This is a genomic window from Rhizobium sp. AG207R (assembly GCF_027109195.1).
Taxonomy (GTDB): Bacteria; Pseudomonadota; Alphaproteobacteria; order Rhizobiales; family Rhizobiaceae; genus Rhizobium; species Rhizobium dioscoreae.
In genome coordinates, this window is the sequence record NZ_JAEPVT010000001.1 from 638,811 (window position 1) to 754,153 (window position 115,343).

104 protein-coding genes, 3 pseudogenes and 1 riboswitch (2 of these 108 cut by a window edge) are annotated in these 115,343 nt (G+C 60.1%); of the genes and pseudogenes, 57 read left to right on the forward strand and 50 right to left on the reverse strand.

The window, feature by feature from the left end:
• From JJQ51_RS02800 to JJQ51_RS02820, 4 genes and pseudogenes are all read right to left on the reverse strand, one after another.
• A pseudogene (locus JJQ51_RS02800) lies at positions 1-2,574 on the reverse strand (beta strand repeat-containing protein); its annotated part reaches 1,804 nt to the left of the window's first position; the annotation flags it as partial.
• The gene (locus JJQ51_RS02805; RefSeq protein WP_269244250.1) at positions 2,571-3,020 is read right to left on the reverse strand and encodes a hypothetical protein; all 450 of its coding nucleotides are present in this window, start codon (positions 3,018-3,020) and stop codon (positions 2,571-2,573) included. The gene JJQ51_RS02805 and the pseudogene JJQ51_RS02800, both read right to left, overlap by 4 nt.
• A 310-nt stretch (positions 3,021-3,330) precedes the next feature.
• Positions 3,331-4,215, reverse strand: coding sequence for a helix-turn-helix domain-containing protein (locus JJQ51_RS02810; protein WP_152094054.1), 885 nt, complete (start codon positions 4,213-4,215; stop codon positions 3,331-3,333).
• A 972-nt stretch (positions 4,216-5,187) separates the two neighbouring features.
• The gene (locus JJQ51_RS02820; protein WP_113331023.1) at positions 5,188-5,943 is read right to left on the reverse strand and encodes a GntR family transcriptional regulator; all 756 of its coding nucleotides are present in this window, start codon (positions 5,941-5,943) and stop codon (positions 5,188-5,190) included.
• Positions 5,944-6,073: 130 nt separating this feature from the next.
• Between JJQ51_RS02820 and JJQ51_RS02825 the strand changes: the two genes are divergently transcribed.
• The 7 genes from JJQ51_RS02825 (at position 6,074) to JJQ51_RS02855 (ending at position 14,866) form a co-directional block, all read left to right on the forward strand.
• A complete protein-coding gene (locus JJQ51_RS02825; protein WP_269244251.1) occupies positions 6,074-7,396 on the forward strand; it encodes a M20 family metallopeptidase in 1,323 nt (440 codons plus the stop codon).
• Between the two features lie 12 nt (positions 7,397-7,408).
• Positions 7,409-8,959 carry an ABC transporter substrate-binding protein gene (locus tag JJQ51_RS02830; RefSeq protein WP_269244252.1) on the forward strand — a complete coding sequence of 517 codons (1,551 nt, stop codon included), beginning with the start codon at positions 7,409-7,411 and terminating at the stop codon, positions 8,957-8,959.
• 118 nt (positions 8,960-9,077) lie between these two features.
• A complete protein-coding gene (locus tag JJQ51_RS02835; RefSeq protein ID WP_113353159.1) occupies positions 9,078-10,025 on the forward strand; it encodes an ABC transporter permease in 948 nt (315 codons plus the stop codon).
• Positions 10,018-10,848 (forward strand): ABC transporter permease, encoded by an 831-nt coding sequence (locus JJQ51_RS02840; protein WP_113366062.1) that lies wholly within the window; start codon positions 10,018-10,020, stop codon positions 10,846-10,848. The genes JJQ51_RS02835 and JJQ51_RS02840 overlap by 8 nt, the downstream gene beginning before the upstream one ends.
• A gap of 1 nt (position 10,849) precedes the next feature.
• Positions 10,850-12,502 carry a dipeptide ABC transporter ATP-binding protein gene (locus tag JJQ51_RS02845; RefSeq protein ID WP_269244253.1) on the forward strand — a complete coding sequence of 551 codons (1,653 nt, stop codon included), beginning with the start codon at positions 10,850-10,852 and terminating at the stop codon, positions 12,500-12,502.
• Between the two features lie 12 nt (positions 12,503-12,514).
• Positions 12,515-13,735: a M20 family metallopeptidase gene (locus tag JJQ51_RS02850; protein WP_269244254.1), complete on the forward strand. Its 1,221-nt coding sequence runs from the start codon at positions 12,515-12,517 to the stop codon at positions 13,733-13,735.
• A 6-nt stretch (positions 13,736-13,741) separates the two neighbouring features.
• The gene (locus JJQ51_RS02855; protein WP_269244255.1) at positions 13,742-14,866 is read left to right on the forward strand and encodes a M24 family metallopeptidase; all 1,125 of its coding nucleotides are present in this window, start codon (positions 13,742-13,744) and stop codon (positions 14,864-14,866) included.
• Between the two features lie 40 nt (positions 14,867-14,906).
• On the opposite strand, the gene JJQ51_RS02860 is transcribed toward JJQ51_RS02855, so the two are convergent.
• Positions 14,907-15,836, reverse strand: a complete 930-nt coding sequence (locus JJQ51_RS02860; RefSeq protein WP_442967273.1) for a GNAT family N-acetyltransferase — start codon at positions 15,834-15,836, stop codon at positions 14,907-14,909.
• Between the two features lie 182 nt (positions 15,837-16,018).
• Here JJQ51_RS02860 and argE point away from each other — a divergent pair, with 182 nt between their 5' ends.
• The 6 genes from argE (at position 16,019) to JJQ51_RS02890 (ending at position 22,592) form a co-directional block, all read left to right on the forward strand.
• A complete protein-coding gene (argE, locus tag JJQ51_RS02865; RefSeq protein WP_152095178.1) occupies positions 16,019-17,146 on the forward strand; it encodes an acetylornithine deacetylase in 1,128 nt (375 codons plus the stop codon).
• Between the two features lie 13 nt (positions 17,147-17,159).
• Positions 17,160-18,083, forward strand: coding sequence for a 2-hydroxyacid dehydrogenase (locus tag JJQ51_RS02870; protein ID WP_152095177.1), 924 nt, complete (start codon positions 17,160-17,162; stop codon positions 18,081-18,083).
• A gap of 24 nt (positions 18,084-18,107) precedes the next feature.
• Positions 18,108-18,461, forward strand: a complete 354-nt coding sequence (locus JJQ51_RS02875) for a cupin domain-containing protein (protein WP_269244256.1) — start codon at positions 18,108-18,110, stop codon at positions 18,459-18,461.
• Between the two features lie 139 nt (positions 18,462-18,600).
• Positions 18,601-20,064, forward strand: coding sequence for an aldehyde dehydrogenase family protein (locus JJQ51_RS02880; RefSeq protein WP_269244257.1), 1,464 nt, complete (start codon positions 18,601-18,603; stop codon positions 20,062-20,064).
• A gap of 12 nt (positions 20,065-20,076) precedes the next feature.
• Positions 20,077-21,120: a tartrate dehydrogenase gene (locus JJQ51_RS02885; protein WP_269244258.1), complete on the forward strand. Its 1,044-nt coding sequence runs from the start codon at positions 20,077-20,079 to the stop codon at positions 21,118-21,120.
• Positions 21,121-21,134: 14 nt separating this feature from the next.
• Positions 21,135-22,592, forward strand: coding sequence for an NAD-dependent succinate-semialdehyde dehydrogenase (locus tag JJQ51_RS02890; protein ID WP_113331036.1), 1,458 nt, complete (start codon positions 21,135-21,137; stop codon positions 22,590-22,592).
• Positions 22,593-22,660: 68 nt separating this feature from the next.
• Here JJQ51_RS02890 and JJQ51_RS02895 read toward each other — a convergent pair whose 3' ends face one another.
• Positions 22,661-23,935, reverse strand: coding sequence for an NAD(P)/FAD-dependent oxidoreductase (locus JJQ51_RS02895; RefSeq protein WP_113331037.1), 1,275 nt, complete (start codon positions 23,933-23,935; stop codon positions 22,661-22,663).
• Positions 23,936-23,950: 15 nt separating this feature from the next.
• On the reverse strand, positions 23,951-24,619 hold the full coding sequence (locus tag JJQ51_RS02900; protein ID WP_269244259.1) for a haloacid dehalogenase type II: 669 nt from the start codon (positions 24,617-24,619) through the stop codon (positions 23,951-23,953).
• A 318-nt stretch (positions 24,620-24,937) separates the two neighbouring features.
• On the opposite strand from JJQ51_RS02900, the gene JJQ51_RS02905 reads away from it, so the two are divergent.
• The 7 genes from JJQ51_RS02905 (at position 24,938) to JJQ51_RS02935 (ending at position 33,353) form a co-directional block, all read left to right on the forward strand.
• The gene (locus JJQ51_RS02905) at positions 24,938-25,777 is read left to right on the forward strand and encodes a GNAT family N-acetyltransferase (RefSeq protein ID WP_152095171.1); all 840 of its coding nucleotides are present in this window, start codon (positions 24,938-24,940) and stop codon (positions 25,775-25,777) included.
• A 13-nt stretch (positions 25,778-25,790) separates the two neighbouring features.
• A complete protein-coding gene (locus JJQ51_RS02910; protein WP_269244260.1) occupies positions 25,791-27,164 on the forward strand; it encodes an aspartate aminotransferase family protein in 1,374 nt (457 codons plus the stop codon).
• A gap of 235 nt (positions 27,165-27,399) precedes the next feature.
• A complete protein-coding gene (locus JJQ51_RS02915; protein WP_145634527.1) occupies positions 27,400-28,122 on the forward strand; it encodes an HAD-IA family hydrolase in 723 nt (240 codons plus the stop codon).
• A 65-nt stretch (positions 28,123-28,187) separates the two neighbouring features.
• Positions 28,188-29,798: an ABC transporter substrate-binding protein gene (locus JJQ51_RS02920; RefSeq protein ID WP_152095169.1), complete on the forward strand. Its 1,611-nt coding sequence runs from the start codon at positions 28,188-28,190 to the stop codon at positions 29,796-29,798.
• Between the two features lie 98 nt (positions 29,799-29,896).
• Positions 29,897-30,847 (forward strand): ABC transporter permease, encoded by a 951-nt coding sequence (locus JJQ51_RS02925; protein WP_113331042.1) that lies wholly within the window; start codon positions 29,897-29,899, stop codon positions 30,845-30,847.
• Positions 30,844-31,695, forward strand: a complete 852-nt coding sequence (locus JJQ51_RS02930) for an ABC transporter permease (RefSeq protein WP_269244261.1) — start codon at positions 30,844-30,846, stop codon at positions 31,693-31,695. Before JJQ51_RS02925 ends, JJQ51_RS02930 begins: the two co-directional genes overlap by 4 nt.
• 2 nt (positions 31,696-31,697) lie before the next feature.
• The gene (locus JJQ51_RS02935) at positions 31,698-33,353 is read left to right on the forward strand and encodes an ABC transporter ATP-binding protein (protein WP_145634691.1); all 1,656 of its coding nucleotides are present in this window, start codon (positions 31,698-31,700) and stop codon (positions 33,351-33,353) included.
• A 138-nt stretch (positions 33,354-33,491) separates the two neighbouring features.
• Here JJQ51_RS02935 and JJQ51_RS02940 read toward each other — a convergent pair whose 3' ends face one another.
• Positions 33,492-33,968, reverse strand: coding sequence for an Lrp/AsnC family transcriptional regulator (locus JJQ51_RS02940; protein WP_152095167.1), 477 nt, complete (start codon positions 33,966-33,968; stop codon positions 33,492-33,494).
• Positions 33,969-34,200: 232 nt separating this feature from the next.
• Here JJQ51_RS02940 and JJQ51_RS02945 point away from each other — a divergent pair, with 232 nt between their 5' ends.
• Both JJQ51_RS02945 and JJQ51_RS02950 read left to right on the forward strand, forming a co-directional pair.
• A complete protein-coding gene (locus JJQ51_RS02945; RefSeq protein ID WP_269244262.1) occupies positions 34,201-35,526 on the forward strand; it encodes an NAD(P)/FAD-dependent oxidoreductase in 1,326 nt (441 codons plus the stop codon).
• A gap of 97 nt (positions 35,527-35,623) precedes the next feature.
• Positions 35,624-35,971, forward strand: coding sequence for a DUF488 domain-containing protein (locus tag JJQ51_RS02950; RefSeq protein WP_113353551.1), 348 nt, complete (start codon positions 35,624-35,626; stop codon positions 35,969-35,971).
• Positions 35,972-36,032: 61 nt separating this feature from the next.
• On the opposite strand, the gene JJQ51_RS02955 is transcribed toward JJQ51_RS02950, so the two are convergent.
• On the reverse strand, positions 36,033-37,154 hold the full coding sequence (locus JJQ51_RS02955; RefSeq protein ID WP_269244263.1) for an HPP family protein: 1,122 nt from the start codon (positions 37,152-37,154) through the stop codon (positions 36,033-36,035).
• Positions 37,155-37,207: 53 nt separating this feature from the next.
• Positions 37,208-38,113, reverse strand: a complete 906-nt coding sequence (locus JJQ51_RS02960; RefSeq protein WP_113331046.1) for a LysR substrate-binding domain-containing protein — start codon at positions 38,111-38,113, stop codon at positions 37,208-37,210.
• Between the two features lie 114 nt (positions 38,114-38,227).
• On the opposite strand from JJQ51_RS02960, the gene JJQ51_RS02965 reads away from it, so the two are divergent.
• From JJQ51_RS02965 to JJQ51_RS02980, 4 genes and pseudogenes are all read left to right on the forward strand, one after another.
• The gene (locus JJQ51_RS02965; RefSeq protein WP_152095164.1) at positions 38,228-38,911 is read left to right on the forward strand and encodes a 5-formyltetrahydrofolate cyclo-ligase; all 684 of its coding nucleotides are present in this window, start codon (positions 38,228-38,230) and stop codon (positions 38,909-38,911) included.
• A 190-nt stretch (positions 38,912-39,101) separates the two neighbouring features.
• Complete coding sequence (locus JJQ51_RS02970) at positions 39,102-39,413, forward strand: hypothetical protein (RefSeq protein ID WP_069614447.1); 312 nt, start codon at positions 39,102-39,104, stop codon at positions 39,411-39,413.
• 9 nt (positions 39,414-39,422) lie between these two features.
• Positions 39,423-39,581: pseudogene (locus JJQ51_RS02975) on the forward strand (proline racemase family protein); the annotation flags it as partial.
• 26 nt (positions 39,582-39,607) lie between these two features.
• Positions 39,608-40,594 carry a GlxA family transcriptional regulator gene (locus JJQ51_RS02980; protein WP_269244264.1) on the forward strand — a complete coding sequence of 329 codons (987 nt, stop codon included), beginning with the start codon at positions 39,608-39,610 and terminating at the stop codon, positions 40,592-40,594.
• A 134-nt stretch (positions 40,595-40,728) separates the two neighbouring features.
• Here JJQ51_RS02980 and JJQ51_RS02985 read toward each other — a convergent pair whose 3' ends face one another.
• Positions 40,729-41,874 carry an ROK family transcriptional regulator gene (locus JJQ51_RS02985; RefSeq protein WP_113331049.1) on the reverse strand — a complete coding sequence of 382 codons (1,146 nt, stop codon included), beginning with the start codon at positions 41,872-41,874 and terminating at the stop codon, positions 40,729-40,731.
• 201 nt (positions 41,875-42,075) lie between these two features.
• On the opposite strand from JJQ51_RS02985, the gene JJQ51_RS02990 reads away from it, so the two are divergent.
• The 5 genes from JJQ51_RS02990 to JJQ51_RS03010 all read left to right on the forward strand — a co-directional run bounded on the left by JJQ51_RS02990 (position 42,076) and on the right by JJQ51_RS03010 (position 48,519).
• Positions 42,076-43,353 carry an ABC transporter substrate-binding protein gene (locus JJQ51_RS02990; protein WP_152094036.1) on the forward strand — a complete coding sequence of 426 codons (1,278 nt, stop codon included), beginning with the start codon at positions 42,076-42,078 and terminating at the stop codon, positions 43,351-43,353.
• A gap of 89 nt (positions 43,354-43,442) precedes the next feature.
• On the forward strand, positions 43,443-44,318 hold the full coding sequence (locus tag JJQ51_RS02995) for a carbohydrate ABC transporter permease (protein WP_113353180.1): 876 nt from the start codon (positions 43,443-43,445) through the stop codon (positions 44,316-44,318).
• A complete protein-coding gene (locus JJQ51_RS03000) occupies positions 44,318-45,169 on the forward strand; it encodes a carbohydrate ABC transporter permease (protein ID WP_113388728.1) in 852 nt (283 codons plus the stop codon). Before JJQ51_RS02995 ends, JJQ51_RS03000 begins: the two co-directional genes overlap by 1 nt.
• A 39-nt stretch (positions 45,170-45,208) precedes the next feature.
• Positions 45,209-46,360 (forward strand): ABC transporter ATP-binding protein, encoded by a 1,152-nt coding sequence (locus JJQ51_RS03005; RefSeq protein WP_152095161.1) that lies wholly within the window; start codon positions 45,209-45,211, stop codon positions 46,358-46,360.
• A gap of 17 nt (positions 46,361-46,377) precedes the next feature.
• A complete protein-coding gene (locus JJQ51_RS03010) occupies positions 46,378-48,519 on the forward strand; it encodes a beta-galactosidase (RefSeq protein WP_152095160.1) in 2,142 nt (713 codons plus the stop codon).
• An 85-nt stretch (positions 48,520-48,604) separates the two neighbouring features.
• Here JJQ51_RS03010 and JJQ51_RS03015 read toward each other — a convergent pair whose 3' ends face one another.
• The 5 genes from JJQ51_RS03015 to JJQ51_RS03035 all read right to left on the reverse strand — a co-directional run bounded on the left by JJQ51_RS03015 (position 48,605) and on the right by JJQ51_RS03035 (position 54,594).
• Positions 48,605-49,474 carry a shikimate dehydrogenase gene (locus tag JJQ51_RS03015; RefSeq protein WP_113388731.1) on the reverse strand — a complete coding sequence of 290 codons (870 nt, stop codon included), beginning with the start codon at positions 49,472-49,474 and terminating at the stop codon, positions 48,605-48,607.
• A 137-nt stretch (positions 49,475-49,611) separates the two neighbouring features.
• Positions 49,612-50,283 carry a TetR/AcrR family transcriptional regulator gene (locus JJQ51_RS03020; protein WP_152095159.1) on the reverse strand — a complete coding sequence of 224 codons (672 nt, stop codon included), beginning with the start codon at positions 50,281-50,283 and terminating at the stop codon, positions 49,612-49,614.
• An 83-nt stretch (positions 50,284-50,366) separates the two neighbouring features.
• Positions 50,367-52,253: a bifunctional sugar phosphate isomerase/epimerase/4-hydroxyphenylpyruvate dioxygenase family protein gene (locus tag JJQ51_RS03025; RefSeq protein ID WP_269244265.1), complete on the reverse strand. Its 1,887-nt coding sequence runs from the start codon at positions 52,251-52,253 to the stop codon at positions 50,367-50,369.
• Positions 52,254-52,336: 83 nt separating this feature from the next.
• Positions 52,337-53,677 carry an MFS transporter gene (locus tag JJQ51_RS03030; RefSeq protein ID WP_269244266.1) on the reverse strand — a complete coding sequence of 447 codons (1,341 nt, stop codon included), beginning with the start codon at positions 53,675-53,677 and terminating at the stop codon, positions 52,337-52,339.
• 431 nt (positions 53,678-54,108) lie between these two features.
• Entirely contained in the window at positions 54,109-54,594 is a 486-nt protein-coding gene (locus JJQ51_RS03035; protein WP_095438161.1) for an Lrp/AsnC family transcriptional regulator, read from the reverse strand.
• A 171-nt stretch (positions 54,595-54,765) separates the two neighbouring features.
• Between JJQ51_RS03035 and JJQ51_RS03040 the strand changes: the two genes are divergently transcribed.
• The 5 genes from JJQ51_RS03040 to JJQ51_RS03060 all read left to right on the forward strand — a co-directional run bounded on the left by JJQ51_RS03040 (position 54,766) and on the right by JJQ51_RS03060 (position 58,785).
• Positions 54,766-55,545, forward strand: coding sequence for an ABC transporter ATP-binding protein (locus JJQ51_RS03040; protein ID WP_269244267.1), 780 nt, complete (start codon positions 54,766-54,768; stop codon positions 55,543-55,545).
• Positions 55,546-55,589: 44 nt separating this feature from the next.
• Positions 55,590-56,363, forward strand: coding sequence for a transporter substrate-binding domain-containing protein (locus tag JJQ51_RS03045; protein WP_269244268.1), 774 nt, complete (start codon positions 55,590-55,592; stop codon positions 56,361-56,363).
• Positions 56,364-56,375: 12 nt separating this feature from the next.
• Positions 56,376-57,101, forward strand: a complete 726-nt coding sequence (locus JJQ51_RS03050) for an ABC transporter permease (RefSeq protein ID WP_269244269.1) — start codon at positions 56,376-56,378, stop codon at positions 57,099-57,101.
• An 11-nt stretch (positions 57,102-57,112) separates the two neighbouring features.
• Positions 57,113-57,802, forward strand: a complete 690-nt coding sequence (locus JJQ51_RS03055) for an ABC transporter permease (RefSeq protein WP_113353190.1) — start codon at positions 57,113-57,115, stop codon at positions 57,800-57,802.
• A gap of 62 nt (positions 57,803-57,864) precedes the next feature.
• On the forward strand, positions 57,865-58,785 hold the full coding sequence (locus JJQ51_RS03060; RefSeq protein ID WP_269244270.1) for a homocysteine S-methyltransferase family protein: 921 nt from the start codon (positions 57,865-57,867) through the stop codon (positions 58,783-58,785).
• Positions 58,786-58,842: 57 nt separating this feature from the next.
• Here the strand turns inward: JJQ51_RS03060 and ribB are convergent, their stop codons facing one another.
• The 7 genes from ribB to JJQ51_RS03095 all read right to left on the reverse strand — a co-directional run bounded on the left by ribB (position 58,843) and on the right by JJQ51_RS03095 (position 65,771).
• Positions 58,843-59,469: a 3,4-dihydroxy-2-butanone-4-phosphate synthase gene (gene ribB / locus JJQ51_RS03065; RefSeq protein WP_113353554.1), complete on the reverse strand. Its 627-nt coding sequence runs from the start codon at positions 59,467-59,469 to the stop codon at positions 58,843-58,845.
• 112 nt (positions 59,470-59,581) lie between these two features.
• A riboswitch (FMN riboswitch) is annotated at positions 59,582-59,727 on the reverse strand.
• 100 nt (positions 59,728-59,827) lie between these two features.
• Entirely contained in the window at positions 59,828-60,610 is a 783-nt protein-coding gene (locus JJQ51_RS03070) for a glucose 1-dehydrogenase (protein WP_145634496.1), read from the reverse strand.
• A gap of 76 nt (positions 60,611-60,686) precedes the next feature.
• Positions 60,687-61,424, reverse strand: coding sequence for a triose-phosphate isomerase (gene tpiA / locus JJQ51_RS03075; RefSeq protein WP_152095155.1), 738 nt, complete (start codon positions 61,422-61,424; stop codon positions 60,687-60,689).
• 4 nt (positions 61,425-61,428) lie between these two features.
• Positions 61,429-62,217 carry an SDR family oxidoreductase gene (locus tag JJQ51_RS03080; RefSeq protein ID WP_183810193.1) on the reverse strand — a complete coding sequence of 263 codons (789 nt, stop codon included), beginning with the start codon at positions 62,215-62,217 and terminating at the stop codon, positions 61,429-61,431.
• A 20-nt stretch (positions 62,218-62,237) separates the two neighbouring features.
• Positions 62,238-63,716, reverse strand: coding sequence for a sugar ABC transporter ATP-binding protein (locus JJQ51_RS03085; RefSeq protein ID WP_152095153.1), 1,479 nt, complete (start codon positions 63,714-63,716; stop codon positions 62,238-62,240).
• 28 nt (positions 63,717-63,744) lie between these two features.
• Complete coding sequence (locus JJQ51_RS03090; RefSeq protein ID WP_152095152.1) at positions 63,745-64,674, reverse strand: sugar ABC transporter substrate-binding protein; 930 nt, start codon at positions 64,672-64,674, stop codon at positions 63,745-63,747.
• Between the two features lie 116 nt (positions 64,675-64,790).
• Entirely contained in the window at positions 64,791-65,771 is a 981-nt protein-coding gene (locus JJQ51_RS03095; RefSeq protein ID WP_269244360.1) for an ABC transporter permease, read from the reverse strand.
• 223 nt (positions 65,772-65,994) lie between these two features.
• Here JJQ51_RS03095 and JJQ51_RS03100 point away from each other — a divergent pair, with 223 nt between their 5' ends.
• From JJQ51_RS03100 to JJQ51_RS03115, 4 genes are all read left to right on the forward strand, one after another.
• Complete coding sequence (locus JJQ51_RS03100) at positions 65,995-66,804, forward strand: transketolase (RefSeq protein WP_113331069.1); 810 nt, start codon at positions 65,995-65,997, stop codon at positions 66,802-66,804.
• A complete protein-coding gene (locus tag JJQ51_RS03105; protein ID WP_269244271.1) occupies positions 66,804-67,760 on the forward strand; it encodes a transketolase family protein in 957 nt (318 codons plus the stop codon). The genes JJQ51_RS03100 and JJQ51_RS03105 overlap by 1 nt, the downstream gene beginning before the upstream one ends.
• A 178-nt stretch (positions 67,761-67,938) precedes the next feature.
• A complete protein-coding gene (locus JJQ51_RS03110) occupies positions 67,939-69,405 on the forward strand; it encodes an FGGY family carbohydrate kinase (protein WP_269244361.1) in 1,467 nt (488 codons plus the stop codon).
• 21 nt (positions 69,406-69,426) lie between these two features.
• A complete protein-coding gene (locus JJQ51_RS03115) occupies positions 69,427-70,380 on the forward strand; it encodes a sugar-binding transcriptional regulator (protein WP_075855981.1) in 954 nt (317 codons plus the stop codon).
• An 80-nt stretch (positions 70,381-70,460) separates the two neighbouring features.
• On the opposite strand, the gene JJQ51_RS03120 is transcribed toward JJQ51_RS03115, so the two are convergent.
• From JJQ51_RS03120 to JJQ51_RS03145, 6 genes are all read right to left on the reverse strand, one after another.
• Complete coding sequence (locus JJQ51_RS03120) at positions 70,461-71,135, reverse strand: 4-carboxy-4-hydroxy-2-oxoadipate aldolase/oxaloacetate decarboxylase (protein WP_269244272.1); 675 nt, start codon at positions 71,133-71,135, stop codon at positions 70,461-70,463.
• 96 nt (positions 71,136-71,231) lie between these two features.
• Positions 71,232-72,068, reverse strand: a complete 837-nt coding sequence (locus JJQ51_RS03125; RefSeq protein ID WP_269244273.1) for an ABC transporter substrate-binding protein — start codon at positions 72,066-72,068, stop codon at positions 71,232-71,234.
• A gap of 95 nt (positions 72,069-72,163) precedes the next feature.
• Complete coding sequence (locus tag JJQ51_RS03130; RefSeq protein WP_269244274.1) at positions 72,164-72,934, reverse strand: amino acid ABC transporter ATP-binding protein; 771 nt, start codon at positions 72,932-72,934, stop codon at positions 72,164-72,166.
• Positions 72,931-73,689 carry an amino acid ABC transporter permease gene (locus JJQ51_RS03135; protein WP_092713758.1) on the reverse strand — a complete coding sequence of 253 codons (759 nt, stop codon included), beginning with the start codon at positions 73,687-73,689 and terminating at the stop codon, positions 72,931-72,933. The genes JJQ51_RS03130 and JJQ51_RS03135 overlap by 4 nt, the downstream gene beginning before the upstream one ends.
• Positions 73,686-74,393: an amino acid ABC transporter permease gene (locus JJQ51_RS03140; RefSeq protein ID WP_269244275.1), complete on the reverse strand. Its 708-nt coding sequence runs from the start codon at positions 74,391-74,393 to the stop codon at positions 73,686-73,688. Before JJQ51_RS03140 ends, JJQ51_RS03135 begins: the two co-directional genes overlap by 4 nt.
• Complete coding sequence (locus tag JJQ51_RS03145; RefSeq protein WP_269244276.1) at positions 74,390-75,169, reverse strand: SDR family oxidoreductase; 780 nt, start codon at positions 75,167-75,169, stop codon at positions 74,390-74,392. The genes JJQ51_RS03140 and JJQ51_RS03145 overlap by 4 nt, the downstream gene beginning before the upstream one ends.
• A 195-nt stretch (positions 75,170-75,364) precedes the next feature.
• On the opposite strand from JJQ51_RS03145, the gene nac reads away from it, so the two are divergent.
• On the forward strand, positions 75,365-76,318 hold the full coding sequence (nac, locus tag JJQ51_RS03150) for a nitrogen assimilation transcriptional regulator NAC (RefSeq protein ID WP_269244277.1): 954 nt from the start codon (positions 75,365-75,367) through the stop codon (positions 76,316-76,318).
• Positions 76,319-76,384: 66 nt separating this feature from the next.
• Here nac and JJQ51_RS03155 read toward each other — a convergent pair whose 3' ends face one another.
• From JJQ51_RS03155 to JJQ51_RS03190, 8 genes are all read right to left on the reverse strand, one after another.
• Positions 76,385-77,590, reverse strand: coding sequence for a pyridoxal phosphate-dependent aminotransferase (locus tag JJQ51_RS03155; RefSeq protein ID WP_269244278.1), 1,206 nt, complete (start codon positions 77,588-77,590; stop codon positions 76,385-76,387).
• Positions 77,591-77,637: 47 nt separating this feature from the next.
• The gene (locus tag JJQ51_RS03160; RefSeq protein WP_269244279.1) at positions 77,638-78,405 is read right to left on the reverse strand and encodes a 5-oxoprolinase subunit PxpA; all 768 of its coding nucleotides are present in this window, start codon (positions 78,403-78,405) and stop codon (positions 77,638-77,640) included.
• A 31-nt stretch (positions 78,406-78,436) separates the two neighbouring features.
• Complete coding sequence (locus JJQ51_RS03165) at positions 78,437-79,432, reverse strand: biotin-dependent carboxyltransferase family protein (RefSeq protein ID WP_269244280.1); 996 nt, start codon at positions 79,430-79,432, stop codon at positions 78,437-78,439.
• On the reverse strand, positions 79,429-80,136 hold the full coding sequence (pxpB, locus tag JJQ51_RS03170) for a 5-oxoprolinase subunit PxpB (RefSeq protein ID WP_269244281.1): 708 nt from the start codon (positions 80,134-80,136) through the stop codon (positions 79,429-79,431). The genes JJQ51_RS03165 and pxpB overlap by 4 nt, the downstream gene beginning before the upstream one ends.
• A complete protein-coding gene (locus JJQ51_RS03175) occupies positions 80,133-80,558 on the reverse strand; it encodes an acetyl-CoA carboxylase (protein WP_269244282.1) in 426 nt (141 codons plus the stop codon). The genes pxpB and JJQ51_RS03175 overlap by 4 nt, the downstream gene beginning before the upstream one ends.
• A complete protein-coding gene (gene accC / locus JJQ51_RS03180; RefSeq protein WP_269244283.1) occupies positions 80,555-81,946 on the reverse strand; it encodes an acetyl-CoA carboxylase biotin carboxylase subunit in 1,392 nt (463 codons plus the stop codon). The genes JJQ51_RS03175 and accC overlap by 4 nt, the downstream gene beginning before the upstream one ends.
• Complete coding sequence (locus tag JJQ51_RS03185) at positions 81,946-82,380, reverse strand: acetyl-CoA carboxylase biotin carboxyl carrier protein (protein ID WP_269244284.1); 435 nt, start codon at positions 82,378-82,380, stop codon at positions 81,946-81,948. Before JJQ51_RS03185 ends, accC begins: the two co-directional genes overlap by 1 nt.
• Positions 82,381-82,602: 222 nt before the next feature.
• The gene (locus tag JJQ51_RS03190; RefSeq protein WP_269244285.1) at positions 82,603-84,288 is read right to left on the reverse strand and encodes a Na/Pi cotransporter family protein; all 1,686 of its coding nucleotides are present in this window, start codon (positions 84,286-84,288) and stop codon (positions 82,603-82,605) included.
• Between the two features lie 384 nt (positions 84,289-84,672).
• Between JJQ51_RS03190 and JJQ51_RS03195 the strand changes: the two genes are divergently transcribed.
• The 3 genes from JJQ51_RS03195 to mcpU all read left to right on the forward strand — a co-directional run bounded on the left by JJQ51_RS03195 (position 84,673) and on the right by mcpU (position 88,846).
• Complete coding sequence (locus JJQ51_RS03195) at positions 84,673-85,479, forward strand: MBL fold metallo-hydrolase (protein ID WP_269244286.1); 807 nt, start codon at positions 84,673-84,675, stop codon at positions 85,477-85,479.
• A gap of 45 nt (positions 85,480-85,524) precedes the next feature.
• Positions 85,525-86,484, forward strand: coding sequence for a phosphotransferase family protein (locus JJQ51_RS03200; protein ID WP_152095141.1), 960 nt, complete (start codon positions 85,525-85,527; stop codon positions 86,482-86,484).
• A gap of 295 nt (positions 86,485-86,779) precedes the next feature.
• Positions 86,780-88,846: a methyl-accepting chemotaxis protein McpU gene (gene mcpU / locus JJQ51_RS03205; protein ID WP_269244287.1), complete on the forward strand. Its 2,067-nt coding sequence runs from the start codon at positions 86,780-86,782 to the stop codon at positions 88,844-88,846.
• Between the two features lie 81 nt (positions 88,847-88,927).
• Here mcpU and JJQ51_RS03210 read toward each other — a convergent pair whose 3' ends face one another.
• Genes JJQ51_RS03210 through JJQ51_RS03220 form a run of 3 tightly spaced genes read right to left on the reverse strand, consistent with a single transcriptional unit; the run spans position 88,928 to position 91,220 of the window.
• Entirely contained in the window at positions 88,928-90,313 is a 1,386-nt protein-coding gene (locus tag JJQ51_RS03210) for a sensor histidine kinase (RefSeq protein ID WP_269244288.1), read from the reverse strand.
• Positions 90,310-90,981, reverse strand: a complete 672-nt coding sequence (locus JJQ51_RS03215) for a response regulator transcription factor (protein WP_069614398.1) — start codon at positions 90,979-90,981, stop codon at positions 90,310-90,312. The genes JJQ51_RS03210 and JJQ51_RS03215 overlap by 4 nt, the downstream gene beginning before the upstream one ends.
• Before the next feature lie 2 nt (positions 90,982-90,983).
• Positions 90,984-91,220, reverse strand: coding sequence for a PepSY domain-containing protein (locus JJQ51_RS03220; protein ID WP_113353557.1), 237 nt, complete (start codon positions 91,218-91,220; stop codon positions 90,984-90,986).
• Positions 91,221-91,479: 259 nt separating this feature from the next.
• Here JJQ51_RS03220 and JJQ51_RS03225 point away from each other — a divergent pair, with 259 nt between their 5' ends.
• Together JJQ51_RS03225 and JJQ51_RS03230 are read left to right on the forward strand one after the other, a co-directional pair.
• The gene (locus JJQ51_RS03225; RefSeq protein ID WP_269244289.1) at positions 91,480-95,523 is read left to right on the forward strand and encodes a Pls/PosA family non-ribosomal peptide synthetase; all 4,044 of its coding nucleotides are present in this window, start codon (positions 91,480-91,482) and stop codon (positions 95,521-95,523) included.
• Between the two features lie 7 nt (positions 95,524-95,530).
• A complete protein-coding gene (locus JJQ51_RS03230; protein WP_269244290.1) occupies positions 95,531-96,148 on the forward strand; it encodes a 4'-phosphopantetheinyl transferase family protein in 618 nt (205 codons plus the stop codon).
• 76 nt (positions 96,149-96,224) lie between these two features.
• Here JJQ51_RS03230 and JJQ51_RS03235 read toward each other — a convergent pair whose 3' ends face one another.
• A complete protein-coding gene (locus JJQ51_RS03235) occupies positions 96,225-97,172 on the reverse strand; it encodes a bile acid:sodium symporter family protein (protein ID WP_269244291.1) in 948 nt (315 codons plus the stop codon).
• 155 nt (positions 97,173-97,327) lie between these two features.
• On the opposite strand from JJQ51_RS03235, the gene JJQ51_RS03240 reads away from it, so the two are divergent.
• Positions 97,328-98,026 carry a methyltransferase family protein gene (locus tag JJQ51_RS03240; protein ID WP_269244292.1) on the forward strand — a complete coding sequence of 233 codons (699 nt, stop codon included), beginning with the start codon at positions 97,328-97,330 and terminating at the stop codon, positions 98,024-98,026.
• A gap of 18 nt (positions 98,027-98,044) precedes the next feature.
• On the opposite strand, the gene JJQ51_RS03245 is transcribed toward JJQ51_RS03240, so the two are convergent.
• Entirely contained in the window at positions 98,045-98,542 is a 498-nt protein-coding gene (locus tag JJQ51_RS03245) for a cupin domain-containing protein (protein WP_269244293.1), read from the reverse strand.
• Positions 98,543-98,676: 134 nt separating this feature from the next.
• Here JJQ51_RS03245 and JJQ51_RS03250 point away from each other — a divergent pair, with 134 nt between their 5' ends.
• The 7 genes from JJQ51_RS03250 (at position 98,677) to JJQ51_RS03280 (ending at position 104,853) form a co-directional block, all read left to right on the forward strand.
• Entirely contained in the window at positions 98,677-99,237 is a 561-nt protein-coding gene (locus JJQ51_RS03250; RefSeq protein ID WP_269244294.1) for a DJ-1/PfpI/YhbO family deglycase/protease, read from the forward strand.
• 190 nt (positions 99,238-99,427) lie between these two features.
• Positions 99,428-100,246 (forward strand): ABC transporter ATP-binding protein, encoded by an 819-nt coding sequence (locus tag JJQ51_RS03255; RefSeq protein WP_269244295.1) that lies wholly within the window; start codon positions 99,428-99,430, stop codon positions 100,244-100,246.
• Positions 100,243-101,013, forward strand: a complete 771-nt coding sequence (locus tag JJQ51_RS03260; protein ID WP_269244296.1) for an ABC transporter permease — start codon at positions 100,243-100,245, stop codon at positions 101,011-101,013. The genes JJQ51_RS03255 and JJQ51_RS03260 overlap by 4 nt, the downstream gene beginning before the upstream one ends.
• A gap of 31 nt (positions 101,014-101,044) precedes the next feature.
• Complete coding sequence (locus JJQ51_RS03265) at positions 101,045-102,076, forward strand: ABC transporter substrate-binding protein (protein WP_145634465.1); 1,032 nt, start codon at positions 101,045-101,047, stop codon at positions 102,074-102,076.
• Positions 102,077-102,428: 352 nt separating this feature from the next.
• Positions 102,429-102,800, forward strand: coding sequence for a hypothetical protein (locus tag JJQ51_RS03270; protein WP_269244297.1), 372 nt, complete (start codon positions 102,429-102,431; stop codon positions 102,798-102,800).
• A 104-nt stretch (positions 102,801-102,904) separates the two neighbouring features.
• Positions 102,905-104,032, forward strand: a complete 1,128-nt coding sequence (locus JJQ51_RS03275) for a LysM peptidoglycan-binding domain-containing protein (RefSeq protein ID WP_269244298.1) — start codon at positions 102,905-102,907, stop codon at positions 104,030-104,032.
• Positions 104,029-104,853 (forward strand): hypothetical protein, encoded by an 825-nt coding sequence (locus tag JJQ51_RS03280; protein WP_269244299.1) that lies wholly within the window; start codon positions 104,029-104,031, stop codon positions 104,851-104,853. Before JJQ51_RS03275 ends, JJQ51_RS03280 begins: the two co-directional genes overlap by 4 nt.
• 104 nt (positions 104,854-104,957) lie before the next feature.
• Here the strand turns inward: JJQ51_RS03280 and JJQ51_RS03285 are convergent, their stop codons facing one another.
• From JJQ51_RS03285 to JJQ51_RS03295, 3 genes are all read right to left on the reverse strand, one after another.
• Positions 104,958-105,383: a DUF4168 domain-containing protein gene (locus JJQ51_RS03285; protein WP_113331100.1), complete on the reverse strand. Its 426-nt coding sequence runs from the start codon at positions 105,381-105,383 to the stop codon at positions 104,958-104,960.
• A gap of 567 nt (positions 105,384-105,950) precedes the next feature.
• Entirely contained in the window at positions 105,951-106,859 is a 909-nt protein-coding gene (gene kdgD, locus JJQ51_RS03290) for a 5-dehydro-4-deoxyglucarate dehydratase (protein ID WP_112723747.1), read from the reverse strand.
• Positions 106,860-106,897: 38 nt separating this feature from the next.
• Positions 106,898-107,872, reverse strand: coding sequence for a mannonate dehydratase (locus JJQ51_RS03295; protein ID WP_269244300.1), 975 nt, complete (start codon positions 107,870-107,872; stop codon positions 106,898-106,900).
• A 360-nt stretch (positions 107,873-108,232) separates the two neighbouring features.
• On the opposite strand from JJQ51_RS03295, the pseudogene JJQ51_RS03300 reads away from it, so the two are divergent.
• Positions 108,233-108,357, forward strand: a pseudogene (locus tag JJQ51_RS03300) (ABC transporter ATP-binding protein); the annotation flags it as partial.
• Positions 108,358-109,029: 672 nt separating this feature from the next.
• On the opposite strand, the gene JJQ51_RS03305 reads toward JJQ51_RS03300, so the two are convergent.
• The 5 genes from JJQ51_RS03305 to JJQ51_RS03325 all read right to left on the reverse strand — a co-directional run bounded on the left by JJQ51_RS03305 (position 109,030) and on the right by JJQ51_RS03325 (position 113,618).
• Entirely contained in the window at positions 109,030-109,662 is a 633-nt protein-coding gene (locus JJQ51_RS03305; protein ID WP_269244302.1) for a phosphoribosyltransferase family protein, read from the reverse strand.
• The gene (locus JJQ51_RS03310; protein ID WP_269244303.1) at positions 109,652-110,332 is read right to left on the reverse strand and encodes an energy-coupling factor transporter transmembrane component T family protein; all 681 of its coding nucleotides are present in this window, start codon (positions 110,330-110,332) and stop codon (positions 109,652-109,654) included. The genes JJQ51_RS03305 and JJQ51_RS03310 overlap by 11 nt, the downstream gene beginning before the upstream one ends.
• Positions 110,329-111,852, reverse strand: coding sequence for an ABC transporter ATP-binding protein (locus JJQ51_RS03315; protein WP_269244304.1), 1,524 nt, complete (start codon positions 111,850-111,852; stop codon positions 110,329-110,331). The genes JJQ51_RS03310 and JJQ51_RS03315 overlap by 4 nt, the downstream gene beginning before the upstream one ends.
• Before the next feature lie 19 nt (positions 111,853-111,871).
• A complete protein-coding gene (locus JJQ51_RS03320; RefSeq protein WP_269244305.1) occupies positions 111,872-112,444 on the reverse strand; it encodes an aminotriazole resistance protein in 573 nt (190 codons plus the stop codon).
• A 460-nt stretch (positions 112,445-112,904) separates the two neighbouring features.
• Positions 112,905-113,618 (reverse strand): phosphoribosyltransferase family protein, encoded by a 714-nt coding sequence (locus JJQ51_RS03325; protein WP_269244306.1) that lies wholly within the window; start codon positions 113,616-113,618, stop codon positions 112,905-112,907.
• Between the two features lie 128 nt (positions 113,619-113,746).
• Between JJQ51_RS03325 and JJQ51_RS03330 the strand changes: the two genes are divergently transcribed.
• Positions 113,747-114,685, forward strand: a complete 939-nt coding sequence (locus JJQ51_RS03330; protein ID WP_269244307.1) for a LysR family transcriptional regulator — start codon at positions 113,747-113,749, stop codon at positions 114,683-114,685.
• 307 nt (positions 114,686-114,992) lie between these two features.
• Positions 114,993-115,343, forward strand: the 5' portion of a protein-coding gene (locus JJQ51_RS03335) for a DUF3846 domain-containing protein (RefSeq protein ID WP_233789999.1). Its footprint extends 264 nt past the window's final position; 351 of the gene's 615 nt are visible here — the first part of the coding sequence; it begins with the start codon at positions 114,993-114,995; its stop codon lies beyond the right edge, outside the window.

Sequence of the window (115,343 nt, forward strand, 5' to 3'; positions counted from 1 at the left end):
GTTGACGCCCAGAGCGAGCGCATCTGCGGCACTGGCATTCGCTTGTTTGCCGAGAGCGGTTGCTTGAGCGGCGGTGGCAAAGGCATTTTGGCCGACCGCGGTGCTGGAGATGGCCGTGGCATTGGCATTGGGGCCGACGGCCGTGCTGTAGTCACCCGTGGCCTGGGATATGTATCCGAACGCTGTCGCGTCGAGACCGGAAGCCGTCGCGCTGTTGCCGGCCGCGATGGCGTTTGCCCCTGCCGCAGTCGAGAGAGGTCCGATCGCAACCGACTCCGCACCCGTCGCCGATGAGTCTGCCGCTGCCGAATTAGCATGGAAATACTTGATGCCGCCGCCCGTGGTGATGTTGTTGACCGTCGTGCCGATGGCATCGACCGCCTGGTTGGTGGCAAAAAGCTGCGAACCGTTGACGGCGTCGGTGGACGAACCGCTGATCCGGCCCGCCGCCACATTGGTGATGGTGCGCTCGGCGCCAACTGCGCCGACGCTGACCGTCGAAGTCGGGTTGGTGCCCTGATAGGCGTAGGTCGTGCCGTTGACCACCCCACTGGCCGTGCCGACCGCCGTGGAGGTCGAGGAGCCCGAGCCCAAGGCCACGTCGCCGGAACTCGCCGCCGCCGTTGCGCCGTTACCCAAGGCGACGTTGCCGACGAAGCCAGAAGCGCCCGCCGTGGAGCCGTTGCCCAGCGCAACCGAGCCCTGACCGATCGCCTTGTTGTTGTTGCCGATCGCGACCGCACCGGCGGCTTGGTTGGTGCTGGTGGCGGTCGCCGTGCCATCGCTATTGGCGATGTTGTTGGCGCCGCCCGTGAAGGCGCCGGTGCCGCTCGCATAGCTCGGATCGCCGATCGCGACCGCGCCGTCACCGTAAGCGGAATTGCCGTAGCCGATTGCGACGGCCTGACCGCCATCGGCGATCGCGCCCGTGCCGATAGCCACGGAATCATCGCTGAGCGAGCCGGCGGCGGTGCCGATGGCGATCCCGTTCACGCCTTGTGACACCGCGCCCGAACCGAGTGCAGTCGAGGCCGCTCCTGTCGCGACGGCCGACGTGCCAATGGCGGTCGAGTCATCCCCTCCGGCATTGGCGATACGGCCAGCGGCGAACGCGCGGTTACCGGTGGCCTTGGCCGCCGATCCGATCGCTGTCGCATAGTCGGCTCCCCCGTTCGCGTTAATGCCCAAAGCAACCGACTGAAGCCCGCTGGAGACCGACCCGCCGCCGATTGCCGTGCTGCTCACACCACTGGCGGTGGAGGACTCGCCTAAAGCAAGGGTGTTTGACTGGCTCGCGTTCGCGTTCGGGCCTAATGCGACTGCATTGATGGCGGTAGCCTGTGCTACATAACCTATGGATACGGCCCCAGTGCCTGAGGCATTCGCACCGGCACCAACCGCAGCGGATAAATTGGACGCGGAGTTTGCGTTGTTGCCGAGAGCAATGCCGGAAGTCGCACCGTTTGCGACGACTGCGCCCGAACCTATCGCAACGGCACCGCCGGCAGCGATTGCTTGTGCCTGGTTACCTAAGGCAACCCCGAAGGCTCCCGACGCGACGGTAGTAGGACCGATGGCGAGCGAATTGGTTCCGGAGGCGGCGGCTGACGTGCCAACGGCGATGGTATCGGTGTTCGAGGCGGCGGCGAGATAACCCATGGACGAGCCTCTCAAGCCGGAAGCGGTCGCCCCATTTCCGATTGCGGTGGACTGGTTGGCCGACGCGGTCGCTGACGTGCCGAAGGCACTGGCTCCAGTCCCCGTAGCCGATGAGCTGGAACCAACCGCATTCGCCCACGCTCCCGTGGCCGTCGCGGCGGAGCCTAACGCAACAGACTCGAACGTGAAGCCGGAAGGAGCAGTGCCACTTGCATTGGCATTGGTGCCGATGGCAATCGGAGAGCCGCCGCCTGTTCCAGCGTTAGCCTTGGAGCCGACGCCCATGGCGATGGCGGCACCGTTTGACGATGAGGCGTTGGAGGACAATCCAACCGCTATCGAGGCGCCTCCGGAAGCGCTCGCAGTCGAGCCGAGGGCGACGGCGTTCGCTCCATTTGCCGTGGTGTTGACACCAAAGGCCGAAGCGCCGTCCTTCAATGCGCGGGCATTTCCACCCACGGCAAGAGCATTGACGCCGGTGGCGTTCGCGAAAACACCCATGCCTATGGCATTGAGGCCATTAACACCCATCGAATAGCCGATGGCGATCGAAGCATCCCCCGTCGCACTATTGGAGGTACCCAACGCGATGCTGTTCGGATTATTCGCTACGGTACCGTTACCGATAGCGACGGCGTTGCCGCCGGTCGCCGTGCCGCCGCCGGCCGCATACTGCGCCAGAGCCGGCGTGGCGATGCCCCCGAATACGATCGCTCCCAGTGCCGCCACTCCACCAACACCCAGCATCCCGTGCCCCAGACGGCTCCGCTTGAAGCCGAGCACGCGAGATGCCATCCGCAGCACCGCCATCAGCCGACGGCGAACCAGGCGATTGCCATCACCGCCCGAAATCCAGCTTCGTGCAAATCCGACACGCGATTTAGTCTGCAGATGTTCCCCAACGCACTCGCTCATGCTGCTTTCTCCTCGCTGCTATCTGGACGACCGAGCGCGCGTGAACCCGCATCTGCGGCTGTGTCGTCATTGAAATTGTGCGCTTCCTGAAGCGCACGACCCATTTTGCCGGCCTGACTTTCGAGCTGTTCGCGCACGGTGTCGGCCCATGGCTGCGTCAGTTCCGGAACGGAATACAACGCAGCGTCAGCCCGATCGGGCGGAAGCTTCATCGTCACCAGGGCGCGGCAGACATCGAAATGGAATAATGGTTCTCCTTCCCCATAGGCCGGAGAGGTCAAACCAAAGACAAGGCAGGCAAATAGATAATCGACTTCCGGGCCGGTCAGGCGGCTGGCATATCGCTCTTGCAAGGCAGTCCAGGCTACCTCGATTTTCGGAGCAAAGATTTCAAATTCAGGGAATTGAATGTCCATGAAGCACCGGATGGTTACCAGCACGAACATGGCCTTATTTCAGCACAACGGTATTTTAGAAAATTCCGGATTTTTTTTAGGAAATTACGGTTTTTTGCTTAGCCGGTTGCAGGTGTAACCGCTTTGCCACACTTAACCTAAAGCTGTTCCGCATGAAGAGGCGAATCGCCTGATGCTCGGCGCCAAACGATTCTTTTCATTCCGAAAATCTCTTCTGCCGCGTGAGCAGAAAAACCCCATGCCACATGCACCTCTCGGTCAGCCCGCGGAAAATCATGGGTCACGAAATATTCGAATTGGCTTGGGACGAATCCGGGGGTTGCCTACTAAACCCGCGCGGTTATCGCATGTATCGAAGCTCCGTCGGCGTCCGTCCACGGTATCTCTTCATCGTGGTCGCCAGGTGGCTTTGATCCGAAAAACCTGTCATGTAGGCGATTTCCACAATCGCGATCTCGCCTTCGGCTAGCAGCTTTTCCGCAAGATCCAAGCGCAGATTTATCAGATACCGGTGTGGGGGCATGCCAAAGGTCTTGGCGAATCTCACGATGAAATGGTTGGGCGAAATGCCAGCGACCGCCGCAAGTTCAGCGACGTGAACCTTTTCGGTGAAATGTTCGCGAAGATACTCTTCCACGCGTCGAGCGCTTTTCGCGGAGAGCCCTCCCCTGGGCGACGGAAGCTGTCTCATATTGTTCGCATAGGTACGGAGAAGATGGGTACTAAACAGCGTAACCAATGAATCCAGATAGAGTTCATTCGGAGTTGCTTTCCCGGTTAGCTCGACGGAAATCCTCTGCGCTATGCCGAGGGCGACAGGATCGACGGTTCCAAATGCTGGAGGTTCGAGTTCTACGTCGGCAAGATCAAACTCCTGGAGCGCCAGCTCGGACAAAATTTGGGGAGGAATCGCGACCACCAGATTTTCCCTGGTTTCCGACCAGGCAAGAGTGCTGTCCACGCCGGCAGGATTGATGATGAGGCAGCCAACAGGCGCGTCATACTGGGTGATCTTGTCGCTGCCGAGAGACGCTCGCAAGCCACGCATGGGAGCCAATACGATTCCCATCGCATGTTCTTTGGCCAGGAACGTTTGTGATCCAGGCTCGCGAACGGAGCTGATGACGCTCCCCCGCATGGTGGCCTTTCTCGGACCCGCGCTTTCGGGAATTATGTCGAACACATATCGATCGGTACGTTCCCGCACCTCACCCGCATAGTCCATTCTTCATCGCCCCGCCCGAACGAAATCATGCAATTGCTAGCAAGCAGACGAGATCCCAATATCAGCCGAGATCTCATTATTCCCAACACTGCCCGCCGGATACCGCCGTAAACCAGCTTATAGCGCAAGATTAAATAGTATAATTCACTGAGTTTGGAAGGGGGGATACGCATATGGTAAAGAAAGAATGACGCGGTAAAAACACGTCATTCTTTAGCGCGGACAAATATATCCACGCACTTCGATAGATGGTTGCAGTCGGACTAAACCTTTGTTCACGTCGAAGTAGAAAAAACGATTGTGGGGCGGCTGTGACCGCTAAAGATCGCCTCGGCGCTTTTCATATAAGTCCCAAGCGACATCCACCATCGCTAGAAGAACATCCTTCTGATTCCATCCAGCGGCAGCCGCGGCCCGAACGATTTCACTAACTATAGGCTGCAATTGGCGCTGGCACTCGTTTGAAATGTCATCGGCCCCGTTTCCTACAGGTGGTTCACTAAATTTGAATTCTGCCATTCGCGCTCTCGCAGCCTTAATATATGTCAGCTATCACATTCCCAACATAAAATAAATCCGTAAGGACGCCCCGAGATTTTCATAGCCCCGTACCTAGTCACACTATCGCTATGCTGTAATCAAGCCAAACTTCATTACAACCATTAACTCTATATCATTGGGCAACTCGCACAGTGAGCAGCAAGTGATACAAGAAGAACGGAAGTTATTCTGGCGCCCCTACAAATGAGCTGAAAGACGCGGCGGCAAATCTCCAAAGCCGATCATCAGGCCGAATCCTCAGCGAAGAGGTCTGTGCCTTCGAAATCGCGAACATTGCGTATCACGACACTCAAACCGTGAACGAGCGCAGACGGGCCTTCTGGATTTCGGGCAAATGGCAGGCGCACCCGCAACGGGTTAATGCGGCCCGGGTCTTCGGATTGTGGTGCCGGAGAGCTAGCCTATCGCCCGCTATTGGACCTCATGCACATAGCGATGGCTTCTGGTCGTCGCACGATGTTTTGCGACGAGAACCGGAACCGCGGATTGATCATAGGCCACTTCGTCGATCGTCAGTACGGCGCTGGGCATGCTCAACTGCAACAGCCGGCAATCCTCCTCCGTCGCCATGTCGGCGGCAATCTGCTCTCTGACGGCGGAAATGCGAATCCCGTAGCGATCGAGAAGGAAGAGATAAAGAAGGGAGGGAATCTCCTCCTTCTTATCGGGAAACTCCGGCAGCATGCTTGCCGAAAGTGCCATGACTTCATGCATGACCGGCTTGCCTCCGACGCTGCGCAGCCGGTGAATCGAGATGACTTCAGCCGCATCGTCAAGCCGCAGTCCGGCCCGCTCTTCTTCGTTCGCCCCACGGCGTTTCAGCGAAAGAATGTCGGATGTCGAGTTTTGCAGCGAACCGTCGAGCCCGTGCAGGCGAAAATACTGGAAGAAAAAGCGAAGGCTGTGCTGCGGCGTGCGACCGGTGACCACCGTCCCCGTCTTGCGCCGGCGGCTGAGCAAGCCCTCATTGGTCAGGTCCTGCAAGGCACGCCTGATCGTGCCGACAGCAACTCCAAACTTTTGCGACAGCGCGATCTCGCTCGGCAGCACGGTCCCGGCCGGCCATTTGCCCATCATGATTGCTTCCGTGATCTGACGTTTCACGACTTCGTAGAGCGGAACGGAGAGCTCGGATGCACGCGGTACATCTGCTGAAAATTTGGGCATTTCGCGCAATTATTTGCCTCTTATTTGGAGTTGACTCGAAGCGTGAGGGGCAGCATCATTACTATATAGTTTATATAAATACGAGTGCGGAACCTCCCTATGTTTCTGCGCGTCTTTTCGGGTTTCGAGCATGCGCGATCAAATCTTGTCATCTTTCGAGGAGCCATTTGCAAGCGCCTTGAAAATCATTGAAGAGACCGTCGAAAGCGCTGTCAGCGACCTCGCGCGGATGGTCGCGATCGATACCTCATTTCCGCCCGGAGACGGCTATCCCGCTTTTGCGGCGCTGATGTCGGGCCTGCTGGAACCCATGGGCTTTCATTGCCGGGAGGTTACCGTGCCGGAAGAGCTATGGCGGGTCAGCAATGGCCCTGCCCAAGGGGCGCGGGTTAATCTCATTGCCGAGCGATCCGGCAGCAAGCCGGTTTGCGGGCTGTACTACCACGTCGACACGGTTCCGGCCGCCCCTGCCTGGCAACAGGATCCGCTCTGTCTGCGCCGCGAAGGCGAACGCCTCTTCGGGCTTGGAGCTGCGGACATGAAAGGCACCATCGCGGCGACCCTTCTTGCGCTGCGTGCCGCCGATGCCTGTGGGGTCGAGCTTGCCTACGATCCGATGCTGCTCCTTTGCACCGATGAGGAAGGCGGCCTCTATCCGGGAATCCGCTATCTTGCCGAGCAGGGCATGCTCAAGGGACATATCGTCAATTTCAACGGTTCGGCGGCACCACGCATCTGGGCGGGCTGCTTCGGCGTCTTCAATCTTCAGATCACTATTCGCGGTCATGCGGTTCACGCGGGCGAAGGCAACCGCACCGGCTCGGGCATCAATGCCATCGACTTAGCCCTTCCGCTTCTGAATGCCTTGCACGCCTTGAAGCCGCAAGTGGCTGCCTTCACATCCGCCTTGCCGGCGCCGCCGCATGCGAGCGGACCGCTGCGGCCACAGCTTTCCATCGCCGCCATCAATGGCGGTACGTCGGGAGGACAGGTTCCCGCGGAGCTGAAGATCCTCGTCAGCCGCCGTTACGCACCCGAGGAAAGTTACGAAACGGCAAGGGCTGAGATCGAAGAGCTCGTGCGCACCGTCATGGCAAAATCGCCCGAGCTGCGCGTCGAGATCGATCTTGTCGGCCATCTTATTCCGACCTCAGACCCGGACGGTCCGCATTGGCCGCGCTGGCAGAAGGCGCTCAGCCTCGGCTTCGGCTATCAGGATTCCGATTTCAGCAAATGGGGTGCCGCCAGCTGCTCCGATTTCGGCTACGTGCAGCAAACGGGTGCGATGCAGGAAGTCCTGCTCGGCGGCCTTGGACGTCCGGAGAGCTGCATCCATAGCGCCGACGAACATACGACGACGACGGATATCGTCGCGCTGGCGCAGAGCATCCTTGCCTATCTCGCCCACGACTTTGAGACCGGCCTTATTCCAGAACACGCACCATCAAAATAAGGGAACATCGCAATGCTGAAGCTGAATCGACGTCATTTCCTGGCGAGCACCGCCGCCATTCTGGCAACGCCCGCCATCGGCTTTGCTCAAGCCGCCGTTCCAGCCAAGGGCGGCACATTGCGCATTTCCGTCGATCAGGCCGCAAGCGTGATCCATCCGCTGCTGACGCGCGTCAACCCGGAATACATGGTCACCGAGCTGCTCTACAGCAATCTGACGCGGCTGAAGGTCGATATGTCGGTCGAGCCGGATCTTGCCGAAAGCTGGAGCGCCAACGATGCGCTGACGGAATGGACCTTCAAGCTGCGCAGCGGCGTCAAGTTCCATGACGGATCGCCGCTGACCGCAAACGATGTCGTCCAGAGCTTCAAGGCAATCCGCGATCCGAAGAACGCTTCGCCGGCACTCAACAATGTCGGCCCGATCGCCGACGTGATCGCGGCCGATCCACTGACCGCCGTCTTCAAGCTTTCGACCCCTTACGCCGACTTCCCAGTGGCGACAGCCTACACGGTCGCGCGCATCATCCCAGCCTCCATCGCCACAGGCGACTTCAAGAAGCTGTCGACCACGGCGGTCGGCACTGGCCCGTTCAAGCTTGTCTCCTACGAACCCGACCGTCTGATCGTCGTCGAGCGCAATCCCGATTATTACGATCCGAAGCGTCCCTATCTAGATCGCGTCGAAATCCAGGTCTTTCCAGATACCTCGGCACAGACCTCGGCCCTGCTTGCCGGCGATATCGACATCATTTCGACCGTGCAGCCGACCGAATTTCTGCGGATGAAGGACGCCCAAGGCGTCAATCCACTGCGCGTGCCGTCGGGCCAGTTCTGCAACATCAATTTCGGCTGCGACACAAAGCCCTTCAACGATGCCCGCCTTCGCCGCGCGCTGGCGCTTACCGTCGACCGGCAGGCGATGGTCGACTTCGTCACCGAAGGCTTCGGCACGCCGGGCAACGATACCGCCCTCAATTCCTCCTATCGCTTCTATGCCGACCTGCCGCTGCGCCAGGCCAATATCGAGGAAGCCAAGAAGCTGCTGGCCGAGGCCGGTTATCCGAACGGCTTCGAGGCGACGCTGATTGCATCGGACAAGCCGAGCCAGCGCACCCAGCTCGCTGTCGCATTGCGCGAGATGGCGAAGGAAGCCGGCATCAACATCAACGTCCAGACGATGCCGCACGCGACCTATCTCGAACAGGTGTGGAAGAAGGGCAGCTTCTATGTCGGCTTCTACAACATGCAGCCGACGGCGGATGCGATCTTCAAGCTTCTGTACACCTCCGACGCCGCTTGGAATGAAACACGCTGGAACAATGCCGCCTTCGACAAGGTCGTCAACCAAGCGCGCGGCATCACCGACGAAGCCAAGCGCAAGGAGCTTTATGCCGAGGCGCAGAAGCTGATGAATGAGGACGTTCCTTCCATCATTCCGGTCTTCTTCGATGTTCTCGCCGCCAAGCGGGATTGGGTCGCCGGTTTCGAGGTCCATCCGCGCGCTTCCGTCTTCCGTCTCGATTACGTCTCCTTGACGGACAAGGCGCCGAAGCGGAGCTGATAGCACCTGCGAGCTGAATGAGCGTCGCGAGGCCAACGACCTTCGCGACGCATCCCATAGCAAGAAGATCGGCGCTTATGTTGAAGCGACCGGTCGCTCCAACGCCAGGGAATGGCCCTTGTCACCGAACTATCTCCTGAAGCGGCTTTTGATGATCGTTTACACGCTCTTCATCGTGTCGCTCGTCGTCTTCGCGATCACCCAGGTCCTGCCGGCGGATGCCGCCGTGATGATGCTTGGGGAGAACGCCACCGACCAGGCGCTTGAGGCACTGCGCCAGCATATGGGATTGAACGATCCCGTCTGGCTGCAATATCTGCATTGGCTGGGCGGCGTCCTGCATGGCGATTTCGGCCAGTCGCTGCGCACCGGCCAGCCCGTCGGGCCGGCCATGCTCCAGGCTCTCGGCCGTTCGCTTCTACTCGCCGTGCTCTCCATCGCTTTGATGCTCGCGCTTGCCATACCCCTCGGTGTCCTCGCAGCGATCCGCCGCGGCAAGCTCGCCGACATGATCGTCAGCCTCATCTCCTATGCCGGCGTATCGCTGCCGGAATTCGTGACGGCGACGCTCGCGGTGCTCTTCGTCGCCGATTGGGCGAAGCTTTTGCCACCGACAGGCTATGTGCCACTGACCGAGAATTTTGTCGACGGCCTTGCCCACCTGGTGCTGCCGGTTTGCGTGGTGTCGATCATCCTCATCGCGCATGTCTCTCGCATGGTGCGTTCCGAACTCGTCGATGTGCTGCATACCGATTACATCCGCGCGGCGCGGCTGAAGGGTCTTTCCACATCAAGGGTGCTGTTCGGTCATGCGCTGCGCAACGCCCTGCTGCCGACCATCACCGTCGTCGCGCTCGATGTCGGCTATCTCCTCGGCGGCATCATCGTCGTAGAGGAAATCTTCGCACTTCCCGGCATCGGCAGGCAGTTGATCGTCGCCATCCAGACGCGCGACCTGCCGGCAATCCAGGCCGGCGTGCTGCTCATGGCGGCAACCTATTCCATCGTCAATTTCGCCGCCGACATTCTCTACGCATGGCTCGACAAGAGGATCCAGTATGATTGAGCTTCTCAAACGGCTGCTGCGCACGCCGCAGGGCGCGGTCGGCCTTTTCCTGGTCGTCCTCGTCTTCATCGTCGTCGTCTTCGGTCCCTGGCTTGCTCCACGCGATCCGGAAGCCATGTCGATCCTTGCCCGCTATAAGGGCCCGAGCGCGAATTTCCTTCTCGGCACCGACCAATACGGCCGCGATATCTTGAGCCGCCTGCTGATCGGTGCGCGCTCGACCGTAACGATGGCGGTCTTCGCCACGCTTGCCGGCACGCTTGCCGGAGCCCTCATCGGAACGGTATCGGCCTTCCTGGGCGGCCGCGCCGACGAATTCATCATGCGCACCATCGATGCGATCATGGCAATCCCGAACCTTCTATTCGCGCTGCTGATCGTCAATCTGCTCGGGTCCAGCAGCATCAATGCGCTTGTCGCCGTCGCCGTCGCCTTCGCGCCGGGCATGGCACGCATCACTCGCAGCGTAGCCCTTGCCGTGCGCAAGCAGGACTATGTGAGCGCGGCGATCGCCCGCGGCGAAAGCTCGCGTTACATCATCCTGCGCGAAATGCTGCCGAATGTCGTCGCACCCATCGTGGTGGAAACAACGATCCGCGTTTCCTTCGCCGTCATGCTGTTCGCGACGCTGAGCTTCCTTGGTCTGGGCGCCCAGCCGCCCGCCACCGAATGGGGGCTGATGGTCTCGGAGGCGAGACAATACATGCACCTCAGCGCCGGCATCCTGATCTGGCCGAGCCTCGCCATCGCCATTGTCGCCATCGGCTTCAATCTTCTCGGCGACGGCCTGCGCGATGCGCTCAACCCGCGCACCGGAGGCTGAGATGACAGAAACGGCAAGCAATATCGTCCTACAGGTCCGCAATTATTCGCTCGACTATCTGACGGCGGGCGGCGTGTTTCATGCGCTCAAGAATATCGATCTCCAAGTCGGAGCCGGCGAGATTCTCGGCCTCGTCGGTGAGTCCGGCTCGGGCAAAACCTCGATGGCCTGGTCGATCATGCGCTATCTGCCGGCGAACGCTCGGGAGGTCGGTGGCGACATCCGGCTTCGCGGCGAGGATCTAACGGCGAAATCGCCAGCCGAGGTCAATCGCATGCGGGGCAAACGGATCAGCATGGTGTTCCAGGACCCCGGCACCTCGCTCAACCCGACGCTCTCGCTTGGCACGCAGCTCACGGAAACGCTGAGGCGCCATCGCGGCCTGACCGCAAGGCAGGCCTGGAGCGAGAGCGAAGCCATGCTGCATCGTGTCGGGCTTAAAAGCCCCGCTGACATGATGAAGCGCATGCCGCACGAGGCATCGGGCGGCGAAAAGCAGCGCGTGGTTATCGCCACCGCCTTTGCCTGCAATCCGGAATGCATCATCTTCGACGAGCCCACGACGGCGCTCGACGTCATCACCTCCCGTCAGATCCTCGACCTCTTCCTCGACCTGCAGGCCGAGACGGGCGTCGCCTCGCTCTATATCTCGCATGATCTCGCCTTGCTGTCGCGCACCGCGAAACGGGTCGCCGTCATCCGGCGCGGCGAAATCGTCGAGCAGGGAGCGGTCGACTCGATCTTCAATGCGCCGCAGCATGATTATACGCGCCACCTGACCGCCGCGGTGCCGCGGCCGAGCGACCGCCGTACGCAGACACGCCCGTCCTATGAGGACCAGCCGTTGATGAAGGTCGAGAATGTCAGCGTGCATTACGGCCGGAAGCCGTTCCTGTCGACGCTGACCGGCCGGTCCTTCGAGCGCTTCGCGGGCAATCGTGCCATCAGCCTCAGCGTGCAGCCGGGAGAGATCCTCGGCATCGTCGGGGAATCAGGCTCCGGCAAATCGACGCTTGCCAAGGCAATGACCGGGCTCAATCCCTTCGAGGGCCGGATGACCTTCGCCGGGCGGACGATTTCAGGCCTCGCCGACATGGACAAATCCTATCGCAAGAACGTGCAGATGATCTTCCAGCATCCGGACGCCTCGCTCAATCCGCGCCAGAAGATTCGCGAAATCCTGGCACGGCCACTGAAACTCTATGGCGAAGGCGAGAATGGGGCCATCGCCCAGCGGATCGGCGAGATGCTCGAACAGGTGCGCCTGCCGCGTACCCATGCCGATCGCTATCCGCATCAGCTCTCCGGCGGTGAAAAGCAGCGCGTCGCCATCGCGCGCGCCTTCGCATCCAGACCGAAGCTGGTGATCTGCGATGAGATCACCTCCGCGCTCGACGTCTCGGTGCAGGCCTCCATCATCGAGCTGCTGCTGGAACTGCATCGCGAGCATTCCACCGCCTTCCTCTTCATCACCCACGACCTCAACCTCATTCGTCAGATCGCGCACCGCATCGCGGTGATGTATCGCGGCGATCTCCTCGAAGTCGTGCCGGCGGAAGACATCACCAGCCCCGAGCGGGCCGACTATACGCGCCGGCTGCTTGCCGCGGTCCCGACGCCTGTCGGCGCCGCACCTACAGAACAAGACTTCTAAGGAGCATCAAAAATGGACCCGAAATCGCTCATCGGAACAATCGATGAGAAGAGCTGCCTCGACTTCCTGTCGATGATGGTTCGCCAGAAGAGCCATTCCCAAACCGAAGGCGAACGCGAGCTTGCGCGCATCATGGCGCGCCAGATGGAGGCGATCGGACTTCAGTCCGAATTGCAACCCTTCGATAATGGCGAGCGCTTCAATGCGATCGGACGCCTGAAGGGAACCGGCGGTGGGAAGAGCCTGCTCTTCAACGGCCATCTCGATACAAACCCGGTTACCGAGGGCTGGACCGTCGATCCCTGGGGCGGCCTCGTCGACGACAAATTCATCTATGGCATCGGCGTATCCAACATGAAAGCGGGGGATGCCGCCTACTTCTGCGCGGTCAAGACCTTGCTCGACGCCGGCGTCAAGCTGAAGGGCGATGTGATCCTGACCTATGTCGTCGGCGAGCTTCAGGGCGGCGTGGGCACGCTTGCAGCCATCCGCAGCGGCGTTCAAGCCGACTATTTCATCAACAGCGAGCCGAGCGATCTTGCCGCCGTGACGATGCATGCCGCCGCGCTAAGCTTCGTGATCGAGCTGACCGGCGACACACGGCACCTGTCCAAACGCGAACAATCGGTCGACGCCATCGCCGCCGCCTGCGATCTCATCCCGCGTATCAACGCCATGACCTTCAGCGGCGCGAGAAGCGAAGTGCACCGCTCGATCAATCGCGGCCATGTCGGTGTCGTCCATGGTGCGCTCGGGCGTGAGCTGGAGGAATGGCGCCCGCCGCAGGTCGCCGATTTCGTCCGTATCCGAGGCTCGGCCCGCTATGCGCCCGGCCAGACGCAGGAAGGCGTGCTTGCCGATCTCGCCGCGGAATTGGTCGCGCTCGAAAAGCGCTTTCCCGGGCTGAAAGCCAAGCTGGTGCCTGAGATGATCGAAGGCCGTCCTCTGATGCCTCCTTTCGAAGTCTCGCCGACTTCACGCATCGTGACCTCGATCAACGCCGCCTATGAGACCGTCCGCGGCGAGACGCAGCCGACGGGCGCCATTACGCCCACGCGCTTTTACGGAACGGACGCCGGCCATCTCTACCATGAGCTCGGCATGGAAGGCATCGTCTGCGGACCAGGCGGCCGATACAACACCATGCCGGACGAGCGCGTCGACATCGTCGACTATCTCGACATGATCCGGGTCTACATGCTCACCATTCTCGACATTTGCGAGGCTGTCTGAGGCCGCATGTTTCCTCGTGACGAATATGATTGGCGTATCGCCAAGGCACATGCCGCCATGGACGCCGCCGCCGTCGATCTGCTCCTGATCGACAGCGGTGAGCTCCTTGCTTGGCTTACCGGTTATACCGTTTCGGAAACCATGTACCGCGCCGCCTTTCTCCCGCGACACAGTGCGCCCTGGTTCGTCCTGCGCGAGCTCGACGAAGCGCCGTGCAGGGAAAAAACCTGGATTTCCGATATCATCGGGTTCGCCGATACAGCCAATCCACACGAGGCGATCGCCAGCAGCATCCATGCTCGAGGTTTCGCCAGCGCCCGCATCGGCGCCGACTTCGCCTCCTATAGCTTCAGCTCCGATACGGCGGCCAGGCTTCGGGCGCACCTGCCCCAAGCGCAATTCATCGCTCTTCCCGGCATCAGCGACAGTCTGCGATGGGTCAAATCGGCTCGCGAGATTGCCGTTCTGACGCAAGCGGCCGGCATCGCCGACAGGGCCATGCTGGCGATAGCGCAGAATACGCGGGCCGGCTCTTCGACCCGTACAGCCGCAGCGACCGCGGCGGCCACCTTCCTGCTTGAAGGTGCTGATAGCGGCGAGACCGGTCCGATCGTCAAGGCCAGCGGCGACCACCAATTCCTGCACGGCTCTTTCAAGAGTGAATTGCTTGACGCAGGCGATATTCTGCACGTGGAGCTTATTCCGCGCGTGGGCGGCTATGGTGCCCGTCTCATGCGGCCGATCGTCATCGGCAGTGCATCGGCAAGGCTTCAGAATATCGCCTCGCGTATCATCGCATTGCAGGACCGGCAGATCGAAGCCATGAAGCCAGGCGTTCCTGCCTGCGAGGTAGACGCGATTGTCCGCCAGGGTCTCATGTCGTCAGGACTGAGACAGCGTTACGACAATGTAACGGCCTATACGCTTGGTCTCTATACCCGCACGCCGCGCACCAGCGATTTCTCCCGGGTCTTTCTGCCGGATGCGGATTGGCCGCTGGAGGAAGGCATGGTTTTCCATGTCTATACGACAGCCGCCAGGCTTGGATTCAGCGAGACGGTGGTCGTTACGCCGGAGGGCGGAAGGCGGCTGACGATGACGCCACGCCACCTCCTCGGTCTGGCTAAATAACATCTGGCCGACGCGCGCAGGGCCTGCGCGCGGCAAGATTTTAGCCGAGCGCCTGGCTAGCAAGAGCATATTTGGCCGCCATACCGGCGCTGGCCTTGTTTCTATTGGAGGGATGGTTTCCAAGCGACATGGTCAGGACGGTATCGTAGACAAGCATCCCGCACTGCGACACGTAAGAGGCGAAATCGCCGCTCTCCATGTGCGTGTCGAGACGGAGAAATTGGCCGGTATGATGCGCCACGTGTGGCTCGACCACGACAATCGCATCGCCGTCACTTGACGCAACCACGGGCCCGACGACATGGCCGCGTCCGAAAGGCCGGCACAAGGCGAAAGCCTGCAAATCCGCTCCCCGGAACAGGCCGTAACCGATCGATTGCTCGTGGAGACGCCTGACCAGCTCCGAGCGATCGGCACCGAAGGCCATGGCATCGAGCCGCAGGATCGCTGCAAGATCGTCGGCGCCAAGCCGCCTTACCGTGCCGTCCGAAGGCAGCGGCGCGAAATCCTTCGCGATCCGCGCCTCCCCCTGACATTGGTAGACCGTCTTTTCCGGCTTGAAATCCAGCGAAAGATACAGACGCCGCGCCGCCCGTGTCGCGCTGAGGCTGAGGCGGCGGCCCGCAACCTTGTCGAGGATCCGGCTCATCAGCCATTGGCCGGTGCCATTGGTCTGCAAACGCGGAGAGGTAATCACCATGCCGACGGTGGCAAACTCGTCTCCGTGCGGAAACCACATAGCAGATCCCATGACGCGACCGATCTCATCGAGTGCGACGATGCCGCTACCCGTCTGCCTCAGAAATTCCCAGTCTTCGGCTCGATGCGGCCAACGGACCGAGATCGACAGCGCGTGCAACTGATCGAGCTCCACGTCCCTGATGTCGCCGATATGCATGGAGAAAGCATCGACCCGCAAACTGTCAGATACCTTCACTGGACCACCTCGAAACCTGCTACCTATACCCATGCGCCAAAACAGACGCGCTCCCCGTCAGCAAGGATAGGCGACGCCCGCTGATACAATTAGCTCGAATTGCGTGTGCCTGCACAACAATCGACTGAAACACTTCGACATTCGGCATGCAATTATGAAAGCGCAGGCCAATGCTATTGGGAAATGTCAGCAAATGCCGCAGCTCCGAGGAGCATATGGACACGGTTGAAATCCTCGCCCGTCTTGTCGCCTTTCCGAGCGTCGTCGGCACGCCGAATGACGGGATCGTCGGCTGGATCCAGACGTATCTGCAAGGCCTCGGAATCCACGTCACCGTGCTTCCAGGGCCTGAAGGTGACAGGTCCAACATCTTTGCCACGATCGGCCCCAGGGATGTCGCGGGTTATATTCTGTCTGGCCATATGGATGTCGTTCCCGCTGGAGAGCCCGGCTGGACGTCGGAACCTTTCGCGCTCAGAAAGGAGGCCGATCGGCTCCACGGGCGTGGTACGACCGACATGAAAGGGTTTCTTGCCGCAGCGCTTGCCGCGGCGCCGGAACTTGCCAGGGCAAATCTTGCCCGTCCCATTCATCTCGCATTCTCCTATGACGAAGAAGCGGGATGCCGGGGCGTGCCGCATCTACTGGCGCGGATGAAGGAACTCTGCGCACCCCCGCAAGGCGCAATCATCGGCGAGCCCAGCCGCATGCAGGCCGTGCGCGCCCATAAGGGGAAAGCGGCGGCTCGCGTCACCGTCGGCGGACGGGCGGGCCATTCGTCTCGTCCAGACCTGGCGCTCAACGCCATCCATGCCATGTCGCGGGTGCTCAATTCGGCGGTCGATGAAGCTCGGAGGCTGACGCTCGGCCCGTTCGACCCCGTATTCGAGCCGCCGTACTCGACGCTTCAGGCCGGCATTGTGTCCGGCGGACTGGCGCTGAACATCGTCCCCGACAACTGCCGGCTCGACCTCGAGGCACGTGCTATCGCCGACGTGCCCCCTGAGGAACTGCTGGCCCCGATCCGCCATTGCGCTGACATGCTCAAGGAACAGGGCTTTTCCGTCGATTGGACGCCGCTCAGCGCCTATCCCGCGCTGTCGCTTGCGAAGGACGCGCCACTTGCAGCGCTGTTGGAAGAAATGACCGGCAGGCCGTCGCTTGCGGCGGTCAGCTACGGGACCGAGGCTGGCCTATATCAGGCAGCCGGGATCGATGCGATCATCTGCGGGCCTGGCGACATAGAGCGCGCCCACAAGCCCGACGAATACATTCTAGAGGACGAACTCGAGGAATGCCGCCAGATGATATTGGCCCTGGCCGCGCGCCGCGCACGGGCTTGAGGGAGCGATCGCCATGACATTTCTCTTCAATTCGGATGCCAAGCGCGGAGCGATCTTCGCGCGGGCTTTCGCCGAGGAACTGCCGGATCTGGCATTTTCGATGAATGCGGCGAGCGTCGACCCTGATGAGGTTCGCTTCCTCATCACTTGGACGGTGCCCGACGACCTCGCCCGTTACCGCAATCTGGAAATCCTGTTTTCGATCGGCGCGGGCGTCGACCAGTTCAAGACGGATCTCGTGCCCGAGCATGTGAAGATCGTCCGCATGGTCGAGGATGGCATCGTCAGGATGATGCAGGAATATGTGACGCTTGCGGTGCTCGCGCTGCATCGCGGCCTTCTTTCCTATCTTGCGCAGCAGCGCGCCGGGGAGTGGCGAGGCCTGCCTCAGCGCCAGGCGCATGAAAGACGAATCGGAGTTCTGGGATTGGGCGTTCTCGGGACAGCCGTGCTCGAGCGGCTGAAGCCCTTCGGTTTCCCACTCGCCGGCTGGAGCAGATCCCCCCGGACGATCGAGGGCGTCGAGTGTCATCACGGCGAAACCGGCCTCAGAACCATGGTGGCTGCGACGGACATTCTCATTTGCCTGCTGCCTCTGACGCCGGAGACCACGGGGTTCCTGGGCGACACGCTTCTTGGCGGCCTTCCGGCGGGGGCGATGCTCGTGCATGCCGGTCGCGGCCCACAGCTCGATGCGCACGCGCTGATCGAGGCGCTCGATAGCGGCCGTCTGGCGGCGGCGGTGATCGACGTGACCGACCCAGAACCCCTGCCCTCGGGTCACCCTTTATGGCGACACCCGAAAATCATGCTCACTCCGCATATCGCCAGCGTTACACAGCCCGATACCGCCGCACGCGCGGTGATCGACAGCATCCGTCGTTATCGCACAGGCCAGGATCCCATCGGGCTCGTCGACCGGCGGCGCGGATATTGAACCCATAGCAATGAAAGGCTCGCCATGACCTTCCTCAAGACCGTCGTAACCAATCCCGGTACGGCCCCGCGTGAATCCAAAGCCTTGCCGGAAAGACTGATTGCCGGCGATCCTTCGTTCAAGACCTGGGCGCAGGATGAGGCGAAGGACGGCGCCGTGCGCACCGGTGTCTGGGAGGCGACGCCAGGCGAGACCAGGTCGATCAAGGGCGAGACCTTCGAATTCTGCCACATCCTCGCGGGTGTCGTCGAAATCACCCCCGATGACGGCGAATCGGTCATCTACCGGGCCGGCGACAGCTTTGTGATGAAGCCGGGCTTCGTGGGCAGATGGAAGACGATCGAGACCGTTCGCAAGATCTATGTGACGGTGGGATGAAAGCTGCTGGCCGCCGCAACAGAAATCACTGTTCGCCCCGGCTGAAACACAAGATTCGTCGGCCCGCGCGCCGGCATACGGAGCAAGCTGCTAGTAAGCCGGCGCTAGGCTCAGGCAAAGCCCTAAGAAAGAGCTTCCCATGAGCTTGAGCTTCGATCCTGACACCTTGCCATTGCCGATCGGCCATTTCATCGGCGGGGAGCTCATTGAAGCGCCCGGCGAGATCGACATGAAAAGGCCCTCCGACGGCAAGCCTTATGCAGGTTGCCCGATTGCGAGCCACGAGATGGTGGACCGCGCCGTCGAATCGGCCAAGGCGGCATTGAAGGCCAGCAACTGGAGCGGCCTGCGGCCGCGCGAACGTGTCCGCGTAATGCATGCCTGGGCGGACCTGATTGAAGCGGAGACGGAGACGCTGGCTCGAATAGAGGCTCTGTCCTCCACCCGATTGATCAGTCAATTGCCGGCCGGCGACATAGCGGTCACCGCGGAGCAGATTCGTTTCTTTGCCGAATTCGCCGACAAGGAGGGCAGCGATGTCGTGCCCACCGATGACAAGACCTTTGGCATGATCCTCAGCGAACCCTACGGGGTCGTCGGCGCGATCACGCCCTGGAACTTTCCGGTCTCCATGGCCGGCTGGAAGCTCGGTCCGGCGCTTGCCGCAGGCAACGCCGTCGTCCTCAAACCCTCGGAAATGACGCCATTTTCGACTGTTTACCTGGCCGAGCTCGCCGTGAGGGCCGGATTGCCCGCCGGCCTCTTCAACGTAGTTCTCGGCGACGGGCTCGCCACCGGTACGGCGCTCACCGGCCATCCCGATATCGCCAAGGTCAGCTTCACTGGCTCCACCCGAGCGGGATCCGCGATCATGGAGAATATCGCCCGCTCTGGCATCAAGCCGGTGACCCTGGAGCTTGGCGGCAAGAGCCCGCAGATCATCTTCAAGGACGCCGATCTTTCGAAAGCGGCCGATGCGATCGCCGGCAGCATTCTCTTCAATGCCGGCCAGGCTTGCGTCGCCGCGACGCGCGTAATCGTGGAGGCAAGCGTTGCTGGCCAATTCACGGAAGCCCTCATCGCGCGGATGGCGGATATCGGTCCCGGCCCCACCTGGAATGAGGCGACACGCTATTCGCCGATCATCTCCGAGCGCCAGCGCGACCGGATCGACGCGATCGTCGCTGCCGCGATCAGCGAAGGCGGCCGCTGTATCGCCGGCGGCAAGCCGATGGATAGGCCGGGTTACTTCTACGAACCGACGCTTTTGACCGATCTCGATCCGTCTTCTCCCGCCATTCTCGAGGAAATCTTCGGGCCGGTCCTGACGCTGCAGACTTTCGAGGACGAAGACGAAGCGATGGTGCTTGCCGATCACCCCTCCTATGGGCTTGCCGCGGGCCTGTTTACATCCGACCTGTCGCGTACCATCCGCCTCAGCCGGCAGATCCAGGCAGGTACGGTCTGGGTCAATCGCTACAGCCGCTCGCGGGATCATATCTTACCGACCGGCGGCTATAAGCGCTCCGGCATCGGCAAGGACCTGGGACGCGAGGCTTATCTTGCCAATCGCAAAACGAAGAGCGTGCTCATCAGCCTTTGAGGGACCTATACCATGAAGACCTACTCGATAGCTCTGATCCCTGGTGACGGCATCGGCAAGGACGTGACAGACGCCGCATGGTCGGTGCTGCAAGTTGCCGCCAAGGCTGGCGGCTTTGCACTGAATAGCACCGAATTTCCGTGGTCCTGCCGATTCTACAAGCAGACGGGGCGGATGATGCCGGAAAACGGGATCGAGACGCTAAGGTCGTTCGATGCGATCCTACTCGGGGCCGTCGGCTGGCCGGCCGAAGTGCCCGATGCGGTCTCGCTGCACGGCCTGTTGCTGCCGATCCGCAAGGCCTTCGTGCAATATGCCAATATCCGACCGCACCGGCTGCTGCCGGGGGTCCAGGGACCGCTGCGGGCGGAGACATTCGACATTCTCTGCATCCGCGAAAACACCGAGGGTGAATATTCGGGCGCCGGCGGTCGCGTCCATCAGGGCACGAGTGATGAAGTCGCGGTGGAGACGTCGATCTTTACCCGCGCGGGCGTCGAGCGCATCCTGCGTTTCGGCTTCGAGCAGGCGCGTGTCCGGCGCGGCAAGCTTGCCTCCGTCACCAAGTCCAATGCTCAGAAATATTCCATGGTGTTCTGGGACGAAATCACCGCCAGGCTTTCGGCCGAATATCCCGATGTCGAAGTCACGAGCTATCACATCGACGCGATGGCGGCCCGCATGGTGATGGCGCCGGAAAGCCTTGACGTCGTCGTCGCCTCCAATCTGTTCGGCGATATCCTGACCGATCTTGGCGCCGCCATTCAGGGCGGCCTTGGATTTGCGGCTTCAGCCAACATCAACCCGCAGCGCAATGCCCCATCGATGTTCGAGCCGGTTCACGGTTCAGCCCCGGACATTGCCGGCCGCGGCATCGCCAACCCGATCGCCGCCATCTGGTCGGGAGCGATGATGCTCGATCATCTGGGCGAGAGGGATGCTGCCACCTGCATCATCGCGGCGATGGAGGCAGCAACCGCGCGCGGCATCGGCACACTTCCGGGCAAGGATCGAACGGAAACCATCACCGCCGGCATCATCGCGGCGCTCTCCTGATTGCAGAGGACCTCATGTTGGATTTGAAAGACAAGCAGCTTTTTCGTGACAAGGGATTGATCGATGGGGCCTGGGTCGCGGCGGCCTCAGGCGCGGCGGTGGATGTTCAAGACCCCGCCAGACAGGCTAACATCGGCACGGTGCCCGACATGGGTTCTAGGGAGACGCGCAACGCGATCGCGGCTGCCGAGCGCGCGCAGCGCAGCTGGAAGCGCAAGACGAATGCGGAACGTGCCGTCCTTCTCGAAGCCTGGCACGATCTCATGCTTGAGAATGTCGACGATCTCGCCCTCATTCTGACAACGGAGCAAGGCAAACCGCTCGATGAAGCCCGTGGGGAAATCCGCTATGGCGCCTCCTTCGTGAAATGGTTTGCCGAGGAAGCCCGCCGCATCAACGGTCACACGATACCGTCTCCCACACCCGATCGCCGCATCATCGTGCTCAAGGAGCCGGTCGGCGTCTGCGGCATCATCACGCCCTGGAATTTTCCCAATGCGATGATTACGCGCAAGGTCGCGCCCGCCCTTGCCGCCGGCTGCACCGTTGTCATCAAGCCCTCGGAATTCACCCCCTATTCCGCGCTCGCCCTCGGGGTCCTTGCCGAGCGCGCCGGCATCCCGGCCGGCGTCATCAATATCGTCACCGGCATGCCGGCCGAGATCGGCAACGAGATCATGGGCAACGAAACCGTGCGCAAGATCTCCTTCACCGGCTCGACGAGGGTTGGCGCGCTGCTGATGCGCGGTGCCGCCGGCAGCATCAAGCGGCTCAGCCTCGAACTCGGCGGTAACGCACCCTTCATCGTCTTCGACGACGCCGATCTCGATCTGGCCGTCGAAGGCGCGCTTGCCTCCAAGTTCCGCAATGGCGGCCAGACCTGCGTCTGCGCCAACCGGCTCCTTGTGCAATCGAGCGTCTATGACACCTTCGCAGCGAAACTGAAAGCGAAGGTCGATGCCATGAAGGTCGGGCCGGGCACGGAGGCCGGCGTGTCGATCGGCCCGATGATCAACCAGGCGGCAATCGAGAAAATCGACCGGCATGTCCGCGACGCGCTGGCAAAGGGCGCAACGATCATCACATCCGCCCGGCAGCTACCCGACGGCGGACAATATACGGCTCCGATCGTCCTGACCGGGGCAACGACCGAGATGGAGCTTGCCGGCGAAGAGACCTTCGGACCGGTGGCGCCGCTCTTCCGCTTCGAGACCGAAGACGAGGCGATCGCGATCGCCAATGGCACGCCCTTTGGCCTGGCGTCCTATTTCTATACCGACAATCTCAAGCGCGCCTGGCGCGTCGGCGAGGCCTTGGAATTCGGCATGGTCGGGCTCAATACCGGCTCGGTTTCGATGGAAGTTGCCCCCTTCGGTGGCGTCAAGCAATCCGGGATCGGCCGTGAGGGCGCGCAAGCCGGTATCGAGGAATATCTCGAATTGAAAAGCTTTCACATGGGCGGGCTGGGCTAGATCAGAATCCAGTACCATAGCGGGTCACTCTGTTCGCGATCGGCCCGCCATGGTCCCGGCAACTGTCGTTACTGGAACTTGTCCAGCGCCTTATAGTAGAGGCCCACCAACGGCAGGAACCATGGTTTGCCGAAATGACCCGGCACGGCCGGCCAATCGACATCCCTCATGGGATTGCGATCTTCGCGGCCGAGCATGGCATCGGCCATGATCATGCCGAGATGCGTCGACAGTTGAGCACCATGGCCGGAATAGCCCATCGCATACCAGCTTCCATCATGATAGCCGGCGCGCGGATAGCGATCCTTGGTCATATCGACGAGACCGCCCCAGCAATAATCGACATCGACTCCGGAAAGCTGGGGGAATATCTCGGCCAAACCCGCCCTCAGGATTGCGCCACTTTTGGCGTCGGAACGATGGTCGGAGGTCGCGGAAAATCGTGCCCGGCCGCCGAATAGCAACCGGTTGTCGGGGGAGAGGCGGAAATAGTTGCCGATGTTCATCGAGGTGACGCAGGTGCGGTTTCCCGGCATGACCGATGCGATCTCATCCGCCGTCAGCGGTCGGGTCGCGATCAAGAAGCTGCCGACCGAGATGATCCGCCGGCGGAAATAGCTGAAATTCGGGGTCGTGTAGGCGCCGGTCGCCACCAGTACATTGTCGGCCGTGATCTCGCCGCGCGGTGTCACCAACCGATGCCTGCCCTTTTCCCGCAGCCTGTTCGTCACCGGCGCCGCCTCATAAATTGCCGCGCCATGGCGAACCGCTGCATCCGCGAGGCCGACAGCGTAGCGGCCCATATGCATCATCGCGCTTTTCTTGAAGAGCATGGCTCCATGGAAAGGCGAGCCGATTTCCTGTTTGAGATCGTCCGGCGTAAGCAGCGCCGTATCCGGATCGACTTCGGCATGAACCTCTTCGAAATTGCGGGCGATCGATCCGAAATGCTGCGGCTTCGATGCCAGCTTCAGCTTTCCGGCCCGGCGAAAATTGCAGTCGATGCCCTCTTCGGCGATAAGCGCCTCGATCGTATCGATGGAGGCGTCGAGCGCCTTATAGAGCGCGATCGCCCTCTCCTTGCCGAGTTCGGCTTTGGCGGCTGGATAACTATGGGCAAGACCGTTGTTCAGATGACCGCCGTTACGGCCCGAGGCGCCCCAGCCGACACGCTCGGCTTCGAGAACGACGACCCTCGCACCGGCCTTGGCCAGTTGCCGGGCCGCGGACAGTCCGGTGAAACCGGCTCCTATGACACAGGCGTCGTATCGTCCTTCGACCGGGCCTTGCCGACCTCCGGCAAAGGCCGGCGCCGTGTCGTGCCAATAGGAGACGAATTTCATGAGGCTGCCTTTCCCTTAAAGTCCGACGACGCCGGGCAGGCCGGATATGTCCGCGATCTCGACATAGCCGTAATAGGGATTTGCCGGCTCATGACCACGGTTGACCCAGACCTTGTTCTTGATGCCGAGATCATGCGCCGACATCAGATCATAGCGGAAAGAGGACGAGCAATGCAGGATGTCCTCCGGCCCACAGCCCAGCATGTCGAACATATATTCGAACGCCTTGAAGCGCGGCTTGTAGGCATTGGCCTGCTCTGCCGTATAGACGGCATGGAAAGGCGCGCCGAGTTTCTCGACATTCGACATGATCTGGCTGTTCATCGCGTTGGACAGGATGACCAGAGGGATTTCCTTGGCAACCTTCGCCAGTCCGGCCGGCACGTCGGGATGCGGCCCCCAGCCGGGCACGCGTTCATAGATCGCCTTGGCGTCTTCCGCGCGGAACTTGACGCCATTCGCGCGGCAGGTCCGCTCGACCGCATTGTGAACGACGTCGGCATATGGCTTCCAATCACCGAGAACCTCGTCCAGCCGATAGGCGGCGAAATTCTTGATGAATTGCAGCATCCTCGCCTCATCGAGCTCGGCGCCATAGATGTCGCGAGCCGCTTCGGCCATCTCGAAATTGATGAGCGTGCCATAGCAATCGAAGGTGATGTATTTCGGCCGGAAAGGCGCCATGTCCGTTCGTCCTCTATCTAAAGGGCATCTGCGTTCTTTATGAGACGATCATAGGCTGAAGTCCCACGACGGACGTGATCGAATTGGCGTGTCCGCAAAGCATATTGTTTCGTATGCGCGGCGTCCTTTGGCAGAGTGTTGCAGCGGATATGCGTCGCGACGTTGTTTTTGGACCATTGCGGAGCGACCGAAAAAGGATCTTCAGCATAAGATGCGGCCAAGCGCGCCCGCTACGGCGAAAGATATCACGACGAACCATGCCTTCAGATAATCTGCCATGCGGGGATCGCCGAGACTTGGGGCAAGGAAAGGATGCCCATGCGTACCGATAGCATAAATTTGGTCAGCTTCACACCGGAGCATATAGACGGCGCCCTCGCCCTCTCACGTCAAGCCAAATGGCCTCATCGTGCCGAGGACTGGAATATGGCCTTGCGTTTGAGCCAAGGCGCAGCAGCCGTGGACGAGACGGGCCGCGTCGTGGGCACCATCCTGATGACCCCCTATGGAGAAGATTGCGCGACGATCAATATGGTGATCGTCGACGAAAACCTGCGCGGCCGCGGGCTTGGCCGCAAGCTCATGGATGCGGCAATGGCGCTGGCTGGCCACCGCCCTCTGAGACTCATTGCAACCACGGACGGACTGCCGCTGTATCGCAAGCTCGGCTTTGTCGCCGAGGGCGAGATCTTTCAACATCAGGGACATCTCGCCGACCTCGCGCCGGCTGGGGATGTCGAGGCCGCGACCGCCGATGATTTTTCCGCGATCAAAGCGCTCGACCGCGCAGCTTTCGGTGCGGATCGCCGCACGTTGATCGACGCTCTCACAGATGTCGCGCAGATAGTCGTCATTCGGCGACGCGGCCGTATCGAGGCTTTCGGCGCGCTGCGCGCCTTTGGACGCGGCGATGTGATCGGGCCTGTCGTCGCATCGAATACCGAGGATGCGAAATCGCTGATAACGGCGCTTGCCCTTCGCAAGCCGAGCGAATTCCTGCGCGTTGATACGAACGAAAGCTCGGGACTGGCCGGCTGGCTGGCGCAGATCGGCCTTAGCCATGTGGGTGGCGGTATCGCGATGCGGCGCCCGGGCGCCGCTGGAGCCTTCGGTCGGGACGCGAGAATATTTGCATTGGCCAATCAGGCTCTTGGATAATTTGGAGATCATCATGCTCGCCAACTCGCTCATCGAACTTGATCGCGCGCACCTCATCCATCCGGTCTCATCCTATCGCGGCCATGAAAAACTGGGCGTGCGGGTGTTGCGGTCCGCAAAAGGCGCAACCGTCACCGACGCATCGGGCCATCAGCTTGTCGACGGCTTTGCCGGCCTCTGGTGCGTGAACGCGGGCTACGGGCATGAGAGCATCGTTGAAGCAGCAGCCCGCCAGATGCGTGAACTGCCCTATGCGACGGGTTACTTCGATATCGGTTGCGAAGCGGCCATTCGCCTTGCGGCCGAACTCGCCGACCGGGCGCCCGGCGATCTCAATCATATCTTCTTCACGCTCGGCGGATCGGATGCCGTCGACAGCACGGTGCGTTTCGTCCGCTACTACTGGCATGCCAAGGGCAAGCCGGAGCGCGACCAGTTCATCTCGATCGAGCAAGGCTACCACGGCTCCTCGACCGTTGGAGCCGGCCTCACGGCGCTACCCGGCTTCCATGCAGGCTTCGGCGTCCCCTTCGACTGGCAGCACAAGATTCCCTCGCCCTATCCGTATCGCAATCCGGTCGGCGAAACGGCAGATGCGATCATTGCCGCCTCGATCGCGGACCTCAAATCAAAGATCGAAGCGATCGGCGCCGAGCGCGTGGCGGCATTTTATGCCGAACCTATCCAGGGATCGGGCGGCGTCATCGTGCCGCCGAAAGGCTGGCTCAAGGCGATCCGCGATCTCTGCAGTCAATATGACATTCTCTTCATCGCCGACGAGGTCATTACCGGCTTCGGCAGGACCGGTCCGCTGTTCGCCTGCTCGTACGACGAAATCGTCCCTGACTTCATGACGACGGCCAAGGGCCTGACCTCCGGCTACGTGCCCATGGGCGCCGTGTTCATGTCCGATCGGGTCTATGATGTCATCGCTGACAGCGCCGGTAGTGTGGCGGTCGGCCATGGCTACACCTATTCGGCCCATCCCGTCAGCGCGGCAGTCGGGCTCGAAGTACTGAAGCTCTATGAGGGCGGCCTCCTCGAAAATGGTGTCAAGGCTGGTGCGCGTCTGATGGAAGGACTGGAAAATCTGCGTGACCATCCGCTGGTCGGCGATGTCCGCGGTCGCGGCATGCTGGCGGCCGTCGAACTGGTCGTCGACAAGGCCAGGAAGACCCCATTGCCAAGTGCTGCCGCGCCGGCGCGCAGGATTTTCGATCGCGCCTGGGACAATGGCCTCGTCATCCGCGCCTTCGCCCATGGCGTGCTTGGATACGCACCGCCGCTTTGCTGCACGGATGATGATATCGACGCGATCCTGGAGCGCACACGAAAGACCCTCGACCAGACTTTGGAAGATCCGGACGTCCGGGAAGCCATGCGTTGAAGCGGCGTATGCCGTTCTTCGTTGGCGAAATGTCGGAGAGGGCCAGAAATTCGGAATTTTGTGCCGCTGTACACCATCGATTCGGCGACTTCGCCGTTCAGGAACTGCCAAACTGCTTCCTAGAACGGCTGAAAGCCGGCTTTTCCGGGCCTTGGCAGGACGATTTCCGCCCTTTGGGTCAGAATTTTATGCTGCAAGCGGCTTGTCCGCAGCGGATCATGAAGGAGAGCATGACTTGGCCAAAGACTTTCAGGACTTCAAATATCTTACCTTCGATGTCGTCGGCACCCTCATCGACTTCGAAGGTGGCATAAAGACCTGCCTCGCCGAGATTGCGGCTGAAGCTGGCACCTCCATCGATGGCGAAGAGGCGCTGAGGCTCTATCGCCAGGCGCGCTACAGCGGAGACGCGGAACTCTTTCCGGACGATCTTTCACGGGTCTACATGGTCATCGCACCCGCCCTTGGCCTGCCGGCGGAAGATCGATATGCGCAGCGACTGCGTGATTCCGTCGCCAACTGGAACGCGTTCGACGATAGCGCGGCAGCACTTGCCGAGCTCAAGAAAACGCACCGCCTCGTCGCCATGACAAACGCTCGCCGCTGGGCGCTCGATCACTTCGAAAAAAAGCTCGGCTCGCCGTTCTTCGCGAGCTTCACGGCCGACGACACCGGCACGGAAAAGCCAGATCCCGCCTTCTTCGAACAGGTATTCGAATTCGTCGGCGGCAAAGGAGCGAGCAAGAACGATATCCTGCATGTCGCTCAAAGCCAGTACCACGATATCGGCATTTCGCGAAAGCTTGGGCTGACCAATTGCTGGATCGAGCGCCGTCATGCGCAGGACGGCTATGGCGGCACGATAGAGCCGGAGAGCTTCACTCAACCCGACTACCACTTCACGTCGATGGCGGCCTTCGCCTCGGCGGTCAAGGAAAGGCTGACCGAAAGACAGTGACCCAACCCGGGAGAGCTTGCGACCAAGACGGGCATCCCATCAATCAATAGAAAAAGGGGAATGAGATGACTGACGGAATTACGAACTGGACCACCGCCGACGACGCGATGGTGGAGAACGCCATCAGGCGCGGTGCAACGCGGCGCGACCTCCTGAAACTGATGCTGGCGGGAGGTGTTGCGATATCATCGGCGGGCATCATTCTTAGCCGCGCCACGCAGGCCGTCGCAGCAGCGCCGGTTTCCGGCGGCGCTTTCAAGGGGGCCGGCTGGTCGTCCTCGACCGCCGACACGCTGGATCCCGCAAAGGCGTCCCTGTCGACGGACTATGTGCGCTGCTGCTCGCTCTACAATCGCCTGACCTTCATCGACAAGGCCGGCGTGACACAAATGGAGCTTGCCGAGAGCATCGAAAGCAAGGACGCCAAGACCTGGACGATCAAGCTCCGCAAGGGCGTGACCTTCCATGACGGCAAGGAACTGACGGCTGACGATGTCGTCTTCTCGCTGAAACGCCATCTCGACCCCGGCGTCGGCTCCAAGGTCGCCAAGATCGCCGCCCAGATGACCGGCTTCAAGGCCATCGACAAGTCGACGGTCGAAATCACGCTTGCCGACCCCAATGCCGACCTGCCGACCATTCTGGCCCTGCATCATTTCATGATCGTCGCCAATGGCACGACGGACTTTTCGAAAGGCAACGGCACGGGCGCCTTCGTTCTCGAAACCTTCGATCCGGGTAATCGGTCGGTCGTCGTCAAGAACAAGAACTACTGGAAGTCCGGCCAGCCCTATCTCGATTCCTTCGAGTTCTTCGCGATCAGCGATGACAATGCCCGCGTGAATGCCCTGCTCTCGGGCGACATCCATCTTGCCGCCGCCATCAATCCCCGCGCCGTGAAGCTGGTCGATGGCCAGTCCGGCTTCGCACTTTCGAAAACGACAAGCGGCAACTACACCAACCTCAACATGCGCCTCGACATGACGCCGGGGAACAAGAAGGACTTCGTCGACGGGATGAAGTCCCTGGTCAATCGCGAGCAGATCGTCAAATCGGCACTGCGCGGTTTTGGCGAAGTGGCCAACGATCAGCCCGTTTCCCCGGCGAACATCTACCATAACAATGACTTGAAGCCGAAAGCCTTCGATCCGGACAAGGCCAAGTTCCATTTCCAGAAGGCGGGCGTGCTCGGACAGTCCATTCCGGTGATCGCATCCGACGCGGCAGGCTCGTCGATCGATATGGCAATGATCATCCAGGCCGCGGGCGCGAATATCGGCATGAAGCTCGATGTCCAGCGCGTTCCGTCTGACGGCTATTGGGATAATTACTGGCTGAAGGCGCCGATCCATTTCGGCAACATCAATCCGCGCCCGACCCCCGACATCCTGTTCTCGCTCCTCTATGCCTCCAACGCGCCATGGAACGAGAGCCAGTATAAGTCGGAGAAATTCGACAAGATGCTGATCGAAGCTCGCGGCTTGCTCGATCAGACCAAGCGCAAGCAGATCTACGACGAAATGCAGGTGATGATCGCCGACGAGGCGGGCACCATCATCCCTGCCTATATCTCGAATGTGGATGCCATTTCGAGCAAGGTACACGGATTGGAAGCCAATCCGCTCGGTGGCATGATGGGCTACGCGATGGCGGAATATCTCTGGCTCCAGGCCTGACCCCTGCTGGACATCTCTCCCGGGGACGGTCGCGGCCGCCACCGGGAGCCGTCCCGCGAACGCCATTCGTTTCGTAGAACGCCGCAGGAGCGATTTGTTTGAGATCCGAGGTTTCCATTCTTGTCCTGAACCGGCTTTTAATTGCGATCATCTCCTTGTTGATCGTGTCGTTCGCCGTCTTTTTTGCAACCAGCATGCTGCCGGGAGACACCGCCTCGATCCTGCTCGGCCAGGCGGCTACGCCCGAGGCGGTTGCGGGCTTGCGCAAGGCCATGCACCTCGACGAGCCAGCGATCCTGCGGTTCATGGGATGGCTTTTGGGTCTGATGAGAGGCGACCTCGGCATTTCCTACGCGAATAACATGCCTGTCGCGCAGCTGATCGGCGGCCGCCTGGTGGCGACCTTGGAGCTTGCCGCCATAACGACGCTCGTCTCGGTGCCGCTCGCGCTGCTGCTCGGTATCACATCCGCCATGCTTCGCGGCTCCTATTATGATCGGCTCGTAACCGTCATCTCGATCGGTGTCATATCAGTGCCCGAATTCATGGTCGCGACGCTCGCTGTGTTGCTGTTTGCCGTCTATCTGCGCTGGCTGCCGGCATTGTCGTCGACGAGCGAGGCGCATACGCTCTTCGACCTCATGAAAATCTATGCCATGCCGGTCATCACGCTCACCTTCGTGATCTCCGCGCAAATGATCCGCATGACCCGGGCAGCGCTTATTGAGACGCTGAAGACCCCCTATGTCGAAATGGCGCTGCTCAAAGGCGCCTCACGCAGCCGCATGGTGTTCAGGCACGCATTGCCCAATGCTCTCGGGCCGATCGTCAATGCCATCGCGCTTTCGCTTTCCTATCTCGTCGGCGGCGTCATCATCGTCGAGACGATCTTCAACTATCCAGGCATCGCCAAGCTGATGGTGGACGCGGTCGCGACCCGCGATCTGCCGCTGATCCAGAGCTGCGCGATGATCTTTTGCCTTGGTTATCTCCTGTTGATCACCGCCGCCGACATCATTGCCATCCTGTCGAATCCGAGGCTGCGATGACCACGAAAAGCTTGGCTCCCCGCACTCCGTCCCTGTTTGGCTACAGGGTCAGCCCCGTTGGCGTCGTCGCCTTCGCCATCATTCTCGGCTGGACGATCGTCGCCCTGTTCGCACCCTATATCATCCCCTACTCTGTCGGTGACATCGTCGATACGGACTATTTCGGCCCGATAAGCGATCAATTATGGCTCGGCTCGGACTATCTCGGCCGAGACATGCTTTCGCGCGTCCTGATGGGCGCGCGCTACACGGTCGGCATTTCCTTGGCTGCGGTGGCGCTCTGCTGTCTTTGCGGCGTGGCGCTTGGCATGACGGCCGCGGTCATCGGTGGGTGGTTCGACACGATCCTGAGCCGGTTTCTCGATGCCCTGAACTCGATTCCAAGCAAGCTTTTCGGCCTGGTGGTCGTTGCCGCCGTTGGCTCTTCCATCCCCGTCCTGATCATTACGCTCGCCGTCATCTACACGCCCGGCGCCTATCGCTTTGCTCGCGCGCTCGCTGTCAATATCAATACGATGGACTTCATCACCGTTGCGCGTATCCGCGGCGAGAAGGTCGGCTATATCATCGCCTCCGAAATCCTGCCGAACATTCTCCGACCGGTCCTGGCGGACTTCGGCCTGCGCTTCGTCTTTGTCGTGCTCCTGCTCTCGGGCCTTTCCTTTCTCGGCCTCGGCCTGCAGCCGCCCCATGCCGATTGGGGAGCCCTGGTCCGCGAGAACATCGGCGGCCTGCCCTTCGCCGCCCCTGCCGTGATCGTGCCTTCCTTCGCCATTGCCAGCCTCACCATCAGCGTCAACCTGCTGATCGACAACCTGCCACGCAGGATCAGGGACAGGAGCGCATGACGATGACCAACCTCGTTGAAATCAGGAATTTGAAAGTCGAGGCCAGGACAGATTCCGGCCGCGTCATCGAGATTATCAAGGATGTCAGCTTCGACATCGCGAAGGGCGAAATCATCGCCCTCATCGGCGAAAGCGGCTCGGGCAAGACGACGATCGCGCTGACGCTCATGGGACATGCGCGGGAGGGCTGCCGCATCTCCGGCGGCAAGATTTACGTGGATGGTCAGGACATGGCCGCGCTTTCCGAAAGCGAGCGCGCAAAGGTTCGCGGCACGACGGTTGCCTATATCCCGCAAAGCGCGGCCGCCGCCTTCAACCCGGCCACGAAGATCATGGAACAGGTGATCGAGGTTACCCGCATTCACCGGCTGATGCCTCCCGAACAGGCCCGTCGTCGCGCGATCGAGCTCTTCCGGGCGCTGTCGCTGCCAAATCCCGAGACGATCGGCGAACGATATCCGCATCAGGTCTCCGGCGGCCAGTTGCAGAGGCTGGCAGCGGCCATGGCGCTGATCGGCGAACCCAAGCTCGTTATCTTTGACGAACCGACCACCGCGCTCGACGTGACGACGCAGATCGACGTGCTTAAAGCATTCAAATCCGTCATTCGCGCCGGTGATATTGCTGGAGTCTATGTGTCACATGATCTGGCGGTCGTCGCCCAGATCGCCGATCGCATCGCCGTGCTCAAGGGCGGCGAAATCCAGGAACTTGCGAAGACCGAGGCGATCCTGACGCGACCAAGCCATCCCTATACGCGCGAGTTGTTGGCCGCCTTCGAGCCGAAGCAGGCCATCCGGGATAGCAAGACAGGCGGGTCGATTGAGCCCGTATTGAGGATCGACAGCCTGGTTGCGGGCTATGGCGATCTCCAACCCAACGGCCTGCCGGCGGTCTGCGCGGTTCAGTCCGTGAGTCTCGAGGTGGAGAAAGGCAGGAATCTCGGCATCATCGGCGAATCCGGATGTGGAAAGTCGACGCTGGCGCGTGCGATCGCCGGAATACTGCCGGCCGTGTCGGGCACCATCGGCTTCAATGGCAGCGATATCAATCGCGCCGCCAAATCGCGTACGCGCGATCAATTGCGGGAGATGCAGATCGTCTTTCAATATGCCGACACCGCACTCAATCCGGCAAAGTCGATCGCCGACATTCTCGAGCGGCCCCTGGCATTTTATCACGGGATGGATCGCGAGGCCCGGGCGGCGAGGGTCGATCAACTGCTTGACATGGTGCGATTGCCCCGCGCGCTTCGCTATCGCTATCCGTCGGAATTGTCAGGCGGACAGAAGCAGCGCGTGAATTTCGCCCGCGCCCTTGCCGCCGAGCCACGCCTGATCATCTGCGATGAGATCACCTCCGCTCTCGACACCGTCGTTGCCGCCGCGATCATCGATCTCCTCAAAGAACTGCAGCGTGAGTTGCATCTGTCCTACATCTTCATCAGTCACGATCTTTCGGTCGTCGAGGCAATCTGCGACGAGATCGTCGTGATGTATGGCGGCAAGAAGGTGGAGCAAATCACGCGCGAGACCGCGAATGCGCCCCGGCACCCCTATTCGCAGCTGCTGTTCGGGTCGGTTCCGAAGCTCGATCCGACCTGGCTCGACAATCTCGTCCAGGACCCGGAGCTCAAGCGCGAATATGGGCACGGCTAGAGCGTGATGCCGAAAAGTGTCAGGGGATTTCGGACGACATCACGCTCTACTTCTTTGATTCTAGAGCGGATTCAGATTTTAGGTCGACTCGATCTAAAATCATCCGGCTCAAGCCGCCGACCTGGCCTTGAAAGCTCGTTACATGGGAAACAGGCTGGTCAGCGGCATATGCGACTTGACGATCGGTGATTTCAGCACGACGAAGCTGAAATATTTGTCGATCCCGATATCCATATCGGTCAGCCGTTCCATGATGGTCTGGTACTCGCCGATCCCAGCGGTTACGAACTTGATGAGATAGTCGTAGCCGCCCGATACGAGATGGCACTCGATCACCTGGTCGATTTTCTCGACCACGTTGAGGAAGCGCGCAAAATCGATCTGCCGGTGGTTCTTCAGGGTGATTTCGGTAAAGACGGTCAGCGTCTGCCCGAGTTTGGCGAGGTTGATCTGGGCCGAATAGCCTTCGATATATCCTTCCACTTGCAGCCGTTTGACTCGCATCAGGCATGGGCTGGGTGAAAGAGCCACCAGTTCGGCCAGCTCGACATTGGTGATGCGGCCGTTTCTCTGAAGCTCATAGAGGATTTTGATATCGATTCGATCCAGTTTCATCAGAGGTCCGCCATTGAAAGAGCGTCGGGGGAAGACGGCACGAAATGCTGTTATCACGCAAAGCAGAGCCTAACATATTGCCCCGTTATGTCTATCGGGAAGACAAATCTCCTTTGAAGCACAATAGTTTATAGACTGCATCAATCACGGCATAAAATTTTGTGGATCCACCATCTCCGGCAACGTCTGGCGAAGCAATGGGGTAGATTTGGTTCGAACCTGGAGATCGCGCATGCCTGCACCGCTTTGCCTTGTCGAAAGCTCGCCGATATTGCCGAAGTCAGCCGATGTCGTCGTGATCGGCGGAGGAATTGTCGGCGTTTTCGCCGCATACTATCTCGCACGGTCGGGCCTGCGCGTCGCCCTTGTCGAAAAAGGCCGGGTCGGGGCAGAGCAATCCAGCCGCAATTGGGGATGGTGCCGGCAGCAGAACCGCGATGGGCGGGAACTGCCGATCGCGACGAAAAGCCTCGATCTTTGGGAGCGATTTGCCGCCGATAGCGGCGAGGACACAGGCTTCCGCCGCTGTGGCCTGTTCTATCTCAGCAATGACGAACAGGAGATCGCCGGTTGGGCGCGCTGGCACGACTTTGCGAGAACCGTCGGTGTCACGACGCATATGCTCGACAGCGCTGCAGCGAGCGAACGTGGCCGCGCCACGGGGCGCATCTGGAAAGGCGGAGTTTTCTCGCCGACGGACGGGGTTGCCGATCCGGCCAATGCGGCGCCGGCGGTGGCACGCGCGATCATGAAGCTAGGCGGCACGGTCCATCAGAATTGCGCTGCCCGAGGTCTGGAAACGGAAGCGGGGCGCGTCAGCGGCGTGATCACCGAAAACGGCGCGATCCGCACCAAGACCGCGATTCTCGCCGGTGGCGCCTGGTCGTCATCCTTCTGCCGACAGCTGGGCATTCGCTTTCCTCAAGCCTCCGTTCGTTCATCCATTCTGGCCGTTTCGGCCGGTGCCGAAGGATTGCCGGATGCCTTGCACACCAGCGGCGTATCGGTCACGCGACGTGGCGACGGCGGCTATACGCTGGCCATCAGCGGTCGCGGCCGGGTTGACGTGACGCCTCAGCAATTGAGGTTCTCGTCGCAATTCATTCCCATGTTCCTCAAGCGGCGAAAAAGCCTGTCGCCCGGCGGTCTCGAAGGCTTTCGCTCCGGTCATGAATCGCTGAAGCGCTGGCGGCTCGATCGAACGACGCCGATGGAGCATATGCGCATTCTCGATCCAAGACCGGACCATGCCACGATCGAACTGACGCATGCGAGAGCCCTGGAACTCCTGCCGGAGCTTCACATGACGAGGATCACGGCCGCCTGGGCAGGCTATATCGACAGCACGCCGGACGGTGTTCCCGGCATTGGGGAAATCCAGGGCCTTCCCGGCTTCATCCTCGCCGCCGGATTTTCCGGCCATGGTTTCGGGATCGGGCCTGGCGCCGGCCATTTGATTGCCGACATCGTGACCGGTGCAGCGCCTATCGTCGATCCGACGCCCTATCATCCAAGCCGCTTCGCCTCATCCGTTTGGGGCAAGGTCGCTGATTTCTAAAATACAAAAGCCGCGCCGGTCTCCTGATTATCGGCCACGCTTCCGCGGACGGATGTTATCATCGGCAAGGGGTAGCCGCCCCGGAAAGGCGATGGACATGCCTCTACACATCAAACGAATTTACGAACCCGCTGATGACGGCGACGGCAAGCGTATCCTGGTCGACCGTCTATGGCCTCGCGGCATCAGCAAGAACGATGCTCATATTGACGCCTGGTTGAAAGACCTTGCGCCGAGCGCTGAGCTGCGACGCTGGTTCGGTCACGATCCCCAAAAATGGGATGAGTTTCGCCGGCGCTACCAGGATGAGCTCAAGAAGAACTCGAAGGCAGTGGAAGAGCTTAGGGACCAAATCGGACAATCAACCGCAACCCTTCTTTATGGTGCGAGAGACACCGAGCACAATAACGCTGTCGTGCTCATGGACTTCCTCACCAATCGGTAGATCATTGACCGGCATTGTCATCGCCCGAAGATGGAAGTATGTCGAAACCTCCGCGCGGATTTCAGGCGACGGCCTGAGCCGGGGCATCGCGGGGCGGCAGAAGTCGCGCCATCGCGCTCAACAAATCCGTCTGCGATATCAGACCAAGAACGCGCCGATCGGCATCAATGACGATGACCGCGTGTGTGCGTCCGTCCGTCAGAACAGGCAGGAGCGAAAGAGCAGGATCGGTCGCGTCGGCGACAGCCGGTTTCGATATGGCGTGCGCGATGGCGTCGAGGCCGCTGGAGAGCTCGCGCAAACCAACCGTACCGATCAGGCGGCCCTCCCGATCCTTGACCGGCAATGTTCGAATATTGTGCTTCAGCAGAAGATGTCTCGCGTGATCCGGCTCAGCATCCTCGCCAATGGCGATGACATCGCGCGACATGATGTCGGCGCAGCTTATATCTCCATGCGATCGCACCGCTGCCTGCAGTTCGACCTGCCGCAAGAGGCGGCTGAGGTCGGCGCGATCGATATCGAAGGTCTCGTCCAGCACGCCCAAGGCGGCATCGACATCTTCTTCTCGAAAGCCCACCCGCAAGGGCGGCGGAAGATCACGTGTCTGATGGATATTCTCGGCAGGCTTTGCGGCGACATGCGGATAATTGCGCCTGGAAAGCTTGTGAAACATAAGTCCGAGGCCGACGAGTATGCAGGAGTTCAAGGCAACCGGCACGAACGGAAACAGGAAGCCCCAGCCTGCGACGACCGGGCCGCCGAGAACGGCGGTCAAGGCGGCAGCACCGCCTGGCGGATGCAGGCATCGCGTAAATGACATCGCTCCGATCGCAAGCGAGACGCCGACCCCGATCGCGATGATCGGATCATGGATGAGATAGGTGGCAATGATACCCATCATGGCTGAAATGGTGTTGCCGCCAATAATCGACCAAGGCTGGGCAAGCGGACTTGCTGGAACCGCGAAAAGCAGCACCGCGGATGCTCCCATCGGCGCGACGATGAGCGGAAGATGCGGCCCCTGACCGAAGAGATAGCCGCTGATCACGCCGGTAAGGCCGATGCCGATCAAGGCACCAAGGCACGCGATCAGCCGTTCGCGCAAGGTGGCTCCGGCCAGGATCGGGGAAAACAAGCGGAACCGGCTGGATCCCGCCTTATGGGATTCTGGATGCTGCATGATGAAACCAGTTTTAGAGAAGGGCTTTCCTTGGATGAACGGCGGGACGCTGGCTAGTTCGACGGTAGCGGCAGGCCCTTGCCCCTGGTGGCGCCGAGGACCTCTTGAAACGCATCGAGCGAACTCGGACGACCATTCTTGCGCGAGATAAGGATCGTGTCGACCATGGCGAGCTGGTGAGTCACCGATGTCGCCGGCCAGTGCATGAGATCGAGAACCGATCTTGGCATGACACCGGCTGCGTTGCCGGTCGCCACACTGGCCAGAATCGCATGATAGGAGCCAAGTTCGGTCGTTGGCAGAGAGCTCGACCTGCGCGCCCAGCCTTCTGCAATCCCGCGATAAGTGCATCCGGGCTCAAGGGCAGCAATCGAACCAACGCGCAAATCGGCAGCCGACCGGATCGGCGGATGCCCGGATGGCAGCAGGAGCAGCAGATCCTCGACAAATACCGGTTCGGCTTCGAGCTGTTTGAGTTCAGCCGCGAAACTTGGATCTTCATCCAGCATTGCCTTTGGCGGCCGGGCGATCAGCGCGCAGTCCAGAACATCGCGCAGAACATCTTGAGCAAGGTCGCGGGAGGCGCCAAGCGTCAGCTTGAGCGATACATCCGGCCACATTTGGTTGAACCGGCTGAGCGCCGCGGGCAGCCGGCTTGCCGCCGTGCTTTCCATTGTCCCCAGACGCAATGTGCCCGTTGGGCGCTGGGGCCTGACCGCCTGACGCGCCTCGAGCGCAAGCGCGGCGAGCCGATTGGCATAGCGGTGAAATGTCTCGCCTTCTTTCGTCAGGGTCATCTTCTTGCCGTCGCGGCTGAAGAGCAGGACGCCCAGATCGTCTTCCAACTGCTGAATGCGCGTCGTCACGTTCGACGGCACGCGCCCCACGGCCTTCGCGGCCTTGGTCACGCTGCGGTCACTGGCCACGGCAAGGAAGATCTCGATTGATGAGAGGTCCAATTGAAAGATCTCGATTCAGGAATTAAGTTGCCTTATTATTCCCTATATAAAAATCATTGTCGCAGCTCAAGCATGTTTCGGTATCGAGCCAGGAAATGGAGTTCTGACGGGCGGATGGCAAAACCAGATCAACGTGAAACCGACGAGGCAATCCGCGAATACGCATCGCCTGCCTGCATGTTGCACGAGGTCGACCCAGCCTATAGCGGCATTTCACCCGATGAAGACCGGACTTCGGATATTTTCGCGTGGCGAAGGACTGAGCGGCAAAGGCTGATCGGCGAGCGAAAGGCGCTGCCAATCGCAAAGCGTGAAGAATATGCAGGCGCGATCGCCACCTATCTCGATCAGATTGTCACCGATATAGATGGCAAACATATCAGCCTGTTCTGGCCCTTCTCGGGAGAGCCGGACTTGAGAGGATGGATGGCGGCCTTGACGGCACGCGGCGCGGATTGCCTGTTGCCGGTCGTTGTCGCCAAGGCAGAACCCTTGATATTCCGATCATGGAAAACAGGAGAGCGGCTCGAACGCGGGGTATGGAACATTCCCGTGCCGGCAGAGGGCAGGCAAGCGGTTCCCGATATCGTCATCGCGCCCCTGGTCGGCTTCGATCCAGCCTGCTACCGTCTTGGTTATGGAGGCGGATTTTTCGACAGAACCCTTGCGGCCCTCGAGCGCAAGCCTTTGGTCATCGGCGTCGGCTTCGAATCGCAGAGGATCGATACCATCCGTCCGCTCGCTCATGACATTCCGATGGACGTGATCGTCACGCAAGCGGGACCGCGCTATCGATGAACTCAAAGCCCCTTTCCTGCCCGGCATTAAGCCTGCCAATTCCGACGGATGCTGAACGGAGCGGCAGATCGCCGCACAAACGGGCAGCAGTCTACACCTGAGCTCCGATATACCCGGCCGGATTAACGCCTGCGCCTATTGGCACATGAATTGCGTCTTTACGATTGATCCATCGGAAGAGACGATATTCATGCTGTCCATTCTCCTGCCGCTACTTTTGAGCATTTCCCTCGGCTTGAGCTGGAACAGGTTTCTGCTGACCTTCGCAAGCCGCGGTGACAGCCTTCAAAACCAGATGCCGGTTACGATGGTCGCGGCGGCAGTCAGCCTGACGGCCCTTGCACTGTCCTTTGCCGATAAGGGGCCGTTACTGGGAAGTGCCATCGTCTTGCTCGGCCTGCTGCTCGCGGCCATCAGCAAGAGCCTTTCCCACCCCGCTGCCATTGTGGCGCTTTCCGCCGTCAGCCTTGCGGCTTATCTCCAGTTTACGGGGTACCACTGAGCCACCGATATCTGCACGGTATTCGAAGCATACATCGAGTCCGACGTTGAAATCGGAGATTTCCGCGACATCAGGCCTAGCGTCGGGGGCTGGGCGCGGATCATCGGCCACAATACGATCTTCGTCGACGATCGAGATCCTTTGGCCTATGGTTTCCAGATCAAATAGAAGAGGTCTGTCCGTCGAGGCATTGCATGAAATCCGTCAAACAAGAAGCTAAGCACGATCCCTTGAAGGTCGGATTCATCCTCGCGCGATCATTTACGCTTTCCGCCTTCGCCCTGTTCGTGGATACGCTGAGATTGGCGAGCGACGAAGCCGATAAATCCGGCAGGGTGCTGGCCGACTGGCAGGTATTGGGTAGCACCCGGCATCTCATCACATCGAGCTGCGGTGTTCAGGTCGCACCGACGTCGGACTTTATCGACCCAAAGGAATTCCATTACATTGTCGTCGTCGGCGGACTCTTGAATGCCGACATCACGATCGATCAGCAGACTTCCGATTATCTGAAGAAGGCCGCGGCTCAGAAGATCCCGCTGATCGGGGTCTGCACCGGCACGTTCATCTTGGCACGCCTTGGCTTGATGAAAACACACCAGACCTGCGTCAGCTGGCTGCATTATCAGGCCTATCGGGAGCAATTCCCCGAGAACCCCGTTCGCTCCGATCGCCTGTTCAATCTCGACCGGAGCCGCGGATCATGCGCCGGCGGAAGCAGCGCCGCCGATATGGCCGCCTTTCTCGTCAGACGACACATCAGCCGGGACGCCGAGCGAAACGCGCTTGAAGTGCTGCAGATTGAGCGCGCTCGATCCGGGCTGGATATCCAACCGCGCAAGCCGCTCGCGATCGAATGTCAGGACCCACGCCTGAAGGCCGTGCTGATTACCATGGAAAGCCATATCGAGGACGTGGTGCCGACCGAAGATCTTGCCGCATCGGTCGGACTGTCCCGACGGCAGCTTGAACGTCTGTTCACCGAGGAAATGAAAACCTCTCCCGGCGTCGTCTACACCCGTATTCGCATGGAACGGGCCAAGCAGCTGGTTCTCCAGACAGAGGCTCCGCTCATTGAAATCGCACTGGAGGTCGGCTTCGATAGCGCGTCTCATTTTGCTAGGCTCTTTCGCCGGCTCTACGGACAATCTCCCACGGAGTTGCGTCGCGCGCATGCCTGAAGCAGCCGTCGAAACGTGACGTGACAATGGCTGCCGGCATCCACCAAGGATGCTCCCGATGAGGAGCGAGCCGCGCCTCAGGCAGGCGATCTTGGCGACATGGTGCGCATATGCGGATCATGCGCGCAGCGGTATCATTCAACGTCCAGATCAAAGAAATGCTGGGTCGCCAGAGCTGCGGCGCCCCGCGCCCAGGAGCCTGGCACCCAGTCAGGAAGTAATTCCGGCGTATTCAAGAAGACATATTTTGCCATCGAACGGCGGATCGGCTCAAGAATCGCCTCGCCAAACTGCATGGCTTCGCCGCCCGCGATGAGGACCTCGGGATCGAACAGGTTCACCAGATCGGCCAGATGGCGCCCGATCAGCTCCCCCGCCTCTGCCATGACCTGGAGAGCCGCCGGATCGCGGCTATCAATCGCGGCTGCGAATTCATCGCGATTGGCCTTTGCGCCTCTTTGTCGGCCCCAGTCTTCGATCATCGCGGCCTCGGCTGTGTGCGCCTGAAGGCAGCCCCTTCTCCCGCATTCGCAAAGACGTCCGCCGGGAACAGTGATGATGTGGCCGAGCTTTCCGGCCAGGCCATGGCTTCCGTGATAGATTTCCCCACCCATAACGAGCGATGACCCGACGCCGGTGCCAACGGCGATCGTCGCGAAATTGCTGTAATTGCGGCCCGCGCCGAAGAGCCGCTGCGCGACGGTGAAGGCGCTGATATCGTCGTCGATCCAGACCGGAACATGGACCCGCTCACGCAGCAGCTCGGGAAAAGCAAGATTGCGCCAACCGAAGCGCGGGCTCTGGACGCAGATGCCGTTGACCGCGTCCACCTCGCCCGGGATGGAAACGCCGACCCCCATGACCGGCAAACCGGTGCGGCCAGCATCGGCAAGAAGCTTCGGGATGGCCGTCGCAATCGCCTCGACCATTGTTTCCGGTCGCGTATCCGGCACAGGCATATCGAAGGAGGCGATCGGCGTCGTGGCGAGATCGGTCAGGACACAATCGATGCTGTCGTGGCGAAGCTTGAAGCCGACAGCCAGATGACCATCATAATTAATATCGACCGGCACAGGCCGCCGACCCGTGGCACCCGTCTGCGCTTTTCCCTCGATGACAAGCCCCTCCTCGACCAGCTCCGTGACCACGAAAGTCACGGCCGCCGGGCTGAGGCCCGTCACGGTGGCGATTTCGGCGCGCGGCATCGCTCCGCGATTACGCAGCAGGTTCAGGATGAGCCGCCGGTTGAGGGCTCGGGAGGTACTAGGGTTGCCGCGCACGGTGATCCTTTAAATTTATTTTGTAAATTAACTATTGTCGCTTCTTGGAAGATACGGTATGCAATAGCGCATGGCAATGGAGGAATGTCTGCTTGTATCAGCACAAGCGGAATTGCCGGTTTATTGCGTAGTTTCTGAAGGTTAGTGGCTGCTCACGTCGGTGGGCGGGCCTGGAATTTGATGTGCCTCGGGAGGAAAAAGATGGCGTCGAAGAACGAACTTTCACTCGTCAATGCAATCAGGGCGTCTCGGCGCCAGTTCATGATCGGCACGGGCGCTGCCCTGGCCGCCACGGCGCTTTATCGGCCGGCAATTGCCAATGGCGGCGAGGTGACGATCATTTCGGATATCGGCAATGCCGATCAGCGCGCCGTCCTTGACCGCATCGCGGCCGATTTTACCAAGAAGACGGGGACGAAAGTCACCATCAACAATATGGATCACGAGGCTCACAAGACGGCCATCCGCAGTTACCTCGTCGTCGGCGCCCCGGATATCTGCTTCTGGTTCTCCGGCAATCGCATGAAGGCATTTGTCGATCGCGGACTGTTCGACGACATTTCCGACCTGTTTGCCAAGGAAGGCTATAGCGATAAGCTCGGCGCTACCATGACGGCCGTCACCGTCAACGGCAAGCAGTACGGTCTGCCGCTTGGCGGCATTCTCTGGGGACTTTTCTATCGCAAGGATGTTTTCGCCGAGAAGGGCTGGACGGCGCCCAAGAACTGGGACGAATTCTTGAAATTCGGCGAGGCGGCGAAATCCGCCGGCATGACCCCGATCAGCATGGGTACGAAGGAACTCTGGCCGACCGGAGGCTGGTTCGATCACATGAACCTGCGCATCAACGGTCTCGACAAGCACCTTGCGCTGATGGAAGGCAAGATCGCCTATACCGACCCGATGCTGAAGCCGGTCTTCGACAAATGGGAAGAGCTTATCAGGGCCAATTTCTTCTCCGCCAACGCGCCGTCCTTCGGCTGGGAACAGGCAGGCGCGGCCCTGGCGCAGAAGAAGGCCGCGATGATGGACCTTGGAGGCTTCATCAAGTCCGCCTTCCCGGCAGGCGACGAGGGCCAGATCGCCTTCGCTCCCTTCCCGGAAATCGTCTCCGGTGTCGAACGCTACGAGGATTTCTCGGTCAACTCCGTGCATATCCCGGCCAAGGCGAAGAACCGGCAGGGTGCGCGTGATTTCCTTGCTTACTTTTATCAGCCTGACAATCTCAGCGCATTCCTCGAAGCCGAAGGAACCATTCCGCCGCGCAACGATTGCCCACCCAGCAAGGACCCCTTGGTCAACATCGCCGTGGAGTCGCTCAGGAGCGTGAAGGGAACGGCGCAATATTATGACCGTGACACCGACCCGGACATGGCGCAGGACGGCATGAAGGGCTTCCAGGAATTCACGGTCAAGCCCGAGCGTCGCGACCAGATCCTGGCGCGGCTCGAAAAGACGCGCGCGCGCATTTTCAAATAGTCCTCCCGGACCAAGGCGCGGCGGGCATCGGCTTTAAGCCCTCACCCCGCCGCGCGTGCCTTGAATTATCGAACCAAAAAGTCTGAGCCATGTGGAAAAAACACAGGAACTGGCTGACGCCTGTCCTCTTCATCGTGCCGGGATGCATCCTATTCGGAACGATCATCATCGCTTCCTCGATCCAATCGATCTGGATTTCCTTCTTCGATTGGGACGGCGTCGGACAGAAGAGCTGGGTGGGATTGGCAAACTATTCCGAGCTTTTTGCCGACCCGCAATTCTACGTCTCGCTGAAGAACAACATCATCTGGCTCGTCATGTTCATGGCGGCGCCGCCGCTTGGGCTGGCACTGGCACTGCTCGTCAACCAGCAGATCGCCGGCATGCGGATCTTGAAGTCGCTCTTCTTCATTCCGCTCGTACTCGCCACGGTCACCGTCGGTGTCGTATTCGGCTGGGTCTATGATCCGAATTACGGGCTTCTTGCGCTGATCTTCAATCTCTTCGGCGCGACGGCGCCTGCCCTGCTCGCCGATGAGCATTTCGTCACCTTCGCCGTGGTTGCCGCCGCGCTCTGGCCACAGATCGCCTTTTGCATGGTGCTCTTTCTCGCCGGCCTCAACAATCTGAGTTCCGATATCATCGGGGCCGGACGTGTCGATGGTGCGCGCGGCTGGAACATGCTCTGGCACGTCGTCCTGCCGCAATTGCGCCAGGTGGGTTTCATCGCTCTTGCCGTGACCGTTGTCGGCGCCTTGCGATCCTTCGACATGATCGCGGTAATGACATCAGGCGGGCCCTTCGGCTCGTCGGAGGTGCTGGCCTACCAGATGTACGAGCAGTCGATCTTCTCCTATCGTTTTGGCTACGGCGCGGCGATCGCCACCGTCCTCTTTGCAATCATGATCGTTTTCATCACCTGGTATCTGCGCGTCATGGTGCGCATGGAACGGGAGACACGCTGATGTATCCTCGCCCCATCCCCGAAGAAAAGCCCGTACTTCGCGGCCTTTATGCCGGCTTCGTCGGCCTGATCCTGATCCTCTGGCTGCTGCCCCTCTTCGCGGTCATGTTGACCGCATCCAAGACGGCCGATGAAATCATGGCCGGCAAATACTGGACATGGCCCGAGCACGTCAATCTCGTCGAGAATTTCCAGGCGGTCTTCCAGCAGACGAACATGTGGGGCTATTTCATCAATAGCCTCATCATCACGCTGCCTTCGGTGCTGCTGGTTCTCCTATTCTCGACGCTGACCGGCTATGTGCTCGCGCGCTATAATTTTCGCGGCAACGCCCTGCTCTTCTCGCTCTTCGTCGGCGGCAACTTCCTGCCCGCGCAGATCATGATGATCCCGGTGCGCGATCTCATGGTCTCGGTTGGCCTCTACGACACCTATTTCGCATTGATCATCTTCCATGTCGCCTTCCAGACCGGCTTTGCCACCCTGTTCATGCGCAATTTCATAGCGGCTCTGCCCGACGAATTGTTTCAGGCCGCGCGCGCGGAAGGCGCGTCCCCCTGGCAGACGATGCGCCATGTCGTCATACCGCTGATGCGGCCGGCGCTGGCAGCCCTTGCGATCCTGATCTTCACCTTCGTCTGGAACGATTACTTCTGGGCGATCGTGCTCACCCAGAGCGATGTCGTGAAACCGGTAACGGCGGGCCTGAACAATCTCAGAGGCGAGTGGACCTCCGCCTGGAATATCGTGGCGGCGGCAACCTTGTTCGTCGCCGTCCCACCGGTCCTGATGTTCTTCCTGATGCAGAAACATTTCATCGCGGGCCTGACCATGGGCGCCGTCAAGGGCTGACATGTCCCATACCGCGCGAACAGATTTGGAGTATCACTCATGAGCCATGTAAAGCTGATCGACATCGACAAACATTATGGCGGCTATCACGCCCTGCGTTCGGTCAATCTTTCCGTCGACAAGGGCGAGTTCATCGTCATGGTCGGCCCGTCGGGCTGCGGCAAGTCCACCACGCTGAAGACGATCGCGGGGCTCGAAAACATCAGCTCCGGCGAGATTTGGATCAACGGCCGCGACGTGACGCGCGAGGAGCCGGGCGATCGCGGCATTGCCATGGTCTTCCAGTCCTATGCGCTTTATCCGCATATGACGGTCGCCGAGAACATGGGCTTCGGCCTGAAGATGGCGAAGCGCCCGCAAAGCGAGATCGATGCGGCCGTCAAACGCGCGGCCGAAATCCTCAGAATATCCGACCAGCTCGACAAGCGCCCGAAGCAGCTTTCGGGCGGCCAGCGCCAGCGCGTCGCCATCGGCCGCGCCATCACCCGCTCGCCGGAAGTCTTCCTCTTCGACGAACCGCTCTCCAATCTCGATGCCGCGCTGCGCACGCAAATGCGCGTCGAGCTTTCAACGCTGCACCAGCAGCTTGGCTCGACGATGATCTATGTGACGCACGATCAGGTCGAGGCGATGACCATGGCGAGCCGCATCGTGGTGTTCAACAAGGGTATCATCGAGCAGGAAGGCGCGCCGCTCAATCTCTATCACAATCCGGCAAACCAATTCGTCGCTGGCTTTTTGGGCGCACCGCGTATCAACTTCGTCAATGCGAAGCTCGTTTCCCTCAGCGACGGTATTGCTGAAGTCGCGCTGGAAGCCGGCGACACGACGGTCCATGTTCCGGTGGCCGATGTCGGCGATCTTAAGGCGCAAGCCAGCCTGACGCTGGGAATTCGGCCGGAATCGTTGAAGATGGGCGCCCTCAACGAAGACACAGCCATTTCATTCGACGGCAAGGTCGGGTTGGTCGAGCAGCTCGGCCGTGAAACCATTCTCTATGTCGATGCGGGTCCGCTCGCAACGATCGGATCTGAAAGCGGCACGCGCAATTTCACCGTTCAGCTCGGCAATGCCGCCGGCTTTTCGGCCGGCGAGCAGATCAAGCTATCCGCCTCGACATCGTCCCTCTATCTCTTCGGTCCCGATGGCAGAACCCTCAGCCGGCCGAAGTCAATCATTGCCTCTCTGTAAAGAAAGCTTGTGACCTCATGAAAGTTTTGGAAAGAAAGCCGCTATCCGTCTGGCGGACGCTCAATCTCGACGGCTTCTTGGTCGGCGTGCCGCATTATCCCGAACATGTCGACGAGAGTTATTGGGACCGCGATGCGGAACGCATGGCGACCGCCGGTTTCAACACCGTTCGCATGGCGGAATTCGCCTGGCATATCATGGAGCCGCATGAGGACCATTTCGACTTCTCGCTCTTCGACAAGGCAATCGCCGGCCTGGCCAAGCACGGCATCAAGACCATTCTCTGCACGCCGACGGCAACGCCGCCGCGCTGGCTGACTGCGAAGTACCCCGAAGTCCTGCGCGTCGATGCCAATGGCCGGCAGGCAAGCCATGGATCGCGCCAGCATTGCGACACGACGAGCCCGGTGCTGCGCCGGCACAGCCAACGGATTACCCGTGCGATGGCCGAGCACTACCGGGACAATCCTCACGTCATCGGCTGGCAGACGGATAACGAGCTGAACACGACGACTTCCGAGAGCTATTCGCCCTCGGCACTCATCGAGTTCCAGAAGTTCTGCCGCGCGAAATATGGAACGATCGACGCGCTGAATTTTGCCTGGGGCGGCGACTTCTGGGCAACGGCGTACCAGACCTTCGACCAGATCGTCTTCCCACAGCCGATGAACCCGTCCTTCTCCAGCCCTGGTCACGTGCAGGACTATCATCGCTTTCTCGCCTTCGCGACGGCCCTCTTCCAGCACGATCAGGTCGAAATCCTGCGGGCGACCAATCCCGCATGGTTCATCTTCCACAATCTCGGCGGCCTTGTAGATATCGATTTCCGCGGCCAGTTCGGCCAGGATCTCGATTTCATCGGCTTCGATATCTATCCGTTCCTCTATGACGAAATGCGTCGCGGCGGCGGTCATGCGATTACACAGGCCTTCCATCTCGACCAATGCCGCGCCTATTCCGGCAATTTCATCGTCCCGGAACAGGCCTCCGGCCTCGGCAGCCAGCCCGGCTTTTCCTCCTCCGTGCCGGAGCCGGGCGAGATGCGCCGCATGGCGATGACCTCGGTATCGCGCGGCGCGGACGGCCTGATGTTCTTCCGTTGGCGGCCGGCGCATTTCGGCGCCGAGATCTACTGGAACGGCATTATCGACCATGACGACGTTGCGCGCCGTCGCTACGAGGAAGCCAAGCAATTCGCATCCGACATCCGCAAGATCGAGGACAAGCTGCTCGGCACGACCGTCCGCATGGATATTGCCATCGCCGGAGCGGATTTCGATAATCAGGAAGCCTACAAGAGCTACGCGATCGGCCTGCCAAGCCCGATGCAGGATGCAGCCCATCTGCACCGCGCATGCTATGAGGCGGGCATAGCCTGCGGCTTCATCCATCCGGAAGATGATCTCTCGCGCATCAAGGCCCTCTATGTTCCCCATTGGGTCATGTGGAAGGAGGAGTGGTCGAAAGCCGTGGAGAAGTTCGTCGCCGATGGCGGTACGCTCATCCTGTCGGCGATGACCGGAACTCGCGACGACAACAATCACATCATCCGTACCCAGGCACCGGGCAAGGCGCTCGCGGAGCTTTCCGGCGTGCGTGTCCATGAATTCGGTCCTGTCTCCGCTCCAGGAGCGGATGGACTGTTCACCGGTTTCCGCGAGGGCGGCATCGGCAGCCACCAACCGTCGCCACGTCCGGCCGCAACCTCGGCCTCGCGCAAATATGCCTATACGATCGGCAATCGTCAGCTGGAAGCCGGACACCTTTACGAGAAGCTGGAGACATCCGCCGACACAGAGATCATCGGCCGCTGGTCCGACCGTTTCCTGGAAGGCACGCCGATGCTGACGCGCAGCCGGCATGGCAATGGTCAGGTCTACTACCTCGGCACCTATCTCACCGCGCCGCTCGCGGAGGTCATTCGCGAGCTTCTCGTCAGCAACGATGTTGCCGCGCCGCTGGTGCAGGATATGCCTAATGGCGTCGAAGTGTCACTGCGCGAAGGTGGCGGCAGGAAGCTGCTGTTCGTGCTCAATACCGAGCATGAAACGAAGATCGTCAATCTGCCGGCGGGTACCGACCTGCTGACGGGCAAAGCCATATCAGGCGCGACCGAGCTTGCCGGCTACGGCGTATTGGTGATCGAGCAACCGGTCTGATATCACTTGTGACGTCTCCGGCGCAGAGGATGAAACTTCGGCGCCGGAGTTTTGGGATCGAGGCTCTTCGATTATTGGTCGGCGTTTAGGCGCGCAGCGAATTGAAGTGCTGCATCATACGCTCGGCCGCCGGACGGATGCCGGTGAAGAGTTCGAAAGCCTTCACCGCCTGGAATACCGCCATGCCGCCGCCGTCGAGAACACGGCACCCTGTCTGTCGGGCGCGTTTCACCAGCGCGGTCTCGATCGGGAAATAGACGATTTCCGCGACCCAGAGACGATCGGATAGAAGTTGCGCATCGAGCGGCAGCCCAGGATGGGCGGCCATGCCGGTTGGTGTTGCATGAACCAGACCATCGGCGACATCCAGTGCCGTGGCAAGATCATGACCGACCGAGAAACGGCAAGCGGCATGTGCCGCCTGAAGCTGGTCGACGAGGGCCCGCGCACGCGAAGGGTCGAGATCGAATATCTCCACGGAATGCGCGCCCATTTCAGCTATTGCATGCGCAACGGCAACGCCGGCGCCGCCCGCGCCCAGCTGCACGACATGGTCGAGTGAAACCCCGGCCAGCCCGCGCCGAAAGCTTTCGGCAAATCCCCACCAATCGGTATTGTGGCCGATCCTGCGCCGCCCATCAAAAACGATCGTGTTGATGGAGCGCAGCGTCTGGGCATCGGGCGAAAGCTCGTCCACCAGCGCGACGGCCGCCTGCTTGCAAGGATGGGTGATATTGAGGCCGGCAAACCCCATCGCCTCGGCCTCATCGATGAGAGCCGGCAGGTCCGATACGGAGAGACCACGGACGTCGAGGTCGATGAGATCGTAGCGATAGGACAGGCCGCAATGCTCGCCTTCGCGCATATGCATGGCCGGCGTCAACGATCGGCCGATCCCGGCGCCGATCAATCCGACATGAAGTTGACGAGGAACAATGGCGGCTTGAGTATTCAATCTTTCCTCCCGAGCAGCAAAACAAGGCCATGCCGCAGGCTTGTTCGCAAAATGTACGAACTAGTACGTAAAGTCAATAAGGCGTGATGGAGCGCCGCCGGAAAACGCCAAAGCCAATCAAATCACCCCGGGCCTCGTCAGACCATTTCGGAGGAAGGATCTCTCAGAAATGCAAGGATCGCATCGACGATTAGCGACTTGTGCCGCTTCTTCAAGGCTTCGGACGACAGGTCACGCTCGAAGATCGCCCCAAAGGTATGGCGATTGGAAACGCGAAAGAAGCATTGGGCGCTGATCATCATATGCAGATCGACGGGGTCTACCCTGCGCACGAAGCTGCCGTCCGCGTAGCCCCGTTCAAGGATTTCCGTGATGATATCGATGACGGCGATATTCATCTGCGACAGGACGACCGAACGTTTCATATGTTCGGCGCGATGAATGTTCTCGATGCTGACCAGCCGTACAAAATCCGGATTCTGGTCGTCATGATCGAAGGTGCTTGCGATCAATTGCGCCATCGCCTGAACGGGCGGCATGTTTTCGAGATCGAGTTCGCTCTCCAGCGTACGAATCTTCGTATAGGCCTGCTCGAGAACGGCGAGATAGAGCCCTTCCTTGCTGCCAAAATAATAGTAGATCATGCGCTTGGACGTCTTGGTGCGCTCGGCGATCTCATCGACGCGCGCACCGGAAAAACCGGCTGCGACGAATTCCTCGGTGGCGATCTTGAGAATGTTTTCCTTGGTCGCGTCTGGATCGTTCTTTCGCGTAAGACGCTCGATCTTGGCCGCTTGCGCTTTGGTCATGCCTTGCCCGTCTTCCTGGGTCTGTCCCTGCCCAACATTGAAGATCAAAGCTTTAACACAGGCTTCACGCCAATGGGGAGGGCCTAAAGTTTCGGCAGACCAATCGGTCGCAGATGCCGCCTCAGCGCCGCAATGCGAAAAATGGCATTCGCCGCGCCATACCCACGAGAGCCGCTGCGCTGAACGATTTCGAAGAAGAAGCCTTCGCCGTAAGTGGGGCTGTAAAGCTGGAAATATTCGCCGTGATCGTCGCGGTCATAGAGGATGTTGTGCGCCTTCAGGCGATCCGTGAAAGCCGGCTCCAGGCCGAATCTCGCTTCCAGATCGTCGTAGTAGTTGGGCGAGATCATCAAGGTGGCAAAACCGTTGTCCGACAGAGCGGCCGCGGCGGCAAAGATATCATCGGTCGCAAAGGCAAGATGCTGGATGCCGGAGCCAAAAGTTTCGGCGATGAAATGCCCGGCGAGCGTGTTGCGATTTTCCGCACCGTTCAGCGTGATGCGCAAGCTGCCCGGCTCGTTTTCGACGACCTGGCTGCGAACGACCCCGGCGGGATCGATAATGTCGACCATCGGCGTCTTATGCGCATTCAATATCGCGGTATAAAAGAGCAGCCAGGTCAGCAGCTCTTCGTATTTCATCGTTTGCGCGACATGGTCTATGCCCGTCAACCCAACAGGCCGCCAATCGGTATCATCATGGACCGGATCGAATTCGATCTCCCATATGCGGCTAAGCGCGCTCCTGCGATCGAGGAAATACAGGATGCCACCGCCAACGCCCCTGACACCAGGCATTTCAATCTCGCCGGGATCCAATGGTTGTTCGAAGCGTTCGGCGCCCAGGGCCACGGCCCGCGCAACCGCGGCTTCCGCATCATCCACCCATAATCCCATCGCATAGGCCGACTGCCCGTGCAAAGCGTAAGAAGCGCCCGCAAACCCGTCCGGATCGGTATTGACGACAAGATTAATGTCGCCTTGCCGGAAGACATCGACACGCTTGCTCTTATGGCGCCCGACATGGCGAAAGCCCAGCGCACGCAGCCGATCAGAAAGGACAGACGCCTCGGCTTCGTCGACGGTAAACTCGACAAAGGCAACGCCGTCCACTTCGGCACGCGGCGGCATCGGGGGCAAGGTGAGACCGCTGTTCTCCGCGCGACGAACCTGGTCGCCAAGATAGATGAGCGAGCGCCGGCCATCGACGGCGATGGCGGTCGGCGAGCCGCCGCGGAACTGGTCGTTGAAAATCTCCAGCGACAGATAGCCGTCATAGCCCGTCGCGGCGACGGCCTTCATGAATTCGAGTACGGGAAGATCGCCCTCCCCTGGCATGTTGCGGAAATGGCGGCTCCAATAGAGCAGATCCATGTCGATCAGCGGCGCGTCGGCAAGCTGGATGATGAAGATCTTCTCTTTCGGGATCGACCGGATCGAATTGACGTCGATCTTGCGAGAAAGCGTGTGGAAGCTGTCGAGAATGAGGCCGATATTTGGATGATCGGCACGGCGGACGATTTCCCAGGCATCGCGGTGGTCGTTAATGTGTCGTCCCCAGGCGAGCGCCTCATATCCGACGCGCAAGCCGCGTTTGGCCGCTCTCTCGCCGAGCTCGAAGAAGTCGGCGGCGGCACGATCAATCCCGCCCAGCGCCACGGACGAGACGTTCGAACAAACAAGAACGAGATCGGTCCCCATCTCCTGCATTAGATCGAACTTGCGTTCTGCGCGATCGAAGGTCCGGCTGCGGAAGGGTTCAGGCATGCCTTCAAAGTCCCGGAAGGGCTGAAAGAGTGTAATCTCCAGCCCATGATCCCTCACGATCTGACCCACCTGGCGCGGTGATTCATCGAAAGCGAGAAAGTCGTTCTCGAAGATTTCGACGCCATCGAAACCTGCCTTGGCGATGGCCTGAAGCTTTTCCTTGAGGTCACCGCTGATCGAAACGGTCGCAATCGAGGTTTTCATTGTTTCATCCCGTTACTTGACGATTTTCAACAAACTCATCCGCGATCGCGACACGTCATTGCTGCGCAGATCGGGACTGGCCGCTAGACAGCCCGATCGGCGTGGCGAACGGCAGCTGCCAAGCGTCGTTCATCCCTGCCAAGCTGATCGATCGGCGTCCGGTAGGTCTCCGTCGCGGTTGCCGCGGAAATGGCGGCAATCAAGGCTGTGATGGAGGTAAAGACCGCGACTGGCACCCAACCCATCGGTCCGGTGCCCATGACCGCCGCGCTGATCGTTGGCGCGAAGCCGCCGAGCGCGAAACCGATCTGGGTTCCGACGGCCATGCCGGACAGACGCACGCGGGTATCGAACATTTCGGCATAGAGGGCCGGCCAGATGCCGTTCGATGCACTATAGACCACGCCCGAAAGCAGGATGCCGAGGACGAAGACGAGCATGAGGTGGTTCTGGCTGATGGCCCAGATGTAGGGCCAGATCAGCACCGCGCAGCCGACGGCTCCAAAGATGAACACGGGTTTGCGGCCGATGCGGTCTGCTAGAATGGCCCATGCGGGAATCGCGCCCAGCGCCGCGATATTGGCAAGCACCAGAACGGTCAGCATCGTCGAACGATCGATATGCATGGTATTGACCGCATAGGACAGCGTGAAGACGCTGAAGATCGTGCTGACGACGGAAATCAGTGCCGCGAAGATGATGCGCAGGACATCCGCCCAATAATTGGTGAGCAGCAAGACGAGCGGCAGCTTTACGATCTCGCCCTTCTGGGTTTCCTCCAAAAAGGCCGGGGTTTCGGCAAGCGTGCGGCGAACCCAGAATCCGACGATGACCACCACGAAGCTCAGGAAGAACGGGATACGCCAACCCCATGACATCAACGCGGCTTCATCGAGCTTTCCAAGCGGAATGAAGACCAATGTTGCAAGGATCAGTCCGGCCTGTGTTCCGCTCAGCGTGAAGCTGGTAAAGAAGGCCCGTCTATTTTCTGGCGCGTGCTCAAGCGTCATGGAGCTGGCGCCGGCCTGTTCGCCGGCGGCCGAAATGCCTTGCAGCACGCGCGCCAGAACCAGAAGAATGGGCGCCAGGATGCCGGCCTGATTATAGGTGGGCAGGCAGCCGATGATGAAAGTCGAAAAACCCATGAGGAGCAGGGTGAAGGTCAGCACCTTCTTGCGGCCGAACTTGTCGCCGACGTGACCCAGGACGACCGCCCCCAGCGGCCGCATGATATAGGCGACGCCAAAGGTCGCGAATGAGGCGATGGCGGCCGTTTGCGGGTCTTCCGCCGAAAAGAATACCTTCGGGAAAATGAGCGCTGCTGCCGTACCGTAGACGAAGAAATCGTAATATTCGACGGCGCTTCCCAACCAGCTCGCAAGAGCCGCGCGCTTGGGTGTTTTATGTTCGATTTGTCTTTTCATGGTCGTTCCTCCCCAGAGCATTCGAATGTCGAGGACATATCGCAACCGTGCGCATATGGCCTCCGCCTGCACCCGTTTGCAAGGACATCCCAGATCATCCTGACAATCTTCGATGCGGCACGATGCGGCACCATCACTCCTCATCAACAATAATGTACGAACTAGTTCGTTTTGTAAAGCGCCAGCAACCTGTCACCCCGCAGCGCCTCGGCGGGAGCAATAGAAACAATGCATTGAAGCAGCTTATTACGTCACAGCCTGAAGGCGGCGAACGCCTTGCGGTCGGGTTGAGCGCGCCTGCAGAGGCCCCATCATTATTCGTTGAAAATCTTGAAGATCAGGCAATATCAGCCGGACCAAGGACAGTTCCCTCTCGCCTAGTGCATGTCAATGATCGGCGGCACGCCCTCGATCATCCCGCGACCCGCGGCTTACCGGCCGGCCTCGTTGCCATCTGCCAGCGGCACGAACAAACCAAGCTTGACGTCACGCAGCACCACATTCGTGTGCATGCGCCGGATCTGCGGATTTTCCGCCATGATCACGGCGGCGATGTCGTCATAGTGCTCGACATCCCTGGCGGTGACGATCGCAATGAGATCGACCGCGCCCGTGACGTAATAGACCTGCTGGATATGATCCTGCTTTTCCGCCCAAAGGCGGAACTTGGCGAGCGCATCGTAATTGTCCCGCTCGATTTCCATGCCGACAATGAACACCATTGGAGTTCCGGTCGCCTTGCGGTCGACGACCGCGATTTCCGCCTTGATGATACCGTCCTCGCGCAACCGTTTCAGGCGCCGTTGCACAGCCGAAGTCGAAAGGCCGACCTCCTCCGCGATCGCTTCGGCAGTGAGCTGGCAATTGCGCTGGACGATATCGAGAATATCGCGATCAAAGCGATCCAGATTTTCCATTCCCGCTCCTTTCGGCGTCGATGAACTTAGGCGACGACATCTCTGTTCCATCGTAAAAGATGCACAAGAAATACATTTTTGCTTTTTATATGCAAAATAATCGGAAATTGCGCGCAAATTCCGCTCTCCTTCGCGATATTCTCCGCAAATTGTTTTTCATCGGAATTCTATATGACAGAGCTGCCCTCCCAGGCTCTTCGCGTGGAAGATCTCCACAAGAGCTTTGGGTCACATCAGGTCCTCAAGGGCGTTTCAACGACCGCCCATCAAGGGGACGTGATTTCCATCATCGGCTCGTCCGGTTCCGGGAAAAGCACGTTCCTGCGCTGCATAAACCTGCTTGAAATGCCCGATCGCGGCCGCATCGTCGTCAACGGCGAGGAAGTCGCGCTGAGGCAGGGACGCCATGGACAGATGCAGCCGAAAAGCTGGCGGCAGATCGAACGGATGCGCAGCGGATTGGGCATGGTATTTCAGAGCTTCAATCTCTGGGCGCACATGACCGTTCTCGAAAACATCATCGAGGCTCCGGTGCATGTCCTCGGCGTCCCCCGTCGCGAGGCTATCGACAAGGCAGAGGTTCTTCTCAACAAAGTCGGGCTTTACGACAAGCGCGACGCCTATCCGGCCTTTCTCTCCGGGGGACAGCAGCAAAGAGCGGCGATCGCTCGCGCGCTTTGCATCGACCCGGCCGTGATGCTCTTCGACGAGCCGACATCGGCGCTCGATCCCGAACTGGTCGGCGAGGTCCTCAAGGTCATCCGCGATCTCGCGGAAGAGGGCCGAACCATGCTGCTGGTCACCCACGAGATGCGCTTTGCCCGCGATGTCTCGAACCACGTTCTCTTCCTGCATCAGGGACGGATCGAGGAGGAAGGGCCGCCAAAGCAGATCTTCGACGCCCCGATCAGCAGCCGATGCCGGGAATTTACCGGCATGCTGACGTCCTGATCCACATCCCATTCGCAGACAACACCATTAGGAGAATCCCTTATATGAGAATGGCTTCCACTCTGTTCGCCGCGCTTGCCTTCGCTCTCTCTTCGATGACGGCGCAGGCCGAGGTTCGCTTCGGCATCATGAACGAATCCTACCCGCCCTTCTTCGCCAAGGATGCCTCCGGCAAATGGCAGGGCTGGGAAATCGATATGATGGACGCCGTTTGCGAGCAGATGAAAGAGAAATGCTCGATCATCGAGCTTTCCTGGGACGGCCTCATTCCGGCCCTTCAGAGCAAGAAGTTCGACGTGATCTGGTCGTCGATGTCGAATACCACCGAACGCTCGAAGATCATTGATTTCACCGACAAATATTATAATACGCCCAGCACGCTGATCGGCCCGAAGGACCAGAAGACCGGAGCGACGGCAGACGATGTCAAGGGCAAGACCATCGGCATCCAGGTTTCGACGATCCAGTCGGAATATTACAAGAAGTACTTCGCCAAGGTCGCCGACGAAAAGACCTACCAGACGCTCGACGAGGCGTTTCAGGACCTCGCGGCAGGCCGCATCGACTACGTCTTCGGCGATTCCCTTGCGCTTGATGCCTTCCTGAAGAGCGACAGCGGCAAGGATTGCTGCGCCAAGATGGGCGATGTCGCCGACGACAAGGAAGTCCTCGGAGCCGGCGTTTCCGGCGGTTTGCGCAAGGAAGACACCGAGCTCAAGGCTAAGCTCAACGCAGCGATCGCCGCGGTACGCGCCAGCGGCAAATACGACGAGATCACGAAGAAGTATTTCAGCTTCGATATCTACGGCGCCAAGTAAACGATCGCGACGATGGCGACCTCTCCTCAGGGCATTCTGGACCTGCTCTCCCCCTATCCTCCGGGCTGGGGTGGAGTACTCTTGACCGGGGCCGCCTCCACGGTCGCCATCTCGTCCGGCGCTTTTCTGATCGGCCTTCTGCTCGGTACGGGCGGCGCGCTCGGCAAGCTCTCCGGCATCAGGCCGCTCCGGCTGCTGCTTGAACTCTATACGACCGCCGTCCGCGCGGTCCCCGAGCTGATCCTGATCGTCGGGCTCTATTACGCAGGGATGGACGGCCTCAATCGGCTCCTCATTGCGCTCAATCTGCCGGCATTCGAATTGAATGGCTTCGCTGTCGCGGTCGCCGTGCTTGGCTTCGTGCAGGGCGCCTATATGACGGAAGTGCTGCGCGGCGCGATCCTGGCGATCCCCGTCGGCCAGATCGAGGCGGCAAAGGCCTTCGGCATGGGCGCACGCCTGCGTTTCCGTCGCATCATCTTACCCGCCCTGCTGCCGAATGCCCTTCCCGGTCTTGCCAATCTATGGATGTCGGTCACCAAGGACAGCGCTCTCGTCGCCGTCGTCGGCTACCAGGAACTGGCTCTCGCCACGCGGCTCGCTGGCGCTAGCACCAAGCACTATTTCATCTTTTTCCTGGCTTCCGCCCTCATTTATCTCGCTCTCACGCTCGTCTCGAGCGCCCTCTTCGACCTGCTGGAGCGGCGTGTGCGCCGCGGCCAGCCGAAGCTTGCCTGAGGAGTGTTGGCATGACCTTCTCATGGATATCCGCCTATTGGCCGCTTCTGTTGACGGGAGCCGTGCAAACGCTGTCGCTGCTTGTGATTTCGGTCGTCTTCGGCTTCGTCATCGCGATCGGCCTCGCCTTTTCCCAGGTCAGCGGCGGCCCAATCCTGCGAAGCCTTGCGCGTGGCTACTGCACCTTCTTCCGGGGCACGCCGCTGCTGATACAGCTCTGGCTGCTCTACTACGGCGTCGGCTCTCTCTTGCCGATGATCCCGGGAATCCGCCAAAGCCTGTTCTGGCCGATCCTGCGTGAAGGTTTCTTCTTCGCGGCCGTCAGCTTCACGTTGAATTACGCGGCCTATGAGGCGGAGGTTTTGCGCGGTGCATTGCTGGCCGTCCCGAAAGGCGAGCTGGAAGCCGGCCGCGCATTTGGCATGCGCCCCCTGACGCTGACGCGGCGCATCTGGCTGCCGCGCGCCATTCGCATTGCATTGCCGACGATCGGCGGCGAAATCGTCATGCAGTTGAAGGCAACGCCACTCGCCTTCACCGTCACCGTGATGGACCTCTATGCCGTTGCCACCAAGGTTCGTCAGGACACCCTGCTGGTCTACGAGCCTCTGATCGTCGTCACCGTCTTCTATCTCGTCATCACAGCCATCATCGCGCGAAGCTTCCGGTTCCTAGAAGCGCAGGTGCCGGTGCGGCGCTAACCCCGGCATGAAGGAGAGATCAAACCTCTCCGCAGATCCGAGCCATTCTGGAGATCCCATTCATGAGCAAACCCTTGATCCTCGACGGCGGCATGAGCCGCGAACTGCTGCGTCTCGGCGCGGAACTGAAGCAGCCGGAATGGTCGGCGCTCGCGCTGGTCAATTCGCCAGAGATTGTCCGGCAGGTGCATGACGAATTCATCGCTGCCGGCTCGGATGTCGTTACGACCAACAGCTACGCGCTCGTGCCCTTCCACATTGGCGAGGAACGGTTCTGGAAGGAAGGGGCTGATCTCATCACCCTTTCCGGACGGCTGGCGCGCGACGCCGCTGACGCCTGCAAGGATCGAAAAATCCTGGTCGCAGGCTCCCTGCCTCCGATCTTCGGCTCCTACGAACCACAGAATTTCGATCCGTTAAGCGTTCAGGACTATCTCAAGGTTCTGGTCGAAAACCTCGCCCCTTACGTCGATGTCTGGCTCGGGGAAACCCTCAGCTTGATCGCGGAGGGAGAGGCGGTTCGGACGGCGGTCGCTGAAACCGGCAAACCGTTCTGGATCTCCTTCACGCTTGCGGATGACGCCGCGCAAAGGAATGGCGCCTCGCCTAAGCTCCGCTCCGGCGAACTTGTCGAGGATGCGGCTCGGTGGGCAGCGTCATCTGGCGCGGACGCGCTCCTGTTCAACTGCAGCAAACCGGAAGTCATGCGCAAGGCCGTCGATGCGGCAGCGGAGGTTTTCAAGCTGGGCGGCGATAATCTGCGGATCGGCGTCTATGCCAATGCTTTCGAGGGAGAACAAGGCGAGTCGGCCGCCAACGAGGGCCTTCACGCGACCCGTCAGGATCTGAATGACGACGCCTATTCGCGCTTCGCCTGTTCATGGGTCGATGCCGGCGCGACGATGGTCGGTGGTTGCTGCGGGATCGGCGCCGGGCATATTCATAGGCTGAGGAAGGCTCTCCTTCATCCTCAAGGAGCATAGGAGAGCCTTGCGCAAGCATCGATCCGGGCAGGATCAAAATAGGCTGTATCGGAACGATCAGGCAGCCTTGAAGGGAGCGCTTGCGGCCCTGTAGGCAATCAGATCCTCGATCGTCACGAGATGGAGGCCATGCCGCTCGGCAAAGACCTCAAGCTCTGGAAGGCGGGCCATCGTGCCGTCGTCGTTCGCCACTTCGCAGATGACGCCGGCCGGCGAAAGGCCGGCAAGCCGGGCCAGATCCACGGCTGCTTCCGTGTGCCCAGGACGCGACAGGACGCCGTTTGGATGCGCGCGAAGCGGAAAGATATGACCGGGCCGGGCAAATTCCTCCGGACGCGATCCGTCCCTGACGAGGGCTTGAACGGTTGCCGCCCTGTCGGCGGCGGATATTCCGGTCGTGGTTTCCGGAATGTAGTCGACGGAAACGGTGAAGGCGGTCTTGAGGACTTCCGTGTTGCGCGGCACCATCAACGGAATATCGAGCTCGTCGAGCCTCTCGCCCTCCATCGGAACGCAGATGAGACCACGGGCATGGTTCATCATGAACGCGATCGCCTGCGGTGTGACCGCTTCCGCGGCGATCACCAGATCGCCTTCGTTTTCGCGGTCACGATCATCGACAACCACGATGATCTCGCCCCGCGCAATCGCAGCGATCGCATCTTCAATTTTCGAAATTGCCATTTTCCTGCCTTTCAAGGGTTGCCGTTCGAAACGGCGTGCATGGCCGGTCAAAGCCACCATTTTCCCTTGGGCGAACAAGCATGTGAACGCCGCCACGACGCGGCGTCTCCTGCGTTGCTCTCTTCCATCCGGACTATACCGTCGGCTCCGGCATCTCACCGGATCTGCTGACCCTTCCGAAGCTCGGAAGGCGCTCGCGGGCTCGAGGAAACTCCCCATACCGCCGGTGGGGAATTACACCCCGCCCTGAGAACAATTGAAAGATAAGGGATCAATGCCTCATTCCGCAAGAGGCTTTGATCGCTAAAACGTCGAGAATCCGATCCGCCCAACGAACGCACCGTTCCTCATTGTCGAACTACGACATGATCAAGCCGCCATCGACATTGATCGTCTGGCCCGTGATATAGGCCGCATCGTCGCTGGCCAGGAAAGTGACGAGACCGGCGACATCTTCGCCCGATCCGGCCCGTTTCATCGGAATGCCCTGGACCCATTCCTTCATGAGTTCGCCGGGGCCGTAATTGCCCAAAAGCTTCCCCCAAGCCTGGTCGTTATAGGCCCACATGTCGGTTTCGATGATGCCTGGGCAAAAAGCGTTCACTGTGATGCCTTCGGTCGCGACTTCCTTGGCAAGGCTCTGGGTAATGCCGACGACGCCCATCTTCGATGCCGCATAATGCGGCGTGTAGATGAAGCCGTCCCGCGCCTGGCCGGAAGCGGTATTGATGATGCGGCCGCCGCGGCCATGTTTGCGCATGCGGGCAATCGCCTCCTGGGCGCAGAGGAAGACACCTTTGGTATTGACCGCCATGACCTTGTCCCATTCGCCCTCGGTCATGTCCTCGACGCGGGCGATGGTGATGACACCGGCATTCTGGATGGAAACATCGACGGCACCGAAGGCCACCTCAGCCGCCTCGTAGAGCCCCTTCACACTGGCCTTGTCGGTCACGTCACCGATGAAGGAAATCGCCTTCCCGCCGTCAGCCTTGATCGCATCGGCGACCGCATGGACGGAATCCTCATTGGCCGAGACTACGAGATTGGCGCCCTCACGTGCGAACCGTCTGGCGATCGCGGCCCCGATGCCGCGGCTCGCGCCGGTGATGACCACGGTCTTGTTTTCGAAACGCTGCATTTCCTATTCCTTTCGCGGTGACAGCCACGCCAGGCGCCGGCTCAAGGAGCCGAGCGCCCGCCTGTTGCTGGCGACTTCAAACGGCAGCCGAGATAATCCCGGCAAACTCCGATGCCTTCAGGGATGCGCCCCCGACCAGGGCACCATCGACGTTGCGAACGCCGAAGATTGCCCTTGCGTTCGATGCTTTGACCGAACCGCCATAGAGGATCCTGACATCCTTCCCCTCTTCTCCCAGCCGCTTTTCAAGCGCCTGGCGGATGGACGAATGCATCTCCTCGATCTGCTCCAGGGTCGGAACTAGCCCGGTTCCGATCGCCCACACTGGTTCATAGGCGATCACCGTGTTCGAACTGGTTGCGGTGTTGGGAATTGATGCTTCTAGCTGGGCACGAACCACTTCGATCGCCCTGCCCTCGTCCCGTTCCGCACGTGTCTCCCCGACGCAAATGATGCTCGTCAGCCTGGTCTCATGGACCGCGACAGCCTTGGCCGCAACTGCGCCGTCCGTCTCCCTATAGGCCGAGCGCCGCTCGGAATGTCCCAGAATGACGAAACGAGCGCCGATTTCGGCGAGCATCTCGGCGGAAACATCTCCGGTATAGGCGCCTGAGGTCCGCGCGTGACAATCCTGTGCCCCAATGGCAATCCCTGATCCTCGCACCCGTACGACCGCTTTCTCGACCAGCGTTAAGGGCGGGCAGACGACGATGTCACACGCCGCGTGGTCCGTTATTCCCTTCAGCGCCTCGATCTCGGCCAGGGAGGACGCGAGACCGTTCATTTTCCAGTTGCCGGCAATCAGTTTCCTCATCGCATCACCAGCAGCAAAACCCGCCATCGACGAGCAGATCGACGCCCGTCACGAAGCTTGCGGCATTCGACAGCAGGAAGACGGCGGGGCCGACCATCTCATCGACCGTTGCCATGCGCTGCATCGGCGTCTGCTCTTCGAAAAGTTTGGTCTGATGAACCATTTCCGGACGCGTGTTCATCGGCGTCGCCGTGTATCCCGGCGAGATGGTGTTGACGCGGACGCCGCGACCGACCCACTCCATCGCGAGCGACTTCGACATGTGGATCACACCGGCTTTGGAGGCGTTGTAATGAGCCTGGCTCAGGCCGCGATTGACGATAACGCCGGACATAGAGGCGATATTGACGATCGATCCGCGCCCGTTCTTCAGCATCGCGCGTGCTTCCGCCTGGCAGGACAGAAAAACGCCCTTTAGGTTGATGTCCATCAGCGTCTGGTACTGTTCTTCTTCCATCTCTTCCGCGGGATTGGCGTTGGCGATACCGGCGGCATTGACTGCAAGCGTCAAGGCGCCAAGCTCCGCCTGTGTGCGGGCAACCGCATCCGCAAGAGAAGATTTGCTGGTGACATCAGCCTCGATCTGGATGGAACGGCGACCGGCCGCTTCGATATGCGAAGCCGTGTTCGCTAGACCATCGTCGGATCGACGGTCCAGAAGCGCGACGTTGGCGCCGCACTGCGCAAGACCGATGGCGATACGCTGCCCAATCCCGCTTCCAGCGCCGGTCACAAGCGCGACCTGTCCCTCAAGATCGAAAAGCTTCGGGGCGTTCAGAGTGATGTCGGACACCGCTCTTCCTTTCTGTTTGTCTAGATTGTCGCAAGTTCCATGACAGAGACGTCATTGGCCTCGTCACGATTGAGAATGCCTGCCTGCTTGCCCTGTGCAAGCACGAGAATCCGGCTGGAGACACCAAGAACCTCCTCGAGATCGGAGCTGACGACGATGACGGCCACCCCCTGCTTTGCGAGGTTGACGATGATGTCGTAAATGCTGGCGCGCGCGCCGACATCGATGCCACGGGTCGGCTCGTCGAGGACGACAACCTTGGGGTCACGCATCAGCCACTTTGCGATGACGACCTTTTGCTGGTTGCCACCCGACAGGTCCGAGGCATATTGCTCGGCCCGGCCTTTAACGCCGAATTTCGCCACAGCCTTTTCGGCGAAAGCACGTTTGATGCGCGATGTGATCCAGCGCCCACCGAGCTTATCGAGATTGGCATAGATGATGTTTTCACTGATGCGATGGCCAACGACGAGACCCTGCTCCTTGCGATCCTCGGGCACCATCACGATGCCCTTGGCGATCGCATCGGCCGGATGGCGAAGCTTGAGCTCCTCACCCTCCAGCTTGATCGAGCCGGCGATGATCGGATCAGCGCCAGAAACGGCACGGACGAGTTCGGTGCGGCCGGCACCGACCAGCCCGGCAATGCCGAGGATCTCCCCGGCGCGAACTTCGAACGTCACGTCCTGGAAGGACCCGTCAGGCGAACTCAATCCGCTGACCTGCAAAACAGGGCGATCCGTCGGTTCGGGAAGAGCCGGGAACATCCGGTCCAGCGAACGGCCGACCATGCTTTCGACGATGGTACGAACGGGTGTGGCGCTGTCGGCGAACTCCTGAACCCGCTCGCCATCGCGCAGGACGACGATGCGATCGGTGATCTGCTTGATCTCCTCCATGCGGTGGGAGATGTAGATGATGCCGACACCTTCGGACCGAAGCTTTCTCACCTGCTCGAACAAAGCCTCGGTTTCGGCCCCGCCAAGCGCTGCGGTCGGCTCATCGAGAATCAGCAGCTTGGCATTGAGCGCCAGCGCCTTGGCGATCTCGATGAGCTGCTGATTGGCAGTCGACAGGCCCGCGACCTTGCGTGTCGCTGGAATATGTAGGTTCAGGCGTGCGAGCTGTTCCTGGGCGCGCCGGACCATCTGAGGGCGATCGACAGCCCCGTTCTTCATCGGCCATCGCCCGATGAAGACATTTTCGGCGATCGAAAGATGCGGCAGGAGCTGCAATTCCTGATGGATCAGGACGACGCCCTTGTCGATCGCCTCGCGCGGAGTGGCGGGGGCATAGGGCTGCCCCAGCCATGTCATCGTTCCCTCGGAAGGCGTGCGTGATCCGGCGATGATGCCCGACAAGGTCGATTTGCCGGCGCCGTTTTCGCCGAGAAGCGCGACCACTTCACCCGGATAGACATCAAGGCTGACATTCTTCAGCACCTGAAGCGGTCCGTAGCGCTTGGATATGCCCCTCAGGGAAAGAACGGGCTCAGTCACGGCACACCTCCTCAAGATTTCAGGACGATTACGGGTGGTTGGCGATGAAGCCGGCCACGTTTTCCTTGGTCGTCAGCGTGGCGTCCATGAGCTGCACCGCGGGCACCTTCTCGCCGGCGACGAGCTTGACGGCATTGGCGACCGCGTCGCGGCCCATCTTCTGCGTCTGCTGCGTCGCGGTCACATCGAAGACACCCTTGCTGAGCGCTTCCAGAGCCGCCGTATCGCCGTCGAAGCCGCCGACAACGATCTTCTGGGACGGGTTTGCAACCTTGATCGCCTGCGCGGCGCCGAGGGCAAGCGCGTCGGCCTGAGCAAACACGATCGATACGTCGGGATTTGCTTGCAGCATGTTCTGCATGATCTGGAAGCCCTCGTCCTGGGCCCACATGTTGGAATATTGCTCGGCAACCACCTTCACGCCGGGGTTTGCCTTCAGCGATTCGGCGCAACCCTTGCTGCGGTCGACTTCAGGCGTCGTGCCCTTCTGGCCGTGGATGATCACCATCTTGCCCTTGCCGCCGGCCTGCTTGAGGATGTAGTCGCAAACGGCCTTGGCCGACGCGACGGAATCCGTCGCAAGGAAAGTGTCGCCAGGCGCGCCGTCGGCATTGCGGTCGACGTTGACGACAGGAATACCCGCATTCTTGGCGAGCTTTACCGGAACACTCGCGGCAGCGGCACCGGCCGGAATATAGATCAAGGCATCGATATTCTGGGTGAGCAGATCCTGAATCTGGTTGATCTGCGTCGGACCGTCGCCCTTGGCATCCACGGTGACGACCTGAATGCCACGCTTCTTGGCTTCATCCTCGACGGACTGCTTGATCTGGTTGAAGAAGTTTGCCTGCAGGTTCGCGACCGCCAGGCCGATCTTCTTGGTGTCTTTTGCCTGAACAGAGCCCAACGACATCGCCAGCACGGCGGCCGAGGTCAGAAGAATGCGCGCAAGTTTCATTTCATTTCCTCCTTTTTTAGTGAACCCTTGGGCATATCCTCCCCCTCGGGCAAATGATCCGCTCCAAACCGTTCGGAGGGGAAATCGCTGGGATCCGCCGGACGCGGGCCAGAATGTCAGGCCCGCCGCCTGCGGATCGTTTCCGCACCAACCGCGAGCACGATGACGATGCCAATGATGACCTGCTGCAGGAATGGCGAGACGTTGAGCAGATTGAGACCGTTGCGCAGGACACCGATGATCAGGACGCCGATCAGCGTGCCGCCGATACCGCCGGACCCACCGGAGAGCGAAGTGCCACCAATGACGACGGCCGCAATCGTGTCGAGTTCGTATCCAAAGCCGCTGGATGGCTGAACCGAATCGAGACGAGCCGCCAATACGATACCGGCAAGACCGGCAAGTACCGCGCTTGCGACATAGACCGCAATCGTCACTAGCTGAACATTGATGCCGGCGAGACGAGCCACTTCCGGATTGCCGCCCATGGCATAGAGCATGCGCCCCTCGGAGCGGAAGTGAAGGAACACCCAGGCCACGGCGACGACCGCCAGCATCAGGAAGACCGTTGCCGTCAGCACGCCGAAATGGCGATCGATCGCGAGCATCATGAACCAGTCGGGAAATCCGACGATCTGCTGGCCATCCGTGATCATGTTCGCGACACCGCGCGCGGCCGACATCATAGCCAAAGTTGCGATAAAGGCCGGAACCCTGAAAAGAGTGACGAGAAGCCCGACGATCAGTCCGCTTACTGCGGAGGCGGCAAGTGCGACTACGATGCCGGCGGCAAGCGGCAGGCCGGCGATATTTGCCGTCCAGCCCATGACCATCATGGACAGCGCAAGAACCGAACCGACGGAAAGGTCGATGCCGCCGATCAGGATGACGAAAGTCATGCCGACGGCCATGATTCCGAGCACGGTGATCTGATCGAGAATGTTGAGGCCGTTGCGGAGCGAAAGAAACGCATCGGTGCTGAGGCTCAAGAAAACGCAAAGAGCGAGCAATCCGACAAGCGGTCCGGTAGCACCGGTGAGCTTTCTCAGCCATGCCACGGACGGACGGCTCTGTTCATTAACGTCGATCGCCACCATCATTCCTCCCAGGGACCTGAGGCTAGCGGCCATGTCTGGCGGCTAGAACTTCAAGCTAGAATATTTATTCACATATGCTGGAAAATTCATTACCAACTCACTTTGGCGCTGTCAACCGGGTCTTGTCTGCCTGTTTTACTGACAATGGATATATGGGGGCTTGACTAACGGCCCTCCTGTGCAAAAATATAAACTAATGAATATTTATTCACACGAGGAAATAATGGAGCCTTCCGAACTTGAACGTGTTGCTCGCCAGATACGTCTGCGAGACCTCCAGGCAGTCTACGAGGCAGGGGCCGGACATATTGGCGGCGAGATGTCCGTGATCGACCTTCTGACCGCGTTGTATTTCCGCGTGCTGCGCGTCTGGCCGGATCAGCCGAAACATCCCGATCGGGACAGGTTTGTGCTGTCGAAGGGACATACGGCGTGCGCGCTCTACGTCACTCTGGCGAAACGCGGCTTCATCCCGGAAGACGAGATTTCGACGTTCCTGAAGCCGCATTCGCGGCTCAATGGACACCCCAATTGCAACAAGGTGCCGGGCGTCGAAACCAATACTGGTCCTCTCGGACACGGCCTGCCGGTCGCGGTTGGCATGGCCAAGGCGGCGAAATTATCTGGGGCCGGCTACCATACCTACGTGATCACCGGCGATGGCGAGATGCAGGAAGGCTCCAACTGGGAGGCGATCATGGCCGCGGCGCAGTTCCGGCTTGATAACCTCACCCTGATCGTCGACCACAACCGTTTCCAGCAGGGTGCCGCGCTTTCGGATACGAACGACATAGCACCTCTTCGCCCGAAGCTCGAAGCCTTTGGCTGGGACGTCAGCGAAATCGACGGCAACAACATGCACGAGGTCGTCCCGGCGCTCGAGCGCCGAAGCGAGCGCCCCCACTGCATCGTGGCCCACACCAACAAGGGGCACGGAATCTCTTTCATGCAGGACCGTGTCGACTGGCACCACAAGGTTCCGAACAAGGAACAGTACGAAGTCGCATTGGCAGAATTGTCGGAGGCACTTTAATGAACGCGCCCGTGAACGCACCCAAGCTCCATGATTGCCGAGACGCTTTCGCAGCGACGCTCGAACGCCTTGCCGCCGAGAACGAAACGATCGTCGCAGTCTGCAACGATTCGGTCGGCTCTTCGAAGCTCGGCGGCTTCAAGTCCAAATTCCCCGATCGGCTGGTCAATGTCGGCATCGCCGAGCAGAACATGGTCGGCGTGGGCGCGGGCCTCGCCAATGGCGGACGCCTCCCCTATGTCTGCGGCGCGTCACCGTTCCTCACAGGTCGATCGCTTGAGCAGATCAAGGCCGACATCTCCTACTCGAACGCTAACGTCAAGCTCGTCGGCATTTCCTCCGGCATGGCCTATGGGGAGCTCGGCCCGACCCATCACTCGATAGAGGATTTCGCCTGGACCCGAGTTCTGCCCAACCTCCCCGTGATCGCGCCTTGCGACCGCATAGAGACGGCGGCGGCTGTGGAATGGGCGGCAAATTACAATGGCCCTTGCTTCCTGCGCCTGTCTCGGGTCGGCGTGCCCGACCTGCTGCCGGAGGACTGCAAGTTCGAGCTTGGAAAGGCCAATCTCTTGCGTGAAGGTTCCGATGTTACGCTCATTGCGAACGGAACGTTGACCCATCGCATGGTGAAGGCCGCCGATATCCTAGCGCGACGCGGCATAGAGGCCAGGGTGATCAATCTCGCCACGGTTCGTCCGATCGACGAGGATGCCATCATTGCCGCCGCCAAGGAAACCGGCGCGATCGTGACGGCGGAAGAACATTCGATCTTTGGCGGGTTGGGATCGGCCGTGGCCGAGGTTGTCGTCGACAACGCCCCCGTGCCGATGACGCGCCTCGGCGTTCCCGGCATCTACGCGCCGACCGGTTCTGCCGAATTCCTGCTCGACGAATTCGGCATGGCCCCGTCGGCTATTGCGGACGCCGCGCAAGCGCTTATCAAGCGCAAATAGACGAACAGCACGCATTCAAGCCGGGGCGGCTTGCCGCCCCCGCCTTATCGTGAGAGCCGGATGATTTTAGGCCGAATCGGCCTAAAATCTGAATCCGCTCCAAAATCAAAGAAGTAGAGCATGATGTCGCCCGAGAACCGCTTACATGTTTCGGCGCCATGCTTCGGTGGAGGATATGATGCGGGCCATTCTGGCAATCGACCAGGGAACCACCAATTCCAAGGCGGTACTGGTCTCCGAGAACGGAGACATCATTGCCAGAGGCTCTGCTCCGGTAGGCATCTCCTATCCGCAGCCCGGTTGGGTCGAGCAGGATCCCGATCGGATTTATGCATCCGTCTGTGAAGCGATCGCACTATGCCTGCAAAACGCGCCTGGCGCGACAATCGAAGCGATAGCGATCTCCAACCAGCGAGAATCCGTTACTATTTGGGATGCCGAGACGGGCAAAGCGCTTGGACCAGTTTTGAGCTGGCAATGCCGGCGCACGGCGCCGGACTGCGAGCGTCTCATCGCCGATGGACATCTCAAGCGCGTGGAGGCGCTGACCGGCCTCCCCCTTGATCCGATGTTTCCCGGCCCGAAGTTCCGATGGCTTCTCGATCGGGTCGCGCGCGGAAAAAAGGTCCGCATCGGCACGATCGACAGCTGGCTCATTCATCGCCTTACCGGCCGCCGCAAGTATGTCTGCGACGCCTCGAACGCCGCGCGAAGCCAGTTGTTCGACCTTGAGGCCCAAGCCTGGAGCAGGGAATTGGGTGCGATTTTCGGAGTCGATATCCGGCTCCTTCCGGAGGTACTCGACAGTTCCGCGGACTTCGGAACAACGCACGGTCTTGCCGGCGTTCCGGACGGCACGCCGATCAGATCGGCCATCGGGGACAGCCATGCGGCCCTGTTCGGACACGGGGCCTTCAAGCCGGGCGACGGCAAGGCGACCTTCGGAACAGGGTCTTCCGTCATGACCACTCTTCCGCGCTTCATCGCGCCGCGCAACGGCATCACCACGACGGTCGCCTGGCGCATCGCCGGACAACCGACTTTCGCATTCGAAGGCAATATCCTCGTGTGCGCCGCGAGCCTGCCCTGGATGGCCGGCATCCTGGGCCTTCCGGATGTTGGCTCCCTTGTCGACCTAGCGGCGACCGCTGAGCCTGATGGCCCGGGCTTCGTGCCCGCTTTCGTCGGCTTGGGCGCCCCTTACTGGAATTCCGACGCCCGCGCCCTTTTCTCGCAGATCAACTTCAGCACAACCCGCGCGCAGATGGCGCGCTCGGTTACTGACTCGATCGCTTTCCAGGTTCATGACGTGATTACGGCCATGCGGGCACAGAGCGGTGGCGATCTCGGCACGCTTTATGTCGACGGCGGCCCGAGCCAGAACCGCTTTCTCATGCAGTGCGTATCAAACCTGGTGGGGCACGCCGTCATCCAGTGCGAGGCACCGGAAGCCTCCGCTCTTGGGGCAGCCTATCTCGCAGGTCTCTCGATCGGCCTGTGGCCGGATCTCGTCGCCATCGCGGCGCTTCCGAGAAACAATAAGATCATCGAGCCGGAGAACATCGACAGTACAGGCCTCCTGAACAGGTGGAATGATGCGCTGGCCCGCTCGACGTTGCGCGCAACTCCGGTTAAAGGTGAATAAAAATTCACCCCGGGATCAACGATGGCTCGCCTTAACGAACTCCGCCTTATCTCAAGAGTTGCCCAGATGTACCATATAGAGGGCAAGCGGCAGGCGGATATCGCGCAGCACCTTCGCCTGTCGCAGGCGACGGTGTCGCGAATGCTGAAACGGGCCGAGGCGGAAGACATCGTTCGCACGAGCGTCATTCCGCCTGTCGGCACCTACAGCGAACTCGAAGGAGCGCTGCGCGAGAAGTACGGTCTCCCCGAGGCAATCGTCGTCGAATGCACGGAGGACCGCGACGGCGCCATCATGGCCCGGATCGGCGAAGCCGCCGCGCATCTTTTGGAGGTGACGCTTGCACCCGGCGAAATCATCGGCGTTTCGAGCTGGAGCCAGACGATCTTCAGGATGGTGGAGAACATTCATCCGCAAAAGAGCGCTCAGGCCAAGTACGTCGTTCAGACGCTGGGCGGCATGGGCGACCCGTCGGTCCAGACTCATGCCACCCAGCTGACCACCCGCCTCGCTCGACTGACCGGCGCCGAACCGAAGCTTCTTCCAGTACAGGGCGTCACGACCTCGCGCGAGGCCAAACTCCTGATGCAGGCGGATCCGTTCGTGCGGGAGACCATGGATCTTTTCGGCAGCATCACGCTTGCCATCGTCGGCATCGGCGCCGTGGAGCCGTCGGAACTGCTGGCGAGATCCGGCAATATCTTCTCGTCGCGGGAGCTCGCCGATCTTGCCGAGGCCGGTGCGGTCGGCGATATATCGCTGCGGTTCTTCAACAAGGACGGCAAGCCTGTCAAAACGCCGCTCGATGAGCGCGTGATCGGCTTCCCGCTAGAAGATCTCGAACGGGTCGATCGGGTCATCGCGCTTGCCGGCGGAGCGAAGAAGACAGCGGCGATCGCCGGCGCCCTGAGGATCGGAGTTATCGATACCCTGATAACGGACAAGTTCAGCGCCGAGCGCCTCATAGAATCATAGGCGGCCACGGCGGCAACAATCTGTCGTCAATGGAATCGCCGCCTATGTGGTTGGCCGTAGAGACTTCAAACGCCCGTAGCTCAGATACCTACGATGAGGCCTTTGGCCTTCAGTACAGGTTCAAGCTTGCTGACTTCGATGACCGACTTGCCCTGTTTGTAGGCCTCGATGTATCTGGCTTCGGCCTCGTCGCGGGCCTGTGAGAGCCGCGCGACATCCTGCGCCTCCTCCCGGCGAACGATGACCAGTCCGTCGGCGTCGCCGATGATGATGTCGCCGGGATTGATGATCTCTCCGCCAACGATGACCGGATCGTTGACCGCAGCGATCGTCTCCTTGACCGTGCCCTTGATGCAGACGCTCAGCGAGAACACTGGAAATCCAAGTTCTCGCAGTTGCAGCGTGTCCCGCACGCCGGTATCGGTCACCAGGCCACCAATGCCCTTGGCAAGGCAGGCATTGGCCAGAACATCGCCGAAGGAGCCGGCTTCTTCATATTCGCCGGCGGAGACAACGATGATATCGCCCGGTTTGGCGTAGTTGATCGCGAGCTGCAGCATGATGTTGTCACGTGGCGCGCACTTGACCGTGAATGCCGGGCCGCAGAGCTTCATGCGATAATCCACGGGCTTCAGCCGCGAGGACAGCGCGCCGCGACGGCCCTGGGCCTCATGGATCGTCGCGGGCGAGAATTTGGCAAGCGCCTCGATGTCGGCCTTGCTTGGACGCTTGGCAATATCTTTGATGTGGGTCAAGGAAACCTCCCATGGTTAAGCCGGCGGCGGGCGCACCCGCCGCCTGTTATCGATAACGATTTTGATGGATGGACTGACCGGCTAGGCCGCCCTTCGTCAGGGGATGGGGTCGAACTTCAATTCGGTGATCGGGACGACCTTTTCGGTACGGGTCATTTTGTACTCGGTGTTCTGTCCGAGCCATTTCTCCCAGATCTTGTTGATCTCGCCTTTGCCGTCGAGAGTGTGCAGGATTTCGTTGATCTTTGCGGTCAGCGCAGGCTGATCCTTTTGCATACCGATGCCAACTGGCTCCAGCAGCATGGGTTCCTCGATCATGCGCATCTGCTTGCCCTTCGTCTTGGATTCGTTGACAAGCAGCGTCGTTGTCATGGTGTTGGCAACCAGACCGCGCGCCTTGCCCTGCTGAACGGCGAGATAGGCAGACCCGGTGTCCTGGAAGGTCAGCGGGTCGGATTTGTTGAGTTTGATTGCCAGTTCCGAAGTCGAGCCCTTGGTCGAGGCAAGACGCTTGCCCTCGAAATCGGCTTTCGTCTTGCCGGCATCATCCGCGGGAACGATGAGCATTTCCTTGGCGATATAATAGGGGTCGCTGAACTGGATCTGCTCCGCGCGGCTGAGCGTATAGGCAAGATTGGCAACCGTGATATCGACGCGGCCAAGCTTCACTTCGGGAACACGCGCCTCGACCGAGATCGGCTTGATCTCGGCCTTCACGCCGAGTTCATTTGCGATCGCCCGGCACAGATCGACATCGAAGCCGACCATTTCTCTGGTTTTGGGATCGGGCGAGGAAAACGGCGGCACGTCGGCATAGGTCGCGCAGCGCAGCGTCTTTGCCGACATGATGGTGTCGAGTTGATCCGCCTTGGCCGGCAGGGCAATGGCGACGCCGGAAAGCGCCAATGTCAGGGCAAGATATTTCCAGTCCATAGCTGTTCTCCTTGTTATTGATTTGTGGTGCTTTATCTCTTTGTTTTCTCGCAATTCCGGACGGAAAACCGCTACACACTTTTTCTGGAATTGCTCTAATGGCGCAGATCGGAAAGAAAGCGCTGAGCTCTGGGATGACGAGGGCTCTTGAAAAACTCCTCGGGTGGCGCGGTTTCCAAGATCTCACCGGCATCGATGAACCAGATCCGGTCGGCCACATCGCGAGCAAAGCCCATTTCATGGGTGACGCAGAGCATGGTCATTCCTTCGGCCGCCAAGCTTTTCATGACACTAAGCACCTCGCCGACCATCTCGGGATCAAGCGCGCTCGTCGGCTCGTCGAAGAGCATGACCGGCGGCTCCATCGCGAGCGCGCGGGCAATGGCGACGCGCTGCTGCTGACCACCAGAAAGCTGGCCGGGATAGGTAGTCGCCTTGTCGGCAAGACCGACGCGCTCAAGCAGTGCGAGCGCCTTGTCGCGCGCCACTTTCGCCGGCACGCCCTTGACCCGGATCGGCGACATGGAAACATTGTCGACGACAGATAAATGGGGAAACAGGTTGAAATTCTGAAAGACGAAGCCGATCCGGCTGCGCAGCCGATTGAGCTCGGCAGCGCCCATCGCGGCATGAATATTCTTTCCCTCGAAATCTATCGAACCGCTATTGATCTCCTCCAGCCGGTTGATCGTGCGGATCAAGGTCGACTTGCCGGAGCCAGACGGTCCGCAAATAACGACGACTTCGCCTCGACTGACATCGGCATCGATGTTGTTCAACACCTGATAATGACCATAGCTCTTGCAGACCGCGTGAAGACGGATCTCCTGAGCGCCGTCCTGCGGCCCGGAAACTGGGGTGCTCATAGCTGCTCCGTGAATGTTTTTAGGGGGACGACATCGCTGCGCAGGCGTATCTTCCGTGGCCCGGCTCGTCGACGGGCAATTCGCCGTTCGACGCTGTTTGCGGCATGGGTCAGGCTCCAGCAGAGCACGTAGTAGACCACGGCGAGGATGAAGAAGACCTGGAAGGGTTGCGACAGAAGCTGGTTGTTCACCTGGCTTGCCGCGAAAGTCAGATCCGGCACATTGATGATATAACCGAGCGTCGTATCCTTGATCGTCGAAACGAACGTCGAGATCATGCTCGGGATCATGTTGTAGAGCGCCTGCGGCAGGATCACGAAGCGCATCGCGCCGATGTAGCTGTGGCCAAGCGCTCTCGCAGCATCCATCTGCCCCTGGCCGAGCGAGACGATGCCGGCCCGCACGACCTCGCTTAAGAACGCGCCCTCATAGATCACAAGCGTTACCAGCATGATCAGGAAGCTCGGGACATCCGCCCCTGTCCATAGCGGAACGATGAAATAGCACCAGAGGATCAGCATCAGCAGCGGAACGCCGCGCGTGATGTAGACGAGGCCGGTTGCGGGCCATCTGAGGACTGCCCATTTGGAAAGACGGGCCATGGCTAGCAGTATGCTGACGGGAAATGCGAGTGCTATGGCCAGCGCTGAAAGGATCAGCGTATTGGCAAGGCCGCCCAGCGGGCCATTGGGATACTGGCCGATCAGCAGCAGAAGCCAATAATCATGGATGATCTTGATGATATCCTGGATCACGCGCGCCCCCTCCGCACCGGATCGCTGCGCAGCGAGATATATGCGCCGAAGGCCATGATAATGAGGGAGAAGAACAGGTAGATGACCGTACCGATCAGATAGATCTCAAAGGTTCGGAAACTGACATTGTCGATTTCCTTGACGGCGTGGGTAAGCTCTGACGCACCGACGACGATTGCGAGACTACTGTTCTTGAACAAGGAAACGCTGTGATTGATGAGCGGCGGCAGAGCATTGCGCGCGCCCTGGGGCAGGATGACGAAACGCATGGCCGAGATGTAGCCATGCCCGAGCGCTTTGGCCGCTTCCATCTGCCCTGGGCTGACTGACCGCAACCCGGAGCGCAAATCCTCGCTGAAATAGGCGGCCTGGCACAGTCCCAGACCTATGATGGCAAAGATTGCCTCGGCATTGTGATCGGCCAGCCAGTCGGTGATGCCTTGCGGCATCAGCGTATAGATCCCGAAATACCAGAACATCAGCTGCACAAGCGTCGGCACGTTGCGGTGATAGGAGACGTAAGCTTTCACGATCGGATCGCCGATGCGAAGGGGCGAGACGCGAAGGGCAAAAAGCAGGATGGCCAGCGTCATCGCAAGGAGCCAGGAGCCGATATAGATGACGAAAGTCATCTCGATGCCACGCAAGAGCATCGCGACATAATCCGGATTCCTCAGGATGGCCGACAGATCGAACCCGCTCACCGCTTCGCACCTTCCGCATCATAGGTGGCGGCGGACGTCTCCGGCTTTGCCGTCTGCAGGCCGCCCATCACCTGCAATGTCGGGGTGATCTCCATGTGGCCGATATTGACCGCGACCGGCGCTGAAATCGCAAAGGCGATCGCATCGGCGATATCGGCCGCCTGCGGCAGCTCGAACCCATCGATGAAGCGCTCGCGCACGCTCGGGTCATCGCCATGGACGTGGTTGAAGATATCGGTCGCGACACGGCCGGGGCAGATTTCGGTAACCCGGACCCGCTTGCCGAATGCATCGATGCGCAACTGATTCGACAGCATCGCAACGCCGGCCTTCACGGCATGGTAGGTGGAGTTGCCGCCGAAATTGTAGTTTCCGGCGATCGAGGAGATGTTGACGACATGCCCGCGGTCACGAGCCACCATCCCCGGCACGACCAGACGGCAGATGTGCAGAACGGCGCGAAGATTGACGTCGATGAGGAGATCGATGTCCTCTTCATCCGCCTGAAGGAATTTCCTCGGCCGGTCAATGCCGGCATTATTGACCAGAATGTCGAACTCTACACTGCTCGCAAGAGCGGCAATTGCGGCACGATCCGTGACATCGATGACGTGTGCGATACATCCCGTGCGCTCGGCCAGTTCCTTCAGGGCACCGGCACTGCGAGCGATCGCATGCACTTCAATGCCCTCGCGGCAAAGCCGCTCAACAACTGCGGCACCGATCCCGGAGGAAGCGCCAGTGACCAGCGCGGTCTTGTAATCGGAGAATGGCATTCTGATCCCCTTTTTGTTGGTGTGGACATTAGCGGAGCTTCAACTCCTTGCCTAAGACCGATTACTTTTGGAGTAATAAGCAAGTTTTATGGAGATGTGCCGGCGGCAGGCGAGCCGGTTAAAGCTGAGGGTCGTCTCCCCCACTTTTGCAGCGATGCGCAGGTTTTTCCGACATCGGCCCGCGTTGCAAAACAGATGCGTGTCTGCAAACATGCCCGGCAAAGACAGAACAGTACGAATGCCATGGATATCAGACGCTTCAAATCCTTCATCGCCATCGTCGATAGCGGCAGTATCACGCGGGCCGCGGATATCCTGCATCTCGCGCAGCCGGCTCTGAGCCAGCAACTGGCGGCGCTCGAGGAACATTTCGGCCAGAAGCTCCTGATCCGAAGCCAGCAGGGCGTCAGCATGACCGATGCCGGACACGCGGTTTATCGGCACGCACAAATCATTCTGCGCCAGATGGAACAGGCGCAAGCCGATGCCGCCGCCGCCGGCAATTCGCTTGCCGGACGCGTTTCGGTCGGTCTCGTGCCTTTCAGCAGCGCCGCCACGCTTTCGGTCGATCTTCTGGCGGAGACACGAAAGAGGCACCCGGGGATTCTGCTTCATCTGACGGAGAGCGTCGGCCAGACCTATAGCCAGATGATCATGACCGGCCGGCTGGAAATGGCATTGATCCACGGCACGGGGCCGATCAAGGGCGTGCGTTTCGAGCCGATCCTGAGGGAGGAATTCTACCTCGTCGCTCACCGTAATTTCACGATCGATTCAGACCAGAAACCCGTGCCGGTCAGTGCCCTCGACGGGATGCCCATGCTGTTGCCGCCGGCTTACAATTTCGTGCGCCGGGCCGTCGATGCCGCCTTCACACGCAGCCGCATCAATCTGAAGGTCGTGGCCGAAGTCGAGATCGTGCGCACCCTGGCGCGTGCCGTCGGAAGCGGGCTGGGCGCGACCATCATGCCGAAAGCGATCGCCGACCGCATCGTCTCGGAATCAAGCGAGCCTCTCGTCTGCCGGCTGATCTCTCCTCGAATCGAGGAAACGCTGTCACTTTGCACGTCCGATCAGAACTCGCTGTCGGAGCCGGCATTCGCCGTCAAGGATATTCTCGTCGAGCTCACCGAGCAGTTGAAGGTCTGAAGCTTAGAGGTGGACGCCCGTGGCCTGCGACCCGGAAACCGGATCGGAGGCGCGCAAGATTACGGCTTAGCGCATATCGCGGCAGAATTCGGCGATACGGGCGCAGCCCTCGCCAAGCTTTTCCATGCTTGTCGCGTAGGAAATGCGGAAATAGGGGCTCATGCCATAGGCTGAACCCTGCACTGTCGCGACATGTTGCTCTTCGACCAGCGCCATGACGAAATCGACGTCGCTCTCGATCTTGCGTCCGCCCTTGGTGGTCTTGCCAATCAGGCCGGACATGTTGGGATAGATGTAGAAGGCGCCTTCCGGCTTGTGGCAGCGTAGCCCATCGACCTTCGACAGTTGATTGAGGACAAAGTCGCGTCTTTCCCTGTAGATTGCCGCCCGCTCCTGCAGGAGATCCTGCGGACCGTCCAGCGCTGCGATCGCCGCCGCCTGTGTGACGGTTGCAATACCGCCGCCGTTTTGACCGTTGACGTTGCTGATGGCGGCAATCAGCTCCTTCGAACCGCTCGCGCAATATCCCAAGCGCCAACCGGTCATGGCATAGGCCTTGGAGACGCCGTTCATGGTCAGGACCCGGTCGTAGAGCCTCGGTTCCGCATCGGCGATCGTGCAGAATTCGAAACCATCATAAACCAGATGTTCGTAGATATCGTCGGTGAGTATCCAGACATTCGGGTGACGCAGCATGACCTCGGCGATCGCGGCCATTTCCGCGCGCGAGCAGGCAGCGCCCGTCGGATTGTTCGGAAAATTCAGGAGAAGCCATTTGGTGCGCGGCGTGATCGCCGCCTCGAGGTCTTCCGGACGCAACTTGAACCCGGCCTGCTCGAAGCAAGGCACGGCCACCGGAACGCCGCCGGCAAACTTGACGATGTCGGCGTAGCTGACCCACGACGGCGTGGGAATGACGACCTCGTCACCTAGATTGCAGGTGGCAAGCATCGCGTTGAAGATCACCTGCTTGCCGCCGCCGGAAACGACGATCTGGCTCGCATCGTAATCGAGATTGTTGTCGCGCTTGAATTTTCGGCTGATCGCAGCCTTCAGCGCCGGCGTACCATCCATCGGCGGATATTTGGTATCGCCGCCAAGTGCGGCAGCATGCGCTGCCTCGATCGCATGGGCCGGTGTCGGGAAATCCGGCTCTCCAGATGAAAGGCTGACGACCTTGATGCCTTTGGCGGCCAGTTCGCGGGCGCGTTGGGTCATGGCGGCGGAAGCGGAGATGGAAACATTCTTCAGGCGATCGGCTGTGGAAGGCATTGGCGTGCTCTTTCAGTGGAAATGAAAAACTTAGGTTCCGGAGGCAATCAGGATGCAAGCTCAGCCGCAGGTGTGAGCGTGGCGCCGGAGGCCTCGATTTCGTTGCGGATAATTCGTGCAAGCTCCAGCGAGCCGGGCGTATCGGAATGCACGAGGATCGATCTCGCCGGCATTTCAAGCGCGGTGCCGTCGATTGCCTCGACGGTTCCATCGGTCAGGAAACGGCGCACTCGCGCCCGCACGGAAGCTTCGTCCTTGACCAGTGCTCCCGGCAGATCGCGGGAAACGAGCCTGCCGCCGGCATCATAGGCGCGGTCGGCCAGAAACAGCGCCAGCGTCTTGAGTTTCGCGCGTTTTGCCGCCCTTTCGATTTCGCTGTCAGGCGTCACGAACACGACGAGGCGCTGATCGACCCTGGCAATGGCATTCATCATCAGATCGGCGAGCGCTGGATCGCGATTGACCATATTGCCCATGGCCGCGTGAAAACTGAAATGTCCAAGGGTCATGCCTTCGCTCCTAGCGATGGCGGTCAATGCACCAAGCTGATAGAGCATCTGCTGCCGTAGCTCGTCCGGCTGGAACGGCATCTCGCGACGGCCGAAGCCCGCGCGATCCGGCAGCCCCGGATGCGCGCCGATGCCTACGCCATTCTCCTTGGCGAGACGAACCATGCGCGCCATCGTCCCCGGATCCCCCCCGTGAAAACCACAGGCGATGTTGGCCGATGAGACGATCTTCATCATCGCTTCGTCATCACATAGCCGATAGGGACCAAAACCTTCCCCCATGTCGGAATTCAGATCGATTTTCACCCGCGCCTCCTCTTGGTCCCCGCCACTCTCATCAGACCATTGCCTTCAAAGCACGCTTGACCATCTGCGACGTCCGCCTGATATCCTCGACGTAGCCGGTCATGGCCTGCTCCACGGCGCGTGCCTCGGCATGTGTCGCACGGACGAACCGCAACCGGCTTCCGATCCGTGCCTGACCGAGCCGCCACAGATCGCATTCGACGACGCCGGCGATCTTCGGATAGCCGCCCGCGGTATTGGCATCGCTCATCTGAATGATCGGTTCACCGCCGGGCGGGACCTGAATCACGCCAGGCACCACGCCATGAGAGCGCATCTCGACCGTCGACATCGGCCTTATGGGTTCGCCGGATAGTCGATAGCCGGTGCGGTCGCTGCTTGACGATATGCGCCAGACCTGACCCCAGAAGGCCTCGCCTTCCGAGGCGAACAGCTCATGTTCGCCAGCAACGATCGCACGGATGGACAGCACGCCATCGGTTGGGGCCGGAAAGACATCACGCAGCGCCACCGCCGGCTCGACGACGGCAAGACCACCAGCCGGCAATGAGAGCTCATCGGCGGCCGCGCCAAATTCAATCCTATCGCCCCTGACGAGCGCTCGACCGGCATTGCCGCCGAAGCCACCGCGCAGGGATGTGCTGCGCGAGCCCATGAGAACCGGCACATCCAGCCCTCCGCGGAACACGATATAGGCGCGCGCTAACCGGGGCGGCTGCCTTACCTCCAGAAGCTGACCCGGCTCGGCGACGTGGGTGCACCAGGAACGCAGCTCCCTTCCGTCCAGCGTGGGGCTGCCATCCGCGCCCGTGACGGCAAAGATGCCACCCGTCTCGAACCGCAGCTTGAACGGAAAGGTCTGGACCTCTATTCCCGCCGCGTCGTCGTCATTGCCAATGAGGATATTGCCGATCTTCACCGCAAGGGGGTCCATCGCGCCGCTGGCCGTGACGCCAATATCGCGATAACCGGGGCGGCCGAGATCCTGAACCGTGTTGAATGGGCCAGTTTCAATGATTTCGATCATAGCTCGATCCTTGCCGGCAGAAAACGCACCGTATCGCCGGGCGCCATCAGGGCTGGCGTCGCGGAGGCCGGATCGAACATCTGCAGATCCGCATGTCCGAGCGAGTTCCACCCGTTCGGGCCTGTCAGCACCGCAACGCCTGTCTGCATCCCCCCGATCGTCACGCTGCCCTTCTCCATCCTGAGCGACGGAACGGTCTTGCGCGGCATGTAGATGCGCGGGTCGAGCCCGTGCAGGTAGCCAAAACCGGGGGCGCTTCCCAGAGCAAAGACGCGGTAACTCGCCTCATAGTGGATGCGCACGACCTCACGGTCGCTCAAGCCGCAAAAATCGCAGATCGCGGGAAGATCAATCGCATAGCTGCCGCCATAGTGAACGGGGATTTCGATGATCTTTCCCGCCAGATCGAGGCTATCGGCCTTGTTCCATGCTTCAAGAAGCCGGCCCGCCACCAATTCGGGATCCTCGGGCGTCTCCTTGAAGATCGCTAGAAGATTGGTCATCCCGGGGATCACTTCCGCTATATCGGTCCAGCCCTTCACCGTTTGCGCCAGGGCCCAGATCCACCGCTGCGCAGGCAGATCGAATTCGCCGGGCGCTTCGAGCAGGAAAGATCGGGTGCCAATACAGGAGATCCTGGCCCGGCCCTTGGAGGCGGGAACGATTTCGCGCGACGATGTGACGGTGTTCGAGGTGGCGATCATGGCAGCGGCTCGATTTCGAACAGGAGATCCCCGAATCCGACCAGGGCTTCAGGCTCGACCAATTGCCTGGCCAGCAAACCGGACCTGCCGGCGAGAATGGGAAGCAGGACGGAACCGATGCGGATGAACCCGATCACATCCTCGCTGGAGACAGCGCGCGGAAGATGCCCGGTTCCATCGGAATCCGAAGGATGCAAAGGATAGAAGTGGCCCGCCATTGGCGCTTTGGCCACCGCCAATGGTATCGCCGGCTGAGGCTGTGCGTTTCCCGTCAGGCTGATTTCAGCATGCCCAGCCTTCGAAACCACGATACGCAGATTGGCGCCCGGCCGCGAAATTTCCAGACCATCGACGCCTGCCGCCGTCAGCGCATCGGCCAAGGCCGCGATGATCGAAGGATCGCTAAAGTCGACCGCGCTCATGCCGCGCTCCTCCGGCGAAGCCATTGCTCCAGATAGTGGATATCGGTCCCGCCGCGGGCAAAGCCTTCATCCTCGAACAACGCGCGCAGCAATGGCAGGTTGGTGGAAATCCCGTCTATCCGGATGGCGGCAAGCGCCTCGCGCATTCTTGTCATCGCGTCTGCCCGGGTAGGCGCATGAACGATCAGCTTGGCGATGAGCGAGTCATAATAGGGCGAGACGCGATAGCCGGCATGAATATGGGTATCGACCCGGATGCCCGGTCCTTCCGGCAGCGCCAGATCGGAGATCGTACCTGCCGAAGGCAAGAAATTTTCGGGGTCCTCGGCATTGATGCGGCATTCGAACGAATGGCCGATACATGCCACATCATCCTGGCGCATTTCGAGGGAATTGCCCTGGGCGACCATTATCTGCGCCTGAACGATATCGATCCCGCTGGTCATCTCGGTGACGGGATGCTCGACCTGCAGGCGCGTGTTCATTTCAATGAAGTAAAAGGAGCCATTCTCGTAGAGAAATTCGAAGGTTCCGACGCCGCGATAGCCGATCTGCCGGCAGGCTTCCACGCAGGCCAGGCCGACGGGCTCGATCGCTTCCGAAGAGATCCCGGGCGCCGGGGCCTCCTCCACCACCTTCTGATGCCGGCGCTGCATCGAGCAATCGCGATGCCCGAGCCAGACGGCATTGCCATGGATATCGCAGAGCACCTGAATTTCGATGTGACGCGGATGCTGGAGGAACTTCTCCATATAGAGCGCCGGAGAGCCGAAAGCCTGGCGAGCCTCTTCCCGTGTCAGGACGATGGCCTCGTGCAGCTCGCCTGCGCCCGGAACCACCCGCATCCCTCTGCCTCCTCCGCCGCCGGCGGCTTTGATGATCACGGGATAGCCGATCTCCTGGGCGATCTGCTCGACCGACGCCGGATCATCCGGAAGCGATGTATCGGGACCAGGCACGCAGGGCACACCGGCAGCGATCATTGCCCGTTTCGCCGATATCTTGTCGCCCATGATCGCAATCGAGGAAGCGTTCGGCCCAATGAATGCGAGGCCGACTTTCTCGACGGCTTCGGAAAAGGCAGCGTTCTCGGATAGAAAGCCGTAGCCGGGGTGGATCGCACCCGCTCCGGTCAGTTGCGCCGCAAGGAGGATCGCATTTTGATTGAGATAACTGCCGGCTGCGTTCGCCGGACCGATGCACAGAAAGGTGTCGGCGGTCTCGCCGTAAGGTGCCTGCCTATCGGCTTCAGAGCAAATCGCCACCGTCTTCAAGTCGAGTTCGCGGCAGGCCCGCTGAATGCGCGCGGCAATTTCGCCGCGATTTGCAATCAGGACCGTATCGAAACGGCGGCGTGCCAACCCCACCCTGTCGAGAGATTCCGCCATCACACGATCTCCGCGAGCATGTCGCCCGTCTCGACTTCGCCGCCATCTATTTGGGTGATCTGCCTGATGCGGCCGGCCCGCGGGGCTGCGATCTTGTTGAAGACCTTCATCGCTTCGATGATGAAGAGCGTCTGCCCCTCCTCCACAATGTCGCCGATCTCAACGAAAGGTTCCTGCCCGGGTGCGGCCGCCCGATGCAGAACGCCGAAGATCGGCGCCGCCACGGTGACGGCCGTGCCTTGTGATGAAACATCGCCGCCTTGTTGAGCATGACCGGTTGCTGCGCTGGCGGCCACCTGCGCTGGCGCGAACGAATCCGTCGGATTGGGCGTTCGGAAGATCCGAACCGTGACATCCCTTTCCGTTACCGTGAGTTCGGTAACGTTGGATCGTCCAACAAAATCGATCAGTGTCTTTATCTTCGGCAGATCCATGCGAGAACTCGGTATTTCGGAGCACCTCCCGCAATCCAATGGATAATGGCTGCGTTTGGCTGACTACCTCCCTACACGATGGCTCTCACGATGGGGTCAAAGGAACTTTTGATGGCACAGCGCTGCGACCGACAGGACAGCTGTCACCAATGGGCATATCGAAGCCACATCGGCGCCGCGCATTCCGGCCCAGCCGCCCGACAGACGGCTGAGATAGGTCTTTTAGTCATGTGCAGTCACTGCAACCGGTGGCACCGGGCTTGGTGTCCGGCTCTGCAAAAGTTCGCCACGCTCTTCCAGGACGGGATAGGCTGCGGCGGCGACGAGGTGGGAGTTGATCTGCTTGAGGTCGCGCAGAAGGTCGAGGTGAAGCGAGCTGGTCTCGGCGGTCTCGATCCCACCCTGGCGCAAGCGCTGGAAATGGGCTTCCGTCCCCTCGCGCTCCGCCTTGCGGAAAATCACCTTCTCCTCCGCCAGCATGCGGGCGGCACTTTCATTCTGCGTCATGAACAGGGCAGCCGCCGTCTGGAGGTTCGACTGCAATCGGTCGAACAATGTCGCCAGTTCGAGCTGTCCTTCCTTGGAGAAACTCAAACCTCGGCGCAGGCGTTTTGCCAGGTGCGGCAGAAGGTTCTGGTCGAGCACGTCGCCGGCATGTTCCATGTTCATCGAAAACAGCAGGATCTCGTTCAGGCGCCGCCGGTCGGCTTCTCCAAGCTCGTCGGGATCGATCGATGTCAGATAGGTCTTTACCGCCGTGTTCAGGCTGTCGAGGATATTGTCCAGCGATCGCAATCGCGTCAGCGCCTTTCGATCCGTGTCCGATAAGGCGGACTTGGCGCCCGCAAGCATTTCCGAGAGCACGTCCACCAGTCTCAGCGCCTCGCGCGCTGCCGCGCCGAGAGCAACCACGGGCGTTTCCTTGGCCGCCGGATCAAGATATCTCGGGCGCGTCGGATCGGCCTCGTCGATCTTCTGCGGCAGCAATTTGGTCAATAGATCGGCATAGGGCCGCAATAACGGCATGAACACCAAGGCCAAAACGACATTGAAGGCGGTATGAAAATTGGCGACAGCTCGCGCGCTGTCGCTATCGATCATCGCCGACAGACGTGCGGCTGGCTCCAACAGGCCGATCATCGCGATCACACCGACAATGCGTGTCAGCATATTGCCAATGGGCAAACGCTTCACCGATAGATCCGCTCCCGACTGCCCTTCGATGAGTGGGTTGATCGCGGTGCCGAGATTGGCGCCGAGAACGAGAGCAAAGGCCTGATCGACATCGACGAGCCCCTTGCTTGCAAGCGACATGATGAGCAGCACCACGGCCACGCTGGAATGGGCAGCCCATGTCAGAATGGCTGCGAGAAGCATGCTCAGCACCGGCGTCGCGGCGATCGCATCAAGGACATAGGCGAGCGCCTTCGACCCCTCATACTGCGTCATCAGGTCGAGGAGCTGATGCAGTGCCAAAAGCATGAAGCCAAGTCCGATCATGACGCGGCCAAGATCGTGCACGCGTGAATTCCCGGTTCGGCGGAACATCAGGACACCGATCAGGATCAGCGCCGGCGAAGCCGCCGCGACATTGAAAGATAACACCTGAACGATCAGGGTCGTGCCGACATTGGCGCCCAGCATGACGGCAAGCGCCGGCACGAGATCCACCAGCCCGCCGGCGGCAAAGCCCGAGGCCATCAGGCCGGTAGCGGTACTGCTCTGCAGGATGGCGGTGACGCCGATCCCGGCAAAAAATGCCTTCGTGCGATTGCTGAGCGCCCGGCCGAGAAAGGAGCGCAGATCGGGGCCGAAGGCGCGCTGGATACCGGTCTGGACCATGCGCGTGCCCCAAAGCAAAAGGGCGATGTGACCGGCCAGAGCGATGAGGCCGAAAATAAGCGCCATAGTGGTCCTCCATATGCCTACGATGCCGGGCATCAATATCGCGATTATCTAAACTTTCATTAGCCGACTATGTTTCTTTGTCTTCGCGCCTTTTGCAAGGCGAGATTGTCATAAATCAATGAAATAAGAATTTTTACATTAAAAATCATGGTGATAAGATTACCATAAATCCTATCACCATTCGTTAGGAATATCCATTTTCCCAGGAAAGGTCGGCCTGAAAGCGACGATTTTCTGTCTCCAATGAGATCGTCTGAGGGTTGTTGCCTCGCCTTTTTGCTTTGATCTGTCCAAGGTCTGGCCAATATAGCACCGAAGCCTCCGCTTGCCGTGCGACGGGTCCGTGGCCGCAGGTTGGAAAGGCAGACTGGCGAGGAGTTCGAGATGACGCATTTTATCTGCATCACATGCGGCACGCAGTTCGGCGAAGGCGACGGACCACCTCTGGCCTGCCCAATCTGCGAAGACGAGCGCCAGTTCGTACCTCAATCGGGACAGGAATGGACCGACATGGCGGGCCTCGGCCAGAAGCATCAGGTAATCTGGAACGAGGAAGCGGAAGGCGTCCACAGTCTGCAGATCTCACCCGATTTCGGCATTGGCCAGCGCGCCTTTCTGATCGAAGGACCTGACGGCAATATCCTCTGGGACTGCCTCAGCCTTATCGACGAGCCCAGCAAGGCACGGATCGCCGCCATGGGCGGCTTAAGCGCGATCGCGATCTCTCACCCTCATTTCTATTCGTCGATGACCGAATGGAGTGCCACCTGCGGCAGCATACCGATCCATATCCATGCCGACGATAGCGAATGGGTGCAAAGGCGCGATGCGGCGCTACGTCCATGGACAGGCGAGACACTGTCGATTGGCCAGGCAACCATGATCCGCTGCGGCGGCCATTTCGACGGCAGTTGCGTGCTCCATTGCCCCTGGCTCGAAGGCGGGCGCGGCGCGCTCTTCGTCGGCGACACGATGCAGGTGACCATGGACCGCAAGTTCGTCAGCTTCATGCGCAGTTACCCAAACCTCGTTCCGCTTGATGCCAAGGTCGTGACGGCGATATCGGAAGCCATCCGACCCTATCGTTTCGAAGCGATCTACGGCGCATTCCCCGGCCGAACGATCGAGATCGACGGCAACCGCGTGGTGGAACGTTCTGCGGAGAGATACCTGAAGGCGATCGCAAGTTGAGAATTTGCAACCGATGCTCCACCTCAAGCATAGGCCCACTCATACATGAAACAGAAAACACCAATGCGGCGCACACCGGATGCCGCGCTTGCCGCCGCAATTGCCTCAGGGGTCATCGGTTGCACGCCGGTTGCTGTCAGACGGTTCACAACCGGTGCACGGCACTATGTCTTCGATCTTCAGTTCGCTGACCGGCCTCCAGCCGTCGTGCGCATCGGTGATCCGTCGGCTCGGGCTGAAATGGCCGGTGCAGTTTATCTTTCGAGATTATTGCGGCCCGGAGGTGTGCCGCTACCAGCCATTCTGGCCGAAAATATCGACGCAGAGTTTCCCTGGCTTCTGCTAGAACGCTTTCCCGGCATGGATCTGGGGTCGGTCATCTTGAATCTCTCGGAAGAGAAGCTGAATGGGATTGCTTCGAGCGTGGCGCATGCTCAGGCCATTACAGGAAGAATCATATCCGCAGGACGCTACGGATATGCCGCACGAGCGGAACAAGCGCCTCACGGCGCATGGTCTCAAGTGCTATTTGCCAATCTTGCTCGTTCGCGAGAGCGGATCGGGTCTGCCGGATTGTTTAACGTCGAGCTGGTTGATGCAATCGAACACGAGGTCGCTGACAGACGCGGAGAGCTCGACAAGACCGAAGCCATACCTTTCCTGCACGACACAACGACGAAGAATGTGATTGTGACACCAGAAGGCGCGTTCAGCGGCATCGTCGATGTCGATGATCTTTGCTTTGGCGATCCACGTTATCCTGCCGCTTTAACACTGGCTGCACTGATGGCCTACGGTGGCCCCGTGAGCTACGTCTCTGCGTGGCTCCGGCATGCCGGGCAAGCCGATGACCGGCTTTTTCGTCTTTATACGAGCGTCCTCCTACTGGACCTGATGGCCGAGCACGGCCACGTCTTCAACGGCAACGAGGCTCCATTAGCGCCAGCAGTTCGGGCAAACATGCAGCACGCACTTGAATTCAATCTCAATTTAGTGCGGTCATGAACACTGTGTAGGTCAAGGATTCAGCCCGGTTCCGCCGACCGCAGCGAGACCCGTTCCCGCTGTCTCATCCTTGATAAACCAACATCGCAACTGCCATTGATCGATCATGATTAAAGGCGCCTTAACGCTTCTCAAGCATATCTGACCGCATGTCTCATCAAGACATTCGCGGCGCCATGACGGCATTTGCGGGAATGACCATGACGTTTGGCCCATCCGGCGTGTCGGCTTCTTCAATCATCGACACGCTGGATCACCGTAAAGGACCGATCCCGTGCAAACCCGTTTCAATTTGATGACGAAAATTTTGGTGGTGGCATCTCTGGTCGTCATCGCCGTCCTCTCCGGTTTTTCAATTTACATAGACAGCCTTCAGCGCACGGCCGCCAGCGAAGCGGTCAAGGGAGAGATCGAATCCTCCGGCCTTCAGGCGTCGCAGAGTATTTCGAACTGGCTGGGCGCGCGCGTCATGCTGACCGAACTTGCCGCCAATGCCGCCGCCAAGGCCGGAAATCCGGCCGGCATCAGCAGCGCTTTCGACAATCCCGTTCTGCTGCGCGAATTCATGTCCACCTATGTCGGAGACGAGCAGGGCGTCTTCACCAGCGTTCCCAACCAGCCGCTTCCGGCGGATTACGACCCGCGCAAGCGGCCCTGGTACAAGGATGCCGTGAAGGCCGACAAGCTGGTCCTGACCGATCCCTATAATGACGCCTCGACGGGCAACCTCATCATCAGCGCCGCCATGCCGGTCAAGCGCGATGGCAAGCTGTTCGGCGTCGCCGCGAGCGACTTCTCGCTCGGTTCGCTCGTCTCCATGATCAAGTCGGTCACCATGGGCGGCAAAGGTTCGGCATTCCTGGTGAAGAACGATGGAACCATTCTTGTCCATCAGGATCAGCAGCTGGTCACCAAGAAGCTCGCCGATGCCTTTCCGCAGGCAACGCCTGCGATCGGCTCCGGCATTTCCGAAACGATCTTCAACGGCAAGTCCGTCCTTGTCAGCTTCCTGCCCGTTCAAGGCTTGCCGCGCGCCGACTGGTATCTCGGCGTGCAGATCGACCGCGATGCTGCTTTTGCCGGCGTCGCCAAATTCCGGATTGCTGCGGCTGCCGCGACTGCTATCGGCGTCGTCGCCCTGATCGGCGTCCTGGCGATGCTGCTGTCGAGATTGGTGGTCCGCCCAGTCCTGCAGATGACGAGCGCCATGGGCAAGCTTGCCGGCGGTGACGTGTCCGCCGAAATTCCGGGAACCGATCGCAAGGATGAGCTCGGGCGCATGGCCGCGGCAGTCGCCGTTTTCAGGGACAACATGATTCAGCGTGGCCGCCTTGCGAAGGAGGCTGAAGATACGCGGATGCTGAGCGAGCGGGAGCGGCGCGACCGCGAAGCCCTCAGGGCCAGTGAGGAGGAACAGATCGCTTCCGCCGTGCAGTCGCTCGCCGATGGGCTTGGCCGTCTCGCCAATGGCGATCTCGTCCATCGCATCAACGTTCCCTTTGCCGGTGATCTCGAGCGCCTGCGGACCGACTTCAATACGTCGGTCGCACGGCTGCACGACGCCATGGCGACCGTCGGGCGCAATGCCCGGGCAATCGACACCGGTGCGGGAGAAATCCGCGCCGCCGCGGATAATCTTGCACGCCGCACCGAGCAACAGGCCGCTTCTGTCGAGGAAACCGCGGCAGCCCTCGAGGAAATCACGACAACGGTCAAGGATAGTGCCCGCCGGGCAGAAGAAGTCGGCCAACTCGTCACGCGAGCTCGCGGCGGCGCGGAAAAATCCGGCGAGATCGTCGAAAAGGCCGTCGGCGCCATGAACATGATCGAAAAATCCTCCGGCGAGATCTCCAACATCATCGGCGTCATCGACGACATCGCCTTCCAGACCAATCTTCTGGCGCTGAATGCCGGTGTCGAAGCCGCACGTGCCGGCGACGCGGGCAAGGGCTTCGCCGTGGTCGCGCAGGAAGTCCGCGAGCTCGCACAGCGCTCCGCGCAGGCGGCCAAGGAGATCAAGTCCCTGATCACCGCCTCCGGCGAACAGGTGAAGAACGGCGTTACCCTCGTTAACCAGACGGGCGAAGCGCTTGAGGTGATCGTGCGGGACGTTCAGGAGATCAACCGCAACATCGAAGCGATCGTGCGAGCCTCGCGCGAACAGTCGACAGGTCTCCAGGAGATCAACACGGCGGTCAACACCATGGATCAGGGCACGCAGCAGAACGCCGCCATGGTCGAGCAGCAGACGGCCGCGAGCCACGGCCTGGCGTCGGAAGCCGCGACCTTGAACGAGCTGCTCGCACAGTTTCGCATTAGCGAGCAGGCCGCCAACGAAACACGCACCCGACGCGCGGCCTGAGGCGACAAGGTCCAAATTCAATCCGTCCGCCTGCCTTGCCAAAGCAAGAAGGCGGGCGGCAATGCTTGAGCCTATAGCGAACTAGTTTTCCAGCGCCGTCTGCTTGTCCTTGACCAGCCGCGTCGGCAAATTGACGGTGACGGACAGCCCTCCGAGGCTGGAGCGGGCGAGCGTCAGCTTGCCGTCATAGGCTTCGACCAGATCCTTGGCGATCGCCAGGCCGAAGCCGGTTCCGGCGATGCTTTCGTCGAGTCGCCTGCCGCGCCGGATGAAAGCCATTTCCGCATCCTCGGGCAGGCCTGGGCCATCGTCCTCGATGCACAGCTCCACGCCCTCGGGCAGCTGCGACAGGCGAACCTTGACCCTGCCAGCCGTCCATTTCCTGGCATTGTCGATCAGATTGCCGGTAATGTCGGCAAAATCCGCCTCGTCGATCGCCAGCCACATCTCCGGCGGCGCCACGAGCTCGAAATCGATTTTCCGCTCGGCCGAGAGACGCCGCATGACCGAGATGATCTTCTGGAGATCGGCGCTGGCATCCATGACGCCAACGGTATGGGCGGCGGCGAGGCTTGCGCGGGTTTGCGCAAGCGTTCGCTTGATCTGCGCCTCCATCCGGCTCACCTCCGTCTGAATCGCCGCAGCCCGCTCCGACATACCCTCTTCGGAGAGAATACGCGCGGTCGCCTCAAGCGCCGCGAGCGGGGTCTTCAGGCCATGCGCGAGATCGCCGGCGCGCGCACGCGCCTGTGTCAATTGAGTTTCACGCGATGCGAGCAGCCCGTTGAGGTCGTCCACGAGAGGCTGGACTTCCCGCGGAAACTGACCAGTGATCTTGCGCGCGGACCGCTCCTGCACCGCCATCAGGGCCGTGCGCAGGTCATTGAGCGGCCGCAGCCCATATCGCAAGAATACCACGACTGCCCCGATCAGGGCGACTGACAGCACGCCAAGAGAGGGCGCCATGGCATAGAAGAAGCGCCAGCGCGCCGGTGCAAGCTCGCTGTTGTCGAGCGCCATGACGATATCGACCATCTGGTCGCCCGTGGCCGAGGGGATCGAAATGGACCGTTCGACGGCGAGAAGACGGCTGCCATTTGGCCCTTTCATATCCGTCGCCCGTCCGGCATCGCGAGGCCGGGCACGCAGCCAAGGCAAGTTCTGCTCCCAGAGTGATTGGGAGCGCAGCTCGACAGTGCCATTGCGGCCGACCTGCCAATAGAAGCCACCATTCGGAATGCCGAAGCGGGGATCAGTCGGCGTGTCATCAAGGAAGAGCTGATTGGACGAATTGATATCGACCGCGGCGAGAAGAACGCGCAACTCCTCGTCTATCTCCGAGAGGGCGAGAGCTCTGACGGCCAGCCCGGAAATGGCATTGATGCCGACCCCGGCGAGAAAGGTTGCAACGATGATCGCCACCACTGAACCCAGCAGCAACCGCCCTCGCAGCGAGAACGGTGTCATGACGGCGGCGCCTCGCGCGGGATAATGTAGCCCTGGCCGCGCCGGGTCTCGATGACGGTGCCGTCGAACTTGCGCCTGAGGCGTGCGACGACCACTTCGAGCGCGTTCGACAGAAGCTCCGTCTCTTCGTCATAAATGCTGTCGGCGATCTGCGTTCGGGAAAGCACGGTGCCGGCATTGTGCATCAGATAGGCAAGAAGCCGGTATTCCAGCGCGGTCACCTGAACCGGCTGCCCGCGAAACGAAACGGTGCGCTGGCGCGTGTCGAGCTCCAGCACGCCATTGGAAAGGATCGGGGAGGACTGCCCGGCGGCGCGGCGCATGAGGGCGCGCACGCGGGCCAGAAGCTCCTCCATGCGGAAGGGCTTGGTCAGATAATCGTCGGCACCCGCATCCATGCCGTCGACCTTGTCGCGCCAGCCGTCGCGCGCCGTCAGTATGATAACAGGCATACCCCGCTTTTCCGCGCGCCAGCGCCGCAGAACCGTCAGGCCATCAAGCTTCGGAAGTCCGAGATCGAGGATGACGAGATCAAAATGCTCGATATCGCCGCGATACCAGGCTTCCTCGCCATTGCTCACGGTCGAGACGACATAATGCTGATCCTCCAGGCAGCGGCGCATGTCCGCCACGATACTGGGCTCATCCTCAGCAATCAGAATGCGCATTCTCAGCGTCTCTCGATCACGGCAAGCGTTGCGCCGTCGAGCACTATATCACCACGTTTGCCATCCGGCTTCAACACGCGCACGGCATAGGCCTGACGCCCAGCTCGGCGAACCCGTTTGATACGAAGCACCTTTCCCGGCATTTCGCGCGCAACGACCGCATAGATGTCGCGCAGCGGCCGCAAACTGCCGGCATCTTCGACCAGAACACTGTTATGTATGCGACCGAATGCCTCCATACCTGGCAAGCTTAGCGGAACCGCCACCAAGAGAACGGACAGCCAGCGGGGCCAGCCGGCTCTTCGCCCGAATATGCGCAACGATATCAATCCTTCTTTCGAGCTGGCACGCAGGGTTCGCCCTGAAGCGAACCAAGCATAGCTTTCCCAACATTACAATTCACTGACAACGCCCGTAAGAGAGCTGCAAATTGAAGGGTGTATAAGCATGGGCAGATGGCACGCTGATCGTGCCGAGTTTCGTTCCGCAGAAGTTACCATGACTATCCAGATTTCGTCGATTACCCCAAATGCCAGCCTTTCAGTTTCCTCAGGCGGCATTCGGCCTGAATTCGTCCGCAATGAAACCCTGGTGGACATCTTCAAGGCAACGGTTGCCCGCAGCCCAAACAAGACGGCACTCACGCTGATCGGAACCGACCAGGCGATGACCTATGCCGAACTGGACCGGCTTTCCGATGAGGCAGCGCGTTCACTCAGCCGTCGTGGCATTGGTCCGGGTGACTTCGTCGGTCTGTGGTTCCAGCGTTCCCTCGAGCTACATGTCGCACTTCTGGCGATTCTCAAGGCCGGAGCTGCCTATATTCCCTTCGATGCCGCGGCCCCTGCCGACCGCGTGGCAGTCAGCCTCGCCGATTGCGGCGCGAAATGGCTGCTGACCCATGATGAGAAGGCGGCCCTTGCCCCCGAATTCGACGGCCAGACCCTGATCCTCAAGGGACTGCTCGCAGAAGACAATGATGGCATCGCGCCGCGTGCCGCCACGCATGGCGATCCCGCCTATGCGATCTACACCTCCGGCTCCACGGGCAAGCCGAAGGGCATCGTCATCACGCACCGGAATATCTGCCACTATCTGCGAGCAGGCAACGATGTCCTCGGCATGGTCGAATCGGACGTCGTTCTTCAACAGGCTTCGGTCGCCTTCGATCTTTCGCTCGAGGAGATATTCGTTCCCTATCTGGTCGGCGCGACATTGAAGGTTGCGACATCTGCCGTTATGGCCGAACTCGACAGGCTCGCAGATGTACTGGAAGCAGAAAAGATCACGGTCATCGACACCGTGCCGACGCTGCTCACCATGCTGGAGCGCGATGTCGAAAGCCTGCGCGTCATCATCGTCGGCGGCGAAGCCTGCCCTCCGGCGATCGTCAGCCGCTTTTCGAAAGCCGGCCGGCGCCTGATCAATACCTACGGCCCGACCGAGACGACGGTGGTTGCAACCTACGCCGAACTCGATCCATCCCGGCCGATCACGATCGGTGGGCCGATCGCCAACACGACCGCCTATGTCGTCGACGAAAACCTGCAACTCGTGGCACGCGGCGATACCGGTGAATTGCTGATCGGCGGACCGGGTGTCGCTGCCGGCTACAGAAACCTGCCGCAGCTGACAGCCGCGAAGTTCATCGCCAATCCCTTCGCCGGTCATGACGACCCGATGCTTTACCGCAGCGGCGACGCCGTGCTGATGGACGAGGAAGGGCAGCTCCATTTCCTCGGGCGCATCGACGACCAGGTCAAGATTCGCGGCTATCGCATCGAGCTCGGCGAGATCGAAACCGTCGTGGGCGAGCTTCCCGACGTGAAGGCCGCATCCGTCGTCGTGCATCGTCCGCCGGATGGCGAGGACATGCTGGTTGCCCACGTCGTTACCACGGGCAGCAGCTTCGATCGCGACAAGGCGCGCGCCGTGCTTGCAGCCAAGCTGCCGCCCTACATGGTGCCCGCCGCCTGGCATAGCCATGTCTCGCTGCCGCGGCTTCCTTCCGGCAAGATCGATCGCAAGACGCTTGCCGCCATCCCGCTGGTGACCGATCAGCCGACCCAGGCACAAGAGCCGCCGCGCACATGGACGGAAGCACAGCTACTCAAGGCCGCCACGGAAGCGCTTCGGCTGCGCTCCATCAGCTTCGAGGCGGATTTCTTCACCGAGCTCGGCGGCCATTCCATGCTGGCGGCCCGGTTTGTTTCCGAAGTGCGTAAGATCCCGCTGCTCGCCAGCATCGCCCTGCGCGACGTCTATGCCGGCCGCACTTTGCGCGGCATCGCGGCGATCCTGGAGCAGCGCGCGGAGCGCGCTTCCGGACAGGAGCGCAAGAATTTCGAGCCGGCTCCGTGGCGCCGGCGCTTTCTCTGCGGTCTTGCTCAGGCCGTGGTGCTACCCTTCATCGTCGCGATCGCAACGCTACAATGGATCGGCCTACTGCTCGCCTCCATCCTGCTGATCGATGACGGCGCGTCGGTCTGGAATGAAATCCTCATTCTGGGCGGCGTCTATCTGGCTCTCAATCTCGGTGAGAAGCTGGTCGTCGTTGCCCTCAAATGGCTTGTCATCGGCCGCACGCGGCCCGGTGTCTATCCCTTGTGGGGCACCTATTATTTCCGCATCTGGCTGATGCAGCGCATCGTTCAGCTCACCGCTCCGAAATTCCTGAAAGGTTCGCCGCTTATCCGCGTCTATATGCGCGCACTCGGCGCCAAAGTCGGCAAGGATGCGATGATCGATGAGTTCGAGGAAGGCGCGATCGACCTTGTGCGCATCGGCGCGAGATCCAGCCTCGGTGTCAAGATCAAGCTCGCCAATGTCGAAGTCATCGGCAATGAGATCCATGTCGGCACGATCGATATCGGCGAAGGCGTGCAGATCGGCAACGGCTCCGTCATCGGCCACAATGTCAAGATCGATGACGGCGCCGTCATCGGCGATCTGACGGCGATTGCCGCCGGCACCCATGTCGAAGCCCATACGCGCTGGGATGGCTCGCCCGCCCGCCAGACCGGGCACGCCGAGCACGAAGAGATGCCCGCCCATCCGGAGCTTGGTACCGTCGGGCGCGTCTTCCAGTTCGCGGCCTATTTCGTTGCCTACAATCTCAGCCTCGTCGTCGGCCTGCTGCCGATCTTCCCGGCCTTCTATCTGTTCTCCGCCGTACAGCAGATCTACGCGCCCGGCTCCGATGAGGCCCTGTCCTGGGGTATGATCGCCGCGCTCTCCTGGCCGGCCGCCTTCCTGCTGATCGTCGTGTCGATGGCTGTCGTCGTGGCGCTCAGATGGGTACTGTTGCCTCGCGTCGTGCCGGGTCGCTATTCCATTTTCGGCAATCTCTATTTCCGCAAATGGGTCGTCGGCCTGACCACCGAGGCCATGCTGGAAACCCTGAATTCGCTCTACGCCACCGTCTTCATGCGCAATTGGTACCGCCTGATGGGGGCCAAGATCGGCAAGGGCACGGAGATCTCGGCAAACTTCGCCGGTCGATACGACCTTATCGAAATGGGCCGCGACAACTTCATCGGTGACGAGACCATCTTCGGCGACGAGGAAATCCAGAACGGCTGGATGATACTCAAGCGCCTGAAGACCGGTGATCGCTGCTTCTTCGGCAACTCCTCCGTCATCTCGCAGGGTGCCGTGATCGAGAGCGATTCGCTTATCGGCATTAAGACGCGCCTGCCCGATTCCCTGCACGTCAAATCGGGCGAAACCTGGTGCGGCAGCCCCGCCTTCCAGTTCCCGACGCGCGAAAGGCTGCAGGCGGCTGCGAACACCACCTATGCACCGCCGCTCCGCATGCGCCTTGTGCGCATCCTGTTCGAGGCCATGCACACGTCGCTGCCGACCGCCATCCTCATCGTCATGGCACTCGCCATGTCCGATATGCTAGCCAGCGAAATCGACAACGGTGCCTGGGACAGCCTTTTCTGGACGCTGATGGCTGCGGGCCTTGCCACCTCCGGCATCCTCTACCTCGTTGCCGTCGCATTCAAATGGACGCTGATTGGTACCTACAAGCCGATGAACCGGCCGATGTGGTCATGGTGGGCCATGCGCACCGAAGCCGTCGCGGTCTTCTACGGCGGTCTCGCCAGCAAGATGCTGCTCGACTATCTGCGCGGCACGCCGTTCCTGCCCTGGCTGCTCCGTCCCTTCGGCGCCAAGATCGGCCAGGGAGCATGGATCAACAGCACCGATATCTGCGAATTCGATTGCACCCATATCGGCGACCACGCCGTCCTCAATATGGGCTCCTGCCCGCAGACCCATCTCTATGAAGACCGTATCATGAAGGTCGGCCGCATCACGATCGGCGACGGCGTCTCCATCGGCTCAGGCAGCACCGTGCTTTACGAGGCCAATGTGGGCGATTTCGCCGAGATCGGACTGCTGACCCTGGTCATGAAGGGTGAGGCCATCCCGCAAGGAACGTCGTGGGTCGGCGCACCTGCCCAGGCGGTTCAAACCGAGCAGGAGCCGGCTCCCGTCGCTCGGAAAGAGACCCTGCCCTCCGCCGCGGCGTGAGCGCGGGATGACGGCCCCTCGACTAGAGGTCGCCCTGACGGTCGCAGATGCGATCGCCATCCTCGTCCGCCCGATGCTTGGCGGACGAGCGGAGCGTGATCAGATCGCGCAAACAGCCTTGAGGACAGCCACGCGGCGGGACGATCTTTCCATCTATCGCCGACCGAGCGAGCGGCCAGCGCTGAGGCAGCCCTATCACGAGCTAGGTGTTTCGCTTTCACATCGCACCGATCTGCTGCTGGCGGGCTTTGCGCCCAATAATGCTGTCGGCGTGGATATAGAGGTCGAAGATATCAACGGCTTCGAACCGGTCGCCTTTGCCGCCGACCACTTCTCGCCAAGGGAAGCGGCCGCCGTGGCCACGCTCGATAACACTGCCGCGCTGGAAGTCTGTTACCGTCTCTGGGTCGCCAAGGAGGCTGCATTGAAGATCAGCGGCCGCGGCATCTTCGACGGGCTGGACGAACCCGATCTGGCGACCCAACTGAACCTCCTGCGCACCGATGGCGCGACTATCCGTCTTGGCGCCGGATCGCGGCTGCCGCCAATTGCGCTCACCGTAACGCGACTTGGCGGAACCGTGGATCAAGCCGTCTATTGCGCCCTTGCTACGGATATGAGCTGAACGACCATTCAGCGATGGGAAGCATTTCGGCCGGCACGACGCGGCTTGAAGCCGCGCTCCATCCATACCGTAGATTTCACGGCCGCGGCGGCGCGTCTACGTCTTCGCGCGAAGCAAACCAGTTTGCCAGGGTTGCGCCGGAAATATTGTGCCAGACGGAGAAGATCGCGCTCGGAACGGCGGCGATCGGCGAGAAATAGGCTGTGGCCAGCGCCGCACCCAGACCTGAATTCTGCATGCCCACTTCGATCGCCAGAGCCTTGCGCTTGTAGAAATTGAGCCTGAGCACTTTCGATGCATAATAGCCGAACAGGTAGCCGAGACCGTTGTGCAGGACGACGACGGCGAAGATCAGAAGGCCGGATTGGACGATGGCCGCCTTCGAGGCACCGACGACGGCGGCAACGATCAGTACGATGCCGATGACGCTGACGAGAGGCAGGACCGGGATTGCCGCGCGAACCAGGCCGGGCACGGCCTTTTGCGCGATGACGCCAAGCAGCAGCGGCACGATGATGACCTGCACGATACTGATGAACATCGACCAGGCATTGACAGGCAGATATTGGCTCGCGAACATCCAGACGAGGAACGGCGTGACGATGGGCGCTGCGAGCGTCGTCACACTCGTGCAGGCGACCGACAGCGCCACATCGCCACGGGCAAGATAGGTCATGACATTGCTCGAGGTGCCGCCTGGGCAGCAGCCGACCAGAATGACGCCGGCTGCGACTTCGGGCGGCATCGGAATGATCCGCGTCAAAAGCAGTGCCAGCGCCGGCATGATGCCAAAATGTGCGATGACGCCAATCGCGACCTCATGAGGACGACGCGCCAGCTCGCGAAAGTCGTCAACGGATATCGTCAGCCCCATACCGAACATGATGATGCCGAGAAGGACGACGATCCAGGGTGCGAATTGCTTGAAGACATCGGGCAGGAAAAAGCCGAGAACGGCAAACAGGATGACCCATATGGAAAAAGTCTTGCCGACGAAGGCGGAAAAGGATGCCAGGAATTTCATGGAATCTCCAGGGGGAGCATAAGGATATCCGGCCGGTCTAAACCTGGCGCATCGCGTGTCAAGGCTGCGAATTGCCGGATCCGTCCACTTCCGGCATCCATACGGCATAAATACATCGAAGGGCGCAGCAGGTTTGTCTTTCAAGGAGCCGATACATGACTGTTACCGATCCGGAACCGATGTCTCGCAAAAAGGCCATATCCTACGCAATCGGCCTACCGCTGGCGCTGCTCGTACTGATCTTTCTGCCTGCCGGTCGCCTCGACTGGTGGCCCGGATGGGCCTTCATCATTTTCCTGGTGGTAGTCTATGGGATAGTGCTGCTGATCATGCGGCGCGTGAACCCGGTCATCTTCAGAGCGCGCAGCCGCTTCCAGGCCGGGACCAAAGGCTGGGATCTCATTCTGGTCTCGCTTATCTTGCTTGGGATGATCGCCGAAATACCGCTCGGAGCCCTGGATGCTGGCAGGATGGGATGGTCGGCGATGCCAAGCTCCATCATGATTCTCGGTTATATCCTGCTGGCGGCAGGCATCGCACTCGGCACATGGGCTCAGGCCGTTAACCGCTTCTTCGAACCCGGCGTCCGCCTCCAGCGCGAACGGGGCCAGCACGTCATCAGTGACGGTCCCTATGCCTACGTGCGCCATCCCGGCTATGTCAGCGCGATCTTGGTATTTGCGGGGCTGGCACTGGCACTCGGCTCCTGGTGGGCCTTGATCCCAGCCGGCTGGGCGAGCGCTGTGCTGATCCTGCGCACGAGCTGGGAAGATGCGCTGCTTCATAACGAGCTGGAAGACTATGCCGATTATTCCAAGCGCGTTCGATTCCGATTGTTGCCTGGTATCTGGTGACGCTTTGTTTCACCGGCGCTAGGGGTTGCCATGCCAAAGGGAGCGGAGGCCACCGGCCTCTCCTTTCAGTGGATCCCTTGCGGGCACGCCAAGTTTTTCGATCATCGCCTGCTGCTCGGCCGTAGGCATTTCCCGGCAGAGATCGGCCTCCTGACCGGGAGGATAGCCGCCGATCACGAGCAGGTCTTCGCTCGCCTCCAGCCGGCAATGGCCGGTTCCGGCCGGTAGCAGCAGGGCATCGCCGGCCTCGACCGTGATTTCCTTGCCGCTGGGTCCGCCGATCATCAGCCGAGCCCGACCTGCCGCAACGCCCAATATTTCGTGGGCCGTCGAATGAAAATGGTGAAAGGAATAGACGCCGTTTCGCCAGAGGCCGCCCCAGCCATTGGTTCGAAAGAGCCGTTCGAAACTCTCAGCTCGGTCGGGGCCATCGAGCACCTGCCGATAGACGATCACAGGAAATCGCTGATTATTCGGGATCCAGCCGGACTGCTCGAATTTGATTGCCTGCTCCATCCGATCTCTCCCTGTCGATTTCCATCATAACCGCGGGATCTCGCTGCGGTTCCCACAAAGCCGGGGAACGATAGCCTGCGGCTGGAGTTTGGAAACGGGCATTCCGATCAACGATACAGCGAAAGGGATAGATCATGCCTTCCATCAATTCCGCACATATCCTCATTCTGGCGACCGACGGCTACGAACGTTCGGAACTTCGCGTTCCCCTCGACGAACTCAGGAAGCGTGGCGCCGACGTCAAGGTTGCCTCCATCAAGAAGGACAGCATCAAGAGCTGGGACAAGACCGATTGGGGCGACAGCGTTGAGGTCGATATCATCGCCAAGGATGTCGACGTGAACCAATTCGATGCGCTGGTGCTGCCGGGTGGCCAGATCAATCCCGACAAGCTGCGCATGGATGGCGATGCAATGCGGGTCGTCCGTGATTTCCTGAATTCCGGCAAGGTGGTCGCCGCCATATGCCACGCGCCCTGGCTGCTTGCCGAAGCCGATGCATTGCGTGGACGCCAGGCAACCTCCTACTGGTCCATCAAGACGGATGTCAAAAATGCCGGCGCAACCTGGAAGGACGAAAAGGTCGTGACTGATGAAGGCATCATCACATCTAGGTCGCCCGACGATCTTCCCGCCTTCGTCGACAAAATCGTCGAAGAAGTTCAGGAGGGCCAGCACCGGCGGCGCGCAGCCTGATCGATCAACTTCCACGGAACTCGTAAAACCCCGGTATCGAAGGCTGGGGTTTTCGCATTTCCCGCCTCCGATAGAACGGAACCTGCACTAATCGCATATTGACTGGTACGGCTGGCTTTGATCTGTTGGCCCAACATGACAATGCCTGATGTCCGCGCGAGGTTGCGGGCGTCCGGGAGGAAAGCAGGGCATGACGATGGAGGCTGTGAGGGCGGTCAGCCTGAAACAGGTGGCGATTTCCTTTGAAATGGCCGGCAAGACACGGTTCGACGCCGTAGCGGCGACCAATCTGAATGTTGAGGCGCATGAGTTCGTGGCTATTGTCGGCCCGACGGGCTGCGGCAAATCCACACTTCTCAATGCGACGGCGGGGCTTTTGACGCCGGCGTCAGGGACGGTCGAAGTCTTTGGTCAGCCCCTGAAATCCATCAACCGCCAGGCAGGCTATCTCTTCCAGCAGGATTCGCTGATGCCGTGGAAAACGGTTCTCGAGAATGTTGCGATCGGACTAGAGATCACGGGAACTGATACTGCCGAGGCCAGAAGGATTGCGCGGGATTGGCTGGGACGCGTCGGCCTTGCCGCATTTGCCGATCGTTTCCCGCGCATGCTCTCGGGCGGCCAGCGCAAGCGGGTCGGTCTCGCTCAGGTGCTCATCCGCAATCCCAAACTGCTCCTGATGGACGAACCCTTCGGCCCGCTCGATGCGCAGACCCGCCTGATCATGGGCGACCTGCTGCTGAAACTCTGGTCCAAGGACCGCAAGGCGGTGATGTTCGTCACCCACGATCTCGATGAGGCGATCGCCCTTGCCGACCGCGTCATCATCATGTCCGCCGGTCCGAAGTCCCGCATTATCGGTGACTTCAAGGTGCCGCTGGAACGGCCTCGCGAAATCGGCGAGATCCGGCACGATCCCGTTTTCAACCAGCTTCATCGCGATATCTGGCAGGCGCTGCGCGACGAGGTGATGACCGCCTATCGCCAGAGCAGCGGAGAGATCGCATGAACCGCTCCCTCCTTCTCCTGCTGCAGATCCTGGTGGCGCTGGTCATTCTGGTCCTCTGGCATCTGGCGACGAATACCGGCCTCTTCGGCAATCCGAAGACCATATCCTTCTTCTTTGCCGATCCGCTCAAGGTCGCGCAGCGTGTCATCCAGTGGTTCGCCAGCGGATCGATCTGGTATCATCTCTGGATCACGCTATCGGAATCGATCCTTGCCTTCCTGCTCGGCGCATTCGGCGGCGTCGTCTTCGGCTTCTGGTTCGCCCGCAGGCCTCTGATCGCGGTAGTCTTCGACCCTTATGTGAAGGCGGCGAATGCACTGCCCCGTGTCGTGCTGGCACCGATCTTCGCGTTGTGGTTCGGCCTCGGCATCTGGTCCAAGGTGGCGCTCGGCATCACGCTCGTCTTCTTCATCGTCTTTTTCAACGTCTACCAGGGTGTCAAGGAAGTCAGCCAGCCGGTGCTGTCCAATGCCCGCATGCTTGGCATGAACGAGCGGCAGCTGCTGCGCCATGTCTATCTGCCCTCCGCGCTTTCCTGGGTGTTTTCCAGCCTACATACTTCGGTCGGCTTTGCCGTTGTCGGTGCGGTCGTCGGCGAATATCTCGGTTCTGCCGCCGGTCTCGGCTACCTCATCCAGCAGGCCGAGGGTGTCTTTGATGTGACGGGCGTCTTTGCGGGCATGGTGGTTCTGACCGCTTTCGTCCTGCTGGTGGATTGGGTCATGACGATGGTTGAACGACGGCTGCTTGCCTGGCGCGGCCAGTAGCGCAAAGAAACGGAGACGTGGAGGAAAAACTATGGAACGCAGGACATTTCTGATCGGAACCGCGAGCTTTGGAATCGGCGCTTCGCTTGCGGGGATTCTGCCGGCGGTGGCGCAGGATGCGAAGCCGGAAAAGCCGGACCTGTTGATCGGCGTCGGCGGCAAGCCGCTGCTCTATTATCTGCCCCTGACGATCGCCGAACGGAAGGGCTTCTTCAAGGAAGAGGGTCTCAACGTCACCATCAACGATTTCGCCGGCGGTTCGAAGTCGCTGGAGGGACTGATCGGCGGCTCCCTCGATGTCGTCGCCGGCGCCTATGAACATACGATCCGTATGCAGAACAAGGGTCAGGATATCGTCGCGATCTGCAATCTCGGCCGCTTCCCCGGCATCGTCATCGCCGTGCGCAAGGATCTCGCCGGCGAGATCAAGTCGATGGCGGACATGAAGGGTCGCAAGATCGGCGTCACCGCGCCAGGCTCCTCGACGGCGCTCATGTTCCAATATGCCATGCTGAAGAACGGACTGAAGACGGACGATGCGTCGCTGATCGGCGTCGGCGGCGGGGCCGGCGCGGTTGCCGCGGTCAAGAGCGGACAGATCGACGGCCTTTCCCATCTCGATCCGGTCATCGCGCAGTTGCAGTATGATGGCGACGTCACGGTGCTTCTGGATACGCGCACCGAGGCCGGTACACGTGCGCTTTTCGGTGGTCCGAACCCGGCCGCGACCGTCTACATCAAGCGCGAATTTGCGAAAGAGAACCCAATCACCACGCAAAAGACGGTCAATGCCTTCATGAAGGCCCTGAAATGGATCGCGACAGCAAGCCCCGAAGATGTCGCCGGCGTCGTTCCGGAAGAATATCTGCTCGGCAATCGTGACCTCTACATGCAGGCATTCAAGAATTCCAAGGAAATGTATTCCCCGGACGGCATGGTCACGCCGGAAGGCTATAAGTCCATGATGGGTGTGTTGAAGACGCTCGATCCCGAACTCGCCAATGCCGACGTACCCTTCGAGAAGACATTCGATCCGACTTTCGCCAAGGCTGCAAAGATCTGACCGAAGCAATGGGTCTGCCCGGCGGTTGACCGGGCAGATCCATACCCTGTCGGCTCCCGGGCTAGCGAACCAAAATCCCTATCAGATCGGGCAAGCGCCGGTGGGCCGGCGTGATGCTGATGGCGGAGGCTCCCCCGCATTATGGATCCAGCCCGCTGCTGTCTTTGCACGTCAAGCGATCATAACGGCAACTAACAGCTTCCATCCCTCTCGAAAAAATCAACCAGGCGCCTAGATCACGCGTGGTAGTGTGATCTGAGGTATAGCGAGGTTTTATTGCCCGTGCCTTTCGGCGGCTTCATTCGTCGTCAAACGCCGGGATTCAAGTGGAAATCTATGGAGTACCAACGGCATGGCTTCACTTGCCAAACTGTTTCGAGCGCCCTTCGTAATTGCTTTATTTATCCTTTCCTGTGCACTTTCCGCCGCGTGGGCCGATGATGCGGGTCAATCATCAGGCGGGACTCAGCTCCCGCGGCCGACGAGCAGCTATAGAGCGACCTCTGCGGATGGTGTACCGGTGAGATTGAACTACTTCTCTCCGCAAGACGGCGTTTCAGTCGTCTTCGTCATCGGCGAAACAGGCCAATCTCTGAAGACGCTTCCATCCATCGAAGAACAAGGAAAGCTCCTGGATGGCTTGCTGAGCCAGTTAGTCAGCGAACATCGACAGGGCGATCATATTTATGCAGCTAACGGTGGAATATCTCTATGTCAGGTATGATTAGTAGTCTAATTGTCATATGACGATAGCGGAAACCTGATACGGCGTTGACAGGCGCATCAGCCAACTATCCTATTCCGTAAAGCAACACACGGGGGAAAAGTATGATCGGCACACGATATCAGATCAAGGCGGGCGATACGCTCTGGTCTATCGCCCACGAACATCTCGGCCATGGTGCGCAATGGCCGCGTATCTGGCGCTATAACAACCGCCGCGATGTTATTCGCACCACCGGACATGGAATTCCCGATCCGGATTTGATCCATACCGGCAGCACAATTCTGATCCCCGTTCTGCCAGGTCAGCGCGAGCATGGCAGCACCGGCCATAACCATACACCGCATACTTCGCAGCATCATAATCCCTCGACATCCGCCGCCACTTCGGCGCCGCATTCAGCCTCGCCGCAGCCGCTTCGCACCGGCAACCCGGCTACGGAACTGAAGAAGGAGTTGCCTCACGTCTATTCGCCGATCTCGATCAAGTACCGCTTAAACGATCTGACAATGCCCGTCATCGAGACCCCGACGGCGACAATCGAGTTCCGCATGACCGGCGATGTCGTCCTGATGACGGACAAGCGCTACCCGGCGACCTATGTGAGCAATGGCGGACGGCTGGAAACGCAGATTTCGCAGCAGGCCAACGTCGCTTTCGGCCAGCTCGTTGGCGACACCCGCTTCATCTACGATTCGAAGAAAAGGGAAGTGACAGTGCGCTCGATGCTGGTCAGCCAGAGCACGACGCCCAACGCGACCGCCACCGCGGTTGGCGTCGAGTTCAGCTCCAGCAGCCCGATCCCGAAGCTGCGTGCCGAGGTCCGCTTCCCCAAGCTGCAGGGCAGGATCGGCACGTTCCACTATGTCGCGATGAGCGTGGCCTTTGTGATTCTGATCACGCCTAAAGCACAGATTCCTCCGTCTGCGCCTTCGCCCCAGGCCGTGCGTGACGCGGTGCGTATCCGCGAGCCCGATGAAGGAACAAACTGGAGCCGCGTCATCGGCACCGGCCTGGTCATCGGTGCTGGCGTTATTGTCGTCGGCACCCTCGTTGAGGATTTCTTCTCCGGCGGTGTCGGCGTTGCCGATGATCCGGCCTCCTTCGCGGCCGCGGGCGCCTCGCTGACGCGCGGCCTCGCCATGCTTCGGGGTGCGGCCACCACAGCCCTGCCACGCGCCGCGGTTCCAGCCGCCGTGCATGTCGGCGCCCGGGTTGGACTGGCACATTGATTGTCTCACGGCGTCTTCTACTTGGCGCAGCAGTGGTTCTGGCCGGGAGCGGTTCCTACCTTCTCGGCCGATCTACACCGAAAGAGGATACCATTGCCGATCCTGATGCGTATGCGGCCAAGCTTGGCCGGCAACAGGGCCTGACGATCGGCTGTGGCGATCCATCAACCTTCTACGTGCCACCCTATCTACCCGCCGATGCGCCGGTAGAGGGCGTCGTGTTGAGCCCTGCCGACCACACCGCCGTGAAGGACTCGCTGCGCGGCATTGCCAGGGCTTTCGAAGCTTATCCGGATCAATGTCTCGGCCGGATCATCAAGGCGATCTTCATCGCCGGCAGGATTTTGATCGACGGCGCCGAAGCGGGCGGCACCTATGGGCAGGACTGGATATTTCTCGCCGCACCTTCCAATGTATCGGCCGAGACGCGTCAGCTGACCGCGGAACTTGGCGTGCACCACGAAACAAGTTCCTTCATCTGGCTCCGCAATGATGCCCTGCAACGGGCCTTCACCGCGCTCGAGCCGGCCGGTTGGCAATTTCAGAACAGTGCGACCGATCAGATCGCTCGCAATGGCCAGACCGCTCCACCGGTGGAAACCGGCTTTCTCTCCGCCTATGGCGCGACGACCTCGGAGAATGACTTCAATACCTATGCAGAGGTCGTGTTTTCCGATCCGGAGCGTCTGATAAAGCTGGCCGAAAGCGTACCGGTCATTGCAAAAAAACTCGCGCTGACACTCGATTCCTACATCGCCATCGACGAGCGGCTGCGCGAGACCTTCGCTCGAAACGGCCTGCTGAAAGCAGCCGTGCGATAGACCGGCCGATCGCCTCACCGCCATCGCGATGAAGATGGCAGTCGATGCCGCGCCGAGATGCGGCATCGATCTGATATCACGTTACGTGGAGATCGTTTCCTCGCTTACTGTTGCGCAGGTGCGGCTTTCTGAATCTTATCCTGGACTTTCTTAACGAGTACAGGATCCTTCTTTGCAGCCGTTAGAATTGCGTTGTATTCGTCTACCGACATCCCAGGAGAGGTCTGAACAGCCTGTACCATCTGCTTGCTTGCCTCGGTCTGCAGCTGTTGTTTCGCGGTCGGATCTTGTGTCGCGCCGATCTTGGCCGAATATTCCTGCCTGATCTTATCCACCTGGAGATAAGCGACCGCAAAAGCCTCTATTTTTTGATCGCTGACCGTGGGAGCGGCAGCATTGCTATCGGGCTGCTGTGCTTGGGCAGGCTGTTGCTCTTGTGTTGCTTGCTGTGCGAAGGCTTGATTGCTGAGAACCATCAAGCTCAAGGCTGCAGCGGTCAACGATACAGCGGGGATATGACGAATCATCATCTCAATTCCTCTTAGTCGTGCGGGGGGAACACCTCTTTGATGGCGTAGAGCGAAATTTGGCATACCGTATTGGATTTAGCCGCCGGTTAGGGTCAAGGAACGATCCGGCGGCAATGTGGCCGTCAAACGTTTTCTATGAGGCAATAGCGTGGCGATCCCCTGACCATGACGCGGCAGCTTCATGGCGATTGCTTATCGCGTACCCATGACGTCATTGGCCTAAAGAATCGGTCGGTGTGACAGGCGGACCGCTGATTACACGGCCACTACGCCTCTCCGCGAGACGAAGCAGCCGTGATCTTTGTCCCTCATCGGGGATGGGTGACGATTTCGACCCAGTTCGCGGGGTGTCGACGGAATAATAGTCGATTAGCATGAGCGCGCCATTTGACTAGTCCATGGCATGGACGAATGTCTGGCAAACACACATGTGTAGATGCAAGCATTGCCGAGGTGGCCATCATCTCGATAGAAATTCGAGACGGCAAGCTAACCACGAGTATCTTCCCCCTGCAAAGCGCGATCGCCGGCATTGCCGACGATCATTCGCATGTGCTTGGCTGTGCCTCACGCGGCCTTGGCCGTCTCGATGATCTTTGCGAGCGCTGCCAATTCCTCCGGCGTCAGATCGGTCAGCGGTGGGCGCACAGGACCTGGATCCTTGCCGAGAACATGCAAGCCGGCCTTGATGATCGAGACCGCATAGCCCTTCTTTCGATTGCGCAGGGCGACGAACGGGAAGAAGAAGCCCGTGAGGATTTCATCGACCGTTGCCTGATCTCCGCCCCGCAACGCGCTGTAGAAACGCTGGGCAAGCGCGGGAATGAAATTGAAGACGGCGGAGGAATAGGTCGTGACGCCGGCGGCGAAATAGGCTTGGGCATAGACTTCATGGGTCGGCATGCCGCCGACATAGACGAGACGGTCCTTAAGGGTCGTGGTGATCTCGATCACCTTGTCGACGTCACCGACCCCGTCCTTGTAGCCGATGAGATTGGGGCACTCGTCGGTAAGCCGTGCGATGCTGTCGGCGCTGAGCACCGCATTGTCACGGTTGTAGACGATGACGCCTATTCCGACGGATTGGCATACAGCCTTGACATGAGCGATCAGGCCGGCCTGTTCGGCGAACATGAGATAAGGCGGCAGGAGCAGCAGACCGTCCGCCCCCGCCTTCTCGGCTGCCTTGGCGATCTCGATGGCAAGCGACGTGCCATAGCCCGTGCCCGAGATGATCGGCGTATTGCCCGCGGATGCCTTTGCGGCGCGAACGACCTGCGGGATTTCGGCGGGATTGAGGGAGAAGAACTCGCCGGTTCCGCCGGCGGCAAAAAGAGCGGCGGCATCATAGCCTGCCAGCCACTCGACATGGCGGCGGTACTTCGCCTCGTCGAATTTGAGGTCGCTGTCGAAATGAGTGACGGGAAAGGACAGCAGACCGCTGCCAACCGCCTTTTTCAGTTCAATTGGGTTCATATCGGAATCCTGTTATCGATTGGTAGGGGCGATGGGTCTCAGGCGCCTTCGAGTGACTGGACGAGGGCGGCGATGTAGCCGTAGCAGAAGGCGAAGGCGACGCCGGTCGGGTCCCGGCCGCTGATGGTCGGGACATGATCGGGCATCAGCATGTATTGATAGCCGACTTCCTTGTAGACCTTCGCGGAGCGGACCATGTCCATGTCGCCCTCATCCGGGAAGGTCTCCATGAAGGAGAGCTTGCCACCGCGAATGTTGCGGAAATGGACGTTGAAAAGCTTGCCGCGCGTGCCGAACCAGCGGATGATGTCGTCGATCTCCTCGCGCGGATCGTCGAGCATCTCGCCAACCGATCCCTGGCAGAAATTCAGCCCGTGATAAGGGCTTTCGCGCATTAGCACGAACTTCTTCAAGCCTTCCACGGAGCCGAGCACGCGCGTGACACCCCGATAACCCGGCGGTGTGTAGGGATCATGCGGGTGGCAAGCGAGGCGGACGCGATTGCTCTCCGCCACGGGCACGACCCGCTCCAGGAAATAATCGATGCGCTCCCAGTTCTCGTCTTCCGACAGGACGCCGGCAAGGCCGGGGGCGGCCTGGTGGTCCGCCTTCTCCCAGCGAAAGCTCGCATTCATCGAACCGCCGCGTCCAGGCTCTTCCGGCGTGCGCGGTATGCCGATGAGATTGAGATTGTATTTTGCCGCGGGGATGCCGGCCGCCGCCACATCTTCGATGAGCTTGCAGACCGCATCGATCTGGCGATCGCGATCCGGTCCGGCAAGTAGAATATCAGGATAGGATGCCTTTTCGATCGGTTGAGACGGCAAGGGAAGCTGGATCATATCCAGAATCAGCCCGAAACTCTCGACCTTGTCGCGAAGGCGCTCAAGATCGGATAGCGTCCAGCTTTCCGGCTTTCCCGGCGGGTCCGCACATATATGCTTCAGCCCCAATTGCGCGAAAACGCGATAATCGTCGTCGTCGCGCGCCTCGACCTGTGTTCCTACATACACCGAGCGTCTCTCCCATGAGATTGATTCATATCATATGACATAATATGAATTATTAGAGGTGTCGAGAGCTATAGCTGTTCCGTGAGCAGGCGACAGGCGCAATCGCTGATATCGAGCCGCCCCCTCTCCGGCCTCATCAAAAGCCACCCATCTGATACCCTTTACCGCCAAGCCTATATGGCAATCGATCGATTGCCCGTTATGCCAACTTCAGGCGACGCGGGTCGCGGGTCGCCACTTTTGACCTCCGATCTTTTGCATCAGGTCATCCGCATGATCTTGCAAGCCATGTCGATCTTCGATAAATCATAATACGACATGCAGAAACCATCATACGTATTATATAGTATTCGAGGGAGGAGCCGTATGTGCGATCACGTGTTGGTCATGAAGGGCGGCACCTTCGTCGACGAACTCACCAAGGCGGATTTGAAGACCGGCACCACGCCTATGCGTGCGAACTGTTCGAGGCGTGTTTCCTTTAAGCGGGCGTGACCGATAGCCGATCGCTCCCATCTTCACGCGAAGGCAGATCGTCATCCGATTCCTATCGGGATCATGATCACGATTTTCGTGGCCATGATTTTTTCTACAACGGAATGCGGAAGCCCCCAGGACAGGTTAATGTGGGCCTATTCGCCTCGTTTCGATATGATCCATGACGATGGCGGGTTTGCATTCATCATATGATCCTGTAATCGAAGACGGATGACGCACAAGTTTCTTGCTCTCCTCTTGATCGGTCTTACGCTTTCCGCATGCGAGCAACGCGGCACCGAAGCCGTGGATTGCCCGTCGCAACCCCCAAATCTGGAAGCTATAGGCCCCAATGGCGTGTATGAGTTCCGCGAGGATTGTGAGCCCAATGCCTTGACATGCATCGATCCCAACAAGAAGGCGCGAACGGGTGACGGTACCGTCATCTGCAGGGTCCGGAAGCAATAGGCGCCGTTGCGAGCTTGCCGATCCTGACAAAAGGTTTGCTGGCACGCAGCGCCTCATGCGCGGGGTTCTTCTAGCGTGATTGCCGGAACTTCGGAACGTCTGAGGACCGCATGACCGCCGTACGGGCGTCCAGATGGCGCGCCCAGACCCAGCGCATCGAACATGTGTCGAAACAACGGCGGAGACGAAATGCGTTTATTACAGCCGTGGCCTCAGGTGCCGGGAATTGGCTCCCAGGCAGAATTGCCGGTCCTGGAGAATTGAGGAATATGAGCGAGGCCCTGAATGAGGTCGCAATCGGATCCCAGCGTCTCCTGCCAGTCTCGAGCCTCGGTCAGGATAACGCCAATGCCGACAACTTCGGCTCCCGCCTTGCGCACCAATTCCAGCGAACCCTTGAGGCTCGACCCCGAGGCGACCACGTCGTCGACGACAAGCACGCGCTTGCCCTTGAGAAGGGGGATCGCGGCGCGGTCCAGCAGCAGGCGCTGCTCACCCTTGGAGGTGATCGAGGAGATGTGTTGTTCCAGCGCATTTGCCAAATGGATCTTCGGCGACTTCTGCAGGACCACATAGTTGTCGAGGCCGAGCGCCCGCGTCACTTCAATGGCGACGGGAATGCCGAGTGTCGCCGTACCGACCACGATGTCGGGCTTGAGCGACGCGAACTTGGCGGCAAGCTTGATGCCGACGTGCTCACCGAATTTCACGCCGAGATCGATGACCATCATGAGGGAAATGGCAAAATCCGGTTTGATCGCCACGATCGGCAACTCGACGGCATAGCCGGCAACATCGACCTTCCAGTTCTGCCCGGTTCTAGGGTCCGCGGTCTCAGGGGTCATGGGCCTTTTCCTTCATGCTGAGGCGCTGCTCGACCATCAGGCCGACTTCTCGCCAGGTTGTTCGCTTGTGTTTCAGATCATACCCGTAAAGGGTGAGGGAAAACGAGATGGCGTGCGCCATGCGGATCGCCTGGACGAGCAGCGGAATGCCGCGTGCCAGCGCAAAACGCAATTTCGTCGGCAGGCTGACATCGTCGATCTCCATGCCGCGAGAACGCTGGGCGTCCGCAATGCGCTCGAAATCATCGCGCAGCATCGGAATGACGCCGAAGGTCAGTGACAGGACGAGCGTGGCGATGGACGGCAGCCTCGCAGCGCTTGCCGCCGCCAATATTTCGCCCGGCGAGCTTGTCTCCATGACGAAATAGAAGGCGGCCGTCGTGGTCACCAGCCTGGCGGCCATCGCCGCTGCGACCGACAAGGCTTCCGGCGTCGAAAGACCCTGCAGCCAGAGGTTTATCATCCAGCTCACCATGACCATGCCGGTCAGCAGCGCGGCGCCCTTGAGGTAGCCGCGAAGCCCGGGAACCTTCAAGCCCCATAGAAGGGCCAGGCAGATAAGCGCAAGGGGTACTCCGAACCGCCAGCCCGGGGCAAACCAGGCGGCCAGCATGATGATGAAGGCGATTCCCAGCTTGATGAAGAAATTGAGCTCATGAAGCCGCGTCATGCCATGCTCCAGACTGTCATATCGTAGGGTGCCTGCCAGCCGAGAGAACGGAAGGTGCCGCTTTCCCAGCCGTCTTCGGGCGCCCCCATGAACGCGATCTTGCCATTGTCGAGGACCATCAGGCGGGTAGCCAGATCGTCGACCAATTCCAGATCGTGCGAGATCAGCATGACCGCCCGCCCCGAAGACTGCATCGACGAGATGAAACGTTCCAGCATTTGCCGGCCTTTGATGTCTCTGCTCAAAAGCGGCTCGTCGATGATGGCAACAAGCGCGCCGGTCGCATCGGCGCAAGCAAGCCCCAGCAATGCTTGCTGGCGGGCCGAAAGAGCAAACGGATTGGCTTCCGCCAGGTCGGAGAGTGCGTATCGCTCCAGCGCTGCCTTGGCGCGCGCAACGACGGCCGGGTCGCTCGACGATGCGCTCGACGCCGTAATGGCAAAGATCACCTCGCCGATTACGGTCATGTTGAACAGGATATGGCGCATGTTCTGGGGAATGTAGGCGATCTTGCGCGCCCTCGCCGCGACAGACCAGTCGTCGGCCTTTGTCCCGTCGAGAAGGATAGAACCTGAGATGGTTTTCACCAGCCCGAGGATCGATTTGAACAGCGTCGTCTTGCCGGCACCATTGCGGCCGATGAGCGCCAGCACTTCTCCAGCCCGGACATCGAAACTGACGTCCTTCAATACCGGGTTGCCGCGCGATCGGAAAAGCTGGCTCGTCAGACCCGAAACGGTCAACAGCGGGCGACCCGGCTCGACGGTCTGCCGCGCCGGCCGGACGCGCATCGGCGGCAAAATGCCGGCGTCGATCCAGGCGGCATCGTGCTTAAGCATCGTCTCCGGCGGCATGCTCGGAGAGACGCCGCCGCGACGCATCAGGGCAATGCTGTCTATCACGAAGCGGAGTGCCAAAGGGTCCTGCTCCGAGATCAGCAATGTCGGGGTGCTGTCCAGCACTTTCAGCAGGATATTGGACAACCGCACGCGCGCGGCGGGATCAAGCCCGGTGGTCGGTTCGTCCAGCACCAGAATCGATGGGCTCGAGACGATCGCCGCGGCGATGGTGACCATTCTCCGCTCACCCCCGGAAAGGGTGAGAACCCGACGGCCGCTCAAGGCCTGCAGCCCGAATTCAGTCATCAGTTCGGTCAGCCGGTCCCGAATCGTGTTGCGCTCGATGCCCTTGTTTTCCAGGGGAAAGGCGATGACGTCCTCGACGCAGATGTCCCAAAGCTGGTCTTCGCTATTTTGCGACACGAAGCCAATCGTGCCGAACAGTTCCTTCTTTGTAAAGGAAATCAGCGGGCGGCCAGCAAGCTCCACCTGCCCGGAGAATTCGGCAACTGGAATAAGGCGTGGAATCAGGCCCGCGGCAACGCCGAGCAATGTCGACTTGCCGCTGCCCGCTTCACCACAGACGAGAAGCCGTTGCCCCTCGTCAAGCATGAAATTGGTTTCGGCAAGCACCGGCGCAGCGCCGCCGAAACCGATCGTCAGATTAGCGATATTGAGCACTTGTTGATCCAGATCGGGTTCAGAAGCGCTTGAAACCGGATGGATGCGCACTCTTCAGAATTTTCATGGCCGGGATGATCAGAAGTGGCGTGCCGACAACCATCGGGACGATGTCGGACAGGCCGAGATAGCCAAAACCCCACCAGAACGGGAAAATGCCGAGATAGGCAAGGCTCGCAGACACCGCTGCCACCATAACGAGCCCGACGATAAGGCAGACCACGGCGATTTTGATCAGCGCGGCGCGATCGAAGACCGTTTTGGCAGGATCGAAGAAGAGCCCTGGCACGAGGCCGGTCAGGCCGACCATGATGCCGTCAACAAGAAGCGAATGCGCAGGTATGAAGGTGCCGGCCAGCAGCGACCAGACGATGGTGCCGAGATAGCCGCAAATGAAGCCGCTGCGCCAGCCGAGCAGAATGCCGATCACTGATGGCAGAAAGGCGAAAATGCGCCATTGAATGACGCCAGGCACGAGCTGGATTGGATTGGCATAAGCCCAAAGCACGCCAGTCGCGGCAGCCGCCACGATCGAGAGTACGATAGGAAAGAGTGTATTGCCGTCGGTTTGTGAAACGGTCGCTGGTTGCATGATCTTGGTCCCTTTAAAAAGTAATTTCCAGAAATTCTCGGAAAACCCATTGGATGGCCCTCCGCGATCATTCAGGCGCAGTTTCGCGCTCTCTTATTGACGCATCCGATTACTCCGATCCCGGACTTCATCCAATCACGAACGGAGACCGGGACACCACACTCTACAGACACTCGGGATCCCCCATAGACTACTGCTTCAGCCCCCTAAAACTCACAGGGACAATGGAGAAAAGGCCAGCCTAACGCGCGGATTGGAATTGCAGTAGGAACGCAATGCCCGCGCACGGAAGTTCTCTCCAACATTCAAACGACGTATAGGAAATTCAAATCACGAAAACCACCCATGATTGCATATGGAACTTGATCAAGCACACGCAGCATCGGCAGGCCAATCCAATCATGCGCGTCGCGACCAACGAGTGCGGCAAAGATAGCTCAGCACATCATCGGCACCCTGCCTATATTCGCGCGACGTCTTTCTCGGCCATGGAACGTTTCCGCCGGATCCGCGCGGTAGGCTTGCTGACCGAAGCGCGATCTTCCGTCCAAGCATCCTTTTCGGTCGCGCCATCCGGCGTCGCCACTCCATCGATAACATCAAACTGCGGAATGTGGCCCAGACTGGTCACCAGCTTGGCGTCCTCTCCGAGTAGCGTCCGCCAGGAATGACCTTCGGTCAGAATGGCGCCCGCACCAATTATGTTTGCGCCGGCACGACGCACGAGCCTGATCGCCGCCGCCATGCTGGAACCGGTGGCGATGACATCGTCGACAACCAGAACGCGTCTGCCCTGAAGCAGCTTTATCGAACGGCGATCCAGCAGAAGACGCTGTGGCATTGCGGTCGTGATGGAACGAACATCCTCGACCAAGGCGTCGGCAAGGTGAAATTTGGGTGATTTCTGCAAGATTACATATCGATCGATGCCAAGGCGCCGCGAGACCTCGATGGCGACCGGGACGCCCAAGGTCGCGCTGCCGACGACGATGTCGGGCCGCAACGGCGCAAAATGACGGGCCAGGGCCTCGCCGACGAGATCTCCGAACCGGATACCCATGTCGATGACCATCAGCAATGCGATTGCTCGCCGATCGCTCAGCTGGACGATCGGCAAGTTGAAATTCTCGCCTGCAACCTGCACCTGATGGGTTTGCGGGGTCTCCAGATACATGCTGCGGCCTTCTTGGCACATTGATTGCATTCAAATTATTGTCTTAATAGACACTAGATCACACAATTTTTACAACCAACAAAATTCGTCCGGTGTGTTTCCTTTTCTTCAACGAGGTATACTTCCGAATGAGCCGACTCCTGTTTTCTCGCTTCGCGCATTACCTCGACGAGATAGCCAACCATGGCTCGATCAGAAAAGCCGCGGAAAGACTGAATGTGTCGGCTTCGGCGATCAACAAGCAGCTCATCAGCGCAGAGGAGGAATTCGGTGTTGCTCTCTTCGAGCGCCTGCCGCGCGGCATGCGGCTGACATCGGCGGGCGAACTGCTCGTCAATGGCTACAGGGAATGGAATAAGGATCTTTCCCGCATCAAATCCGAGATCGAGGAACTGAAGGGACTACGCCGCGGCGAGGTGAAAATCGCGGCTTCCCAGGAAACCGTGCCCGATTTCCTGCCGGCAGTGATAGCGCGATTCACGAAGGACCACCCTCGTATCCGCAATGCGATCGCAGTGGAGGATTCCGATCGCGTGCGACAGCTGGTCAGGGACGGGGACGCAGATTTCGGACTGACCTTCAGCCCCCTGCCCCTGCCGGGGGTCATTGTTACGCGCTCCGCCGATTTTCATCTCATCGCCATGCTGCCCGCAGGCGTAGAGCAGCAGGACAGCATCTCCATCGGCGAATTCTTCAAGAAGCCGACGATCGTTCCCGACACCAGCAGTCATCTACGTGATGTCGTTGATATTGCGGCGGCGCGTATCGACATCCGCTTTCAGCCTGTCTTGACGACCAACAGCTTGTCGCTCATGCGGTCCATGGTCCGCGAGGGCTGCGGTTTCGGGGTGACCGCGATCGCTTCCGGCATGCCCCTCCCGCATGAGGACGGATTGCACTATTCTCGCTTAGCCGACAATGGCTTGCCGCCAATGATCCTTTCCTTGATCGTTGACCCCAGACGCAGCCTCTCGATGACATCCATCATTGCCCGCAGATATTTCGAGGAATATCTCGATGAGATCGCAGTTCGAGCCGGAAAGGCATCCGCGCATTCATTGGAATAGTCGCTCCCTTGTCTGGACAGGATGATCCTTGCTCGGCGGCGCTATCCATCACGGCGCTATCTCGCCTCCGTCGACCCATTATCAATCAAAGGTGGCAGGCATCGCATTTTTTACTCCAGCTTGAGATGTCAACGCTCATGTCATTTTCGTGAGCGGCAGGCCGGAGCGCTGGCGCGTAACGTTATTCATGCATCGCGGAAGTATTCGGGGGCCGCTAAAGCAAATGTGGCTCAATATATTCGGATTTGAGGCGTCGGGGACACGTCGCCGTTGAAGAAAAGGCAACACACCGAACGAATTTTGATGCTTGCAAAAGTTGCACAAGCTCGCGCCTATAGGGCCAATATCTTCTGCTGCTAATTCTCGAGGTGGCATGGGAATGGCGAATGATTATAGCCCATATGAATCCCATAGGAGAGCACGACCGCAGCTTCGCCTCGTTCGTGCGCAAGAACCGCACTTCGTCGAACGGCAAACGGAAGAAATTCCCATGCCAGAAGCCAAGTCATATCTTTTAAGCACGGTCGACGGAACGATCCGGACGGTGATGCTTCCCGCCGGCAACCGGATCGAGCACATCCGCAAGTTGGTCGGCTCCAGTGGGATCGATATCGTCCGCATCGCGGACTCCCATCTTCTCTATGCCGATAATAACGGC

Excerpts from the sequence above, each read along its gene's own strand:
- JJQ51_RS02805 (WP_269244250.1), bottom strand. The coding sequence starts at position 3,020 with ATGTTCGTGCTGGTAACCATCCGGTGCTTCATGGACATTCAATTCCCT.
- JJQ51_RS02810 (WP_152094054.1), bottom strand. The coding sequence starts at position 4,215 with ATGGACTATGCGGGTGAGGTGCGGGAACGTACCGATCGATATGTGTTC.
- JJQ51_RS02820 (WP_113331023.1), bottom strand. The coding sequence starts at position 5,943 with ATGCCCAAATTTTCAGCAGATGTACCGCGTGCATCCGAGCTCTCCGTT.
- JJQ51_RS02825 (WP_269244251.1), top strand. The coding sequence starts at position 6,074 with ATGCGCGATCAAATCTTGTCATCTTTCGAGGAGCCATTTGCAAGCGCC.
- JJQ51_RS02830 (WP_269244252.1), top strand. The coding sequence starts at position 7,409 with ATGCTGAAGCTGAATCGACGTCATTTCCTGGCGAGCACCGCCGCCATT.
- JJQ51_RS02840 (WP_113366062.1), top strand. The coding sequence starts at position 10,018 with ATGATTGAGCTTCTCAAACGGCTGCTGCGCACGCCGCAGGGCGCGGTC.
- JJQ51_RS02845 (WP_269244253.1), top strand. The coding sequence starts at position 10,850 with ATGACAGAAACGGCAAGCAATATCGTCCTACAGGTCCGCAATTATTCG.
- JJQ51_RS02850 (WP_269244254.1), top strand. The coding sequence starts at position 12,515 with ATGGACCCGAAATCGCTCATCGGAACAATCGATGAGAAGAGCTGCCTC.
- JJQ51_RS02855 (WP_269244255.1), top strand. The coding sequence starts at position 13,742 with ATGTTTCCTCGTGACGAATATGATTGGCGTATCGCCAAGGCACATGCC.
- JJQ51_RS02860 (WP_442967273.1), bottom strand. The coding sequence starts at position 15,836 with ATGGGTATAGGTAGCAGGTTTCGAGGTGGTCCAGTGAAGGTATCTGAC.
- argE (WP_152095178.1), top strand. The coding sequence starts at position 16,019 with ATGGACACGGTTGAAATCCTCGCCCGTCTTGTCGCCTTTCCGAGCGTC.
- JJQ51_RS02870 (WP_152095177.1), top strand. The coding sequence starts at position 17,160 with ATGACATTTCTCTTCAATTCGGATGCCAAGCGCGGAGCGATCTTCGCG.
- JJQ51_RS02875 (WP_269244256.1), top strand. The coding sequence starts at position 18,108 with ATGACCTTCCTCAAGACCGTCGTAACCAATCCCGGTACGGCCCCGCGT.
- JJQ51_RS02880 (WP_269244257.1), top strand. The coding sequence starts at position 18,601 with ATGAGCTTGAGCTTCGATCCTGACACCTTGCCATTGCCGATCGGCCAT.
- JJQ51_RS02885 (WP_269244258.1), top strand. The coding sequence starts at position 20,077 with ATGAAGACCTACTCGATAGCTCTGATCCCTGGTGACGGCATCGGCAAG.
- JJQ51_RS02890 (WP_113331036.1), top strand. The coding sequence starts at position 21,135 with ATGTTGGATTTGAAAGACAAGCAGCTTTTTCGTGACAAGGGATTGATC.
- JJQ51_RS02895 (WP_113331037.1), bottom strand. The coding sequence starts at position 23,935 with ATGAAATTCGTCTCCTATTGGCACGACACGGCGCCGGCCTTTGCCGGA.
- JJQ51_RS02900 (WP_269244259.1), bottom strand. The coding sequence starts at position 24,619 with ATGGCGCCTTTCCGGCCGAAATACATCACCTTCGATTGCTATGGCACG.
- JJQ51_RS02905 (WP_152095171.1), top strand. The coding sequence starts at position 24,938 with ATGCGTACCGATAGCATAAATTTGGTCAGCTTCACACCGGAGCATATA.
- JJQ51_RS02910 (WP_269244260.1), top strand. The coding sequence starts at position 25,791 with ATGCTCGCCAACTCGCTCATCGAACTTGATCGCGCGCACCTCATCCAT.
- JJQ51_RS02920 (WP_152095169.1), top strand. The coding sequence starts at position 28,188 with ATGACTGACGGAATTACGAACTGGACCACCGCCGACGACGCGATGGTG.
- JJQ51_RS02930 (WP_269244261.1), top strand. The coding sequence starts at position 30,844 with ATGACCACGAAAAGCTTGGCTCCCCGCACTCCGTCCCTGTTTGGCTAC.
- JJQ51_RS02935 (WP_145634691.1), top strand. The coding sequence starts at position 31,698 with ATGACCAACCTCGTTGAAATCAGGAATTTGAAAGTCGAGGCCAGGACA.
- JJQ51_RS02940 (WP_152095167.1), bottom strand. The coding sequence starts at position 33,968 with ATGAAACTGGATCGAATCGATATCAAAATCCTCTATGAGCTTCAGAGA.
- JJQ51_RS02945 (WP_269244262.1), top strand. The coding sequence starts at position 34,201 with ATGCCTGCACCGCTTTGCCTTGTCGAAAGCTCGCCGATATTGCCGAAG.
- JJQ51_RS02950 (WP_113353551.1), top strand. The coding sequence starts at position 35,624 with ATGCCTCTACACATCAAACGAATTTACGAACCCGCTGATGACGGCGAC.
- JJQ51_RS02955 (WP_269244263.1), bottom strand. The coding sequence starts at position 37,154 with ATGCAGCATCCAGAATCCCATAAGGCGGGATCCAGCCGGTTCCGCTTG.
- JJQ51_RS02965 (WP_152095164.1), top strand. The coding sequence starts at position 38,228 with ATGGCAAAACCAGATCAACGTGAAACCGACGAGGCAATCCGCGAATAC.
- JJQ51_RS02970 (WP_069614447.1), top strand. The coding sequence starts at position 39,102 with ATGCTGTCCATTCTCCTGCCGCTACTTTTGAGCATTTCCCTCGGCTTG.
- JJQ51_RS02980 (WP_269244264.1), top strand. The coding sequence starts at position 39,608 with ATGAAATCCGTCAAACAAGAAGCTAAGCACGATCCCTTGAAGGTCGGA.
- JJQ51_RS02990 (WP_152094036.1), top strand. The coding sequence starts at position 42,076 with ATGGCGTCGAAGAACGAACTTTCACTCGTCAATGCAATCAGGGCGTCT.
- JJQ51_RS02995 (WP_113353180.1), top strand. The coding sequence starts at position 43,443 with ATGTGGAAAAAACACAGGAACTGGCTGACGCCTGTCCTCTTCATCGTG.
- JJQ51_RS03000 (WP_113388728.1), top strand. The coding sequence starts at position 44,318 with ATGTATCCTCGCCCCATCCCCGAAGAAAAGCCCGTACTTCGCGGCCTT.
- JJQ51_RS03005 (WP_152095161.1), top strand. The coding sequence starts at position 45,209 with ATGAGCCATGTAAAGCTGATCGACATCGACAAACATTATGGCGGCTAT.
- JJQ51_RS03010 (WP_152095160.1), top strand. The coding sequence starts at position 46,378 with ATGAAAGTTTTGGAAAGAAAGCCGCTATCCGTCTGGCGGACGCTCAAT.
- JJQ51_RS03020 (WP_152095159.1), bottom strand. The coding sequence starts at position 50,283 with ATGACCAAAGCGCAAGCGGCCAAGATCGAGCGTCTTACGCGAAAGAAC.
- JJQ51_RS03025 (WP_269244265.1), bottom strand. The coding sequence starts at position 52,253 with ATGAAAACCTCGATTGCGACCGTTTCGATCAGCGGTGACCTCAAGGAA.
- JJQ51_RS03030 (WP_269244266.1), bottom strand. The coding sequence starts at position 53,677 with ATGAAAAGACAAATCGAACATAAAACACCCAAGCGCGCGGCTCTTGCG.
- JJQ51_RS03035 (WP_095438161.1), bottom strand. The coding sequence starts at position 54,594 with ATGGAAAATCTGGATCGCTTTGATCGCGATATTCTCGATATCGTCCAG.
- JJQ51_RS03040 (WP_269244267.1), top strand. The coding sequence starts at position 54,766 with ATGACAGAGCTGCCCTCCCAGGCTCTTCGCGTGGAAGATCTCCACAAG.
- JJQ51_RS03045 (WP_269244268.1), top strand. The coding sequence starts at position 55,590 with ATGAGAATGGCTTCCACTCTGTTCGCCGCGCTTGCCTTCGCTCTCTCT.
- JJQ51_RS03050 (WP_269244269.1), top strand. The coding sequence starts at position 56,376 with ATGGCGACCTCTCCTCAGGGCATTCTGGACCTGCTCTCCCCCTATCCT.
- JJQ51_RS03055 (WP_113353190.1), top strand. The coding sequence starts at position 57,113 with ATGACCTTCTCATGGATATCCGCCTATTGGCCGCTTCTGTTGACGGGA.
- JJQ51_RS03060 (WP_269244270.1), top strand. The coding sequence starts at position 57,865 with ATGAGCAAACCCTTGATCCTCGACGGCGGCATGAGCCGCGAACTGCTG.
- ribB (WP_113353554.1), bottom strand. The coding sequence starts at position 59,469 with ATGGCAATTTCGAAAATTGAAGATGCGATCGCTGCGATTGCGCGGGGC.
- JJQ51_RS03070 (WP_145634496.1), bottom strand. The coding sequence starts at position 60,610 with ATGCAGCGTTTCGAAAACAAGACCGTGGTCATCACCGGCGCGAGCCGC.
- tpiA (WP_152095155.1), bottom strand. The coding sequence starts at position 61,424 with ATGAGGAAACTGATTGCCGGCAACTGGAAAATGAACGGTCTCGCGTCC.
- JJQ51_RS03090 (WP_152095152.1), bottom strand. The coding sequence starts at position 64,674 with ATGAAACTTGCGCGCATTCTTCTGACCTCGGCCGCCGTGCTGGCGATG.
- JJQ51_RS03095 (WP_269244360.1), bottom strand. The coding sequence starts at position 65,771 with ATGGTGGCGATCGACGTTAATGAACAGAGCCGTCCGTCCGTGGCATGG.
- JJQ51_RS03100 (WP_113331069.1), top strand. The coding sequence starts at position 65,995 with ATGGAGCCTTCCGAACTTGAACGTGTTGCTCGCCAGATACGTCTGCGA.
- JJQ51_RS03105 (WP_269244271.1), top strand. The coding sequence starts at position 66,804 with ATGAACGCGCCCGTGAACGCACCCAAGCTCCATGATTGCCGAGACGCT.
- JJQ51_RS03110 (WP_269244361.1), top strand. The coding sequence starts at position 67,939 with ATGCGGGCCATTCTGGCAATCGACCAGGGAACCACCAATTCCAAGGCG.
- JJQ51_RS03115 (WP_075855981.1), top strand. The coding sequence starts at position 69,427 with ATGGCTCGCCTTAACGAACTCCGCCTTATCTCAAGAGTTGCCCAGATG.
- JJQ51_RS03125 (WP_269244273.1), bottom strand. The coding sequence starts at position 72,068 with ATGGACTGGAAATATCTTGCCCTGACATTGGCGCTTTCCGGCGTCGCC.
- JJQ51_RS03130 (WP_269244274.1), bottom strand. The coding sequence starts at position 72,934 with ATGAGCACCCCAGTTTCCGGGCCGCAGGACGGCGCTCAGGAGATCCGT.
- JJQ51_RS03145 (WP_269244276.1), bottom strand. The coding sequence starts at position 75,169 with ATGCCATTCTCCGATTACAAGACCGCGCTGGTCACTGGCGCTTCCTCC.
- nac (WP_269244277.1), top strand. The coding sequence starts at position 75,365 with ATGCGTGTCTGCAAACATGCCCGGCAAAGACAGAACAGTACGAATGCC.
- JJQ51_RS03155 (WP_269244278.1), bottom strand. The coding sequence starts at position 77,590 with ATGCCTTCCACAGCCGATCGCCTGAAGAATGTTTCCATCTCCGCTTCC.
- JJQ51_RS03165 (WP_269244280.1), bottom strand. The coding sequence starts at position 79,432 with ATGATCGAAATCATTGAAACTGGCCCATTCAACACGGTTCAGGATCTC.
- pxpB (WP_269244281.1), bottom strand. The coding sequence starts at position 80,136 with ATGATCGCCACCTCGAACACCGTCACATCGTCGCGCGAAATCGTTCCC.
- JJQ51_RS03175 (WP_269244282.1), bottom strand. The coding sequence starts at position 80,558 with ATGAGCGCGGTCGACTTTAGCGATCCTTCGATCATCGCGGCCTTGGCC.
- accC (WP_269244283.1), bottom strand. The coding sequence starts at position 81,946 with ATGGCGGAATCTCTCGACAGGGTGGGGTTGGCACGCCGCCGTTTCGAT.
- JJQ51_RS03185 (WP_269244284.1), bottom strand. The coding sequence starts at position 82,380 with ATGGATCTGCCGAAGATAAAGACACTGATCGATTTTGTTGGACGATCC.
- JJQ51_RS03190 (WP_269244285.1), bottom strand. The coding sequence starts at position 84,288 with ATGGCGCTTATTTTCGGCCTCATCGCTCTGGCCGGTCACATCGCCCTT.
- JJQ51_RS03195 (WP_269244286.1), top strand. The coding sequence starts at position 84,673 with ATGACGCATTTTATCTGCATCACATGCGGCACGCAGTTCGGCGAAGGC.
- JJQ51_RS03200 (WP_152095141.1), top strand. The coding sequence starts at position 85,525 with ATGAAACAGAAAACACCAATGCGGCGCACACCGGATGCCGCGCTTGCC.
- mcpU (WP_269244287.1), top strand. The coding sequence starts at position 86,780 with ATGACGAAAATTTTGGTGGTGGCATCTCTGGTCGTCATCGCCGTCCTC.
- JJQ51_RS03210 (WP_269244288.1), bottom strand. The coding sequence starts at position 90,313 with ATGACACCGTTCTCGCTGCGAGGGCGGTTGCTGCTGGGTTCAGTGGTG.
- JJQ51_RS03215 (WP_069614398.1), bottom strand. The coding sequence starts at position 90,981 with ATGCGCATTCTGATTGCTGAGGATGAGCCCAGTATCGTGGCGGACATG.
- JJQ51_RS03220 (WP_113353557.1), bottom strand. The coding sequence starts at position 91,220 with ATGGAGGCATTCGGTCGCATACATAACAGTGTTCTGGTCGAAGATGCC.
- JJQ51_RS03225 (WP_269244289.1), top strand. The coding sequence starts at position 91,480 with ATGACTATCCAGATTTCGTCGATTACCCCAAATGCCAGCCTTTCAGTT.
- JJQ51_RS03230 (WP_269244290.1), top strand. The coding sequence starts at position 95,531 with ATGACGGCCCCTCGACTAGAGGTCGCCCTGACGGTCGCAGATGCGATC.
- JJQ51_RS03235 (WP_269244291.1), bottom strand. The coding sequence starts at position 97,172 with ATGAAATTCCTGGCATCCTTTTCCGCCTTCGTCGGCAAGACTTTTTCC.
- JJQ51_RS03240 (WP_269244292.1), top strand. The coding sequence starts at position 97,328 with ATGACTGTTACCGATCCGGAACCGATGTCTCGCAAAAAGGCCATATCC.
- JJQ51_RS03245 (WP_269244293.1), bottom strand. The coding sequence starts at position 98,542 with ATGGAGCAGGCAATCAAATTCGAGCAGTCCGGCTGGATCCCGAATAAT.
- JJQ51_RS03250 (WP_269244294.1), top strand. The coding sequence starts at position 98,677 with ATGCCTTCCATCAATTCCGCACATATCCTCATTCTGGCGACCGACGGC.
- JJQ51_RS03255 (WP_269244295.1), top strand. The coding sequence starts at position 99,428 with ATGACGATGGAGGCTGTGAGGGCGGTCAGCCTGAAACAGGTGGCGATT.
- JJQ51_RS03260 (WP_269244296.1), top strand. The coding sequence starts at position 100,243 with ATGAACCGCTCCCTCCTTCTCCTGCTGCAGATCCTGGTGGCGCTGGTC.
- JJQ51_RS03265 (WP_145634465.1), top strand. The coding sequence starts at position 101,045 with ATGGAACGCAGGACATTTCTGATCGGAACCGCGAGCTTTGGAATCGGC.
- JJQ51_RS03270 (WP_269244297.1), top strand. The coding sequence starts at position 102,429 with ATGGCTTCACTTGCCAAACTGTTTCGAGCGCCCTTCGTAATTGCTTTA.
- JJQ51_RS03275 (WP_269244298.1), top strand. The coding sequence starts at position 102,905 with ATGATCGGCACACGATATCAGATCAAGGCGGGCGATACGCTCTGGTCT.
- JJQ51_RS03285 (WP_113331100.1), bottom strand. The coding sequence starts at position 105,383 with ATGATGATTCGTCATATCCCCGCTGTATCGTTGACCGCTGCAGCCTTG.
- kdgD (WP_112723747.1), bottom strand. The coding sequence starts at position 106,859 with ATGAACCCAATTGAACTGAAAAAGGCGGTTGGCAGCGGTCTGCTGTCC.
- JJQ51_RS03305 (WP_269244302.1), bottom strand. The coding sequence starts at position 109,662 with ATGACCCCTGAGACCGCGGACCCTAGAACCGGGCAGAACTGGAAGGTC.
- JJQ51_RS03310 (WP_269244303.1), bottom strand. The coding sequence starts at position 110,332 with ATGACGCGGCTTCATGAGCTCAATTTCTTCATCAAGCTGGGAATCGCC.
- JJQ51_RS03320 (WP_269244305.1), bottom strand. The coding sequence starts at position 112,444 with ATGCAACCAGCGACCGTTTCACAAACCGACGGCAATACACTCTTTCCT.
- JJQ51_RS03325 (WP_269244306.1), bottom strand. The coding sequence starts at position 113,618 with ATGTATCTGGAGACCCCGCAAACCCATCAGGTGCAGGTTGCAGGCGAG.
- JJQ51_RS03330 (WP_269244307.1), top strand. The coding sequence starts at position 113,747 with ATGAGCCGACTCCTGTTTTCTCGCTTCGCGCATTACCTCGACGAGATA.